Here is a 115,343-nt window from a genome sequence, read left to right on the forward strand (position 1 = left end):
CGCCAAGGCAAAACCCACAACGATCAACATTAACCAAAACATAGCACTGAGATAAGACATGATGCCAGACATCAAATGCAAGCGAGTCGCAAAATGAAAACCTTTGGCAAACACAAACGCCTTATGCTGCAAGTTACCTTGACACCAACGACGATCACGAACAATCACATCCACCAGCGATGGCGGTGCTTCTTCATAAGAGGCTTTTAAGTCAGTATCAAAACGCACACCCCAACCGGCACGACGTAACAATGCGGCTTCCATAAAGTCATGACTCATAACATGACCACCAAAAGGCGCCTTCCCCTCTAACATAGGCAAACCACAAGCGTCAGCAAAGGCTTTGGTTCGAATAATGGCATTATGCCCCCAGAAGTTAGAAGAATAACCATGCCATGCGGCTAAGCCAGAAGCGTATATCGGACCAAAGCAATGGTTAGCAAATTGCTGAATACGGCTGTAAAGCGTATTGGCACGAATAATCGTCGGCAAGGTTTGAATTAACCCCAAACCAGGCTCTGCCGCCATCCTACGCGTGAGAGAAATCAAACATTCCGCCCCCATCAGACTGTCGGCATCTAACACAATCATGCACTCATAATCGCCACCATAACTCGTCACCCACTCAGCTATGTTACCGGCTTTGCGTTCAGCGTTTTTGTAGCGACGACGGTAATAAATTGGACAAGCTTGACCCTCTTCATTTAACAAGGGATAAAAAGCTTGTTCCTCCGCAATCCATGCATCGGCTTTATTAGTGTCACTTAAAATGAAAAAGGCAAATTTACCCGGTGCATGGGCCAGCAAATCTTCTCGCATGGCTTGAATATTCGCGCGAATACGCAAAGGGTCTTCGTTATAAACAGGCAATAAAATCGCTGTCACACCCTCGACATCTTGCTCTTTACGTCGACGCGAAAATGGCCACAACTGAAACAATAAACCCAGTGTTGCTTGTGAAAAAGCAAAAGAAATCCAAGTAAAGTTAATACAGAATAAAACCAGAAATGCCCACTGCAAACCAGCAATGGCATTGGTATTCAGTACGTCATACATTTCGGTTGCGCCATACCAAGACAGACCCACAGTCCCCAGTAGAACAAACAGACGCGAAAAAAATGTTGTTAACGCAAAGTTTTGTAGCCTTTTTTTACGTGCTTGAGACGCTTCATTAACCGCATGGCGCGGCATATCCAAAGGCGATGTTTTCGGTAGTGCTAACTGCAAAGTGCTATCCTTCAATAACATGGTTATTCCTTAATCCAACGATATAGCCAAGTAGGAGCAACGGCAGTATCTCCCTGTTTAAGTTGAACCCGTAACTCTGCCAAGTCGGCGTCTTGTGGGTCAAAAGAGAGGTAAACACGCACACCGTTTTTATGGGGGTTTTTCACCACGATAGTCTCGAGTATTTCCCCATTACTGATGCTGGCATCAACGCTTAAATCATTGACATTTACATCCGGCATTTTATTAAAATCGATCACCACCTCTGGATCAGTCTTAAACAGTTTCACGCCCTTAGCACTTCGTACAACACGAGGAGACTCCAACGATACGGGCGTATCGTTAGACCAAGTTATCAAATACTGATAAGTATAAGATTGATCCTTTTTAAGGCCATCTTTAGGCTGCCAGTAGGCAACAATATTGTCGTTGGTCTCTGACTTTGATGGTATTTCCACCAGTTCAACATGACCCTCACCCCAATCATTTGTTGGCTTAATCCAAGCTGAAGGTCGCGTGTGATAATTGGCTTCTAAGTCCTGATAATCTTCAAATTTTCGCTTACGCTGAATTAAACCAAACCCTTTTGGAGAGGTATCACTAAAAGCACTGACCTGCAATGAGCTGGGGTTGTTCAATGGACGCCAAATCATCTCGTCATTGCCCGTTAGGATCTGAAGTCCATCCGAGTCATGCACCGCGGGACGGTAATCCGGCACGTCTGATACATCCAGAGAACTATTATGCATAAACATGGACGTCAACGGGGCAATACCCACATTTTTCAGATCAGCCCTTGGAAACAAGGTTGCTTTCACATCAATACGGGTTGGCTTTCCTGGATAAATACCAAAACGATAAGCGCCTGTGATCCTTTTACTGTCTAACAAAGCATGCACCACAATGGCGTCTTGGCTAGATGAAGGGCGCTCAATCCAAAAGTGCTTAAACATTGGAAACTCTTCGCCTTTTGGCTGCGCCACATCGACCGCAAGCCCTCGGGCCGACAAACCATAAGTCTGCTCTTTGGAAACCGCACGGAAGTAACTGGCACCTTGAAAAACAGCAAACTCATCACTCACATCGGCTTTGTTTATTGGGTAATGCAAACGCAATCCAGCGTACTTACCAACCTGAGAAATCAGCGCGCTTATTTCTGGGCTAGGCGTTGTGAAAGAGTCGGCTGACACGGCCAATGGAAAAGCTCGGCCGCTTTCCACCACATCGATAGACACGAGGTCTTTAAAAATAAAGCCTGGGGCAAATAGCTGTACGGAAAATTTGGTTGGCGTGTTTCCCCACACGGCTTGGTTTTGCTGAAAGTTGATTTGTTGATAAGTTGGATAGTCCATCGTTGTTAGCGCTTGAGGCGCCTTTTCCGCTGGCGTCATAGGCGATTGTGCCAACGTTCTCGCTAATTCAATCACTGTCTGGTTAGTAAAAGCATAGCCTTTTGCTGCCTCTTGCTCTGGCTGAACGTTTTCCACCGCAGGAACAGCATCCACCTTAACATTGGGTTCTTCCGCCTGCGCATACCCAATAAAGTTGATTAACAACGAGGTTAATAACGGCAGTTTAATCAGAAAAAGTGAATGGGTAGGCATGTGAGATAAAGAAGTAAATAATTTCAAAAGAAGCTCTCTCGTTGCTTAATTGGACTTAACCAAGCCCCAACATAGGGATGACGTCATAAATTTGACACTTATCATATAATCAAACTTGCGTGAGATTAAGGCAGCAAAGTCGGAGGAATTCATAAAAACTAAGGAGAAATTGTGTTTGAAGAGGTTTCACACTACTCGATCGTCGCTCAACTAGGCCAGCCGCGCCTATCATAATAGAAGATATGCAAATGTTACATGGCTATCATCACTCTAAATATAGAAATAATTCATTGATTTACCCCAGATAAGAACCATGTGCAACTAGACCACAAATTGCCCTATAAAAACCTTAAAAAAACGATGAAATAACAACCATTTTCAACCATATGATATCGATTCTCAACGAGACAGGATAACCGCTGGCTATCCTGTGACACTGAGGTTTGCACGGGTTGATTCCAATACCTTAAGTGGCGATGAAACCACCAAAAGCCTGCTAAAATGACGAAACTTAGCGTTTAAGGTAACGGAATAAATTCCTCTTCGTCATCAATGACTTTTGGAAAGGCCCCAGCCTGCCAGTCTCGTTTTGCTTGCTCGACGCGTTCTTTACGGCTAGAGATAAAATTCCACTCAATAAAGCGCTTACCGATTTTTTCACCACCGATCAGCGCGATTCGTGAATCCGCTGTCGCTTCAACCACTATGTCATCAGCGGCCGTCAAAATGACCATGGCAAACTCAGGTATCACGGTGTCGTTTATTTTCAGACCACCTTTTGCTACATAAATGGCACGCTCTTCGGCATTCGGCAAGGCTAAGTTCTGCCCCTCTTGCATGTGAGCTTCAACATACAAGGTCTCAGCATAGGTTTTTACCGGTGAGGTCAATCCGTAAGCACTGCCCATCAATACTCTCAATGGCACACCTTCTACCGTCGCCGTAGGAATACTGTCTGCAGGGTAATGATAAAAAGCAGGTTCGATCTCTTCGTCTTTCTCTGGCAATGCCAGCCAAAGTTGCAAACCATGCAAGGTATGTGGCACATGTTTTACTTCTGGACGCTCTCGTTCGGAATGGGTAATCCCTTTACCCGCCACCATGAGATTAATGTCCCCTGGTCTAATCGTGGCATAACTTCCTAATGAGTCTCGGTGTAAAATCTCCCCTTCGAACAAGTAAGTCACCGTTGCCAAATTAATATGAGGATGGGGACGAACATTAATACCGGAACCCGCTGGGAAATGCGCAGGGCCCATATGATCAAAGAAAATCCATGGTCCGACCGTTTTGCGCTCCGTCGTTGGCAAAGTACGCCTAACCATGAACTCGCCTAGATCTTTCTCTCGCGGCTTGATAATAATATCAATCGCCTCGCATCCCTTATCGGTATCACAAGCTAATTCGATATTTGCTTTTTCTATGCTCATACTATTTACCTGCTTAAGTCATTTTTTATTGTCGGGTCATCCGCTAGAGCAATGACCTTCAGCGTAGCTACCTCGCTTAACACTCCTTACGTTTAAATGTACTTAAACACAGTATGCAAAAAGTCACAGCGGCTTGTAAGTGATTTTTATCTTAACTGAAATTGCCATACGCTCTTTCTTAGTTCATCACCGTTAAAATCAGACAAGTCCGATCCACAACCAACCTGCCACGCTTTAGACTAACGTGCCTTACTGGTGGTAAATATTTTTAGTATTCCGCCAGGTTAATTCACCCTAAGAAGCGACCTAAAATGCACTACACACTATGCACTGTGCTCAAAATATTTGTTGTATTGGCTGGTCTGACTGGTTCAGTCTGCTATGCTGCAGCCCCTAATATTAACGTCGGTACCTTACACGATTACATCAGCGGTAAACAAAGCACTGAACTCAAACGTATTTACAATGCAGGCGATGCCACTGCGTTTGTTCGAGTGACAGTGCACGAAATTGTGTATGACGAAAAAGGTATCGCCAAAGAAGTAGACGCGGGTGAAATTTTAGGCGATAGCCAAAACGCGGATACCTTAATTGTTAGCCCTGCCCGTTTGATTATTCCGGCATCAGGTATTCAGTCAGCTCGTTTATTGTTTATTGGCCCCCGCGACAAAGAACGTTACTTTAGAGTGCGTTATATTCCTGTGCTGCCAGATATCAACGACAACTTTAACTTAAGCGCCGAAGAAAGTGCGGAATACAACAGCACCTTACAGGCGGGTTTTAACTTACTGGCGGGGTACGGCACTATCGTCTTTGTGCATCCGGCACATGAGCGGTATGACACTCAGATCACCCCCTACAACGACAAAGTCGTTATCCGCAACAACGGCAATACCACCATCAAACTGGATAAATTGACACAGTGTGACAAGGGCAATACCAACTGCGATAAGCCGATACTGGAGCATATTTTGCCGGGTAAAACCAAAACGCTGCACAAAGACACCGGTCGCCATTACCGCTTTGAACTACAGGAAGGTGACCACAAAAACATGCAGGAGTTTTGAGATGCACTACATTTTTATGTTGATGCTGATGGTCTGCCCTTTACTCGTTGCCGCTGAGCGCTTTGAACACACTGTGGCGGTGTCTTTACAACTGCCCAACCCAGATTTTCAAATCAGCACTCCGGCGTCCGATCCATGGCTGAATCAAACCCAGCAGATGGAATGGGATAGCCACCAACAGCGACTACTACCCATCCACAAACAGCTTACTATTCAAAGTCGTTTAGGCGGAGTTTCGGCACGCCTATTAGCACCAGCGAGATTAAGCTACGGCCCGAAGCAAATACTACTGAAAGTACAGCTGGACCGCACAGTGTTAAGCACCACAACACAAACCATATTAAACGCCCAACAAGCCAATGCTGGTCAGCAACTGGATGTCATCATTATGGCAATGCCCGATCCCAGTGGCCGCTACAGAGCGGGAACGTATCAGGGGGTGGTGAATATGTTATTTGAAACTTCTTCCCCATAACACCGGCATTTTGCTCTTTTAGCAGATACCTTTACTGCAGAAAAAACCAAACTCAGATTAGTCCGATAGTCTGCCAACCCTGACGCCACTAGTATACGCAGCACTCACTTTACCTGGGGGAACTGTGATTGCCAGTCTTTTCATTTAACCGAATTGCTATCTGTGTGACCTGCTTTCTACTGGCAACCTACACCTATGGCCAATCTGCGCATTCTTCCATTCCTGTGTTACAGCAAGCCGAACAATTGCCGGCTGATTTTGCCGCTCATCTTTTTAATGTACCACTTGTCGTCCGAGTGGAGCTAAACAGTCAATACCTCGGGGATGCGCTTTTGGTATTAACAGAGGACAACCAGGTACAACTCTTAAGCTTTACTGATGCTTACAACAGCCCTTATGGCGATACAGAGCGTAACTTCTGGCTACAGGAGCTGAGTGATAAAGTGGCTTTAGGCTCTTGCTCTGCCTGTAACAAACAGTGGCTGGCGTTGGAGTACAGTTTGTCCGATTCCCGCTTGTCTATTTTGACTCAGGATGTGGAGAAACAAAACTCTGAGCAAAAATACCTGTTGTTACCTAAAGACGGCAGCAGCGGGATTATTATTCAAAACCAGCTGAGCCTGGTCAATGCAGAAAGCGCGGCTACTTCGAGCTATTACAATCTAGAGGCTGTCGCCAGCACGGGGAACTGGACTCATCACACCGGCGCTCAAGTATCCAAAAGTGGCGTTGCCAGAGATAACACCTACTACGGGTTAAGTCAGCTCTACAGTCAACGTGAACTGCAAGGGCGCGCTATTCGTGCAGGCTATTTTGCCAATGACCCGCAGGGGTTAAGTTTGCGCCCTGGCCGTGGTTCGGGTGGCGAAAATATGTTGGGGGTGATGCTCAATTCTTCAGACTCGCTGGTCGCTCAACAGCAATACCCAAGTACAACACCAGTCTATGTTACTGCCGAGCGCCCTGCTGTTGTGGAGATTTACCGCAACGGCTTTTTAATCAATAGCCAGCAGGTCCAGGCGGGGTTGCAGGCTATCGACACCAAAGTACTACCAAGCGGTATTTATGCAGTACAACTGCGTGTAGTGCAGGATGGGCAATTGCTGTCAGACTCTCAGGCGATGATTTATAAACCATCGGGCTGGCGCGATAGCTCTGAGCCACTGCGTTACAGTATTTTTGCAGGTCGTCAGACCCAACTCTTTAGCAGGACGGAATCAGAGTATGAAGGTGATTTAACAGCAGGGGCAACACTGAATTACCTACTGAATCCGTTCACTATTGTCGGCCTTGGTACTCAGTACATCGATCAGCATCTTCAATTAGGTACGTCTGTCGATTACAGCCTGTCGGATCGCAGCAAACTACTGGCCAATTATTATCACAGCGAAGGTTCAGGCTATGGCCTGGACACACAGTTTCTCTATGGTTTTGATAGCGGCAATTTGGTGCTAAGCCAGCAGCAATACAATAAAAGCTCTCAAAGCATCACTGCGGCTTCACAACAAACAACAGCGTTAAGCTGGCAACAAAGAATAAATGCTACACAAAGTACGTCACTCAGACTGTCACATCAGATGAACAGAGGCACAGGCGCTGATTTCAGTTGGCAATATCGCCAAAAAATGATGGATACCGACAGCACTTGGCGCTTAAGCGCCTTTAACAGGCCTGCGGTTTCCAATCTGGTCCATAGACGTAATACAGGCATAGAACTTAGCTTGAATATCAACTTTGGACAGCATTCTTCTCAGTATTACGGCGCTATTGGCAACAGAACTTCACGCGATGGCAACAAAGAAAACACAGCAGAATTAGGCTGGCGTAAGCAAATTGAAAACAGCGACATTAAAAATATCGGTCTGAGTTCAAACTTTGACAGCTATGGGATGGGCATCAACAGCTATGCGACTGTGCAAAACCAATACCTCACCAGCGATCTCTATATGTCCAGATCCTCTTTTGATGGCAAATTCAGCTCAGGCTTAAACCTCAATAGTACTGTGGTCGCCAATACACAGAGTGTGGCGGCAAGCAGCGCAAATACTTATGACGGTGCCAGCTTAATTGTTGATTTAGAATCGGATCAGCACGATGTAGAACTGATGGCACACGATTCAGCCGGTCAGACAGTGCGTTTAAAGCCCGGCCGTAATGTGGTTCCTGTTAGCGCTTATACCCCAGGCACTGTCAGCTTCGACATTGCTAACCCGCACTCTACTTATGTCAGCCTATCGCAATCTGTGGCGCCTTATCATCTAAATAAAGGTGGTGTGCAGTATCTGAAACTATCAGCGTACAAAACTCTGACTGTTATAGGCCGTCTGCTTGATGCTGAAGATAAACCTTTAGGCGGACATCATGTACTGAATCACTCCAGCCGCACTGTCACAGAAAATAGCGGATTTTTTACGCTGGCAATGCGTGAGTCTTCCCCTACGTTGGATGTGCTAGAACAAGGTGCACCACTTTGTCATTTTGACCTGTCACCCAGTACTGGACAGCAACAACAGGACTTATGGTTTGTCGGTGATTTGTTATGTCAAACCAATTAAAGCCAGAACCACTAATTACATCATCTAGATGGGGCCCACTATGCATTTAACTGTTTTCACTTTCCGCATGATACTGCTTGCAGCGCTTTATGTTTTGCCAGTTCATGCTTATGAAACCACTATTCACGCCGAATACAGGCCAAGCGCCAATGGTCAGCAGAATATCAATTTTACTGACATAACGGAATGCAGTGATTATTGGTGCAGTTTTTGGGGAAAAGACAAAATCCTTCAGTTGGATACCTTTATCAACCGAAACTTTCGTCGCGGCACAAATCCAAGGGAACAAGTCTATTTGCGTTTTCCAGGCAGCAAGATAGTAAGAGTGCAACAAGAAAACGGTAGTACCGCCAATTTAACTTTTTCCTTAACAGATATAGGCGGTATTTATCGTCGCAACGGCACGAATCAGCCTCATTTGTTCCAACTCAGTGACGATTTAAACATGCCAGACAATAATTCGTCTTGCCAAAGAAGTGGATTTAACTCAGTCAACGGTTATACAGACACCGCCTTTTTATGGAATATCAACACGGCAGCACAACAAAATGGTGGTCAATGCACCAGAACGCTAAGAAGGCAATACTCAAGCACTTATGGCATAACACAGCGGCATTTGATTTTTAAATACCGCTTAAACACGCCCGACCCGTTAAAAATGGATAACGGCATTTACAGAGGAAAACTGGTATTTAGCGTAGGGCCTAATGGTGATTTTGATTTTGGTGATGGCAGCTATGATGAAAGCGAAGTAGTGATAAATTTTGAACTCAGTGTAGGCCACCAGTCTTTGTTTCGCTTTCCGGCAGGCAGTGAACAAGCTACGCTCTCCCCTGCCGCCGGCTGGGCCCAGTATTTAAATACTGGGCAGGTACCAGCCCGTGTTTATCAGGACATACCTTTTCGGTTGTGGAACTCGGTTCCTATTGCAGTTTATCTGCAATGTCAGTACCAAAGCGGCTCAGACTGTGCACTGAAAAACACCAAACAAAACCATCAGGTGCCGGTAATATCCAGCCTGAGTTTGCCAAAACAACTGGCACAACAAAATGGCGCTGCGGTCAATAACATCCAGTTAAGACAAGGCCAAGCCAATCAATTACTGTTTAAAGCTAACTCCACAGTACTGAACGGTGCCGGACAGCTGCACTTTGAAGTACAACGTAACGCGTTAACCGAAATGCTTAGCAGCTACAGAGGGGATTTATACAAAGGCGATGTCACCTTGGTAATTGAACCTCAGCTCCCTAACTAGATCGCTCGTCGGTAAGATTACACTTTTGCACCATCGGTTGAAAAATAAAACCAGATCAGATTAGTCCGATAGTCTGCTGTATCGGACTGCCCTACCATAACCCTCATGATGAGTTGCTCATCAATACCGCAGTACCACAAGGGCTGCATACCCTTTGATTTAAGGAGCTTTTAGCTATGAAAAATCTGAACACAGTTCTTGCCTCAACCATGCTGTTAAGCCTATCAGCTTCGGGCTTTGCCGCTCAGACTGAGCAAAAACAAATCACGATAGTGGCTGATGTGCCATCCACAGAATTTTTCGTCAATGCGCTGCCGGGGGACGACGTCTTTACTGCGCCTCAGCGTATGGAATGGAACACTTTTAATAACGTGCTAACCCCTATTCAAAAGCAACTGCATATGGGTAGCACCACTGGAGCGATTCAGGCTGCGGTGACCAGCTCTACCCTGACAGGCAGTTTATTGTCCAATACTATAGACCTTGCCGTTTCTGTAAACGGAGTGACGCTAAGTACAGCATCAGCCGATGTGCTGGGTGCAACACAGGCCGCTGCAGGTCAGGTGGTCAATATGACAATAGCACCTGTAACAGGCGCAAACTATACGCCGGATAATTACTCTGGTGTAGTCAGTTTATCTTTTGAAACCCCACTACCAAGTACAGAACCTGCCCCTGCCCCATAAGTCTTCATTAAGCACAACCCGCGCCTTTGGCAGGTAAATAATTTACCTGCCTTTTTTTATTCAAAGTTTTTGCTCAAAAATCGAAGTTTTTCCCGTCTGAGGCCAGCTACTTCTGACTGTTATAGCACCATAACTGTGCTTCGCGGTTAAATACTTTTAAAGCGGCTAATATCCGTAAACTGGCACTGGTGATCTGCTGCTCTGTGGCGTGTTCCATCGCTTCACAACTATCCAACAGCTGCTCTGCCTGCACCAACACAGCAGCGCCTTTGATTTTATGCGCCAGTCGTTTCAATCCTTCCCAATCCGATTGCTGTAGTAACCGCTTCAGTTGCTCAATGTCCTGACTATTACTTTGACATAAAGTCGACAACATCTGACGGGCAAAGACTGGATCAGGACCAGATAAGGCAAATAAAGCATCGATATTAAATGCTGCTTTGCCTTTGGCATACTTCTGAATGTTTTGTTGTAATTCATTAATACTGATAGGTTTAAATAAGCAATCATTCATACCAGCAGCTATACATTTCGCTATTTCATCGGACTGAGCTCTGGCCGTTAACCCTATGACAGTCAAATGCTTTAAGGCTTGGTCTTCTCGTATGGCTTTAGCCAGTTGATAACCATCCATACGTGGCATATTACAATCTGTTAGTACCAAATCTAGATGTTGCTGCGTTAAAAGCGCCAATGCTTCGATACCGTCTGCAGCCTGCCACACCTGATGACCTAAATAACTCAATTGACGCTGCAATAACAGTCGATTGACCTGATGATCGTCCACCACCAACAGCTTTAAGGCTTGTTGCTTTTGTTCTGTATTTTCCTCTGATATATCATGACATTGCTCGACAGTCACAGGCACAGCGGCCCTGCAAGGCAGCTTCAACTCAATCTGAATCTCTGTACCCTGATCTTTTTCGCTCTGAATCGAAAGCCTGCTCTGCATCAATTGCACTATGGTCTGGCAAATACTTAAACCTAAGCCTGAACCACGCTCGCCTGAAACCTGTTCTGAGTTCGCCAATTGCGCAAAAGGTTTCAACACGTTTTTGCCTTGTTCAGGCGTCAAGCCCACCCCAGTATCTTTGACACAAAGCTGCACTAAAAGATGCTCATCTTGCTGCTCCAGCACGATTAACCGTAAACACACACCACCTTCCGGCGTAAATTTAATAGCATTACTGAGCAGATTCGATAGCAATTGTTTAAACAGTAAAGGATCCAGCTCTACCTGATATCGCTCAAAAGCCGCATCCACCTTGCAGTGCAAATATAAGCCTTTGCTTTTCGCCATACCGACAAACACAAGATACAATCTGTTGATTTCGTCCTTCAAGTTCAGCCACAACGGGTTAAGTTCCAACTGGCCAGCTTCAATTTTGGCAATATCCAGAATATCACCTATCAGCTCTTTTAGACCTTGAGCTGAATCGTAGGCAATATCTATGGCGGTAAAATCCCACAACTTTTCATCGGCTTGGCGCTTTGCAAGCTCCAACGTGCCTATAATCGCGTGCAGCGGTGTTCGAATTTCGTGGCTCATGGTGGAAAGAAAAAAACTCTTGGCTTTGCTGGCCTCTAAAGCCTGCTCTTTGGCACGTTCAACTTGTTCAAGCAGTAACTGACGCTCCCGCACCTGACGGCGTAAATAAAAATTCCAGAATAGAAATCCCAGTACAACCAGCGTAAAAACAACTGCCGCCTGGATAAGCTGCTGGCGATAACTCTGCCAAAAGTTTGGAGTAGAAGGGTTAACCGACCAATCTGACAACAGCGCCAATTGATCAGGCGGAATACTCAGCAGAGTTTTATCCAAAATGCTAAACAGCTCAGGTTGCTGCTTGGAGACAGCTAAGGTAAAACGTGCCCCAGCGGGTAAAAAACTAGAACTGATTTGCAATTGGTTTTTATAGGTTAATTCAGTATAAAACCTTGCTATCACAAGGTTTTCAACCAAAGCATCAGCCTGCCCCTTTAATACGGCATCCACGCTTTGCTGCAAGTTATCAACAAATGTAAACTTCATATCAGGATACGTTGCCTTAAGATAAGGCACTATTGCATGATTGGTTTGAATAGCTAACGTTTTTCCCGCCATCTGCTCCAGCCGCAATTCAGGCGTAGCTGAGTCTTCACGGGTCAATACCGCATACGAAGTCACCAGATAAGGCCGACTGAAATTTAAAAATTCAGCGCGTTCAGCATTGGGTGCCAGAATAGCCGACAGGTCTGCTTTACCCTGCTTTAGCAGTTGCAGCATCTCAGTCAAAGAGTATGCAGGCACCCACTCGAACTCCAGCCCAGTCTTGGCACTAATCGCTTCTGTTAAGGACTTTAAAATGCCAACACCTTGGCTTAAATCGTTTGAACCCATTAAAAAAGGAGTGTCGCTCAGCACATGCACAATACGCACAGCGTTATTACGTTCGATGTAACGATGTTCAGCTTCTGATAACTCGATACGCTCTGCCAACATATAAAGCGCGCGACCTGCACTCCAGCGCTGTAAAATCTGTTGCCGCTCAGTATGAGGCACAGCAGAGATAACTTTATTTAACAGTGCCAATAGCTCAGTCTGTTGTTTCGACACATGAAAGGTAAAGTGTCCTGACGCCAGAGGGGTAAAGTCGCTGATATTCAGCTCTGAAAAATGACCGCTGTGAATTAAATAATGCGCGCTGATAGCATTGCCTAAATACCAATCAGCATGACCTAAAGCCACAGCTTCTATCGCCTGAGTTAAATTGTCGTATGGCACTAAATCAGCGTCAGGAAAACTTTGCTGTAACCGTTCAACAGTTAAATAGTGTTTTGAAAAGGCCAACCTGAATTTACGGTTAGCCATCTGTTTTGCGGTTAACTTTGTAGTGGATGGCTGATGTGATGCGGTCACCAACACCGGAATATCATCTGCATAAGGCTCTGTCGCAATGATATCTGCGACATCCAGCTCATTCATACGAGCGTAACTGTAAAAGTCGATGGTACCTGCTCGCACAGCGGCTATTAACTCTGCTTTAGTGGCGAAACTTCGAACTTCTACAGGCTTTGCCAAAGCTGCGCTGATCAGACCCAAATAATCCGCGGTTATACCTTCAAAATCTCTGCCATTGGTTTTAATAACAAAAGGCGGATGCTCGTCATTCAACGCACCAAACACCAGCTGTTTCTTTGCCATCAACCACTGCTGCTCCGCTCCTGTTTGCTCTATTTGTACCATTGCAGTGCTGCGGGAAAAGAGCTGAAGCTGCTGAGCTGCCGACACTAGCGGAACCAGCAACAGAACAATCCAAAGCCATCGCCTCATATCAAATTATGCCTTTTGGCAAAATCAAACAGCTCCATAGACGAGCCTAAGTTTAGTTTGGCAAGAATATTGGTTTTGTGGGTGCTGACCGTTTTATGGCTAATGGCCATCGTTTCTGCTATGTCTTTATTAGCATGACCTTTACACAACAACTCAACGATTTGCAGCTCTCTGTTGCTTAAACTGGCTAATAATTCGCTCTCAGAGCCTGCCAGTTGTTCACCATAGAACTCCGATTGTGGGAATACTTTTTTGCCTTTCAGCACCAAACGTGCGGCTTCTGCTAACTCTTCCAACGGCTGCGCTTTAGAGAGAATCCCATAAGCGCCAGCTTCAATGCAGCGCACCGCATACACCGATGGATCCTGAGCCGTCAGCACTAAAATACGGGTGTCAGGATAACGCTGGTTGACGCGGCGTATCACTTCCAAACCACTCATTTGCGGAATATCCAAATCCAAAATCATCAGCTGGCAAGGGGTGTTTTTTAATAATTGAATGGCGTCTATGCCGTTATCCGCTTCCGCCATTACCACAAAATTATACCGCTCAAGTACCGCTTTTACTGCCAAACGTAAAAACGGATGATCATCCACGACAGCAACAGAGATGGGTAACATGTTTTACTCCAGCGACAATTTATCTTATACAGCATAGACAGTTACGGACCGGAGAGCATATGCAGATCACTCTATTACAACCATAGGATTAATCTGATTTTACTATCATAAGAGGTCTACAAAAAAAACACCTTAAAAGTAATATTACGCTGCTCAAAGGCGGATAGCTTATCGCCAGAAATATCGAAAATGGGCATACTGGTCCTCCTTTACTTCTGTTCTATTTTTCATCTGACCCCGATTGTTGTGCGATTGTTGGCTTATGAAGATTGAAGTTATTAATTAGAAATTTTCTAATATTCAGAAAATATTAAATAAGGGTAAAGGTCACTCAAAAGCAGCAATAATACAAAGATGGGATCAAAGTGGTATCAATCTGGTCCCTTTTTGGGACCAATTCAGATACAAAAAAGCCGAACACTGGGTTCGGCTTTCGTAACTTACTGAGTAGTAAGTATAAATTTTGGTAGGACTAGGCGAACTCGAATCGCCGACCTCTACCATGTCAAGGTAGCGCTCTAACCAACTGAGCTATAGTCCTAAAAAGTGTTGGCTATTATACGCAGAGGTTTGCTTTTGACAAGCCCTAGAACACACTTTTTGAAGTCTTTGTTTTAAAACTGTTTATTCGTCGAATGGAACGAGCAGTTCATGACCAATAACTTCGTCAATTAGGCCGTAAGGTACTTTGTATTTTTTGTCTTTGAACCTAACCAATACATAGTCGTAGCACATTTCGATCACGGTGCAGTTGACGATAACGCCCTTGTCGATAACCCGAATGATGTTGTAGTTTCTTAACGTAATCGCCATGTTTGTTTCCCGCTCTTAGGATTCACCTACGTCTTTTAGTTTTTTCTGCAACTGACGAATCTGGTCTCGATAACCGGCTGCCAGTTCGAATTTCAGTTCTTCCGAGGCCAACATCATCTCTTTTTGCAGTTGGATCATGGCTTTACGAACTTGAGCCACGTCTTCCATGCTTTCCACTTGGTAATCTTTTGCCGTCTCGGCGACTTTCTTAGTTTTGCTGCCGCGTTTGCCTGCACCTGGGTTATAAGCGCCCTCCATGATGTCTTCAACCGATTTGGTGATGCCAACTGGCGTGATACCATGTTCCTCGTTGTAGGCCTGCTGTTTTTCACGACGACGATCGGTTTCATTAATGGCTCGCTCCATAGAACCCGTGATGCGATCCGCGTACAAAATGGCTTTACCATTGACGTTACGGGCGGCTCGACCTATGGTCTGAATCAGCGATTTTTCCGAACGCAAGAACCCTTCTTTGTCGGCATCAAGAATGGCCACCAGACTCACTTCTGGGATATCCAAGCCTTCTCGTAGCAAGTTTATACCAACCAAGACATCAAACTCACCTAAACGTAAATCACGAATGATCTCCACTCGCTCTACGGTATCGATGTCTGAATGCAAATAACGCACTCGAACGCCATGATCACTCAGATAATCACTTAAATCTTCCGCCATGCGCTTGGTCAAGGTGGTCACCAAAACCCGCTCGCCAATTGGCGTACGCAGATTAATTTCAGATAACAAATCGTCAACTTGCGTCGCTACGGGGCGTACTTCTAAAATGGGGTCAATCAAGCCAGTCGGGCGTACAATCTGTTCGACCACCCAATCTTGATGCTCTTCCTCGTACTTGCCCGGTGTGGCTGAGACAAATATTGTTTGCGGTTTAATCTGTTCCCACTCTTCAAATCGCATCGGGCGATTATCTAAGGCGGAAGGCAAACGAAAGCCGTATTCGACCAGATTCTCTTTACGAGAACGATCGCCTTTGTACATGGCACCGATCTGCGACACAGTCACGTGGGATTCATCGATCACCAACAAGGCATTGGCTGGTAAATAGTCAAACAAAGTGGGCGGTGGTGAGCCTTCTTCCCTACCCGATAAATAACGCGAATAGTTTTCTATGCCGTTGCAGTAGCCCAGCTCTTGCATCATTTCTAAATCGTATCGTGTACGCTGATCAAGGCGTTGCATTTCGACCAATTTATTCAGCGACTTTAGCTGTTCAAGGCGTTGATCTAACTCTACCTTAATGCGCTCGATGGCCGCCTGTACGGTTTCTTTTGGCGTCACATAATGGGTTTTCGGATAAATAGTGACACGAGGCACTTTACGAAGCGTTTTGTTGGTTAACGGGTCAATCATCGATAAGGTTTCAACTTCGTCATCAAACAACTCGATACGAATCGCGGTGTCTTCCGAGTCCGCAGGAAACACTTCGATCACATCACCACGCACCCGAAAGTTACCACGCTCTAATACCAAGTCGTTGCGGCTGTATTGCAGCTCTGCCAAACGGCGTAACACGTCACGCTGATCAATGCGATCACCTCGGTCAAGGTGTAACATCATTTTTAAATAAGATTGCGGATCGCCCAAACCATAAATCGCTGAAACAGTTGCGACGATAATAACGTCTTCTCGTTCCAGTAACGCCTTAGTCGCAGACAAACGCATTTGCTCTATGTGCTCGTTAACTGATGCGTCTTTTTCAATAAAGGTATCTGATGCGGCCACATAGGCTTCTGGCTGGTAGTAATCGTAATAAGAAACGAAATACTCTACGGCATTGTTGGGGAAAAATTCTTTGAATTCACCGTAAAGCTGCGCCGCCAATGTTTTATTATGCGCCATGACAATCGTGGGACGCTTCACTTGCGAAATCACATTGGCAATGGTGTAGGTTTTCCCTGAGCCTGTTACCCCAAGTAAGGTTTGATGGGCCAGACCCGCCTCTACGCCACGAACCAGTTTTTCAATGGCTTTTAGCTGATCGCCCGCGGGTGAGTAAGGTGAAACAACTTGAAACTCTTGCGACACGGATTTTTCCCCAAGCTATACAATTGACTCCATAGATTAACAAATTTTGCAGAAAAGGTCTGGTATTTAGAGTATTCATCTAGACGACTTTAAGGAAGAGTCGGAAAAACTTCCCCGTTAGACTTTATTAATTTCACTATCAAATATAACATAAAGACATATTCTTATAACGCTTCATATAAAACACAGACATCACTACGATTGGCAACAATCAAAGTCTGCCCTGAGCGTTCACCCAGCGACCTAGAAGGGTACAATTTTAAGCGAGTCACATGAAAAAATTGGAAAGATATTTCCCTGCTCTGAGTTGGCTTAAAGGTTACTCACGCGCTGATCTGCAAACCGATACTGTAGCCAGTTTCATTGCCACTATTTTATTGATACCACAAAGTATGGGTTACGCTTTATTGGCAGGATTACCCGCTGTAACAGGCCTCTACGCTGGCATTATTCCTTCTATCTTATATGCTTTTTTTGGTACAAGCCGCACACTGGCTGTCGGCCCTGTTGCTGTCACCTCCATGATGACAGCGACCATTCTGATGCCCTTCGCACTACCAGGAAGCGAACAATATGCCGCCATTGCCATGATGTTGGCGTTTTTATCGGGGGTATTCTTAATATTGATGAGCCTATTAAAAATGGGCTTTCTGTCTAATCTACTCAGCCATCCTGTTATTTCCGGTTTCATTAGTGCTTCCGCTATATTAATCGCAGTAGGACAGTTCAAACATTTAATTGGCGTCCAGGCTCATGGCAACAATCTTATCGAGCTGACGCAAAGTATGATGCGGCATATCCAAGACATTAATTTGCCTACTGTGCTTTTAAGTACCATTTCCATCCTATCTTTAATATTACTCAAACGTTATCTCACCCCCATTTTGAGCAAACTTGGCCTGTCAGAGCATTACGCTCAAATGCTTGGAAAAGCGGGGCCGGTTATTGTTGTGGTAGCCACCACCAGCAGTGTGGCTGTGTTTTCCCTAGACACTCTCGGAATCAAAATTGTTGGTGATATAAGCACAAGCTTACCCTCTATTCCTTTCCAACAATTTACCATCGATGCCATGATTGACCTATTACCAGGGGCCTTTCTGATCAGCATTGTGGGCTTTGTAGGGTCTGTTTCTGTGGCTCAATCCTTCGCAGCAAAACGCAAGCAAGATATTAATCCAAACCAAGAACTGGTTGGTTTAGGCTTAGCCAACTTAGGCGCGGCATTCAGCGCTTCTTTTCCCGTGACTGGCGGCTTTTCACGGTCGGTTGTCAACGTCAGCGCAGGGGCAAAAACCCCAATGACAGGCATCCTCACGGGTTTATTGATGCTAGTAACTTTGCTCTTTTTCACGCCGCTTTTTTATTACCTGCCAACCGCGGTACTAGCGTGCAGTATTATTATCTCGATTCTACAGCTTATTGAATTCAACAACCTGTTGAGGCTCTATCGCTTTTCGAAACAAGAAGCGCTGGGCTTATTAGCGACTTTTTTTGTCGTGCTGTTTGTCGGCATGGAAACAGGAATAATCGTCGGCGTCTCATTATCGCTTTTATTCTTCCTTTGGCACACTAGCCATCCACATATCGCCGTGGTTGGCCGACTCCCTGGAACAGAGCACTTTCGTAACGTAAAGCGTTTCGACGTGGAAACCGACCCAGAAGTGATCACCATTCGAATTGATGAAAACCTTTTCTTTGCTAACGCGAGAGTCCTTGAAGATTACGTCTTAACCTTGGTTTCTCAGCATAAAGACATGAAGCATCTCATTCTTATGTGCAACGCGGTCAATATGATAGACGCAAGCGCATTAGACAGTTTAGAAACCATTGACGACAGATTGAAATCTGCCGGAGTCATGCTGCATTTTTCTGAAATAAAAGGACCTGTAATGGATAAATTAAAAGAGTCGAGCTTAGTTTCAAACCTGAGCGGTCAGATCTTTTTAACCCAACATCAGGCTATGAAGACGTTAACCAAGCAGCAAGCAGAAATATGATCTGCTTGCTGTATTGCGCTCTTAAAAGGCCATGTTAATTGGCCGAAGCATTATCATCCGCCGTTACTCGCAACAGATCTTTGTTACGAGACAATAACGCATCACCAATGCCTTTTACCTCAGACAACTGCTCAATCGATTCAAAACGACCATTGGCGTCTCGATAAGCAATAATGGCTTCGGCTTTTTTGCTGCCAACACCAGACATAACCGCTGCAAGCTCCGCCGCCGTGGCAGTGTTAATATCCAAAGGCGTGGCCGCGAAAAGTGAGAAAGGCACAAGAGCCAGTGCAGCAACAAGAAGTGAACGAGAAATACAAGCACGAAAAACACGAGAGAGGTTAGTCATAGAAAAATCCTTTTCAAAGTCTTAATAAAAGATGGCATCTTGCCAATAAAAAACCACTTACTATGTCGACATAGGGTCAACATAAACAAGTGGTTTTAGAGTAAAAGCTTTTTAGTCAGACTTCAAGCGTCTTTTTTATCGGATATCAAAATGCCATAAGGGAGATTATGACATCACACCTAGATCACGATTCGCTTGAGTCAACACAGCAATAGGATCACTAGCCTGAGTTATTGGACGCCCCATGACAAGGTAATGACTGCCTGCCGCCATAGCCTCCGCTGGTGTCATAATACGCTTCTGGTCGCCTTGATCCGCACCAGTAGGACGAATACCAGGTGTTACTAACACAAAATCTCGTCCTAAATCCGCAGACAACATGCTGGATTCTTGCGCAGAACAGACCACCCCATCCATGCCAGAAGATTTCGCCAACGCTGCCAAACGCTTGACGTGTTGCTCAGGCGTCGCGTCAATACCGATTTCTAAAAGATCCGCTTGATCCATACTGGTCAGAACCGTTACCGCAATCAACAAGGTCTTGTTATCGGGTAATTGCTGCAATGCATTCGCAGACGCTTCCATCATACGACGGCCACCAGTCGCATGAACGTTTACCATCCACACACCCGCTTTAGCCGCCACACTCACCGCGTTCGCCACCGTATTTGGAATATCATGAAATTTAAGATCGAGAAAAATGTCGAAGCCTAGCTTATGCAGCTCATCCAAAATCACAGGACCTGCTGTGGTAAACAGCTCTTTGCCGACTTTGACTCGACACTGGCTAGGGTCTAGTCGTTTCGCCATCTCAACGGATTGCGCCATGGTTGGGTAATCTAGGGCAACCACTATAGGGGATTGGCAGCTCATTCAGTGTCCTCTTTTCTTTCGGTTTCTGTCGTTTATAAGTATCACAATACGCGCTTTGCTTTATTCACCTTCCAAACCATGAATTGGCTTTACCACACCCCAATTTTTACAACTAGGACACTGCCAATGCAATTGATGTCCAGGAAAACCACACTGGCGACATTGATATTTGTGTTTTGCCTGTACAAGTTGATCAATCAGCTCGAATAACACCACCAAATGTTGTTGGTTGTAACCTTGAGAATCGGCGAGCTGCAAACTAATTAGCTCTTTAAAACCTTTAATCGTGGGGTGTAATCTTAATTGTTCAACCAGAAACATCTCGGCGTAGTCTTTATCTGTTTCCATGTAATGCTGAACCAGCGCCATGATTAAAGCCGTAGAAGGCTTTTTCTGATTCTGTTCTTGCAAAAACTTAATGTAACCACCACTGCCCCATACTTTTTGATAACACTCTTTTAACTTAGGGATAATAATGGAAATAAATTCTGGGTCCTGTTCTGCTGCGTGCTTTAGCTCTTTAATGGCGTCACGATAACGCCCTTGGCTATTTAATACATCGGCCGCGCCAATGCTTGCTCGAACGCAGCTAGAGTCCACCTCTAAAGCTTGCTTATAATACTGAAAAGATTGCTTCCATTGCTCTTTTTTCTGTAACTCTTGAGCCATCTCACAATGAAAATGCGCCAAGCGCTTAATCTCTTTTTTGGTAGGCGCTTCTTTGATCAACTCAGAGCCAATTTGTATGGCCTTATCCCAACTCTGCTCAAATTCATAAAGATCAACAAGCAAAGTGAGTATTTTAGGCTGAAATTCCGTTTTGCGTGACGTTGACGCCATGTTCAACAACAGTCGCCCTGCTCTATCTAGCAAACCAGCTGACATGAAATCACTGGCCAGCTCCAACTGCACCATACGCATTTCACGCTGGGATATCTCAGGACGAGCGAGCAAGTTTTGGTGTATGTTAATAGCCTTTTGTATTTCACCTTTTTTACGAAATAAATTACCCAGTGTAAGGTGAATATCAAAGGTATCAGAATTGACTTCGAGAGAATCAACAAAAGCGTCAATGGCCTCAGAATGTTGATCGTTCAGTAGATGGTTAAGACCACGAAAATAATCGGTCGGTATGCTTTTTTTGGTTTGCTTATTTTTCTTGGTCGGATTTTTACGCCCCATTGCCCAGCCAACAAAGAGCGCGACAAACAGAACCAAAAACAACCCAATTTCGGTCAACTCAATCACTCCTTCCCAACAGAAAGCTCTTTCGCAATAGAAGCCTTACGCAACGAATCTACCTCATCTCGTGCTTTTTCGTATTTACGAGTTAATACCTTGATCTGACGCTCACTGCGCAAATAGGTAACTGAGCTAACCAACAAGGCAACACAGGCTCCGACAGTAAAAGATATAATGACATAGAGAGCGACACTGAGTTCTGGCCCTTGCCAAAAAACAAGATCTAAAGGGATCAGTTGTGGATTGCGGATGGCAAAAAACACACCCACGGCAAGAAAAAAAACAACGAGTACTGTGTAAGTAACTCTTTTCAGCCATTTAAGCATAAAACAACCTACCAAAAAATAGAATGGCGTTATTATGCCGTGGTAGCTAAAAAATTTCGAGGCATAAGACGTAAATTAGTTAAGTTCGTTAATCTCACTGTCTTCAGGCAAATTAACCAATTCTCTCAATTCTTTGCCCGGTTTAAAGTGAGGCACGTACTTGGCTCCCAGTTCAACAGACTCTCCCGTTTTAGGATTTCGGCCAATTCTGGGTGCTCGGTAATGCAGAGAAAAACTACCGAAGCCTCTTATCTCTATGCGCTCACCATTCGCTAAGGAATCAGACATATGCTCCAGCATTGCTTTGATTGCTTGTTCAACATCTTTCACCGGCAAATGGGATTGCTGATCGATTAGCAGCTCTATCAGCTCAGATTTTGTCATTACTGTCCTCGCGACTATAATTTGATCACTGTGTAAGACTAGCTAAATTTAGAAAGAAAGCAATAAGTTAACGCTATTTAGGATGCTTTTTACATGTTTTATTCTAGTGAAATAGAGAATATTACGAATGGATGCATTACACAACTAGCATAGATGCTGTCTAGCTTTTATAATATTGCCCATATTTAACACATTGGAAGAAATTATAATGAGCTATAGCAAAATCCCTGCTGGCAAAGATGCACCAAATGATATCAACGTGATCATCGAGATCCCAGCACAAGCAAACCCAGTAAAATACGAAGTTGATAAGGATATGGACGCGCTTGTCGTTGACCGCTTCATGACCGCACCTATGTTTTATCCAGCTAACTACGGCTATGTTAACCATACGTTAGCAGATGATGGTGACCCAGTTGATGTTTTGGTAATCACACCTTACCCAGTGGTTCCAGGTTCCGTTATCCGCTGCCGCCCAGTTGGCGTATTGAATATGTCTGACGAAGCTGGCATGGACGCGAAATTGGTTGCTGTTCCACACGAGAAATTAAGCAAAGAATACGGTCACATCCAAGATGTGAACGATATTCCACAATTGCTACGCGATCAAATTGAACATTTCTTCGAAAACTACAAAACCCTTGAAAAAGGCAAATGGGTAAAAGTAGAAGGCTGGGCAAACGCTGACGAAGCAAGAAAAGCGATTGTTGAAGGCATCGAAGCTTACAACGCTCAGTAATTCGTTCAAGCGATTTACTTTAGACACAAAAAAACCGATCCTAGGATCGGTTTTTTTGTGTCTAAAACTTTCATTCAGCAAAGTATGAGGCGTGTGTACATCTTACTCTAAAGAATCCAAGTAACGCTCTGCATCCAGCGCAGCCATACAACCTGTACCGGCCGATGTGATTGCTTGACGGTAAATATGATCAGACACATCACCCGCCGCAAAAACCCCTTCAATACTGGTTTGAGTGGCATTACCGTGGGTACCAGATTGAACTTTTAGGTAACCATCGTGCATCTCAAGCTGACCTTGGAAAATATCTGTGTTCGGCTTATGACCGATGGCCACAAACAAGCCTGCAACCGCGATGTCTTTTTTCTCGCCTGTTTCGTTATTCTTGATACGAATACCCGTTACGCCAGCGTCATCGCCCAACACTTCTTCTAACTCAGAATGCCACTCGATTTTCACATTGCCGTTTTTCGCTTTTTCCATCAGCTTATCCGCTAGGATTTTCTCAGAACGGAATTTATCACGACGGTGAATAACGGTAACCGTTTTCGCTATGTTAGAAAGGTAAAGCGCTTCTTCAACCGCCGTATTACCACCACCAATCACAGCAACATCTTGATTACGGTAGAAGAAACCATCACAGGTCGCACAAGCCGATACGCCTTGTCCCATGAATTTTGTTTCGCTCTCAAGACCCAAATACTGAGCACTCGCGCCAGTAGAAATAATCAAAGCATCACAAGTATAAACACCACTGTCGCCTTCCAAACGGAATGGACGGTTTTTTAAATCTACTTTATTGACATGATCAAAAATAATTTCCGTTTCAAAACGCTCAGCGTGCTTACGCATACGCTCCATCAGTTCTGGACCTTCGACGCCTTGATCATCACCCGGCCAGTTATCGACCTCGGTAGTTGTGGTCAACTGACCACCCATTTGCATACCGGTAATCATCACAGGATTCAGGTTCGCACGGGCGGCATAAACCGCTGCGGTGTAGCCAGCTGGACCAGAACCTAAAATCATTAATTTAGCGTGTTTCACATCGCTCATGTCATTGCTCCTGTAAATGAATGTTTGCCAGACTCAAAAAGGCGGCCGGCTAAAATACTGTGACAAATTCTAACGAAAATCGACTGAAATTCTTAGAGAAAAATACTAATTACTAAAATAGGGACTCTCTATGAGTTTTCAAGTGAGCAAGCAGAGCATTCTGGATCTTGACTTAAACGCATTTCACGCCAGCTGCCTTCAAGACCATCAAATAGCCTCAATACGCCATGCTTAACCTTTCCACAACCACTTGCCAACTTTAACGCCTCTAGCGCCTGATAAACGCCGAGCAAGCCAACAACAGGAGCGATAATACCACTTTCGTTACAGCTTAATTGCTGATCCGACAAAGAAGGATATAAGCACTCATAACAAGGCGTTGATTGTTGATGATACAAGAAACTCACCAACTGCCCTTCCCAGCGAATCGCTGCCGCACTAACCAGTGGCTTTTTCAGTGACAGACAAGCACGGTTGATGACTTGTCGAGCGGTAAAGTTATCCGTACAGTCCAGCACCACGTCAGCCTGCTCTACAGCACAAAGCAAAGAATCGTCTGCCAACTTTTGAGCAATCACTTCGACCTGAACGGCTGAATTTTTAAGCGCAATCTGCGCCGCCGCCGCATCCACTTTATTCAGGCCAAGCTGATGTTCAGCATAAAGCACTTGGCGTGGCAAATTGCTGCACTCTAGTTGGTCGCCGTCCGCTAACACTAATTTTCCCACGCCTGACGTAGCCAAATAAGTCGCCGCAATATTCCCTAATCCACCCAAGCCAATGATCAATATTTTGGCTTGGGTAAGATTGAGTTGCCCCTGTATATCAAAATTTGGCAGTAATAACTGTCTACTATAACGATCTAACTCTGATTCGTTCATTTTCACCTTACTTTCTTCTTGCTCATCCTGCCCGACTGGTCAATTCTTTGCTAAACTCACTCTATTATTTTATCCATGAGCATCGATATGAAGTTTCCCGGTCAACGCAAACTCAAACATTACTTCCCAGTTTCTCAACCTAAACCTGCTTTGCCTAAATCAGAAGTCCGTCCAGATAAAGACACTTACATCGTTGGTTTGGATGAAACTATCGTCGATGTGGTCGCCAATGTCTCGGATCAATTTTTAAACACATTTAACATCCAAAAAGGATTGTCGAATCTTGTCGATGCCGACACAGCCTCTGCGATATATGATGAACTCACTGCACAAAACAGTATCTCAGATCATTTTGCTGGCGGCACCATTGGCAACACCATACACAATTATTCCGTGCTAGCTGATGACAAATCTGTGCTACTTGGCGTCATGTCTGCCAATATTACCTTAGGATCACCAGCTTACCATTATATCTGCCACACCAGCAGTAAAGTCGATATGAATCACCTTCAAGGCGTTCCTGGAGACATCGGCCATGGCATTACCTTAATCACACCTGACGGTGAGCGCACTTTTGCGATCGCCCCTGGGGATATGGACGAGCTCAATACGGAACACATTCCGGAAAATATTATCGCGGGTGCGGCTGCCCTGGTAACTTGTGCTTACCCTTTACGCCATCAGGGTAAACCCATTAAACAGGCCATGCTAACCGCCCTACAATATGCCCATCAACATCATGTTCCAACCGCTCTTACATTAGGCACCAAACACCTTGTAGAAGATAATCGCGAAGAACTGCTCGAATTAATCAAAAACTACGTCAACGTACTCGCCATGAATGAATTAGAAGCCGAAGCGTTAACGGGATTATCAGATCCATTACAGGCGGCCAGTGCCATTCTTGATTACGTTGATCTTGTGTTATTAACCGCAGGGCCAGACGGCATGTATCTATGCGGCTATACCGATGATGAGCTAAAACGGGAAACCACACACCCTATTAAATCGGGCAGCTTGGCCGATTTTAATCGTTGGGAATTCAGTCGCCCTATGCTGCGTGAAGCTTGCAAACACCCCGTAAAAGTCTTCTCTCATATTGATCCTTACATGGGCGGCCCCGACAAAATTCGCAACACCAATGGCGCAGGTGACGGCGCATTATCAGCATTGCTGCATGATATTTCCGCGAACCACTTTCACAAAGAAGCCATTCCAAACTCCAGCAAACACTTAGCGCCCTTTTTGGCTTATTCCTCTTTTGCCCAAATCTGTAAATACTCGAACCGCGTAAGTTATGAGATATTAGCGCAAAACGCGTCTCGATTATCCCGTGGCTTACCAGAAAGAGAAGACAGCCTAGAAGAAGCTTACTGGGAAAGATAACCGTTCAAGCTTTCTTAGCGACATAAAAAAACCATGCATAAGCATGGTTTTTTTATGTCGTTCTAAACTCTAGATCGCTCTAAAAAGAATGGATTGGCTCTTAATTCATCGCTTCGATGCCAAGTGCATCGTTGCGCTCAAACATACGATTGAGTTCCAACAAAATAACCAACTCATCTTCTTTTTGGTAAACACCTTGAATAAATTTCAAAGCATCGTCATTACCTACGCTTGGACTTTGCTCTATTTCACCTTGATACAAATAGAATACTTCTTGTACCGCATCGACCAACAGACCCACTTGTTCACCATCATGCTCGATGATGATAATGCGCGTGTCATCGGTAATAGTGCACTCTGGCAAACTAAAACGGACGCGTGTGTCCACTACCGTCACAACGTTACCGCGTAAGTTTACGATGCCTAGTACATAAGAAGGCGCACCTGGAACGGGAGCTATTTCGCTATAGCGTAGCACCTCTTTAATCTGCATGACGTTGATACCATAAGTTTCGTCAATCAGCTTAAAAGTCAGATACTGCAACAACTCGCCTTTCTTATTTTCAGATAAGGCTTTCCCTTTTTCTTTAATAGGTGCTAATTCAGACATGGCTCACATCCATATTCAATTTGATTAAAGTACTGTAGAACTCGTTACTGCTTTTGTCTAGTGTAAACAAAGAGTAACGAGTCTACGAGCAAAGTTAAGTAACAATTAGTTGTCTTGTTGTATCCCAACTATTGTCCAATTTCCATTTGCGTCAGACATGTTCTTTTCTAAGTGCCAAATTTCAGCGGTTTCCGATGTTTCATCGCCTTCTTTGATCCAGCCTGAGAACTGCAAAGAAATAGACGCTGTCGAACCGATAAACTCACCACGAACCAAGTCAACCATCAAAGAGATCACTTCAGTACGAGGCTTGTTGTCGCCATGCTTAGCACGCTCTTCAACCAACAAGTTATAAAGCTCTGGGCTAACATAATCTAAAATTTCATTAAAGTTATTATCATCCCATGCTTTTTGCAGTGTGATGTAATGATTTTTCGCTTCTGCAACAAAGGCTTGCTCATTAAAACCAGGTGGCAATTGAATGTCTGGAGTAGCACCGAAACCACTCATTCCAGCCATTGGTGAAGGCTGAACGCTGTCGCGAGTTGATTCAGGCATTTCACGGAACATACCATTTGTGCCAGCTTGTTGAGCCGCTGCTGCAGCGCGACGTTTTGGCGCGATGAAGAACTTGTAGATCAAGAAACCAATCACAGCGAATAACAAGATATCGCCAAATGAAATACCATCAAACGCGCCACTACCTAGCAAGGCTGCAAAAATACCACCTGCTAATAGACCGCCTAACAGACCACCGCCTAGACCACCCAAGAAACCAGGTTTTTTAGCTCCAGCCGCCGCAGCCGTAGAATTGGTCGCACTCGCTGGCGCCGCTTTAGGCTTAGACACAGAAAAGCTTTTACCAAAACTCTTACCACCACCAAGCTTTTTAGCATGGACATCGGCACTGTAGCCCCCCGCCCCAATTGCCAACACAAACGCCAACAGCATGGCATACACAGATGTTTTCACGGTATTTCTCCTATTATTTAAAATTCACTAGACCTACGGCATTGCGTAGGTCTGAAATCATTTGCCTTGCTCGCGCTCGCGCTTTTTCTGCACCCGATTGTAGTATTTCCTCGACATGAACAGGATTTGCTATCAATTCTAGATACTTTTCACGCGGCTCACTCAGTTGACCATTGATCAGGGTAAAAAGTTCCTTCTTTGCTTCGCCCCAAGCAATACCCTCTGCAAAATTCTGACGCATTTGCTGAGTTTGTTCTGGTGTCGCAAACGCTTTATAAATATCAAACACAGTAGAGTCATCAGGGTCTTTCGCTTCCCCCGGTTCTAACAGGTTGGTTTTGATTTTATTGATGCCTTTTTGTAGCTTTTTCTCAGTATCAAATAATGGAATCGTATTGTTGTAACTCTTGCTCATCTTACGACCATCTAAGCCTTTAAGAATGGAGCCTTCTTCACCCACCACCGCTTCCGGTAATACGAAATGTTCACCAAATAAATGGTTAAAACGACCAGCAATGTCACGCGCCATTTCAATATGCTGTATTTGATCACGACCAACCGGCACTTTATGGGCGTTAAAGGCCAAAATATCCGCCGCCATTAACACTGGGTAGCAAAACAAGCCCATAGTGATACCAAAATCTGGATCTTGGCCATTAGCAAGATTGTCATCTACCGCGCCTTTATAAGCATGGGCGCGATTCATCAAGCCTTTTGCGGTGACGCAGGTCAGTAGCCAATTCAATTCAGCAATCTCAGGAATATCAGATTGACGGTAAAAAGTTGCTTTATCCGTGTCCAAGCCACACGCTAGCCAGGTCGCCGCAATTTCTAAACGAGACTGTTTCACACGCTCTGGATCCTGACACTTGATCAAGGCATGATAGTCTGCAAGAAAGAAGTAAGATTCCGTATTGTCTTGACGGCTCGCTTCGATCGCTGGACGAATGGCTCCCACATAGTTACCTAAGTGAGGAGTACCTGTGGTGGTGACACCGGTTAAAACAATTTCTTTTGCCATTGTTGCTACTCTTTCCTACTTTACACAATGTTGAAATGTTGCTTACCCTACCATAAAAAAACGACCGCAAGAATCACGCATTACGATTATTTAATCTGATGTTTTACAAGCTTTTTTACATCTTCAGCAGATAGTGGAGCCGAATAGTAAAATATCAATGCCAAAGCTCATCAATAAGGCCTGAATAACGTTCAATACGAGCACTCGTTGCACTACGAATTAAGCCGCTCGATCCCCATAACGCAAAGGATCTCTTCGCCCGAGTAATACCGGTATAAAGCAACTCTTTGGTTAATACTGGCGAAGGCGTCATAGGCAATAACAAAGCCACATGATCAAACTCTGACCCTTGAGATTTATGCACTGTCATGGCAAAGACCACTTCAAACTCACTCAAACGACTCGGCAGCAAGCCAGTAAAAGAACCATCAGGCTGCATAAACCATACTCGAAGACGCTGAAACTCATCAGGCATACAAAGACCAATATCGCCATTAAACAAGCCCAATGCCGCATCATTTCGGGTTAGCATCACAGCTTTCCCCGGATACCAAACATGGGGGTCTTTTACTCGTCCCCGCTGATAGAAATACTGCTCCAACTGAGCATTCACCTTCTCGACACCAAACTCCCCTTGGCGAACCGCCGTCAGAATCTGGTAACGTGAAAACACCTCATAAAGTTTGGCAATATCAAGGTTCTGACGCACCGCTTCCCAATAATCATCATACCCTTTGGCGAGAGTCGCAATATCGGCCTTGGTCTGTCCTTCTTCTGGCGTTCGCCATTCAACATCCGTGTTATTAGACTGCAAGCAACGCAATACCGCTTGGCTGTCCCCAGCGTTCATGGCTTTTGCCAAGTATCCAATGCCACTATTGGCATCAAAGCGATAGCTGGTTCTTAGCAAGGTCAAGGCTCGGCTTATGGGCGGCGCTGACGCATTGCCAAACGGCGCAAGGTTTTCTCCAGTAAGACGGCTCAGTCGCTCAGCCCATTCTGGTTGGAAGTAAACCTCTTCGATGCCATAGGATAAATCCCCCAGTACACTGCCCGCTTCTACCGAAGCCAGCTGATCTTTGTCGCCCAGCAAAATCAGTCGCGCCTGAGGCGGCATAGCATCAATCAATTTCGCCATCATTGGCAAATCCACCATGGACACTTCGTCCACCAGCAACACATCCAAATGCAAGGGGTTTGCTTTATTGTGCTTAAAACGACTGCGGCCAAAATCACTTCCTAACAAGCGATGCAAAGTACTCGCTTGCTCTGGAATGGCAAGCTTAACGTCATCACTTAATGGCAAACCCGCTTTGGCTTTTGAAATGGATTCCGTTAGACGCGCCGCGGCTTTGCCAGTTGGCGCGGCTAACTCAATACGCAACACCTTACCTTCGACCAGCGACTGAGCCACTAGCAACGCCAAAAGACGAGTCACAGTGGTTGTCTTTCCCGTTCCCGGGCCGCCACTGATCACCGAAAAAGGCAAACTTGCCGCATTGGCGACGGCCACTTTTTGCCAATCTACCGCGTCGGCTTTATTGGGAAACAGCGTTGCCAATAACGCCGCATCCACAGCAAAAGGCGCCACAGTAAATTGCCCCTTGAGATACGTCAGCACTTGTTGCTCATATTGGAAATAACGATACAAATACAAACGCGTGCCCGCCAACACCATAGGGCGTTCAACCACACTGTCTGCCGACGAAACCAGACAACTTGTCTGCAAGACTTGGCACCAAGCCGACACGCTCTTCACACCGCTCTTTTCCAATGCCGCTCTTAATTCTTCTAAATCAATGCCTTCTGGTGGTCTTTGCCAAATATTCGCTAGATCGATACAAATATGGCCAGCCCCAAGGTACGCGCTGCATAAGGCTCCGGCGATATACACAGCGCTCTTATTTACCTCTGAATTGCCTTCTTTGGCATGTTGCGCCAGCTGCTCAATCCACTGACGATCAATGGCTCGTAAAACCCCTTTAGATTGCCAAGCAGACAAACTAAATGGCGTCGTAGCAGATGGATTTTCTTCACGCGCTTTTTCATCAAGAGAGTCGAGCAAACCTAGTTGATTAGAAAAGTCCATATTGCACTACCTCATCATTCGATTTGCTACCCATGGATTTATCACTCTGAGCCTTGCCACTAAACAGCTTATCGAGCGCAGTCACATGCTCAAGCGTTAAACGGTTTTGAAAAACACCCGTTTGCTGCCCTACTCGCATGCCACGCAAAAACAAATACACCACGCCGCCCATGTGTTTTTCATAGTCATAATTCGGCAAACGCTGCTTCAACAAACGATGTAAGGCTAAGGTATAAAGCTGGTACTGCAAATCGTATCTGTGCTCGGCAATAGCATGAACTAATCTCTCTGGCTCGTAATCAGCCAGGTTATCCCCCAAGTAATTGGACTTATAATCCAGCACATAATAACGGCCTTGGTATTCGAACAATAAATCGATAAAGCCTTTTAACATGCCTTTTAATGGACGATCTTGGATCATCGGCGCAATACGCGATACCTCATCGTGTTCACGAGAAATGCGGTCCAACTGCAAGGCATTCATGCCGGTCACCGGAATAAAAAACTCCATTTCTTTGCGACAAACCGAGGGCGCCAAACGCCCCAAACTCATTCCCGTCATTAACTCGGTATTAATCATATCGGGCAACCATTCGCTCAATACGTCTTGCCATTCGCCAAAGCCCTGACGCTCGTAAAAATCGATCATGCGCTTATGGTGACTGGTTTTTAATAAGTCGTTAAAGCTCGGATTAGCAGACACATCATGCAGGGCTTTGCCTTCCAGCGTATCATGCAAGAAAGTGCCAGGCTTGGCGCCTTTGGGAAAAGTAAAGCGACTCTTTTGCGGCTCAAGCACGGGGTCAGACACGTCCGTTTCATCCAATAAAGGATCGACAAAACGCGCCATCTCATCCAAGCCTGGTACGCTTTCATCGTGATGCTCTTTGTCTTCCACTACGAGCGAAGAATAACTTCCCACCCACCAGTCTCGCTCGACACGCCCAGTAAAATCTCGCGCACGGGGTTCAACTAAGTCGGCTTGCGCCATTTTGAATCGTGGTAAGCTCGGAGGCTCATTAGGTAAATCCAACAACTGCATTTGACCATGCTGATAACGCCCACAAAGGCCTTCGATACTTGGGTACAAATCACCAGCCTCAAGCGACTCGCCTTCGCCAATCAAGGCACCCACACCACTAAGATGCACCTCAGATACCGCACCACGAGTTTTATTCGCCCCTTTTCCTACCTCCATGGCACCGATAAAGCACGCTTCTTTGGAGCGCGTTAATGCCACATAAGCCAAACGAATTTCGGCCGCATACAACTCTTCTTTGTGCTGCTCGGTCTGCGCTTCATCAGGGTCAATGGCGATCCACAATTGCTGTTGCGCATCGTGGTATAAAGCCGACTTGTCTTGATCTCGATACGGCGTAAACGCAAACGGCAAATACACTATCGGATATTCCAAGCCCTTACTTTTGTGAATGGTGACAATCCGCACCAACTCCGCATCGGTTTCAAGGCGAATCTTTTGCTCATCGCTGTTGCCATTCGGCGCTTGAATCGCCAACCTGAGATAACGTAAAACGCCTTCTTTGGAATCCAACTCTAAGGACTTTTGCTGTAGCTTTTCGGTCAAATGCAGAAAGTCGGTTAAGCGACGTTCGCCACCAGTATGGCTGAGCATATTCGCCGCCAGTGACACGTCTTGCATAAACTCTCTTAACATAGGCAATAAGCCTTGCTTGTCCCAGATTTCTAGATAATCACGGAAAGCTTGTCCCCATTTTTCATACACCACGTCGTCGTGATTGAGCGTATCCAAATCTTCCAACGACCAATCAACCAAGCTGGTTGCCAAGGCCGAACGCAATTTACTTTCTTGCCCATTGGATAATATCGCTGTCAGCACAATCAGTAGCTCGCGCGCCTCAACGGTTTCAAACACCGAGCCCTTGTCACTGAGATACACACTGGCGATACCGCGCTGACGTAAGGCGTCTTTTAACGCATTGGCTTGACTAAAATTGGTCACCAACAAGGCAATATCTTTTGGTCGCACGCCCTGTCCTTCGATCAGCGCAGAACCCTGCTGTCCTTCCAGTAACAGTTGATGAAGATGCGCGGCACAAGATTGCGCCATCGTTTGCCGATAGTCTTTTGCTGACACGGGCTCATCACTGGCTTGATACAAAAACTGCAGCGCCGCTTGCGTTTGCCCTTGTCGAGTAAAGCCACTGGCAACACCACGATCTTGCACCTCAATAAAAGGAATCCCGGTGACGCGAAAGGGTTCCGTTTGGGTAGTAAAAAGTCCATTGACCGCCTGAATCATGGCCGCAGAAGACCGGTAATTGGTCGCCAAGGAATACACACTGTCGACACGTTTTTTAGCCGCCAAATAGGTGTAAATATCCGCGCCACGAAAGGCATATATCGCCTGTTTTGGATCACCGATCATGATCAAGCCAAGCGTATTTTGATCTACCGTCGCTGGGGCATAAATGGTAGAGAAAATCCGATATTGCACCGCATCTGTGTCTTGAAATTCGTCGATTAAAGCAATCGGATAAAGGTGGCGAATGCGCTCTGCCAACTTGCCCGCTTCGTCTTTCGTTAGCGCCACATCGAGAGACGTGAGCAAATCGGTAAAAGTGAGTGATTGTGTGCTGCGCTTCCAGCGTTTCATGCGTTCTTGGGTTTGCTGCCACAGCTGAGTCAGTAAGACCGCTTTTAAGCGCCCCGCGTCAGGGAAGCTTTCACGCAAGTTTTGCACCAAGCCAAAGAATGCGTGAGCCGGCAAGTCACCGCCTTTACTCAGTCGACTGGCGTGTTCATGGGTATCAAATTTTTCGAGGCTTTTGTCCAGTTCAAAACGGGTTGAATTCGCCCACTGCGTCATGGCGTCGATGTCTTTCGATGGATCTTTGCGCCAAAACGTGCGTTTTATACCACTGCGCTCAAGGGCCTCAACAATATCATGCGATTGACTCAGCCACATGGCACGCACCGCGGCCATGGTTTGTTGCGCCTGACTTAGGGCACTTTCCCAATCGTAATCGGGCACCGCGATTTTGGCGTCAGGCTGGTTATTCAATAAGTACAAATCTTTCAGCAAGGCGTCAGGATTCGACCAAATAGGCTGAATCAAAGCCGCCTTGGTGTCGTCCATTGGATAAAACACGCTGCGCCAAACGTCCTTCACCGCCATAGACAAGGGCGCCAATTCGTCGGTCTCAATGGTTTGCTGGAACAACATGCGACTTTCAAAGGCGTTTTGACTCAGCATACGCTGACAAAAGCCATGAATGGTAAACACCGCCGCTTCGTCCATTTGCTTCTCAGCATACAGCAGTTTTTCAATGGCGCCCGCGCGCTGATCGTCTGACATTTGCGCCAGCCAGTCAGCCAGAAAGACATCTCTGCTTTCGCCTTGCAATAAAGCTTTTCGCGCGGCTCGGATGCGCCCACGAATCCGTGCTTTTAGCTCGGCGGTGGCGGCCTCGGTAAAGGTCACCACCAAGATCTGATCCACTGTGAGCGGTTTATCTAAATCACCGCTATTCCCAGATAAAGACGGCCCACTCGGCACCAGCAAACGCAGATACAAGTTGGCAATGGTGTAGGTTTTCCCTGTGCCGGCACTGGCTTCGATTAGCCGTTTGCCAAACAACGGGAAGGTTAATGCGTTGAGCGGCTCAGGAATCATATTCAAGGCTTCTGCATTAACGGCAAGCTGATTAACAGAAACGGACTCGTTAGAAAGACTCATTCCATCTCCTCCAAATGACGATGCATAGGCAACCAAATTTGCTCACACAAAGCGACAAACTGAGCTTTTTGCGACGGTAAATCGGGGAAATAACGCTGCCAATAAGCATCGTCGACCTCGCTACGAGTAAAGGCACTGCTGTTGTCTTGATACTGTTTCAACGCTTGCTCCCAAGCGATATCAGGGTCTTCTTGCGTTTTGCTCGCACAATAACTTTTGCACCATGCGTCAGCACTTTTCGCGGGCAAGGCAATTGGCTGACACAAGCCTTGCTGTAACAACGCCAACATACTGCTCAAATGCTCTTTGGCCTCGTTCGGCTGAAGCAAGATAAAACTGTGCTGCAACAGCTTACCTGTTTTACTCAAATTAATAAGATGATGCTGCCTTGGCGTACCTTGGGCGCACAAGGCCAAATGCTCGATCCACGCCTGCATTTTTTGATGAGCGGATAAGTCCCCAATGCGATAAGACAAACGCGTCGTTGCTGTTGGTAAATCCAACCACGCCTGCAAAACAAGACTACCAAGGGTTAAATTTACTTCGATAGGCGCACATTCCTCCAACGCATAGCCCTGTAACACAGACAACAACTGACGACATTGACCACGACTCTGCTGCAAAGACAAACGCCCTAACGCGCCGTAAGGCAAGGCCCCCGTTAAGGACAAACGCTCAACAAACGAATCTTCATCGTCTTTTAGCATGGCTTGTAGCAAGCCTTCACGCAATTGATAGCCCGCCAAGCCATCTAATGCGAATGGCTCGTCCTCTTTTTCTTCCTCTTCTGGCAAGCTCAAATAGGCTTTTAATCGGCGCTGAGTAAAGTAACGCGCCGGATGCCCAATAAAACGCGACAACTCATCAAGAGCCAGCTCCAATCTTGGCTGCTCTAAACCATCCAGTGGAAGAAACGCTTGTGGCTCATTGTCCACCGGAACACTTAATAACGCCGGTAACCATTGATCGTCATAGCTGTATAAGCGTTTATCAAACTGAACGGCCGATTGTTGCGATTGAACGTAATAAGCGGCATTAAAAGGCTGCAACGGATGCTCAAGAATCAGTCGCTCTAACAAGGCTTTCTGCGCCTCGTCTGGCGCCAATGTTTGGTCACCGTCAAACACACAACTCTGCCCCATGTATTCCAACAACTCACTGACTAAAATAGACGCATTCTTTTCGCTGTTATCTTGAATACTGCGACCCACATAACTGATATAGAAACAATCTCGCGCTGACATTAAGGCTTCGAGAAACAAGTATTTGTCGTCTTCTCGTCGGCTTCGATCGCCGCTGCGATATTGCCCGACCATCAAATCAAAGCCCATTGGCGCAACACTGCGAGGATAATCACCTTCGTTTAAACCCAACACACAAATGACTTTAAACGGCACCGAGCGCATGGGCATCAAGGTGCAAAAGTTGACTCGCCCCGCTAGGAAACGCTGTCCGCCTTGGGACTCTTGCAACAATGGCGATAGCAACTGACGGATTACTTGCTGATCCAATGGCGCATCAAAATACGCTTGCTGCCACTGCAGCGTTAACGCATCAAGCTGCTTACTCAGCAGCACCTGAAAGGCATCGTCTTCGTCCACCAAAAAGAAGCGTTCCGCCAAATAATACAAGGTCGAAATCCATTCTTTCGGCGTAAGGGATTCCATTAACTTGGCTTGTGCATCGTTAATGGCGACCAAAAACTCAGCGAGCTTACCGGCCACCGAGGCTTCTAAACCTTCCACATCGCCGTAACTTAACGTACCTTCCCAGATGTGATCATGCCCCATGGCATAACCCAATAACATGCGGCGCACGCCATTCAGCCAAGTATGAGATTCTTGTATGGGCAAATCATGCTGTTGAGCCGTGTTGCCATCCAACCCCCAACGAATACCGACTTCTGTCGACCATTGTCGAATACGCTCTAACTCGTCGGCGGTTAATTCAAAACGCGCCAACACCGCAGGCACTTCTAATACGCTGATCAATTCTGACAAGGTGAAACGACTTTCGCCCAAACCAAGCAAATACAAATAGGCATCGACAATCGGGTTTTCCATGCCGCCAGATTGGTCAATCAAGGCAAAGGGAATCTGTTTTCTGCCCTGAGCACTGCCTTTAACAGCACCGCTCTTTTTTTCACCCCCAAAAATCGCCTTCACAAACGGGCTGTAGGTGTTGACGTCCGGTAACATGACGATGATGTCTTTTGGCGTTAAGCTCGGATCGCTCTCGAACATTTGCAACAGCTGATCATGCAAGACTTCCACTTCCCGCAATGGGCTGTGACAACGATGCACACGAATACTTTGATCACCCACTGCGATAGCGTGACGATATTCCGCATTGGCAATACTGGCGTCTCTTTCTTGTTTCGAGCCATGGTTTTCTAGGGTCAATACATCTTGCTGAACCCATTGCAGTAACCCAGTCGATTGCCCACTACGATAATCTTCGAACACTTCCAGCTCGTTGTCGGCCATCTCTTGCAGCTGAGCAATGTAGTCTCGACCCAAACGCCCCCAACTTGCCAACAGCGGATTGGCATCCAGATGCAAGGTATCCGTACTCAAACCTGGCTTGAGGGTTTGGCGTTTTATTTCTCGGCCCAAATAATGTTTATCGACCACATCACCCCAATAAAAACGACAAGGGTTCTGCAAAAATAGATGCACATCAATCCAGCCAGAAGCGGCCAACACACGCAGAGACTCCAGCGTATTTGGCGGCAAGGAAGACACACCAAAAATAAAAATTCGCTCAGGAACACCCGCTGGGCGCGCAGACGATAGCGTAGCGTCGTGTAAAGCTTCAATAAGATTCCCCCGATGATACAAGGAAGTTCCTTGTTGACTGACATCGGCCACCAGATCGCGCCATAAAATAGCCTGCCAAGGTTGCTGCTCAAAGATGGCTTTTAGCTTGGGGTCTTGTGCTTCGCCACCCTCCCAACTCTTAATCCAATCAGGGCGATACACCAGATATTGGTCATAAATATCGGCAATGCTGCTGCATAACTGGAAGCGTCGAATTTGTGTATCGTCTTCTTCCAAATACCAACTCAGCGCTTGGAATTCGGGTTCGTGTAAGCGAGTGTCCAGCAAGCGCATTAAACGCCATACCAAGAAAGGCTTATTAAATTCACTTTGCGCCGGAATATCGTCTAACGTTTGCGCAAAGGTTTGCCAAACAAAGGTAGAAGGCAAAGGAAACACCAAACCCGCCGCAATAGAATGAGACTCGGCCAAAAACATCTTCAGCCACTGCGCCATACCGGGGTTTTGTACCAATATATGCTCATCATCAAACGGATTTACTGGCGGCGAAACAGCCAAAATCTTCGCAAGCAACACGGCCAAATCCTCTAGACGGTTACTTGTGTAAAGTTGAAACATGCAAGAATCCTACGCGTTAGAAAGCAGCTCAATAAAAGACTAATAAGCCTAACCTTGGAAGCGATAAAAAAGAAGGACTGAATAATTTAAAAAGTGAAGAGACGACAGATTAGGTGTTAGAGGTGACCGAAAAGACGAATCCTCATTATTCCAAGCGTTAACACAGTGGGAAAAAATACTAAAGGACACTTTACTGAAAAGCTTGACTCAAAAATGCCTAGGTAGATCACGGCTACCATGTAAGACACGGACAATTCTTAAGCGATTAGTCATAACGCGATAAAACACCACATGGGATTGACTGACAAAGCTATAAAACTCTGCGCGGATTTCGGTGCGTTCACGCCCGATGCTGGGGTTGTCACATAGCTGGATAAAGCAGTGTTCTAAATCTTTTAAATACCGAACGACCTGATCGAGTCTAAACTCAGTATCGCTATAATCAAAAATATCACTCAAGTCTTACGCCGCTTCTGGCGACAGTTCATAGCTTGACACCGAAGAAGTCATTAAAAGCGCTTTTCTTCTAGCTTGGCATTAAGAATATCCTGCACTTTATTCGGGCTAGCTTCACCGTCCCAACCTTTGGCTATTTCTGCGCGTAGTTCTTCTATTATGCGATGACGGTAGATTTGATGCAGGCGCAATGCATCGCGCACCACTTCGCTGGCATTTTGAAAATCACCGCTTTGAATTTGCGCAGAAATGTAAGCTTCTTGTTTATCGGTAAAACTAATATTCATGTTATTTAACCCCATGAGCTTTTCATTTCAAGCTATCACTCCATGTCTATATTTATCAAATATGGACATTACCCTTCATACTCTGTCGCTATTAAGTATTAGTAGCCCTAAAAATATAGATTTCATTGTGGGCGGGGTATCGGTATAGGTCTCGTGTAAATCACTTTGCTAGTTTAATGGCGATAAATGGCCAATGCCAAACTAGATGCATGTATGAGGGAAAAACTAAAATGAATATATGGTGGAGCTAAGCGGGATCGAACCGCTGACCTCTTGCATGCCATGCAAGCGCTCTCCCAGCTGAGCTATAGCCCCACAAAACGCGTAGCGTAAGTGGACAGTGTGTCCTGGGTGATGTTTTTATAGATCACTTATTTAGCAATAAGTGGTGGAGCTAAGCGGGATCGAACCGCTGACCTCTTGCATGCCATGCAAGCGCTCTCCCAGCTGAGCTATAGCCCCTAAAAACTGGCGAGGATTTTATGGGCGCTTGCTAATACTGTCAACCTTTTTACGAAGCTCTAATCGGATATTTTTCCCCAATCAACACAAAATCGAACACTTTCATCATTGTGATGATCCGCCTTTTTGTGTTTTTATAACTCCTTGTTCTAACTACATGAGAGCAACCGTTTCAAACTCAACTTCAATAATAAGAGAAGCGCAATGATCGAATTTCCAACGGTCTTAGACGATTTAATGATGGCCCAACAGCCGATACTCAAAAGAACAAAAGAAATTTTTGGGTATGAGCTACTATTCCGTGGAAAAGACTCCCTAAACGCCAACATCTCTGACGGTGAAGAAGCGACAAGCCAAGTGTTGGTCAATCTTTGCATCGGCATCACCAAACTGGAATCTCAGCTCAGAAAACCTTTTTTTATTAATATGACAACCGAACTTATGTTGTCTGACGCTTTTTTTCCTATCGATCCAGACACCGTTTACATTGAAATCCTTGAGAGCCAAAAACTGACCCCTGAATTTTTTACTGCCTTAAAAAATTGGCGAGCTGCGGGCTATCGCTTCGCCCTCGACGATTACCAATTTGATGAAAACTATCAGGCACTGCTCCCCTGGGTATCCATCGTGAAAATAGATGTGCTTCTTACACCACCCAGCGAGCACATAGAGCAAATTAAAGAGTTAAAATCGAGAGGCCTTATTTTACTGGCTGAAAAAGTAGAAAATGCCGCCATGTTTGAGCTCTGCAAGCAGCTCGGTTTTGATTTGTTCCAAGGCTATTTTTTACAACGCCCCGAGCTTATCAAGGGCAAAAGAATCGATTCGGCCACGCACGGCGCAATCGAGTTGGTTAATGCCTTGCAGAACAAAGACATCAGTATTGAAGCGATCACCGACTTAGTCGCCAAAAATCCCAAGCTGTCCTATCAATTGCTGCGCATTCTTAACAGCCCGGTTTGTGGCGTATCTAAAACCGTCACCTCCATCAGAGAAGCCATTATCTTTTTGGGCTTGGTGCAGTTAAAAAAATGGGCACTACTGATCACCATCACCTCATCCACAAAACAACCGCAATCACTGCTCAAAATCTTATTAACCCGCGGGCGTTGCTGCCAATTATTAGCAGAAAGTAAACAATCAACTCTTGCTGATTCTGCTTTTATGGTTGGAATGATGTCTGGCATAGACGCCGTGTTCAACTTAGAAAAATCCATTGTGTTAGAACAGATTGCTTTAGATAAAAGCTTACTCGCTGCCATCCTCAAACAATCGGGAGAACTTGGCGGTTATCTTAAACAAACATTAAGCTGTGAAGAGCAAGACTGGAACAAAATCCAGTCAATGACACCGGCCGAAAGAACAACACTCAACAGAGCCTTTTTAGACGCCATGCTATGGGCTGATGACGTCGTCCGATCAATAAATTAATTAATTGCAAATTAAACGTATTTTTTTCTTTTAAATGATTGACACCTAACTAAAAAACCATAGAATACGCTTCACCTTTTTCAAGGCCAGTGTGGTGGAATTGGTAGACACGACGGATTCAAAATCCGTTGCCTTCGGGTGTGGCGGTTCGAGTCCGCCTACTGGTACCAACATAAAAAAAGCGCTCACTTCGGTAAGCGCTTTTTTTTTTGCATTCAACTTGCCATCAAAGAACAGCACTCGACTCAACAAGTGCCTTCAAAGAGGCAGAACAATCAATGATCGTCAAAACCATGCAATACGTAATCGGGTAGATCTTCTTCTTTTGGAATCGGCGTCGACCGCCCAGTTTCGTCTATCGCCACAAACTTAAACATCCCTTCTGTGACTTTTTCTCGTCGTCCAATGCGCCCACGGCGAACCCAAGCCTCCACAAGAATATTCATTGATGTACGACCAACCGACTCTACTCGGGTATACACCCCTAAAATATCCCCCACTTTTACTGGGCGAATAAAACTCATACCATCAAGCGCGACCGTCACTACCCGAGACTGAGCACGCTGACCTGCACATATGCCCGCCGCGATATCCATTTGCGATACCACCCAACCACCAAAAATATCACCCGCTGGATTCGTGTCGCCGGGCATAGCCACGGTTCTTGTCGTAAGACGACCTTTTGCCTTTTCTTCAAACTCTGACATAACGCTCTCTCAATCAGTTTTTCCCACTCACTAAGCGCAAGTGTATCCGTTTATGTAGTCAGAGAGTAACAACAAAATATTATCGCAAGCATTTAAAAAACTCATGACAACATTTATAAACGCCGAGTTATTTTGTTAACTCAGTCTCGTAATAAATTGCCGTTCCTTTGGCCTCTGTTGTTGGGAACGAAAAGCTCGAACCAATAGAGGTTCCTATCCCGCCGCCACTACCGGCACTAATACCAACACCCGTTCCCAAACGCCTAAAAGACAACTGTGTGACTTCATCTAAAATCACCCCATTCGCACCTATTTTAGCCGCTTGCTCTTTTAACTCTTGAGTGGCCTTCTCTTTTCTAGAATCTTCCGTAAAGCCGTTATCACTAGAAGCCTTCACCGTGCCAACGACTTTATAATCAAACGCTGGCGCTTGTTCGAATATCGTCACTTGCTCAACTTCAAGTTCAGGCATCTGCTGCCCAGTGACCACATGGGATCCAGAAGAACAGCCAAACAACAACGCTGGCAACGCTAAAACCGATAAATATTTAATAGAATTCATCATGACAGCACCTCACCTTTGAAACTCAAATCATAACAGTGTGGCACAAAGAGCGTGAAAGCAGATCGATAAAAATGTGGATTTTCATAAAAAAGGTATACAAATAAAGGAGTCAACCCGCAAGCTAGCAGACTAATTATCATCTATGATTAAAGTATCGGTAATTTTTAAACACTTAAAGTGAGATGAGAGGTAAAAATGAGCGAGCTAATGGAAACCGACATTTCATGCCCTTACTGCGGCGAAAGCATCGACGTCGTAATCGAAGTACTAGATGAAAGCCAAGAATACATAGAAGATTGTCAAGTCTGCTGCCGCCCCATCACCTTCAACATCGACACCGCCTTCGACGGCTCCACTTCAGTTTCCGTTCACTCGGAAAATGAGACGTATTGATTACATGATCACGGGGTTATCCACGACACTCTCAAAACAAATTAAGCCGCAATAAGGCTGATTTAAAGGTACTCACTTTGCTCTACACAAGAGTCATTATTTTTCACCAAGCTGTTTTTTTACATATCTCAAATTATCAAATGAAGTCATGCTAACCCCAAATCATTTTTTGGCTTTAAAACTCAATGTAAGGTTGCCTTCTTAATAAGATTAGTAAAGAATTATTATCACTATAAAATAGTCTCCACTAAAAAGCAGTTCGGCTTTTTTCATATACACTGACTTCAATTAGGTTATTGTCTGGATCATTAAAATACACAGATTGGATAGGCCCCAGAGCCCCAGATTTTGTCACTGGGCCTTCCAAAATAATAACTTTACATGCTTTTAAATGGGCAACTACCTTATCTATTGTCCAATTCGTAATCAGGCAGACATCACCCGCCCCTTCCATAGCGTGGTTGCGTAACTCTTGTCCAAGCAATTGAAAATTGATTTTTTGTTGACCAAAACGCACGGCTTTTCGACCTTCGCCAAAGGTAATAGGCTCCATGTTTAAAACCGTTTCATAAAAAGAGACTGCCCTATCTATGTTAGCGACGGTCAAAACAATATGATCAAAGTGACTAATCATAGCTCCCTTACCATCCTTTTCATTATCAATAAGTAAATGTCATGCTACGAATGATTCGCCACAAAAACAAGCTTATTGATTGCCATTAATCCAGCAAAGAAACCAACTCTATTCCACCGTCAATAAGGCTCTGTTTTTGCCGTCTGTTGAGTTTTTTCACTTGGTATTCAAGTATCAGTGCGTCACTTTTCGAACCAACAGGTTGCTGCCATACCAACTCTAATGGTCCCTTACCTTTGAGATAGCGAGCCGCCCGCTTACTGACACCTGAGTGTTCTTTGAAACGGCGATCTACGTCAGTGCTGATACCCGTATAAAGCGTATTTAAGCGCGTCTTTATCATATAAAGACTCCACTCACTGTCTTTTAAAACGCGGTTATCGTTTCGCTCTTCTGTCACTTCAATACTCCTTTTTAAGCCTTTACTGAGCAATGATCAGCAGCAAGGTAGACGCTGTGGCAATGCCCATACAGAGATTAAACAGGCGCTGACGTTTTTGATCTGTTAACCAGCGACGAATACTCACGCCAGCCCAAGCCCACATAGCGATGGAGGGAAAACCCACAACAGCAAACAAAACAATCATCCACAAACCAGACTGAGCGTACAGATCGCCAGCAATAGAGAAAGTACTAACACAGCCTATCGCCATCATCCAAGCCTTAGGGTTAACGTATTGGAAAAGCAACGCCTGCCACCAAGACATGGGAGAAGATGAGGCTTTTTTTGCCTCTAAATTGCCAACTGGCGCGTTAGCAATTTTCCACGCCAGCCACAATAAATACGCACAACCGACCCATTTTAATACACTGTATAGAGGTGGATATAAAGTAAATAGCGCGCCAAGGCCAAGCAAGGTAGACAATAATAAGGTCGCGACACCTAACACAATGCCTAACATATGTGGCAAGGTTCGACGAAAACCAAACTGTGCCCCAGACGCTAACAACATAATATTATTTGGACCAGGCGTCACAGAAGTTACAAAAGCAAACATGGCGAGCGCAAAGAAAAAAGACACATCGATCATAATATTCGTCCTTTATTTTTTATGAAAGTCAGCAAATCTCCCACAAAACCAATAAGGGTCGCTTGTGATAATTCCGCTTGTTGGCGCTCCTTCGTCATGCCGATATCCTTCATCTGCAACGCGGTTATAGACGCCAATTTTTTACGTGTTTTAAAACGCAGTGCGCTCTGTTGAATGCAAACCAATACACTGACGACGAACATAACCCTCTCCTTATTAAAGCACACTGTTGGTATTCAGCAGTGCTATGTGTATGAGTAATTACTTTAAAAGAAGTAGACAACGCAATACAGATTCAGAAAATCACCGAATCAAACACACAGAAGACGGTTTGTATCGTCTGTATGGCTAAATAAACCGAGATCTGTATGGTTAAATCCATACAGAAAAAGACCTACAATCAAATTATATTTCAGCCTTCGTTACGTCCTCGAAAAGGAATCCACCATGACACTCTACCAAAACCTAGCCAACCGCTTACGAGAGCACATACAGCATGGTTTTTATAAACCAGGCGACAAACTGCCCTCGGTCAGACAGTTGGCTCAAGAGCATGGGGTTAGCATCTCCACCGTACAAGAAGCCTATCGACAACTTGAACAAGACGCTCTTGTCGAGGCTCGACCTAAATCGGGTTACTTTGTCTGTAGTCGTAAAAAAGACAGCCTACCGAGCGTTTCTAGGCCACCACAGCGTCCTTTGGAAGTGTCGCAGTGGGAAGAAGTACTCAATATGCTGATGATTCGCAGCAACCACAAAGGCGTACAGTTACAGCACGCGATGCCAGACATGACAGCGCCAACATTAAAGCCCTTGCTGAAAACCTTAGCGGATCTTGCCAAACAAAAACCGGAGCTCGGCTTGGGTTATGCCGACATTCGTGGCACAGAAGAATTACGTACGCAACTTTGTCGGCTTACCGTTGCTTCTGGCTGTCAATTGCATCCGGATGATTTGGTGGTCACATCGGGCTGTCAGGAAGCCTTGTCGGTTTGCCTAAGAGCGGTTACCAAACCCGGTGATATTATCGCGATTGAATCGCCCAGTTTTTACGGTTCCATGCAAGCCATTAAAGCGGCCAACCTAAAAGCCATGGAAATTCCGACACACCCCGAAACGGGCATCAGTTTAGAAGCACTGGAATTGGCTCTGGATCAATGGCCTATCAAAGCCATTTTTGTTACCCCCACATGCAATAACCCGATGGGGTACACCATGCCGGATGACAAAAAAGAGCAACTCTATCGACTCGCGCAAAGCTACGATATCGCCATCATAGAAGACGATATTTATGGTGATATTTCCTATCAATTTCCGCGGCCAAGAACCATCAAATCTTTTGATACCGATGGTCGCGTCTTACTGTGCTCGTCTTTCTCAAAAACCATCGCCCCTGGCATGCGTGTAGGTTGGATCGCCCCTGGGCGCTACCGAGATAAGGTCACTCACATAAAATACGTTAGCAGCTCCATGTGTCCGGTGCTTCCCCAACTCGCCATTGCAAAATTCATCCGTCTAGGCGGTTACGCCAAACACTTACGCCAAATGAGACAACATTACGAACAACAGCGCGATCACTTACTTCGTGCGATAAAAACCTACCTCCCCAGTGATACCAGAGTCAGCTTTCCCGATGGCAGTTTTATTTTATGGGTAGAGCTCCACACCAACATTGACAGCATGAAGCTGGTGGAGCAATGCCGCGAAGAAGGCGTCGGCTTTGCTCCCGGCCCACTCTTTTCAGCCACAGGTAAATATCGTAATTGCTTCCGACTCAACTTTAGCGAACAAAGCCCTGAAAAACGCGAGTGGGCCGTCAAAACGTTAGCAACGATTTTACAGGGCGTTGAGTTACGAGCAAAAGTCGGGTGAACCAATCCACCTGCTTTTGCGTAGTAAACAAGTATAAACTCAATAGCCGAGCCTCATTTTGCCACATCGTCTTGTAAAGAAACGCAAATAGACTTAAAGCCTTGATGTAAAAACGCAATAATCCAATAACTTGCTCACCAAATATTACACTCAGAGCATAATGTTATTGACTTGGCTTTCTTGACACTAGGAATGTAAATGATCACTCGATCTTGCTTGAACATAATAGGCTTGCTTTGCCTAAGCATGGCACTGGTCGCCTGCAGTCATACGCAGACACGCGAAAACTACGCCAATTTGGCACAAGAAGACCTCGATGCGGTCGGTGAGTCCAAATCGTCTCAGTGGCAAACAATGGACCAAATCGCACCCGCCAGTTACTTAACCGATTTAATCCAAGACCCACAACTAGAAGCGTTGATTCAACAGGCTCTGCAAGCCAATCCCAGTTTGCAAAAAACACAACTGACTCTACAAGCCAGTTTATGGAGCTTAAAGAGCCAGCAAGGGGAGTCACTTCCCAGTGTTGAGGCCGGTCTTTCTGGCAATAGAGCCGAAGGCGGTAACACCAATTATAATGCCGATCTGAGTATCAGTTGGGAAGCCGACTTATGGCAAAAACTTGCTCTGTCAGAACAAGCATCAGCCAAGACTCTCGCCAGTGACGAAGCGCTTTTTCAAGCCAGCCGAGACACGTTAGTCGCTAATGTCATAAAATCTTGGCTTGCTATTACCGCAAAACAACACGCTATTGCCATCGAAGAAAAGCGCCTCGCGCTATTAGAAGCCAATGAAAAACTCATTTTAAAGCGCTTCAGAAATGGCCTAGGGGATTTAGAAGCGCTGGATGAAGCGCGCACATCCGCCTCCCAATCAAAAGCGGACCTAGTGGAATACCAAGAAAATTTAGCGATCGAAATACGTAACTTACAACTTTATTTAGGCCATTCTGACCCTGTTCATTTTGTTACGAATGACCACTACCCTGCTGTCAATCTCACTCTCAGTGACTTACCAAAACAAAACTTACAGCGCAGACCGGATTTAAAAGCCGCCTACCTAGCCATCGAAGCCGCTGATTTGAACACCTCTGTTGCCTACAAAGACATGTTGCCCAGTATTAGCTTAAGTGCCACATTAAGCGAAACAGCGGCATCGCCAAGAGCAGCGTTGTTTGGCTCACCTATTTGGTCTTTATTGGGGCAAATTACTCAGCCGCTTTATCAAGGAGGACGATTAAAAGCCGCGGCGGAAATTGCCAAACTGCAAACCGCCCAAGCCTATCAAGATTACCGTGACACGCTGTTAACAGCAGTCAACGAAGTCGAAAATACCCTAGGACAAGAACGCGTTTTGTCTCAACAAGTGCGCCATATACAGGACGCTCTTGCCAGCTCGCAAAAAAACCTCAATCAGTATGAGAAAAAATATCGTACTGGCCTCGTTGAATTAAACGATTTGATCAACGTCCAAGAAACCACCTTTGATTTAGAAGCGCAATTGGACAATTTAATTTACCAACACTTATCTAACAGAGTCGATTTAGGGCTCGCACTTGGGCTTGGAGTAAAATCGGAATGAAGTACTTTTCTCAGTGGATCACCTTACTGCTGGCTAGCATCGCCATTGCTGGGGTATATTTTTACGTGACTCATGCTATGGAAGCCCAAAAAAATAGAATACAAACACCACGTCCAGCGGCGCCAGAGCAAGCGATAGAGCTTTCGACCCTGACTACGACGACAGGCAGCTATGCGGCAACTATTACGGCATCAGGTTTAGTCAAGCCAAGATATTCACTCACCATGACCAGCCAAGTAAGCGGTGAAGTCATTCGTCTTTCCAGCCAGTTTGAATCCGGCCAAGTCATTAAAAAAGGCCATGTTCTAGGGCAACTACAAAACAGTGAACTCAACAGCTCCGTCGCCAGCGCGAAAAATACATTAGCCGCCGCTGAACTCGCATTCAAAGAAGAAATGCGCCAAGGTGAGCAAGCCAAAGCCGAATGGCAAGCCGCTGGTTTTAGAGGTGAGCCAGACTCAGATTTGGTGTTAAGAGCGCCGCAACTGGCTGCCGCCAAAAGCGAAGTGGAAGCCGCAAAAGCCGCTCTGAACAATGCACAAACTAAGTTAGCCTACACAACCGTCATCGCGCCTTTTGATGCTTTGATCATTGCACGTAATGTCTCCCCTGGCTCTTACCTTAGCGCAGGCAGTGAAATAGGCACCTTGTACAGTACAGACAGAGCCGAAATTCAACTAGACCTATCAAACAGTGATTGGCTGAAGCTGCCGAATAGCAGCATATTATTGGAAAACTGGCCTGTTTTGATAGCCAGCATCGATAGCAGCGAAACATGGCAAGGTAAGGTCTTAAGCATCAACCAACACATCGATGAAACGACAAGGATGCGCAGCCTGACCATCAGCCTTGAGAACCCTCTGCAACACACACCACCGCTTATTCCTGGCGCGTTTGTTGAGGTGTCGATTCAAGGCAAACGTCTCGATAATTTATGGCGTCTTCCTAACACTGCCCTAAGCCAAAAGAGCGAAATCTGGTATGTGGATGAAAACAGCCGGCTGGCGGCTTTTGAAACCACACCCCGTTTTGTGGACTCTAAATACGTTTATATTCAAGTACCTGACACCATGCGCAACAAAACCTATGAAGTACTTGCCCAGCCTTACAATAGCTATTTAAAAGGCACATTAGTCAAAACACTTAACACGTCCGGCCAAACCAATAAGAGTGTTCAACCATGAGCCCAATGGATCAACCTAAAGGCATTATTCCGTGGTTTGCCAACAACCCAGTGGCAGCCAATCTATTGCTTATTTTGGTCATTAGTTTGGGGGTTCTAAACATGGGTTCCTTAAACAAGGAAGCCTTCCCTAGTTTGACACCAAACCGCGTGGCCATTTCCGTTAGTAATGACACAGGGTCTGCCAAAGAGAACGAAGAAGGCATTGCCATCCCTTTAGAACAAGCCCTGCAAGGGGTTTCTGGTATTAAAAACATCACCACCTCGTCGACCGCCAGTGCCACCAGCACCAGCATCGAAATGCTTGATGGCTACGATATCGATATCTTGCTGGCAGACGTCAAAGACAAAGTCGACCAAATTTCATCATTTCCCGATGAAGCCGATCCAGCCGTTGTCACCAAAGCCACACGAGAGGAACATTCCATTTGGATTCAACTCTATGGCGATGTTGATCGACGCACGTTACAAAAACTGACGGACGAACTGGAATCCGATTTACTGGCCAATGAAAACATCAGTGCCACCTCGATATCAGGTTGGTTAGATCCCACCATCAAGATAGATATTGATAAAAACAAACTGGAATCCTACGGACTCACCTTGTCCGATATTGCCACAGCCATTAATGCAGAGTCCTCCCCGGCACAAGTGGCAACGCTACGCGATGAACATATTTATTTGACGATCAGTGCATCCGAACAAGCCTATATAAAAAGTGAATTTGCCCGCATCCCGATCATTACCAACGACAAAGGTGGAAAGCTATTGCTTGGCGACATCGCCAACATACGCGATACCTTTGATGACGATGACTTTGTCTTGTCCCGTTTCAATCGCGAAAATAGCCTCGCGATTCAAGTCCTCACCACAGGCACCAGTGACATATCTAATTCCGTACTCGGCGCTAAAGCGGTGATTCAAGATTGGCAAGACAATGGACGACTGCCCGCCAATGTCAAATTGGGTACCTGGTATGATCGCAGTGAGTCCATAAATCAACGTCTAGAGTTAATGATAGAAAACGCCATTACAGGCGTGTTATTGGTTTTTATCTTACTGGCCATTTTTCTCAACGTGACTGTCGCTTTTTGGGTGGCCATGGGCTTGCCCTTTATCTTTTTTGGCACCCTATTTTTTATGGGCACCGAAAGCATTGGCTTAACGCTGAACATGTTTACTACATTTGGCTTTATAATGGCACTGGGAATCGTGGTAGACGATGCCGTTGTCGTGGGTGAAAGCGTTTATACCGTTCGCTCTAAAGAAGGTGACACCATTGGCAATACCATAAAAGGCACCATGACAGTAGCGATACCCACCCTCTTTGGTGTATTTACCACGGTTGCAGCATTCTGGGCGTTATCCAACATAGAAGGTCGTTTAGGTCAGTTGTACTCGCAATTTGCCACCGTTGTGGCTATTTGCCTTATTCTCTCGGTGATTGAATCAAAGCTTATCCTGCCGGCTCACCTTGCCCATATCAATACCCAAAAGTCGACTCGTACCAATCCGCTCTCCAAAGCCTGGGCCATGGTTCAACAAGGCGCCGATTTTGGTTTGCAATGGTTTAGTGAACGCGTGTATCGCCCGACGATAGACTTCTCGCTGCACCACAGATACGCGATTTGTCTTTTATTTGTCGCTGTCTTCGTATTGGTTATATCCATGCCGTTTACGGGCGCGATACGCATGAGTTTCTTCCCACAAATTCCGGGGGACACTGTGCGTGGCTCACTCACCATGTATAACGATGTCAGCTACGGACAAACCAACAAGGTCTTATTAGAGTTGGAAGAAAAGGCCTATCAAGCCGATATTGCATTGCGTAGTGAAACCAGCGAACGCCGTCGCCCTATCACCAATGATGAAGAAAGCCAAACAGAACGAACGTCTGTCAGTGCCAGTCTACGAGAAAATAACGCTGCCTCTGCAGTATCACCAAAAGGTGAGGTAGCCATCAAGAATATTCAAGTCACCGCCAGTGATGATCAGTCTGGTGATATTCGGATCGAGCTTGACGATAATCGACCTTACACTTCTGCGCAATTCGCCAGTAAATGGCAGCAACTGTCTGGTATGCCAGAAGGTGTAAAAAATCTCAGAATTCGCAGCGCCCGTGAAACCGTGGATGCCTTAAAAGTGGAACTTCGTGGCAACGACACCAGTGTGTTAAATGGCGCCATGGAAGAGCTATTAAGACAACTGAATACCCTACCTGCGGTAACGGGTATCGAGCAAAATAACGAACCAACCGAATCGCGCCTTACCCTTACACTGACGGATCAAGGTCGACTACTGGGCTTGTCTTCTAATGAACTCGCAACACAAGTCGCGCGTAATTTTGATGGGCAAGTGGTACAAAAATACCAGCGGGACAATTCAGAAGTGGAAGTGCGCTTAGGCTACCCAAGCGAACAAAAGGAATCGCCTGCCGCCGTGCTAAACACAAAAGTCGTCTTAGCTGACGGCACTCGCGTCCCTTTATCTACCGTCGCTACACTGTCCCAAGAAGACGCCGAGACGCGTATTATTCGCATTGATGGCAAACGGTCCCAATACCTCTCAGCGGAGGTAGACAAAGACATCATGTCCTCTACTGAGGTGGTTGAATATTTGCAAAACGCCGTGGTGCCGCAAATGCTGCGCCAGTTTGCTGGTGTTTCCATTTACTTTTCAGGAGAAGCAGAACAAAGGGAGAAGACACAATCTTCTATGTCGGAAATGTTCCTGATTGCCCTGTTGATCATTTATGGTCTATTGGCTATACCGTTAAAATCCTACTCGCAGCCGCTGATTATCATGATGGCAATACCATTTGGCATCATCGGAGCACTCCTTGGACACTGGATGAACAACCTAGCGTTGGGGATTTTCTCATTGAACGGCATCCTCGCGCTCAGCGGTGTGGTGGTCAATGACAGCCTACTTCTAGTGTCTCGCTTCAACGACCTTCGTCATGAAACCAGCCACGTCAAAAAGGCCATCAGCCTCGCCTGTCGGAGTCGCTTGCGCGCTGTATTACTGACGTCATTTACGACTTTCGCGGGCTTAATTCCGATTTTGTGGGAAACCTCAAGACAAGCGCAAATGCTCATCCCTGCTGCCGTATCCCTCGCCTACGGCATCATGTTTGCGACCGTCATTACCCTAATACTCATTCCTGTGCTCTTAATGATCAAAGAAGACGTTCATCAGCTCATACATAAATTGAAAAATAAGACTGCGGATACGTTGGAACCAGCGAACGAAGGTGAATAGAAAAAAAACAAGAGACAATGCTTGCTAGCACCGTCTCTTTATTTTTTCTAATATGCGACTAATTTATTTCAGAAAGCAAATCTGGATTGGTTACCAAGTTCCGCACACCATGGGCATGACCTTCTTGGTAGACATTATCGCTGTCACACCAGCTACCTAACGAGTCAATGCTCACCTTGGCAACTTTGGGACGCACATTCCAGGTGACTTGGAAAGGTGACGCCACCTCATTGTAAGCAGGGCCTGTTGTAGAGCCCGCATAAGTAACAGGGTTCCCTGTATCGTTAGGAATGGCAACGGCTTGAAAACGACCATTGCGAACATCATGAGCCGTTAAGGCTTCAAAATCCAATGCTTGCTCATCATTCACTACGACATAAACTTGTGTCTCTACACGCAGCTGTGGCATTGGCTCACCTTTAATCAAGCAAGCCCCTAGTGTCGCACCCGGTTTTACCTTTGCCGTGGAATACACATAATGCACTTCTATCGTGTCACCAGAATCCACTTCACTGTATTGACTTCTGCACACCGCACCACCTTTGCGTGGTGCTAGCTCGGCTTTACTGAGCTGCCCCGAATAACGATAACCCGTTTGATAACCTTTACCATCGCCGTTACCTACGTATTTTGTAAACTCGCCTCCTTTATGCTCAGCATTTTTGTGAAAATGAATATTACATAGGTTCATCTTATTCGATGTTGGCGCTTGTGCGAAGGTTTGAAGGTTGCATCCAAAGATCCTATCTATATCCCGTGGCGATTGTGGCCCAACATCTCGCCCTATTGAGCTTTCTTTTAATGCTTGGCGCTGTTTTAGAATAACCTCATCAGACACCGCATCTTGATCAGCCGCAGAAGCGATACCTGACAACAAAGTTAAACCCACTACGTAAATCTTTTTCATACCTATCCTTAAATAGAAAATCCCTAGTACATTTTTAACGCATTCTTGAGACTACTAAGGTTTAAAAACATTCCATCAAGCGCCTCTTCTTACATTTTTTTTACACCTAACCGCATCTCAATTTACTTTTTCATTAATTAAATTGTGTTTACAAGGCACTTTTTTACGCCAAATAAAAGAAACAGAATTCCACTATCCAATACTCTAAAAGAACGTGATTGCAGATGATGAAAAAAAACACGACAATTAGAAATATTATCCTAATTAATCAATAAAAAAGAGAACGGAATGCACTTAGATGAGATAGATTTGCAACTACTTGCCTTAATTCAAAGTGATGATAGTATTTCTACCGAAGCCATGGCGCAGCAAGTCGGACTGTCTAAAACCCCTTGTTGGCGACGGGTGCAAAAGCTGGAAAACGCAGGATATATCAAGCGTCGTGTCGCTCTATTAGACGCGGACAAACTTGGCCTTGGCGTATCGGTTTTTGTTCAAGTCAAAACCAATCAGCATGATGCTAACTGGGCCGATGAGTTTGCTCGCGTTGTGGCGGAATTCCCTGAAGTGGTGGAGTTTTACCGTATGGCAGGGGAATACGATTACTTACTTCGTGTGCTGGTCAAAGACATTCCAGCCTACGACAAATTTTATAAACGATTAATCAGTGCCACCGCATTAACCGACGTCACCTCAAACTTCGCCATGGAGCAAATCAAGTGGACAACTCAGTTGCCCTTGCCCGTCATGAAGAATAAGTGATGAATTAACAGGTTTATTGATGCGGCAAGCCAAATGAGGAAAGAAACATGTCCGTTGCTGCCGCAGAAAATATTTCACATCAAGGAACACCAGCGCAAAGTACCACAAGCCAATCCAATCAAGAGGCTTTGCTTGCCCGCATTCGCGACGGCATCATCGGCAAAAATACACAAATTCATACCCCTTTTGGCGCAAGAACCTTAACTTACGCTGACTATACCGCCTCTGGCCGCAGTCTGGATTTTATCGAAGACGCCATTCGTCAACATGTCTTACCGCTGTACGCCAATACGCACACCGAAGCCAATGCCACAGGCCAACAAACCACCGCCTTTCGCGAGCAAGCTCGTCAGCACATTCAACAAGCCGTTAACGCCTCAGCCGAAGACTTGGTGATATTTTGTGGCAGTGGCGCCACCAGCGCGATTAACACCTTAATTAGCCAATTAGGCTTGCGCCAATTGAATGAATCTGAAAAAGCACACGTCTGCATTTTTATTGGTCCTTATGAACATCACTCCAACGAATTACCGTGGCGAGAGCTGGGCATTGACGTCATTCGCATCCCAGAATCACAAGACGGTGGCGTTTGTCTGGTCACCTTAGAGGCAAAACTAAAAGCCAATCAAAATAGACGCCTCATCGGTAGTTTCAGCGCAGCATCCAACGTCACAGGGATTTTATGCGATCAGGATGCCATTACCGCCTTGCTACATCGCTATAACGCCCTCGCTTTTTGGGACTTTGCCGCGGCCGCGCCTTATGTGGCGCTGGATATGAATCCAAGCGCAGACAAAATACTGGCCAAAGACGCCATGTTTTTCTCAACCCATAAGTTTATCGGTGGACCAGGGACTCCGGGAATTCTGGTGGTCAAAAAAGCCATTATAACTAACCAAAAGCCCAGTCTTATTGGCGGCGGTACCGTGTCTTTTGTCACACCGGAGGATCATACTTTTTTGCCCGTTGGCGTTCGTCGAGAAGAAGGGGGTACGCCCGGTATTATCGAATCGATTCGCGCTGGCTTGGTGTTTCAGCTCAAACAAGCTGTGGGGGAAAACGTCATTGAGGCCCGTGAACACGAGCTAGTACAACGGATTGATAAACATTGGCACAATCACCCCACTATTGAGCGATTAGGTCATGCTGATGCTGCCCGTTTGTCGATTACCGCGTTTCGCGTCAACACCGACTTTGGCTACTTACATCATGGCTTTATCACCGCCATGTTAAATGACCTGTTTGGTATTCAAGTACGAGGCGGTTGTTCCTGCGCAGGCCCTTATGGACACCAGCTTTTGGGCATAGACACAAGGGAATCAGAACGCATTCAAGAAGCCCTAAAAAAAGGCGAAAAGCTGGTTAAACCAGGTTGGGTTCGCTTCAATTTGAATTATTTCTTAGACGATGATGAAACCATGTTTATTTTACAAGCCATTGATTTTGTAGCCAAACACGGCATCAAGTTATTGCCCTATTACGCTTATGATCAAACGGCCGATTTGTGGCGTTTCCAAGGGCAATCCAACACACCTAAGTCACTGGCCGATTTGCTGTGGCAACAACCATCAACAGCAGAGCACAATGCAAGCTCGACAGAGGATAGACGTACTTACCTAACGCAAGCGGAAGCAATCGTTCGACGTTGTTTGGCTGGAAAATACACACCGCAACCGCAACCCTTCAATCAAGAGTTTAATGATATTAAGCGTTTTGTGTTGGCTGAAGATATTGTTTAAAACGTTATAAAAGACAGGATATCGGTTTATTATTCGAACAATGCTGAACTTTGTTAATCCTGCAAAAAAACAACTTCAATCGATCTTGTCGCGCCTTTAGGCCGACAAAAGCCTCACCACGACAAATTACATCCTGTCGGGCTAAAGCCACGACCTACAAAAACATATAAATCAAACAGTTGCAGGTTTTAAAAATCAGAGAACAAAGAGGTAATCCGTCACAACGGTCAAAAATTAGATCCGAATAAAATAAACGCCCCAGAAAGGACTATTGCTTATCTTTTACCCATTCGCCTATTCTCATTGGCTCATTTCTGGATCAAATTAAACTGCATGCCAGTACGCAAAATACCGGTGCTCAATACGTTCGCTCGTAAACCGCCACGACGTAACCAAGCTCTAACGACCTGCGGTGATGAAATAGAATCATTGGCTAAGGATTTCCCTAACGAGCCGCAAGGTTCACAAAGCTCCACGCCATAAAAACGCACATCACCAATGGAAAACTCTTGCCCAACCAGCTGGTTAAGTCGCACACCTTGGGTCACTATGTTGCGTCGGGTGGCAGAAAGCCCAATACTTTGCCCGAAATTCGCATTAAAAGCGGCGATTTCTTCACTTTCCACAAAGGTAATATTAGGACCGTCACTGCCCTTCTTGCCATAATATCGATCACCGACAATGCCTTTACCCGCATCGACTTTCACAGCATCAATCCCAATCTGAGACTGTTTTGATTTTTTCGACACGAAAATTGCTTGAATCACCCATTACCTCTCTAGCTCTTAGAATGTTAAGGACATTTTGCGATAAGGTACATCACCTTTATAAAATCGCTCACCTTGGCTCGTCATGCCGAACTTTTCATAAAAAGTCGTTGCGCTTTCTCGGGCATCACACCAAAAATAAGTCAGCGTTTGTCTATTAAGCCGTTCAATGATGGAGGTCAGCAGCAAACTACCAATACCTTGACCTTGATACTCAGGTAATGTGGCAAACTTTCTCAGTCTTGCTGATCTACCATCATAAAACACAGAAGCCACTGACACTAGGCTACTGCCCATAAACACACCAAAATGCTCCCCTTCTTCGTCGTCGCTGATCCGACAAAAATCAATCGATTTGTCAGGCCAAAGCACGCTCTGCCGAATCGTCAATGTCTCTTCGGCACGAATCACTTGAATGGTAAAAGAATGCTTTATCATTGTCATAAAGACGACTCCATCCAAATCAGTCCTTCATAAGGTTTGGCTATTAAAGATTCAAGGCGGGTTGCTAGAGATCCTGCATGAAGTTCAAGTTTATGTCCATCTGGATCTTTAATGTATAAAGAATCTCCCTCACTCGTGTTTTCTTGCCAGATTTTTACCGTTTTAAAGGCTGCTTTTTCCTGAATACAAGCTATGGCTAGAGCATCAAAACTAAGCGCAAAATGCGTATAGTCCTGACTGGGTTTCGCTTCACCTAATGACAAACAGAGCCAACAATTGCCATACGACAAGTAAGCCCCCTTATTCCAGCGAACCTCACCTTTAAAACCAAGCAGATCACAATAAAAATGAAGTGAAGCCTCAAGATTGGTAACACTCAAGGTCAGGTGATTGAGACCTTTGTCTTGTTGAACTGCAGGCAATTGAAAGGCAGAGGCATCATCAAGTGATGCGACCAAGGAATAAACTTTGGTGGCTTTTTCAAAATGATTCAATTGATGTCCTTCTATCCACCAGCGAGCAATCGCCATCAAGGTCTTTGGATCATCGTTTTTATTGGCAAAAAAAGCATAAAACGATACCTGAACGTTTTCGCCCTTTTTCCTGATTTTTTCTGCGCAAACCGAAAGAATCTTCTGTTTAATCTCTTTATACATTGTATCTACTCTTACTTTCTCGTTTTTATTACACGATTCACGCACAAAGACATCGCGGTTAAAAATCGCACTATGCGACTAAAGTCTGACTTCTTATTAGACAAACGCCTGCTAAATTAACAAGGCGTATAAAAATAATTATAAGGAGATCTACCGTGTCAGATCATAACATTAATGCAGAAAAATACTGGCAAGCCAACCTCAGGCTCATATTAGGTAGCTTGGTGGTTTGGGCGCTAGCATCCTATGGTTGCGCCATCTTACTTCGTCCTATGCTCTCAGGCATTCAAATCGGAGGAACCGACCTAGGTTTCTGGTTTGCTCAGCAGGGCTCTATCCTTGTATTCATCTTGTTGACCTTCTTCTACGCTTGGAGAATGAACAAACTTGATGAAGAATTTGGCCTTCAGGAGTAAGTCGTATGGATCAATTTACTATCAACCTATTGTTCGTTGGCGGCTCCTTTGCGCTTTACTTCGGTATTGCCATTTGGGCTCGGGCCGGATCGACAAAAGAGTTCTATGTGGCAGGTGGCGGTGTCCATCCAATATTAAACGGTATGGCCACCGCCGCAGACTGGATGTCTGCAGCCTCCTTCATTTCTATGGCGGGCTTAATCGCGGCTGGCGGTTATGCTAACTCAACGTATTTAATGGGCTGGACAGGGGGTTATGTACTGCTGGCGATGTTACTCGCACCGTATTTGCGTAAGTTCGGCAAGTTTACTGTGCCAGATTTCATCGGTGATCGCTTCTACAGTAACACCGCCCGCCTCGTCGCCGTGGCTTGTTTAATCATTGCTTCGGTAACCTATGTTATCGGTCAGATGACGGGCGCAGGCGTCGCCTTCTCTCGCTTCTTAGAAGTAGATAACAATACCGGTCTTTTGATCGCGGCCGTGGTTGTATTCTTCTACGCCGTTTTGGGCGGCATGAAAGGCATCACTTATACGCAGGTTGCGCAGTATGTGGTACTCATCATTGCTTATACCATTCCTGCGGTGTTCATCTCTTTACAGTTAACCGATTCGGTTATTCCTGCTATCGGTCTTTTCTCTAATCATACTGAATCTGGCGTACCTTTGTTACAGAAGCTAGATGAAGTGGTTCGTGAACTGGGTTTCAGAGATTACACGGCTGATGTGGATAACAAACTCAACATGGTTCTGTTTACATTATCATTAATGATAGGTACAGCGGGTCTGCCACACGTTATTATTCGTTTCTTCACCGTACCGAAAGTCGCTGATGCGCGTTGGTCTGCAGGTTGGGCGCTTGTTTTTATTGCCTTGTTATACCTAACGGCTCCTGCCGTTGCGTCTATGGCTCGTTTGAATCTGTTAACCACTATTTACCCATCTGGTCCAACAGAACAATCTGTTGAATACGCGGAACGTCCTGACTGGATGCAAACATGGGAAACCACTGGTTTAATCAAGTTTGACGATAAAAATGCGGATGGTCGTATCCAGTTCTACAATGATGTTCCTGCATTTAAAGATGAAGCAACAGCACGTGGTTGGGAAGGTAATGAGTTAACCGTTAACGGTGACATCCTTGTATTGGCGAACCCAGAAATTGCAAACCTTCCAGGTTGGGTAGTCGGTCTGATCGCAGCGGGTGGCTTAGCGGCAGCACTGTCAACGGCGGCAGGTCTATTGCTAGCAATATCATCGGCCATCAGTCATGACTTAATTAAAGGCTCAATAAACCCCAATATTAGTGATAAAGGAGAACTAAGGGTCGCAAGGGTATCCATGTTCGTGGCCATTGCCGTAGCAACCTATCTTGGTATGAACCCGCCAGGCTTCGCGGCTCAAGTAGTGGCATTAGCATTTGGTATTGCGGCGGCGTCTATTTTCCCAGCTCTAATGATGGGGATTTTCTCGAAACGTGTGAACAGCGCAGGTGCTGTGGCTGGTATGCTAGCGGGCTTAATATCTACCTTGGTTTATATCTTCTTATTCCTTGGCTGGTTCTTCGTCCCAGGTACAGCGTCGTTCGCCAATACTCCTGCTAATTGGTGGTTCGGTGTATCACCATTGTCATTCGGTGCCATTGGTGCGGTGATTAACTTTGTGGTTGCATTCACTGTCTCTTCGATGACAGCGCCACCACCAAAAGAAATCCAAGACCTCGTTGAAAGCGTTCGCTATCCTCAAGGTGCCGGCGGTGCTGTTGACCACTAAGGGTTAAAAAGCACACCTTAAACCATTGGGTCTCACTTCTTTGTGAGACCCAATCTACCTATAATAAGAATCCACAAAATCAAAAAAGAGAAGACTTATGTTTTGGGAACTCATTGCAACCATTTTTGCCGGTATTGGTGGCGCAGGCATTGCGCTAATGTTAAGAAAACTGACCAAAAAAACCGCCCCTAAATGGCTGGTTCCAGTGTTTGCTGGCGCTGCGATGTTAGGATTCCAAATCCAAGGAGAATACGATTGGTACCATCACCAAGCCAGTTTATTGCCAGAAGGGGTTGTGGTGGTCAAAACGGTACAAGAAGAAGCCCCTTGGCGCCCTTGGAGCTACGTATTCCCACAAACTCTACGCTTTATTGCCGCCGATGTAGCTAACTCAGCAAAGAACAAAATCGACCCGAACCTCGTATTAGTCGACTTATACTTCTTTGAACGTCGCCACCTGGCCAAACGCGTACCGCAAATCATCGATTGCGTACAGGGAGCTAGAACCGATTTCACGCAATCTTTTAGCGCATCATCAGATGCCAAGAATCAATCGACATCAACCTGGTATCCGCTGGAAAGGGATGATTTACTCTTAAAAGCGGTGTGTACTGGATAACACTGAGAGCCAAAGAATAAAGCAACAGATGGATTATATGTTACCAAAATATCACATTAATCCGTTTCGTTTGCCTTTAAAATTGAAGAAAAGCCTATCTCATAACGACAGCATTCCATTGCATGTAGATCTGTTAATCTATTGCCCATCACTAATAGTCGTACCGCCATCAACAATAATATTTTGCCCAGAAATAAAGCCACCCGCCCTACTTGCCAACATCACCGCCACGCCGGCGATTTCTTCGGGTTCGCCGACTCGACGGAGTGGTGTGGCGAGTAATCGGCGTTGCATGAATTGCTCGTTTTCAAGTAATTCTATGGCTAAAGGCGTTCGAATCAAACCAGGGGAAATTGCATTGACTCGAATTCCTTTAGGACCCCACTCGACAGCTAGATTACGCGCTAGCTGCGCCAATCCGGCTTTAGATAAACCATAGAGCCCAATGGCCTTATTGCCCCTTAGTCCAGCGATACTAGACATTAAAATCACCGATCCTTGACCTCGTTCCGCCATATCAGGAATCAGTGCAGAGCAAAGCCGTAATGCACTTTTTAAATTGACCGACATGACCAAATCCCAGTCGTCATCGGTGATTAACCCTATTGGCCCAGCGGGTCCCTGTACGCCAGCATTCGATACAAGAACATCAATACGACCATAAACTGCCTTAGCTTGCTCAACCAGCTTATCTATGTCCTCGTTACGACTTAAATCACAGGCAATAAAAACCGCCCCACTTTTCTCGGTATTCGAATCCGTCCTATCTGATGCAATTACCTTGGCGCCATGAGCGGCCATGGTATCGACAATGGCAGAACCTAATCCACCGGACGCGCCTGTAACCAGTACCACCTTATCTTGTAGCGAAAATAGTGAATTCATTTTAATAAAGCCCGCTCTACTAGCTGATTCAAACTCCCATCATGTTGAAAACCCACGTCATCGGCAGCAGGAGTTTCTAGCGGTGGAAAGCGTCCAAACAAGTTTTCAATCATAGAATCTGGATCATAGCTAACGAGTTCATTTGCTTTTTGCTGATACACAACGCCAATGGCATCGACCATGTCTGCCATGCTGAAACAGAGAGTGGGCAAGGTAAAGGTTCTAGTCGTCTTTAGCTTGCTTTCTTCTACCGCTGCACCATGAATAAGATTTTCAACTATGTTCGGCAGAGAAGACGCCCATGTTTTTGCTTGTGGAGACATGGGGCAAACGAAAGTATGCCCCTGAGAGACTTCACGGATAATATCGCTCAAAAAAGCCGACAGTTGTCCTGTTTCAGCAGGTGGTCGTGCCAACACGCCCGGTAAACGTAACGAGCGCCCATCGACCCATCCACGGCGACTAAAATCGTTGATCATCACCTCACTCACGACTTTGTGCGCGCCATAGCTCATCTGAGGTTTCAGTGGCGTATCATCGGTAACCAAATCTGGCATGGTGCCGAACACCGCAATGCTACTGGCAAACACCAATACTGGCTTGTGCCCTGTCGACTCGGTTTGCGCTTTACAGCTTTCCAGCAAGGTCATGGTGGCATCAATATTCACTCGACGGCCGAGTTCATCATTTTTTTCCGCCATGCCACCGGGAATACTGGCCAGATGGTAAATAACATCCATGGGGAAACGCCCTAGAGTGTCTTTCAACCATTGATCGTCTGCAAGATCGCCGCTCTGTTGCTCAACCACTAAGTCCAGTAATGAACTATCCGCAACAGGCTCATCAAACTGACGATCTAATAAGGTCAAACGCGAGACCTTGCTTTCTCCAACTCGGCCTTGTGAAAGAATATGGTTTGCCAGCGCTTGTCCAACAAAGCCATTTGCCCCCGTAATTAATACATGCATCTGACAGCCCTTATTTATTTGTTCGCGATGACTTTTTGCTCAATCACACCAAACGGACCATCGCGGCCATCATCAAATTTCGCTTGCATACGGACAGTGTCACCAAAACGCATGTACTGAGTTTTGATCTCACCAAGATCAATCTTTTCAATCACTCGTCGCTCGGCAATACAGGCAGACCCTGCATCGCGGGATTTATTAGAAACCGTGCCAGATCCAATGACACAACCTGCGCTTAATTTGCGCGTTCGTGCTGCATGAGCAATCAATTGCGGAAACGAAAAGTTCATTTCACTGCCATGAGGTTCACCAAAACGCTCACCATTCCAGGTGACGTTAAGATGCATATTTACTCGGCCATTTTTCCAAGCATCACCCAGTTCATCTGGGGTGACAGCAACCGGCGCAAAGCTGGAAGACGGCTTAGCCTGTAAAAAGCCAAATCCCGTTGCCATTTCACGAGGCCCAAACGTTCGTAAACTCCAGTCATTTATTTGCACCAATAAACAAATCGCCTGAGCCGCTTCGTCCAGAGTCACCGCCATAGGTACTGGTCCTGTAATCACGCCAAACTCGCCTTCAAAGTCGATCCCATCTTCTTCATTTGGCATCACAATATCTGCAGTTGGCCCCTGAAAATCGTCACTCGCGCCTTGGTACATCACCGGAATCGTGTCGAAGTCTGGAATAGGTTTGGTATTGAATGCTTGCTCCATCAGTTTACCGTGATTGGTAAAGGCCGACGCATCTAGCCACTGTGGACTTCTGGGTAATGGAGCTAGGCAAACGGATGGCTCAAAATCAAATGAAAAATCCACTTTTCCTGCGTTTAACAAATCATACAAAGCCTGTAGGTCTGCTGATTTTTCCTGCCAATTTTGCACAGCCGACAATAAATTAGGGGCGATAACTGTGGCGTCGACGGCTTTGGTTAAATCTTTTGAAACAACAACAAGACGACCATCTAAGGTGCCATTGGGTAAGGTTGCGAATTTCATTATATGACTCCTTATTTAGCCAAGGCGTTAGCCAATTGATCGTCGTACTGCCCACCGACGAGAATAAATAACATGCGACACATTTTCCCAGAACGATTCGCCCACGCATGGTTAGTACCACGTTGAACAACCACGCTACCGGGTTTTAAAATGGCTTCGCCTTTGTCCACAATTAGGGTCAACTCACCCTCAATAACAATGCCGTAATCCACTGACTCAGTACGATGCATCAAAGGATGAGGCGAATCGTCTTTGACGGTAGAGGCATCGCCATCACCGACTTTGGAAAACATATCCTTCATATTGCCTTTGCCCTGAGCCAAAAACTCTTCTGTGTCCGGCGGAATATCAACAAATCGAATTCGAGTGCCCGATTTCATCGGAGGCAAAACAACTGGCCCAAGAGTTGGGTCTGATTGTGTGTGAGTAATCTGAGCGGGAGTCTCGCTGGTATTCCATACTTCATGAAATCGAGTGCCCGGCACCGCCTCTAAATCCATTACGGTATTAAGTGGACCATTTTCTAAAATAATCGCGTTACCCTGTTCATCATGTCCCGTGACCACACGGTAAATATCGGGAAAACTCATGAGAAAACCTCTTAAATAAAACAAAATATTGATAGAAAAAAGTGGCAGCGGTCAGCAATAGACATCATCGCGCTGCCCAAAGGGAGTATTAAATTGGTTGACTTAACGCAATTAATGATTCTCGCATCAGTTTTGAGTGCTCAACCTTGTCGCCGCCATGAATTTCGATATCACACAGACGCGCCGAGTTTTCGACCACCATGCGACAACGCTCCCAACGACGATCATGAAATTTGTCCAACGCGGTTTGAAGGTCATCGTTCGCAGCTAATTCATCGGCCAAGACGATCCCACTTTCAATACCAATTCCGGCGCCGGAGGCAAGATGAGGCGTGGTCGCGGCGACCGTATCGCCCACCATCACCAAACGGCCTTTACTCCAAGGTGTTTTCACTAATAAATTAGCCAATGGTCGATAATCAATATTTGCCCCTTCCTCTAAAGCATGAGGAATCAGCGCGGTCACCGTTGGGTTCGGAAAATGTTCCATTAAACTCGCGAAAACCTGTGGCCAAGTTTCTTTATCAATATGTTCTTTCGTAGGACGGTCTTCAGTGATAAACATATACATATGAGTATCAGACACAGGATTCACACCAAGTTTAAGGTGGTTACCCATCCACATGGTGACACGGTTGATCTCGGCTGGGCGCGGCATAATAGCTCGCCATACTCCCTGACCTATGTATTCAGGATCAGGTACCTCAGGGAAAAATTCTTTGCGAATTTTAGAGTGCACACCGTCTGCGCCAACAACAAGGTCATACTCGTGCGTACTTCCATCGGTGAAAGTCACAACTGCAGCAGATTCTGTCTGTTGAATATCAGTATAAGTGCAACCCAAACGGACACTCACACCAGAATCAAGCGTTGCAGTAGACATGATGCGAGCCAAAGTAGGACGAAAAATACCGCCACTTCCACCTACCGAAGAACCAACAGGACTGGGTGTTGGTAACTCCATAATGAGAGGGCCATGAGCCAAATGCATAGACACGCCATCGGTGACGCACCCTTTCTCAACCACTTGTTGATACAGTCCAAGATTTTCTAACGCCCGCATAGACGCGCCATTAATGGTGATACCTGCACCCAACTCACACCACTCTGGATCAATCTCAACAAGATCGACTTGAATGCCATGACGGCGCATTTTAATTGCTGTGGCCATACCGGAGAAACCACCACCAATGACCAATACTCTCTTTACTGCAGCCATTTAATGACTCCTTATTTTTGTTGTTAGTACAATAAGCTAATGTCTGTTACTCGAATCGAAACCATACCCGCTTGATTAACATAAACAGGAATGCTCTCTAATGCCTTACCAAGACAAGGACCTTGAATACACATTCCCGTATCAGGTTCAAACAAGGCACCATGGGCATGACACGCGACATGTTGCTTCTTAGCATCCATGTAAGCATCCTTACGCCACGCCATGGGTGCCCCATTCACATGAGGACAAGCATTTCTCCAAGCGAATATCTGGCCATCAATCTTCACGACGAAAAACAAATCATGCCCAGCGTCGTTCTCCAAAAAACCTTTTGTAGCCCCCTCTTCAATATCATCAAGATGGCATAGATTTTTTACTTCAAACTCGTTCATAACGCTGGCTCATCATGCGTTTTGGTGTCATTTGCATATTTTGGCTTAAGCAGAAAATGCGCAAGAGCAGGTAATAAAACCAGCGCTCCTAACATGTTCCAAATGAACATAAACGCCAGCAATAACCCCATGTCCGCTTGGAACTTAATCGGGCTAGCAATCCAAGTAATCACCCCAACAGACAAGGTCACACCGGTTAACATTACGACTTTGCCGGTGAAATTAAGCGCTCTTAAATAAGACTGAGATAAGCTAGTACCTTCACGTAATCCAACCAAGGTTATGGACAAAATATACAAGGCGTAATCGATACCAATACCGACCCCTAAGGCAATAACTGGCAAGGTGGCGACTTTCACCCCCATGCCTAATTGCACCATTAAGGCTTCCACCATAATGGACGTCAGCATCAGAGGAAGTAACGCCACAACGACAGCCTTAAACGAACGGAATGTAATAAGAGACAATAAAGCCACGGCGCCATACACAAGGAACAACATCTGATACCAAGCGGCTTTTACTGAAATGTTCGTTGCCGCTTGAATCCCCGCACTGCCTGCGGCTAATAGAAACTGCACATCGTCGGTATTATTGTCTTTTGCAAAAGCTTCTACATGATTCACAATACCGCTTAAGGTGTCCGCTTTGTGATCTTGCAGATAGACATACACTGTCAACAAATTGCAGCTGCTGTTGTACAAACCTCGTGGTGCGCCCGCCGTGATGTAATTCAACATACTTTGGTTAGGTAAAAACTCGTACCATTTTGGATTGCCTTCATTTAAACCCGACAACACACGACGAGATAATAGAGCCAAAGAATTTGTCGACTCCACGCTAGGAAGCTGACGTAATTGCCACTCAAGTGCGTCTATTTTTTTTAAGGTATCGTATTGAGCACATTGACCATCAGGCGTTTTGACCATGATCGCTACCACATCACTGGAAGCGCCATAATGCTGATTCATAAAGGCGATATCTTGATTGTAACGGCTATCTTGGCGTAGTTCAGGAGCCCCTTGATCGAGATCACCGATCTTCAATTGGGTACTTAAAGAGAACGCCCCAACGGCCAGCACGGCACCTGCTATTAAAGCGCCAGTTGCCCACTTACGCTGGGTAAACTTGTCTAAAAAGACCCACAGAGCCGGCATTTTTTTTACGTTATTAACATCAATATCATTGATGACACTGCGTTGTGCGGCTTTTTCACCAACCCCAACATAAGACAGCATAATGGGCAAAAGAATAAGGTTAGTGAAGATCAGTACAGCCACCCCGATAGAAGCCGCAATGGCTAATTCTTGAATTACCTTAATGTCGATCACTAACAACACAGCAAAGCCAACGGCATCAGCCAACAACGCCGTTAATCCTGCAAGAAACAAGCGTCTAAAGGTAAAACGTGCCGCCACTAGCTTGTCAAAGCCACGGCCAACATCCTGCATAATGCCATTCATTTTCTGCGCGCCATGGCTCATACCAATCGCGAACACCAGAAAAGGCACTAGGATAGAATACGGGTCTAATACATATCCTAGCGTAGGCAGAATACCTAGCTGCCATACCACCGCTAAGATAGAAGCAAATACCACTAAGAAGGTCGAACGCGCACAACGGGTATACCAAAACACCATAATGGTCGCGATTACCACCGCTAATGCGAAGAACCACAAAACCGCTTGAACACCTTCGATTAAGTCGCCCATTACCTTGGTAAAACCATTAATATGGATTTCTAGGCCTTCGGCTTGATACTTGGCACGCAATTCTTCCAACACATCAGAATATTTTGCGTAATCCAACGCTTCACCCGTGGCACTTTCACTTAGCAATGGCATGTAGATAATAGTGGATTCTTCATCTGCCGCGATCAATTGACCAATTTGCCCCGAACGCGCCACATTGTCCTTTAATGTTTGCAAACTAGCAGGAGAGCCATCGTAACCTTCTGGAATGACAGGACCGCCATCTAAGCCTTCTTCTGTTACCCCAATCCAGCGAGTTGAAGGCGTCCAAAGAGACGTCATTTGTACTCGGTCTACACCAGGCAATAGAAACACTTCATCACTAAGTTGACGTAATAACTCTAGATAATGAGCGTCATAAATACTGCCATTAGGATTCACTACGGCAATACGTAACGCATTGCCCAGGCCGGTTAACTCATTTTCATATTTTAAATAGTTTTGAATATACTCTTGATGCGTTGGTAAGGTTTTTTCAAAGCTCGCATTAATGGTTAATTTGGTTGCTTGCCAGCCTAATAACCCCGTTACCAAGGCACAAATAATAATAACGACGAAACGATGATTGAATAACACTCGCTCAATAAAAGAGCCTGATCTAGGATCAAAGGTCTCTTCAGGTGAGGCTAAATTAGTAGACTGATGTTTCATTTGAAATCTCCAACATCAATAGAGACAGGTCCATTGATGCTTAAAGCCAGTACACTACCGTTCGCTTTTTCCAGTACATTGGTTAAAGGTGGGAGGCGCTTACGAGTCAGTGGAACCAATCGATTTTCTCTCAAACCAAGCAAGGTTCCCGCTTGATTTGCCATGATGACTTGGCCATCAGAATGAATAAAAGAGGCCATAATCGACGAACTGATAGGGTTTTTAATGTCTTTCCAGTACAGACCGTTATCTTCGGATACCAAGGTATTGCCCCGTAATCCTGCAAGTACTATTTCATTTTGACCAAGCAACTGAGCGGTAAAAAAACTGCCCTCATATGGCGTTTCAATGGTTTCGAACGACTGACCATTGTCAATAGAAAGTGCGACAAAACCCTGCTCACCTGTAACCAGTATGCGCTCACCTTGTTTACGGATACTGTATAAATGCAGCCCAAATGGATTATCAATTTGCTCCATCCAAGATACCCAAGTCTGGCCGCCATCAATACTTTCAAAGGCAAAGCCATATGCACCGACCACCACAAGATGATCGCGCCCGAGCACCAAAAGATCTAAAAAAGGTTTGTCAGGACCGTCTGCAATCAGCAATGTAGCCTGACGAATAGATTCTTCGTCTTTAGATTTCTCAGCTTGTTGTAGTAGCTTTTCTGCTAGCTGTTGACCATTTAGCTGTATTTTCCAATCCTTTCCCCCATTTGTAGTACGCAAAACAATGCCGCCGTGACCAATAGCATAGCCATTTTCATCATCAAAAAAATTTACCCCCGTCAAAGTCACACTGACTGGTGAAGACAACTGATGCCAGCTTTTTCCATCGTCATCGGAGCGCAAAATCAAACCGCGCTCACCAACAGCAATAAAATGATCACCAACAGATGTCACCGACAACAAAACAGAATGCACGCCCAAATTAGACTCAATAGCAGGACGATCGATAGCATCGGCAACGGCTGCAACACTCACATCAATTCGACCACAGAAAAAAACGATCAAATAAAATAGCGCCAGCCTACCATTGCCTATAAAACGAACAGAGACCTTTCGTGTTGCTATTTTTTTCTGGCTAAACATGATCCACCTCAAACCGCAGATTCAGTAGAAATAGCATCGGATCGGTGCTGAAAGACACGCATAAAGCAAACCAGTGAAATCGTACCAAAGACGAAAGCGGCAATGCCTATCCCTTGATAATCAAATAGCTTGATAATGGTGCCACCCAATACAGGCCCAATCGCTGCGCCAATCATTAGCATCGCAGGCGTTGCCGCCATGGCGCGACCGGACACATCCAAACGAGCCAATAGGCCAAACACAAAAGTATGAGTGAATATCATAATAGAAACAAAACAGGCCGCTGATGCAGCATAAAACGCAAAACTGCTGGCATTCATCATGATATTAGACAAAACAATCTGCAGAACAGGACCGGCAAATAACACGAATTGGGCAGAAAAACGCTTTTGAAAAATACCAGCAAGGGCGGCTGCGACAATGTTTATCAGGGCCATGACCACCAATACCAAAGTCACAGAGTCTGTTGAGAAACCTCGATCATTCCCCACGCGCTCCATAAAACTAAATGTCATGGCTTGAGTCACTGCCATTAAGCTAATGCCCACAATGCCAAACCAAACACTAGACGGGATCTTAGTCTCTATCGACTTGTTATTCGCATTTTCTTCGTGATCCAGAACCACTGAAGGAAAAGCCACCGCACAAACAAGAGCAGCAAGCGTCATGATGCCACCAAAGATAATAAACAATGAATGTCCACCCACCGCCTGAGTAATATTGGGTGTTGCGCCCATGAAGACAAACCCCATAACACCTAGGGTAAGACCTGCAATAGCAAACAACCGGTGCGGATTTTCTCCACGAGCAAACATACCGTGCGCCATACTGAGTGCCGCACTGGAACAAACACCCGCTACAACATGCAATAAAGCTAACTGGAAATAATCGTTGGTTTGAGAAGCGGCAAAGAAACATAAACCTGAAGCAAAAAAACCAACGCTAGCGACCATACGTCGATTTAAGGTTTTAAAACGCGGGGCAATTAATACACTGGCGCAAACAGCGCCGATTAAAAATAAAGTAACGAGACCACCCGCTTGCTGACTGTCAAATTGATAAGAAGCGACCAAAATCCCTACCCACAGAGGTAATGCCACTAGGTCTAGCATGCCCGCACAATGGGAAACCATCAAAGCAAGATTGCCTTTCAATCCAAAACGATGGCTCATTGCGCACCTCCCATTAGAAAGGTCGCTTCTCTTCGATCCGTAAAGCAAAAAGTCCCGTATCTCACAGATATCATCAACATACTATTATCATCCACTTTGTTTATTGTTATTACGTGGTAGCGGCATCACACCACTTTCACAGCCTATGATGAGGCTGCGAAAAACACTCTGCAGCAGCCCCAAAATACGCTTTTTCTACTATAAAGTTACTCGTAATCCCCATTATGAGGTGTGTCTTTTCCTGGTGCCCATTTGTCGCGATAGCGCAACAGAAAAGTCTGCGATGTATCTGCATTAGATGCAGCAACACGAGGCTCCCAATTAGCATCATGCAAATCCATGTCGGCATCCATCTCAATGTGACAACCAAATGGACTATTGAAATACCAAAACCAATTCGATCCAAAGATATGTCGACCCGGCCCCCAAAATGCCTGATAGCCCTTCTCAATAAAACGAGAACCGTTTTGAATCATCTCGGTTGGACCACCAAAATGGAAGGTGAAATGCTCAACACCTTTCATGAACGGCGGCGCACCGATCAAAAAATGTGTGTGGTGATCCAAAGTGCCTGCTGGTTGTAAAAATGGACCTGTACCTTCAAATCTATCGGTACAACGAAAACCTAAACGCTCCACGTAAAAGGCTTCCGCTTTCACTGGATCAGGAACGAAATACACAATATGCGATAAACTGCGAGGACGAATTTGTCCGATCTCATCATTGACAGCAAGATGATTCACAGGACGTTGAAAGGGTGAACCAGGCACGTTAGATATTTCACCTGCCAAATTCAATTCCTTACGAGTGGTGACTTGGAAACCAATGACAAAACCAGAATCGTCCGTAGATTCAATAGAGCCGTCCGCTAATTGGCGAACTTCTCGGTCTTTACTCAGCTCTTCGGTAATCGCCTCAATCGTGGCAACGTCCGCCACACCCATAACGGTTTTTCGCATCATGCAACCATTGCCAATGCTGGCAGGAAGGCTTTTATCTGAGACGTGCGCCAAGACAACAGCGGTACCATCTAAGGCTTCAAAGCGACCACCGGATTCAGTAACATCAACAGGGAATAAACCATAATCGGTTAAAAAGGTCGCGCAAGAAGCGACATCTTCAACACCAAAAACGATAGTCTCTAAACCTACTATTTTCATTTTTCCTATCCTCTTTGTGATTAGGCCGTATGACCATTCAGTGTTTCTGCGACCCAATCGGCAATATAAGCCCCAGCATTGGCAGAGTTATCAAAACTAGAATGCTGAACGCCCCCTTCACGATCAGTGAAGACTTTTAATTCACGTTTCGGGCTATTCACTAACTGCTCGTAAGTTCGGTGAGCCCATTTCAATGGGATTTGCGAATCTTTTTCACCGTGCGTCACCAAAAATGGCACCTTGATGCGATCTAACACACCATCCAAATGAACCTTCTCAGCAATTACCATAAATTCATCCATGTCTTTTGCCCCCCATACCCAACGCACGTGTTCCCAGTAGTGAGGGACAGGAAAACTGCCTTCTTTTTCTAGTCGACGTTTTTGAACATCGCGCCAGTCGTGGTTTGCTCCCCACACCACACCACAAGCAAATCTAGGCTCAAATGCCACGGCACGAGGACAGTAATAACCGCCCAGAGAAACGCCTTCCATGCCAATGCGTTTGGCATCAATTTCTTCACGGGTTTCTAACCAATCAACAATACGGCTTGCCCAATGCTCGCTATCAAAACGAGCCGTAAAGCCTTGTAAACGCAGTGCTTCCCCTGTACCCGGCTGATCAACAATAAGTGAAGAAACGCCTCGCTTCGCTAACCACGCAGGTAAACCAACGCGATACTTCATTTCTTTTGTAGAGTCCAAACCGTTCACTTGCACCAAGATGGGCGCTTTACCGCCAACACCTTCAGCGCGAACGTACAATGCAGAAAGGTGTTTGCCTTCGTATGGAATCTCAACTCGTTCACAATTTTCTTTTGATAATGCAAGACCACGAGCAAAGACATCCAGAAAACGCTGATACAAAGCTTGACGACCTGGTGAGCCATGACCTTGCAAGCGCTCAGCTGTAAGATAATAAGTCGCCGCACGGCCATATTTGTCACCCGCTGAAATCAAACGACCGCGATCTTCGTCCTCCTTAGCCAGCTCGCATAACTTATCAGCCATACGCTCCCAGCTTTCACGAAAAGCTTTAGAGCCTGCAGCGTCTTTTGCTTTTGCCGCTTCCTGAAGAGGCGCACACATTTCTTCAATTTCACCAATACGCGCCCCCATTTCTAACGCAAGATTGATAGAAAGGTCCCATGGATAATTGGTGGGAAAGTAGCGAAACATAAATACTCCAACATCGTTTATTAAGAGCTGACAAACAGCTGATCTGGTTGAAAATACGCTCAATCATCCAAAAAACTGCATCAAAAGGACAAGCAAGGCCAAAAGGGGAAGGCTAGACTCTCCCCTTGATGCAAAAATAATCGGATTAACTGAGTATTAACGGAACTTATCGCGTACCTTGGCGCGCTAAACCCTGCCCTGTGAAAGTGCTCGTAGGTATGCGCTCGACTGGTCTGTTATGGAACGATTTATCATTCATCATGTTGGCAATATAGGCTTCACCAGACAGTAAGTTGTAAAAACCGAATGTCTGCGGAATCGTTCCAGGAAACTCTGGCATGACGTAGTTAAACTGCCAGAGGGTTTTCCATAACTGACCATTGGAATCCCAGCGATCACCAAGGGAAGCCTGCCAAGTGTCCTCATCGAGATAATATTTACTTCGCGCTGCTTGGTGGCGTTTGCCATCCGCAAGTGTTGCCTCTACGACCCAAACACGATGCAACTCCCAGCGCACAGCATCTGGATTTAAATGGCTACCAGAGATTGCTTGCTCGTCACTGTATTGTAAAAAGCGATTTTCGTTATAAGGAATAAAGATTTCTTTCTTGCCCAGTAACTTCCAGTCAAATACTTCTGTTGTTCCAGAAAAGACACTGAGCTCATCAAATGACATCAAGCCAGCGGTAGCAGGCGTCGGGGTATCACAACAGGCATTAGGCAGTTTACGAACACGTCGTTGACCCGTTAAATAAACATAAGCCGCACTCTTACTATCATCTAAATTGGTTCGACCAACAATGCGCTCACCAGCGCGAATAGGTGGTCCGTAGTTCTCTAGATTGACTTCCCAAAAATAACCATCAAACTCTTCACTAGAGCCTTCTTGAAAGTAATAGGGCATCTGGTTTTTTAATAAGCCATCTGTGGTTAAAACAACATTGCCATTTGATGTTATTTGATATTGATTAATCTCCGACTCCCAGCTCACACCACGCCAAGACAAACGGTGGTTATTAATCGCCTCTAAACCATTTTGAGGAATAGGAAAAGGAATACCCGCATAGGCACCCGTAATATTGTGCCCGTCCATTTTGGCCTTCAACGCATTTTGAACTGTGTAGTTATATACCCACTCTGGCGCCGTCGCCGTTCTATGAGTTGGGTAAACATCCAGGCGATAAGTATCTGGATACTTTTTCAGCATCGCTTTCACACCATCCGTTAACTTCTCAGCGTACTTATCCATATTCGCTGCAGTAACCGTGTATAAAGGCTTCTCTTTAGCAAAAGGATCAAGACGCTTACCACCTAATACTTCACCTGGGATAGGATCATTAAAACCGCCAGTCCAGGCAGGAATAGTACCATCACTATTGCCCGCTTTTTCACCACCAAAAGGGGTTAAATCTACACCTAATCGTGCCGCTTCCTCTGGACTTACTGCCGCATAAGAAGCCAGTGAAAAACAACCTAGTACCGCAGAAGCGACTAACATACTAAGAGAGTGTTTTTTATTGTTGTGCATTATCATTCTCCAAAAAATTAAAAGGTGGTACTGACAGAAGCCGAAATGAAGTCTCGATCTTTTAGCGATTGTTTATAGGTCGCATTCGTACCGCCTGTACTTGCATTTTCATTCATGACACCTTCATCCCCTAAGTATTTGATATAATTTAGAGATCCTTTCCAGCGATTCAAATACACTGCCGTAACACCGACGTTAACATCACCGCCATCATCTACACCGAAAGAAGATCCTAAGGCAGAAGATTTACCCCATGTATGCCCCATTCCAATAGATGGTGTCAGGTCAACACCATCAAAAAACTGACGATACGTGGGTGAATAAACCATGCGTATCCCTAACGCAGAACGGTCAGCATTTGGGTTCAACATATTTTCATTTTTAGTAGTTTTGACACGAGTATTCCAAGCAACCTCACCAAGGAAGCTAGATTCTTTAGACAAGAAGTTTGGACCTAAACTGGCAAGCCAAGACACTTGGGCATGCGCCGTTTCACCTACCGCATAACCAGGAGTGCCATCATTGTTGTATTGTGGAGTATTAGCATTGATTGTTTGAGAAGTGCTCGCTAAAGGAGCATTTACACGGTAAGAAACTTCTCCTGATAAACTCCAGATGCCAACCGTTTTTGCCATACTGGCACCATACGCTTCAATGCCTTTTGCATACGCCCATTTGTATTGACTAGGCTGAAAAGAAGCGTTCAGAATGGTGTAAAGATTGCTTGGTGAAGTAGAATCAAAACGAATGGCATAGAGACCAAAGTCTGCACCAATATCGTAATCACTCCATTTAAGCTGCAGACCATATTGACCCGAATCAGAGCCCTCTTCATCCGCTGTGTGTTTGAAACTTGATGAACCAGCAAGAACCTGCTCACCTTCTAAGGTATCTCCTGCAGAAAGATAAGAACCTGCTGGAAGGAAGCGAGATTTCTCCCACTCATAACCCACATAAGCTCCCAACGAAGCTGTTTCAGAAATAGGAATATCGATCGAAACCTTACCGGTTGGTCGCATGGTTTCTTTAAAGGTAGAGTTAGGCACAGAGGACAACTTCACCACATCAACAGGACCTTGACCGCCAGCGATACCGTTAGAGCCAAAAAACAAACTTTCGCCCCACAACAAGCTATGGCGGCCAACCCGAATAGTGCCATCCATTCCATCCATAACTGGGAATCGGGAGTACAGAAAAGCATCAAGAATTTCAGCATCACCGCCCATTGTTTTTTTAGTGGTATCTGAGAACTCACTCGCAGGATTATGGTTTGAAGTCGTACTGGTATTGTCGGTATCTTGGTGATAAACATCGTCATACCAAGCCGCACCACTGATGCGAACGCCAGCCTCTTTATAAGATAGGTCCAGTTCAGAAAAAAGATCTAAACGATTAGATACCAACCCTTTATTGAAGTTGTTATCCCCGTCGTTGAAGTTAGTCGCTGCACTCCCCTCAGTCAAACCTGGCGAGGCATCCTTAGTACGAAAAGCCGTACTGTATTTAAGTGTATTATCCAGACTTGCTCTAAAGTCAGAATTATTGGTTTCAATATTAAATGCGTAGGCTGAGCTTGCGCTTGAAGCAATTGCCAAGGCAACTAACTTCAAACCAAATGGTGTCGAGTTAATGGTTTTCACGTGTTCTTCCTCTCAAATTTTATTTTTATGTATTAAGAACAAAACCAATGTAAATCACTGCAACCGTTCAGAAAAACCCTTTAAACAGAATCGACCTTTCGATACCGTCGAAAGATTAAGCATAGAAACCATTCGAATAAAATCTTTAAATCACTCTAATCATTCGATATGATCGAAAGATCATAAAAACAATAAAACTCATGAGAACGCTATGCGATTTAAAAAACTCGACCTCAATTTATTGGTGGCACTGGATACTTTGCTCACTGAACAAAGCATCACGAAAGGGGCAGAAAAGCTCAATATGAGTCCTTCAGCTCTAAGCAACTCTTTATCAAGATTAAGAGAGTATTTTGAAGATGACCTGCTAACGCAGATAGGTCGAAGAATGGTCATCACCCCTTTAGGGGAAAGCCTAAAAATCAATGTACGTAATGCCTTAAATAACATTGAAAGCACTATCCTTGTACAGCCCAGCTTCGATCCCCTTACCACAGATAGAGTGTTCAGTATTTTCTGCTCCGATTACACTCAAACCGTACTGGCACCTCACGCCTTAGAAATTATTGGCAAACAAAAAAGCACCGCTCGCTTTCAATTTTTGCCACAAGTGGATAACCCTGATGAACAGCTGGAACAAGGAAAAGCGGATTTACTCATCATCCCATCTGACTTTGTATCAGCACAACATCCCCACGATGTCCTGTATAAAGAAGAGTTTGTTTGTGTCGTTTGGCAGCACAGTGAGATAGCTAAAGGGAAACTAACGGCAGAAAAATATGCAGAAGCAGGCCATGTGCTAATGCGCCCAGCTGTAATAAAAAAAGACTTTTTCGAAACTGCTTTTGCACAAAAATACGGCATTAAAAGGCGCTTAATCGCCACCACATTTAGTTTCGCATCACTGCCTGCTTTGGTCATTGGCTCAGAAAACATTGCCACTATTCACGCCAGATTAGCGAAAAAAATGGCCAAAGTATGGCCTCTTGAAATTCTACCGGTTCCCTTTGATGTGACACCGATGAAACAATGTGTACAGTGGCATCAGTACAGAAACAATGACGAAGGGCTTATCTGGTTAAGAGGCATTTTAAAAGAAGCCGCGATTAATATGGATGCTGAGTAAAGCACTTTATAGGGATAAACATTGACTTGAATAAGGTTCTATTCATCTGATCATGAATAGAACCTTCGCTTTATTTCTTGCTTCACTTTTTTCATTGGCAATTGATGACTTAATAAACTAATAGTGTCCGACATCTTCGGCACAGCATGAGAAAAGTGCGTTTTAAAACCATCACATAGATAATTACGATTCAATAATCCATCACTGGAAGGCTCAAATCGGTGTTTGGGACAGCCGCCATGACACACGGAACGCACCTCACATTGGCGGCAATCAACACTGATATTATTGAGTTTGTCTTGGCCAAATTTAAGGTTTTGTGGCAAATTCACCAGATCAATCAAGGATGTTTCATTTACATTACCTAACTTATGCTCTGGGTAAACGTAGTGATCGCATGAATACACATCCCCGTTAGACTCCATTGCTAAGCCATTGCCGCAGGTTTCACTAAACACACACGCTCCTGGACGACCAATAAGCTGACTCATGGTTTGCTCAAAGTTCATTACAAAGACGTCGCCCAAATCGTTTTGAATCCAATGGTCAAAAATCGTATTCAAAAACTTGCCATACGCTTTAGCTGGGACAGACCATTCAGCTAGGTTTGATTCACCAGAAAATGTCGGTTGAATCAAGGTTAAGCCATGGCTATCTGGGACAATGGCTTTACGCTCAACTAAGGGGATGAATTGCATATATCGACTGCCAATACGTTTTAGAAACGCATATACATTCAATGGCCGCTTAACGTTTTCTGCATTCACGACCGTTAACGTATTAAAATCCACATTGTGTTTTTTGAGCAGCGCAACACCCTTCAATGTTTCGTCAAAGGTACTCTTACCTTTACGGGAAAGACGATAAGTATCGTTACTAATCCGATCCCCATCGATAGAAACACCAATTAAAAAATGGTGTTCTTTGAAAAACAAAGCCCATTCCTTATCAAGCAAAGTCGCATTGGTTTGCAAGGAATTAGTCACTGTTTTATAACCGCGATAGTGCTCTTGAAAAGCTATTACCTGGCGAAAGAAGTCCACCCCTAACAGCGTGGGTTCACCTCCCTGCCAAACAAAATCAATAACATCCCCTTGCTGAGACTGAATCTGATCACGTATGTAATTTTCTAGCGTAGTATTGTCCATACGCCACTGTTTTTTTCTATCTGGATAAAGATGCTCTTTCTCCAGATAGAAACAGTAAGTGCAGTCAATATTGCAGACAGAACTACTGGGTTTAGCCATAACGCCAAAGTGGTTTATTCGCTCTATTACCTTGTGACTCATATCTCTAGCAACCATCTTATCTGCCGTTATAAGAAGCAGCATGCTCCACGACGTTATTTTGGCGAATGTATTCTCGGAACGATTCTTTCATTTCAGCCAATACTTCGGGATATTGACCTGACAAGTCTTTAGTCTCCCCACGATCTTTAGAGATATCATACAAGGCAAAAGGAACATCCTTTGTAAACACAGGACTACTGCCCATAGAAGCTTGCTGACTCAGTTTCCATTTACCGCGAACCAAGTAACTGGCTCCCATTAGCTCATCGGCTAATACAGTATCGTCAGAATGCACTTGAGTAAAAGCATCGGGTTGCTGCAAAGCCGATAAGAACGATGCCCCCATCGGTACATATATGGACTTTCCTTTATAACGATCACCCGGCATATTCACACCCGCCGCTTCTAAAAAAGTAGGCAAAATATCCGTGACTTGCATTCGCGCTGAAGACGGAGGTCTACTCTCTGTCTGTCCTGCTAATTTAATGATCAATGGTGAAGATGTCGCTCCTTCCGCCCCAGTGAAACCTTTAAATAAACGAAAAGGCGCTGCACTCACTTCAGCCCAACGAGGCCCATATGCCACAGCGGATCCGGGCTTACCCATGTTTTCTAATGAATTATCGACGGCTGTATTCGGAATGTTTGGCAAATAAGCAGAAGCTCCTTCAGCGCCATTATCGGACATAAAAACAATGTGCGTATTTTCATACTCACCAATATCCTTCAAATGCGACACTAAACGACCAATGTGTCGATCTAGATTACTCACCATAGCAGCGTAAATTTCCATCGACTTCGCTTCTATCAACTTTTCTTCAAAACTTAACGCATTCCAACGCTTTGGACCAACAGACTCACTGGCCACTTGATTAACCGCTGCCATTAATCCTAAGGACTTCATTCTGGCAATACGTTTTTCTCTAATCACGTCATAGCCTACATCATAGAGCCCTTTTTGAGCATCAATGTCCTCTTGAGGTGCTTGTAAGGGCCAATGGGGAGCAGTATAGGCCGCATAAGCAAAAAACGGTTTACCGTCGCCATGACTCAAGTCGATATAGTCAATTAACTTATTGGTATAAAACTCAGTGGAATAAAAGTCTTTTGGCAACATGTTAGCTGGAAACACGTGATCGTCTTCCGCATACATGGTGATATCAAGCGGAGTGGGTGGCGTGGAAGGGGCAAAATGGGAGCCACCACCATTTATCAAGGTAAATGACCGGTCGAATCCCCGCGCAAATGGCAACGCTTGCTTGTTAATCCGATACCAGGTTTTATTATCTTGATCTGGGGCTTTAATATCGTATGCTAAATGCCACTTCCCAACCATGTAAGTATGATATCCAGCATCTGACAGTAGCTCAGGCATCGATGCGGTCTTCTCACTTAAATGTCCACGATAACCTTCTGGAATATTGTCAAAATCGTAAGTATTGGATTTCCCCCATGGGGCATTAATTGGCTTATTTTGAATGATATTGAGTCCTACCACCTCCCCCATATTACCAATGCCAGCTAGATGATGATCAACGCCTGTCATTAAGCTTGCACGAGTAGGCGAACACACGGCAGCGGTATGAAAATTCGTCAGTATTCGCCCTTGTGTTGCTAACGCATCAATATTTGGCGTATTAATTTCACTGCCAAAAGCACTTAAATCGGAGTAGCCCAAATCATCTGCCATAATCAACAATATATTAGGGCGACTAGGGCTAGAGGGTGCAGTGTCAGCCTGAATAGCAACTGACGTGGTTAATAAAGATACAGCAACAAGGCCGAGACGTAAGTGAGGAATTTTGAATTTTAACAAGGCATTCATGCCACTGTTTTGAAAGCAATCAATCATAGATATATCCACTAACTAGCTGTGTATTATTTTTATTAGAAACAAAGCTACCAGTAATTAGGCTTTGATCAAGTCCTTAAAATTGAACCTATGTATTGATGAAATCGAATGATTGAGCTGACTTGTGAGACAATATGCCAGATCTACGGTTATTAAATTAGCGAAAACCGTAGATCTGAGTCAGACTAAATGTGCAGTTCCGTCATGGACAAGCTCATCTTTTCCGCATCGGCCAGATAGTCTTTTGCTATCATTTTTTGCAAAACTTTTGTGTGATCAAAGATAAAATCACGCACTTTAGCGACTGGGTAAGGCGCATGATGAAACCGCCGTCCTAATTCACGAGCAAATTCGACATGGTGGTTAACATAATCGACCCTTTCAGCTTCAAATTTTTCAAAGCCATTTGCCACCGCAGCGTCATCGCTTAAATCCACATGATTTAGTAACTTCGCTAAAAAATAGCCATCTTCTATGGCCATGCCCATACCATAAGCGGCGTAAGGTGATACTGGATGCACCGCGTCCCCTAAACACACCACTCGGCCTTTACTCCATTTTTTCAGAGAGGGTCGATTGTATATGTCCCAGGCAAAGACTTGTTTATCAAAACCCGTCACCTCGGGAAAACGCGGTAAAGGGTCAAACCACCCCTTTAAAATATCAGTAATGTAGGCTTTTGGATCCTTTGGATGCGGTTCATTTTCTTTGACTGGCTCAACAACCCACCACTCATAACCCGGCTTGCCGTTGTGCATCATAGGAAAATAACTGGCTTGATATTTGTCTGAGTGAGAAATAACACCTTGCTGTTTGGGTACACCATCAATGGGGTTACACCAAGCTAACCAAACTCTCAAACCAACATGAAATAAATCAGGCTCACCAAAAACTTGACTAGAGACTCGAGACCGAATTCCGTCTGCACCAATAAGAATATCGGCTTCGACACATTGACCATTGTTAAAATACACGGTGACTTGATCATTAATTTCTTCGTAACGATCAAAATCAGAATGTCCAACAATAATGCCTTCAGGCAAAAGCGCCATCATTTTCTCAAAGGCATTGGCTCGTAACATACCGTAATGCCAACCCTTAATGCCAAACGACTCTTCTACCTTTTTATTAAAGGGCAGTTTTGCCCTGAGCTTACCTTTATGGTTACGAAATTCTGTCACGGTAAAAGAACCAAAATTATCCAGATCGACACCGTAATAACGCAATACTGCCAATACGGGAACACTCAACAAGACAGCACCACCTAATGGTTTTGGCTCAGCACTTTTTTCAAAAATACGCACATCATAGCCCTGTCGCAACAAACCTAATGCCGCTGAAACACCGCCAGGACCAGCACCAATAATGGCAACTCGCTTACCCTTTCTCCAAGATAGCTCTTTCATATCAGTCATATTTCACCTTCCTATTTATCTTTATTATTGGTTGACTGATTTATGCTAACTCAGTAAAAACGAGTTAAATACACCTTAAATTATCTAAAATCGGACAAATTAACCTTAACGACCATGGATTTATTGAGTAACGTACTTTCTTCCCTAAAAATTGAGTCCACCAGCATATCGCGCTGGACCATGTCGGCCCCGTGGGGAGTCGATGTGCACGACTTTAAGCTGGGATACTGCTTAAGTTTAGTGTCAGGCCAATGTTGGGTACGAATAAAAAATAACTCACCGACTCCCTCTCCTGCTATTCAATTACAAGCAGGAGATTCCATCATTGCACCAAGAGGCGCCAACCTTGCGATTTTATCTGACCCTAACGGTGCGACAATACCGCTCGACTCATTACCATGGCATGGCGAGACATTTCAAGGACTTAGCTCATCGATAAAGCCTTCTTCGGCAATGCAAGTGAACTGGCAGGGAGAAGGTCCAGAGACCCAATTACTTGGAATGGCGTTCACTTTTCAGGATCAGCACAATAACTTTTTGTTATCCTCTTTTCCTGAGTTTTTTATTTTAAAACAACATGAATCTAGCTTTTTACAACTCATACATCCAGCGATGCAGTTTCTAATTCATGACCATAGCCCAGGCTATTTTGCGGTTGCCACACAATTTTCTGAACTAGTGATTATAGGCTCACTAAGAGCCTATATCTTATCCAATAAGACCGATTCAGTTGGTGTACTCAAGGGCATGCAAGATAAATCCATTGCGAAAGTATTAACGGCCATTCATCAAACGCCGCAACATAATTGGACTCTTCCGCTACTAGCTGCGGAGGCAAATCTATCAAGGTCAGTCTTATCAAGACGCTTCCCAGAATATGTTGGCGTATCCCCCATTGACTATTTAAATCGCTGGCGCCTTCATCTCGCTGCCGAAAAATTAGTCAACACAAAAGAATCACTCGACAGCATTATAAAATCATTAGGCTTCGAAACCGATAGAACATTTCGGCGGCTCTTTAAACAACACAAAGGACTGTCTCCCTCTCAGTACAGAAAACAGTTCAATAGCGCGTAAAAATGAATGCATAAGAACACCGGTGATATAACAAATACCAAGCCATCGAACCACACCAATGGATAAATCTGGTGATAGGAAACATTTCTATTAAGCTTTGCACGATCAGAAAGCTTGCAAAAGCAAGCTTTCTGATCACAACATCAACTTAAAGTATTTGAAGCAATGTATGCTGTCAGAAAAAAAACCTCTGCTGCCAAGTAGAAAACATTGTATTTCTGTCAATTATTTAATCAGCACTTTCAGTTTATTGGTTATTCTTGTCCAATCGTATTGATGAGAGTACCCATTGGACCAATTTCCACCTCAATAGTATCACCAGGTTTCATCCATACTGGAGGCGTTCGCTTGGCTCCCACACCACCTGGCGTGCCACTGACGATGACATCTCCCGGAGACAAGGGGGTAAACGCTGAAACATAAGCAATAATCTGCGCGATGGGAAAAATCATGTCGCCAATAGGTTGATCTTGCATGACTTCACCATTTAAGCGTGTAATAACATGAACGTATTCTAGGTTGCCTGCCTCTTCTGGAGTCACCATGTAAGGGCCAAATGGCCCTGTTGTTGGAAAGTTTTTCCCCGGTGTAAACTGTCTTGTATGCCATTGCCAATCTCGTATTGAGGCATCATTAAAACAGGCATATCCTGCCACATGATTCATTGCTTCCGCTTCAGCAATAGCGCGACCACCCTTACCAATGATCACAGCAAGCTCACCTTCATAATCTAAACTCGTTGATACTTTGGGCATTAAAATTTCTGACTTGTGTGCCGTTAGGCTGTCAGCAAAGCGTATAAATATAGATGGATTAGCCACTTCATCGCGTCCGGTTTCTTTACGGTGAGATTCATAATTATGGCCAACACAAAATATCTTATTCGGATTAGGTATCACAGGAAGTAAGCTTATTTGTGAATAAGCAAACGTCTCACTACTTTCCAGTGTTGATAATACATTGTCTGCTATCGCTGCTTTTAAATCAGTGGGTGCTGAGTCTGTTTTTAAGTCGTATACGATATCGTTTTCTAAACGACCATAACTCGCGGTGCCATTTGGGCGCAAAAAGCTGAGATATTTCATATTATTGTCTCTCTTTATTTGTGTTGTTAATCCGTTGTTCGGGTTCCCAGTCGCGACGAAATCTGAAGTTCTCTTCTGCTTGTCTCAAACCTTGGAAGTCTTTGTCAGATGTTCCCCATTGGTCGATTCGGTTTGCCGGCCAGGTCCAATCTTCAGGTGCTCCCACTGGGTAGTCTTCAGTTACTTTTTCCACGGCAGTGGAAAACTCAATAACAGCGCCAAATGGCGCAATAAAATAAGCAAAAACATTCGCCCCAGGACCATGGCGACCAGGACCCCAAGCGGGTGTCATTTGGTGATCTCTTAGTCGACCAATGCCGCGCATGACGCCATCTAGGTCAGCCATTTCAAAAGCAATATGGTTTAGTGAGCTAAAGCCTGCTCGAGCAAAAGCAGTGCTGTGATGCGAGTCGTTACAGCGTACAAACACCATGCCTTTGGTACGATCTGAAACACAAAAATTGAGTACATCCTCGACAATATCTCCGGTTTTTTCTGCGTCAGTTGAATTAAAAACCACATGGGTTAATTTGACAGGAAGATCCTGTCCTTGCATGGCAGGAACATCCTTTGCCCCAACAAGAAAGCGAAATAACTCCCCCTCTGGCAGTTCGACAATGACGCCTTCACCACCGCCTAAGTCTGCTGATACTTCACGCTTTGTTTTCAAACCACGCTCATGAGACTTTGTCAAAATGTGCTGCAATTCTTCTTCATTACAAACAAAGGTCGTTGAGCGTACAAAGTGATCTTCACCTTCTTCTAAGGCGACCAAATACGGGAAGGTGCCAGCGCCTCGAATATAATAGGTGTTGCCTTTCTTTCCTCCAGAAGCGGCTCCCCAGATGTCTATCAGAAAATCATGGGCGTCCTTAGTTTTAGGTAAAACGAGTTCAACACTGCGTAATTTCATGCACTTTTCTCCAAGTTAACATTCATTTGCATATGGCCTAATAAAGAAGTGAGTAAACCCGATACGTCATTAAGTGCCGTTCCATAAACATAGAAATCAGGGCGAACAAGTACGCTATCGGCTTCGGCTTCTTTCAGCCAACTTAGAATTGCCCCTCCATCTTCCAGTGTAGTGACATCAGTAACACTCATGTCGTAATCAGACATATCTTTGTCTATGAAGGTTTTGGCGGCTTGTGCAGCCTTTTCACCAGTAACAAATAACTTCCAATCTGCTTGAATCAGGTTATCCATTAAATGCCCATTAATATGAGGCTGGATAAAACGTACGCCAGCTTTCGTCGTTTCTGTAGCAATCACTCCTGATTGAATCGCTGGTATTAACTCTGCCGCGGTATTGGGTAGTTCGTTTTGAGCCACTTTTCTTCGCACTGTGGCGTCACGTTCAGCCGCTTTTTGGGGATCTAAAATGCAGATATATTTTCCTGCCTCTATGGCAGAGGAGATAACAGATCGAACGTGAGGATCCCGCTCTATTTGGTAGGTATCTAATAAGGCTTCGTGACTTAATCCCTGCGTAATCGCTGACATTTTCCAGGCTAGATTGGCGACATCTCGCAATCCATGGCACATTCCTTGACCGAAGAAAGGCGGAGTTTGATGGGCCGCGTCACCCGCCAAAAATACCTGACCAAGCCTCCATTGTTCTGCAATCAGACCATGAAAACGGTAGGTTGCGGCACGAACAATCTTATGCGGTACACCGTTTAAATAAGGTCCTACGAGTTCTAAGACTTTATCTGGCTGCATCATTGATTGATCGTCTTCACCAGACAGCAACATCATTTCCCAACGGCGATGGTTGCCACGACCTGGGACGACAGTGGTAGGACGTTTGGGGTCACACAACATGACCGACAACTGTTGTAAATCCGCTTCTTCTGGCACGCCAGTAAAGTTGGGAAACTGCACGTCTCCGTCCACCTCTGCATCAACCACCAGCCAAGGCTCTTCGAACTGCAAATCCTCAAGTTTAATACCCAGTGATTTACGCACTTTACTGCTTGCACCATCACAGGCGATCACCCAACGCACTTTTTCGTTTATTGTGCCTTGTGTTGTCTTTATCGTTAGCACTGCGTCTGAATCTGTCTGTGCCAGACTGTCAAATTCAGAGCCTAAACGTAACTCAACATTAGGGTATTGCTTAAGCGCTTGACGTAAATGATTTTCAAGCTCTGGCTGGTAGAAAAAATAATCATTAGACCAACCATATGGGCGAGGTTTACCCACCGTTCCCATATAACGCATGACGCCGTAGTCTGCACCGATATGCAGATGACCCTGAGTATCACGCATGTCATTTAGCACATCGTTGATCACACCAGCGGACTGAAACAAACGCATCATTTCATGGTCAAGATGCACGGCTCGAGGCAAGGGAAATGGATTAATTTCTTTTTCCAACACCAATACTTTTAATCCAGACTTACCAAGTAAATTGGCAGCCAAAGCACCTACTGGTCCACAACCAATAATCGCCACATCGAACATGGAGTAACCTCATAAGACAATAAAAAAATGAAACAATAAAAACTTATGTACCCGATCATCTATCACTAGGTATCACATATACCAACGACTCAACTGACAATACCGTTGGCAGCAATAAAACCGTTCTCTTCAATAGCTGAGACGGCACATATTTCGTCGTTCTCACCGATATCACCGGAAATACCAATCGCGCCAATAATGACTTTTTCATGATCCAAAATTAAAACCCCACCAGGTGAAGGCACCATTCGACCCTGACTGATGGTGGTTAATGTATTGATAAACTGAGGGTTCTTCTGACTGCGTCTGGTTAGTTCACTAGAGCCGAACCCCATTCCAAGGGATCCCCATGCTTTGCCAAAGGCAATATCAAATCTCGCGATCCCGGCACCATCTTCGCGTTTAAAGGCAATTAAATGTCCGCCCGCGTCTAAAACGGCAACCGCTAATGGGGCGAGTTTATTTTTTCTCGCTTCTTCTAAAGCAGTATCTATGATGTTTGAAGCATTAATTAGTGTCAGTGAACTCATTTTGGGGCCTCTATTAATAGGAAAGTAAGTGCTCTCATATCCATTCACACAAACATGGCAAGCATGCCTAAGTGGGTGTCAGGTCGTGGGATGGTAAAATTAACGTGTTTCCAGTCATCTGCGGCGGGACGTTCTAGGCATTTGTGTAGCCAAGCTTGCATATTAGGCCAAGCAGAAATATCAATATTGGCCGTAGGAACCAATGTCATCACTGCAGCGACATTTAAATCCGCTGCACTAAAGCGATCGCCTAGTATGTATTCTTTATTTTCTAGGTGTTTGTTTAACACATCCCAGGGACGCGATAGCTTTTTCACGGCTAGGTTAAACTCTTCAACATTGCGTGATTCTGGCGCAAACAGTAAATTATTGGCTGACGCCAGCAGCAAAGGCTTTTCAATTTCAGTGATAGCCCAAATGGTCCACTGCATCATGAATGCGTCTTCTTGCAAGTTTTGGGGCGCTAGCTCACCGCCGGCTTTTTTGGCCAAATATAAATTGATAGCCAGCGATTCGAACAAGGTAAAACCCTGATCTTCAAGCGCAGGAATACGGCCATTTGGGTTTATTTGCAAAAATTCAGGACTATGGGTACTACCATCTAAAAAATTGGTTGATTCATGATGAAAGTCGATGCCTAACTCTTTTAACATCCAAGCACAACGGTTGGCTCTAGAATGCATGGATCCATATAACGTTGTCATAAGAAACTCCGCTAAAATGGCGTTATTGCGTCCTTAAAATAGAAGCAATAACGCCGTTAATTGTTATATTTACTTATATGAGGAAGGCACCCAAATACCATGGAAACCTTCATGAACACGACAGGGAAATTTCACGATGGCAACGGGACCTTGGCTAAGATTTCGAGCGTCTAAAATCACCAAATCAGTACGGTTCTCATCCCGTCGGCCGACCATGGATAACAGCCAACCATCGCCTTCTTCTGCATCTAGGCTGCGTGGTACGAAACAGGGCTCTTCTGGTGCAGAGTTTGGCCCGGCATAGTAGAAATCGAGTTTGTTTTCTTGCTCATCGAAATGCCCAAGGCATGTAAATGGAGGTCCCTTTGGACCAGGTTCTAGCATTGGTCCTAATTCTTTGTTACTGGTGCCAAACCAAAAATGACGCGTTCTACGCATGGCAAAACGGGCATCGATAACGGGCATTTCGCCAATGTGGTTAATAAAACGCTTGATTTCAACAGAGCCACCATCACCATCACCACTTAGGTCTACAATCCAACGTTCACCGAAAGGAGGAAGTTCATGGGCGTCTGGATTATGAATATCAGGAAATTGGCTTAACCAGCCGGACTCGGTGACAAATTGGTCCAGTATCAGTTTAGAACCGTCTTCCCAAGCATTAAATGTGTGAGTTTGCATGACTGATTTATTGACATTAAACCAGCGAATTGCTTTTACACCACGATCTCGAGGTATTACTCCTACATGGGTTGTTTTGGAGCTATCCCAGTGCCAGTAAGGTTCACCTTGTTTGACTCTGTCCCAATCACACACCATCGGGCAAATGACGAAAGCGATGTAGTTTTCTGATACTAAAAAGTCGTGCACCATGGAACAGTAAGGCGCTTTGAACCTTTCAGAACTAGTAAATTTGCCTTCTTTGTTGATGATATAGACTTCTATTTCATCACTGGCTACGCCTTCGCAGTTATAAGCAAAGGCTATACATTCGCCTGTTTTTGGATCAAATTTTGGGTGTGCGGTGAAGGTCTGGCTAGTTAGCTGTCCATCAAAATCGGTTTCACCAATGGTGGTTAAATCATCCGGATGAATCTCATAAGGACGACCCGACTCTTTCAGTGCGTACAGTTTTTTATTGAGTAACATCACGGATGTGTTAGCCGTGTTATGGTCTTCTTCTCTAACCGCTTCTGAACTGGTAAAAGGGTTACGGTATGAACCAAAAAGCGCACGGCGAGCCTGTCTTTCAAGCTCAAACTTTTTAGTGCGAACAAACCTAGTGGTTAAGTCTGCATGGCCTTGCTCAAATCTCACCATATGTACCATGCCATCCCCATTTAAGAAGATGTCATTAGGGTGGAGTGGTCTATAAGTGTGATCTGCACTGTTTCTGTAATAGGTTCCTTCCAACTCTGGAGGGATACTGCCTATGACTTCAAGGTCGTGCACATGTCCTTCAATACGAACAGGTGCCGCGTAACCTTTGAAAGTCAATTCATTAGGAAATTGCATTCCTACTCTATTATTATTCATTATTTTTCTTCCTACTTTAAATGTCACAGTGACCCATGACTTTTTACCAATCAGTGAAAATCTAATGTTTTAAGTGTTAAGCCATTCTTGGCTCGCTTAGGTTTACGTCCTTCTCTTTTAATAAACTTTGCGCTTTTATTACCAAAGTCACTGCGATACAGCTAATGATCACAACGGCCCAAGCTAATCCTTGGTAACCAACCGTCGCAACGATAACGCCACCCAGCAAAGGACCTATTGCGGACCCAATCATCATCATGGCGGGTGTTGCGGCAACTGCACGGCCAGTTGGGTCTATTTTGGCCAATAGACCAAACACAAAAGTGTGTGTGAAAATTACGAGAGTGACGTAAAACGCGACGGGAACGGCATACAATGGAAAATAAGATGCGGCATGCGTGATTGATAAGGCAAACAAGGCTTGCAAACAAGGACCGGCAATGGCAACACTAATTGGTGACAAGCGTTTCTGTAACAGTGAAGCAACTAGCCCTGGTGTTAAGTTAATTACTCCCATTACGATTAAAACAATTTCCACTTGTTTGCGATCAAAATTGTGCAAGTCACCAATTCTGTCAACAAATGAAAACACCATTGCTTGGTTCAATGTTAGGCAACTAACAACACAAATAAACATCCATACTGCGGGTTTGGATAAAATTTTTGCGGTGACTTTATTCGCCTGATTTTCGCTTTTATTATGGTTTGTGGTTTCATCAGAAACCTTGGGGAAAAAGAAAAACATAACGATAGCGGCACAGGCCATTAGGACAAAAAAGGCAATAAAAATAGCCATGCCACCAATTTGTTTTGTTGCTTGAGGAAGCAGTGCAAATAGCGCAATGGCTAAAACACCTAAAGCAACATTTACTAAGCCAAATAAGCGATGAGGATTGTTTGTTTTTCCTATGGTTCCATGTATGGACGACAAAGCAGCCCCCGCACCTAAGCCTGCAATAACATGCAACGTGACAAGCATCGGAAAGCTCTCCGAAATTACGGACAATTTTGATGCTGCAAAAAATGAAACAGATGCCACGGCAAAGCCAAGGGCAGCAATATATCGATGATTTAGTCGAGTATATTTAGGCGACAAAATGATACTTGAGATTACAATACCAACAAGAAATAGGGTGACGGTAAGCCCAGCTTGTTGTGGAAGCAGATGATAGTCTTGCATTAGCGCACTGATCCAAAGAGGAAGTGCGGCTAAATCCACCATACCAGCCATATGGCCTATCCCCAGTACTATTTTGCCTTGTGTACTATTTAATTTGGTCATTTTTATTCTCTCTTTATTATTTTATTTTTATTGTTTTAAACACTTAGTGAGATGCTGAATTTGACTTATAAATTCCATGTAGCCGTTAGGACAACCGCTTCATTCGAAAGATTTCCTTTAAGGCCTTGATGACGTAAATAAGACAGCTCATATCGGTTGCCAGATCGCTCCATGACAGATACACCACCACCAAAGACGGCATATGTTGGCTCGTCAACGTATTCATCTAAATCGTTGACGTATTCTTGCTCCATACCGACAACCATATTCGGTGTCCATGAACCAGGGCTGGTTTCTTTTTCAAATCGTAAATGCCCCCAAACCGTGCCATAATTTTCTGTGTCACCCACTTCCCCAGAAGAGACAACACCAAAACTGTCAGCGGTTTTCTCAAGGAAGTTACGTTGAAACTGCATGCCCAAAACAGGATGTAATGCCCAACCTTCTGGGATTTGGCTAAAATCATTGTTGTGGAAAGTACCTACGAGTTCCGACTGGAGATAAAAATGGTCATCACCTGGTTTGTGTGTGCGTATAAACGGGCCTGCAGCGACTTTGAGCTCTTGTTCACCCCAAGAGTATTCAGTGCGCAAGGTAGCGCCCCAGTGATCACTAAATTTACTGATCATGTCAAAACGTAAACCAGCACCATGTCGCTTGATGGTTCCCGCATCCACAATATCTAAATCCGTTTGCTCACCAAATACACCAAAGCTCAACATGGTATTGGCATCAAGAAAGCGTATGTACTGAGCATCCATCCTTCCAATATCGCCATCTAGTTGCACTTCATTATCGCCACCATTGGATAAAGTGCCGGTAATATTTAAACGCAGAAGGGACTTGCCGTCTGACAACATGTGTTGAACGGTAAGAGGCGCAACAATGTCAGAGGTATCATCTTTGTATTCTGCGTTTGATGAACTGGATTTGGCTTTACCAATGGTGGTTCTAGCTTGCCCTATACGCCATTGAACACTGCCAAACTGATCACCATCACTAAAAGAGCGCATAAGACCAGCTCGTCCAAGATTCATTTGGGCCTGAATTGAAAGTGGTAGTGAATGCACACCATGAGATGTCTCTGTTTCCTCAGCAATCGCATGGGACATGATAAACAGTGCCGCTGCGGCAGCAGTGTAGTGGGCTAGTAACTTATATTTTACTGTCATAATTTCACCTGCATTTTTATTTTTATTGTTTTCAATATGATTAGTAATTAATCACCCACTCACTATAGGGCCACGACAATAAGTGATGAAACAGATTGTATTAATGGTTTGCATCGATATAATCAATACCTATAGACAGAAGTAGCTAGGTAAAATTTATGCGTCTAGATAAATTTGATTTGAATTTACTGATTGTGCTTGATGTACTGTTAGAGAAACGCAATGTAACGAGAGCAAGCGAACACTTACACATTGGCCAATCAGCCACCAGTGCCGCACTGGGTCGTTTACGAGAGTATTTTGACGATAGCTTACTGGTGCCTGTTGGACGAAATATGGAACTCACTCCACTGGCTAAAAGCTTGGTAACACCCGTTCGTGATACCTTAATGCGGGCGCGAGCAACGATTTCTTTACGCCCCGTCTTCGAACCAGAGAATATTGTGCGTAATTTTACCGTCGCCGCCTCAGACTACATGATTGATATATTGATCGCACAATCTGCAAGAGAACTCGCTTTTAGTTCTCCGGGGATGCGGCTAGACATGATCATTCCTCCAAAAGATGTGTTCGATTCCTTTGAACGAGGCGAAATCGATTTGCTGTTTTTGCCAAAACAATATTCAAATAAGTTCCAACATCCTCAAACAGAGGTATTAACAGATGTTCAAGTCTGTATGGTATGTGAACACAACAAAATAGACGAACTGACTATGGAACAATACTTAGACATGGGACATGTGGCCATTCGTTTAGGTGATGAGCACAGCATTACCCATGAGGAATGGTTTTTGCCACGCTATGGTCAACAAAGGCGCATAGAATGTACAGTAGATCATTTTAGTTCGGTACCATTTTTGGTGATGGGGACAAATCGTATAGTGACCCTGCATCGGCTTATTGCCGAAGAAATGGCTCAACGCTTCCCAGTTAAATTACTACCCGCCCCATTTGAAATGCAGCCAGTAACTGAAATTATGATTTGGCCTCGTTTTCTCGATGAAGATCCAGCCCATAAATGGTTAAGAAAAACCATTATGAAATTAGCTCCTTCCTTAGCAGAAGTGAGCTAAATCATACAGACTCACCAAGAGCTTACAGAAACAGCCAAAAACTGTTTTGCGCTTCCTTATCAAGCAAATATCGCTACCGCACGGACAAAACCTGCGGAGCCATTTTTTATTTTGTAAGGAAAACAGGATACTAAGAAACCATTCGCAGGTAAGCTTTCAAGATTAGACAGTTTTTCCATTTGACCATAACCGATATCCCTACCCGCTTTATGGCCTTCCCATATAATAGATGCATCACCTGATTCGGCGAACTTTTCACGGGTGTATTTGAATGGTGCATCCCAGCTCCATGCATCGGTACCGACTACACGAACCCCGTGCTCTAATAAATACATGGTGGCTTCTCGACCCATACCGACACCCGCTTCTAAATAACCAGGTTCGCCATAGATTGCGCCAGCACGAGTATTTACTAAGACAATATCGAGAGCTTGCAGTTCATGATCAATGCGTTTTAGCTCTGCTTCGACCTCAGCAGCTGTGATGATATGACCATCAGGAAGATGACGAAAATCCAGCTTCACGCCAGGTTGCAAACACCAATCCAATGGCAGTTGATCAATGCCATAAGCGGGCTGTCCGCCATCAGTCGTAGAAGCATAATGCCAAGGCGCATCCATATGGGTGCCATTGTGGGCACTCATATGCATTTTTTCGACCGCCCAAGCTTCATTACCTGGCATATCCTCTTTTTTCAAACCGGGAAACATACTGGCCATTTCCGGCCACCCTTGCTGGTGATCGGTATAATCAATTTTGGGTAATAATGGCGGTGGATCGGTATAAGGGTTATTGTCCAATGTGACGGACAAATCGACAATGCGTCTTGTTTTAGAAGGTATCATTTGTTATTCCTCTTATTATTTTTGATGATGTATTGGCCCCTTGTCGAGACAGGCTATGCATATATTTACCGCGTTTAACGTCAACAATCGGACCGCCATCAAACAACTCCATTTGCCCTGGCATAAGAGCCGACGCATGAATAAGCTTGCTCTCTAAATCTAAAATCAGACTGACATGACCAATTCTTCCTGGCACCAACCAATGTACTAAAAACATATCCTTGCCAATTTTCTTCGCTCGATAAGGCACCGTTAGCGTCGGGATGTGCCCTGCATCAAGTTGTGTAAAAGAGACACGATCATCATAAAACTTTAATTTATAGGCACGACCTGAACTGTAAGTGTATTGAACCTCAAGTTCTTCTAAATTAACGGCATTAGACAAATCAACTTCATCAGGAATCACCCCAGCTGGAATATTAGGTGCCTGAGTTAAAATACTGGGTTTTTCCATCTTCTTCTCCATACTTTCTGCTGATGCTTCATCAACGGCATTCGCTGCGACATACCCTGACATCATGGTCAAAGCCAGCACAACCGCAGATATTTTGAGTTTTTTCATTCACTTATTCCCATATTAAAGTTAATACTGATACTAAGAATGAGTCTTAATTTTTCCTTTACACACTCTTAAAACAGAATGGCGACGGATTTGAGAATAAGCGAAAATAAGCCTTCCATTAAGTTGATAATAGTTAATCCACCCCTTGATATTATCAACTTGATTTTTTCTTATTTTGTACCTCGCTCACCATGGATAGGCGGTTTTGCTCTAACTCACCAATTAATCAGATGAGTTAAACTCGGTTAGCGTTTGAATTTTACTCATTGGCATATAGCACCACTATTCCTCATAATATCGGCTTTCCACTAAACAAAAGTCGATCATTATGCAGATCACACCAGAAGAGCGCGATGCGGTTTACAAAACCATATTTTCCCGCCGTGATGTACGACGAGAATTCAAACCCGATGCTATTCCAAATGATGTTTTGGAACGTGTCTTACTGGCGGCGCATCATGCGCCAAGCGTGGGCTTTATGCAGCCTTGGGACTTTATTCTTGTTACTAAGCCAGAATCCAAGGCACAAATAAAACACGGTTTTTTACAAGCTCACGCCGAAGCGGCTGAACGGTTCGAAGGTGAACGCAAAGAGCAATACAAAAGCCTCAAATTAGAAGGAATCGAAGAAGCGCCTTTGGGGATTTGTGTGACCTGCGATCGCAGTCGAACAGGGCCTGTTGTGCTAGGACGCACCGCGAAGCCGGAAATGGATTTATTCAGTTCTGTCTGCGCGGTACAAAACCTATGGCTAGCGGCAAGAGCGGAAAACCTTGGCGTGGGTTGGGTCAGTATTGTTCATGACAAGGTGATACGCGATACGCTCAATATTCCTGAATCCATCGATATCATTGCCTATTTGTGCGTAGGCTATGTAGAAGCGTTCCATGACACCCCGGATCTAGAAAGAGCTGGCTGGTTACCAAGACGAGACGCCAGCTCGGCGATTCATTACGAGTTTTGGCCTGAACCAAAGAGCCAATAAATAACATTAAACATACAAACAAAAGGCCGTTCTTTGAACGGCCTTTCCAGACAGCTGATTTATTTGTTATGACAGCGCTTTATCTAGGGCTGCCATCAACTGATCTATTTCTTCCGCATTTGTATAGTGAACAAACGACAACCGAACCACCCCTGTATTTGCAACACCCATGGCTTCCAATAGACGCACTGCATAAAAATGCCCTGCACCACAAATAATGCTTTGATCCACCAACTTTTGCGCCAGCTCTTGAGGGGATTGCTCTGTTGGAATCACAGAAACCGTTGCCGCTCTTTTTGCAGGATCAGCAGGTCCCAATAGAATCAATTTCGGATGTTGGTCCACAAACCTAAGTAATTTAGACAATAAAACCTGTTCAGCATCATGCATCAAGCTGCGTACTCGCTTAGCCTTTTCCGCTGCGGAATCTGTCGCCTCAAAATGATGATCGTGCAAGGCATCGAAGTAATCTAACACACCACGACTCGCCGCGACTTGTGCGTGATCAGGCCCAGCTGGGACAAACCACTTATGACGATAGGCTTTATTAAAATAATGCGCCTGATTACCCAACTTATCCGCCATGGCATCACGAATGACCATCACACCAAGATGCGTTCCGTAAGCTTTATAGAGAGAAAACAGATAAATATCGGCACCTAGTGCATCCACATCCGGCAAGCCATGACCAGCAAAAGACACCCCATCAACCACCGTTGCCACATTCGCGGCTTTTGCCAGTTTGCAAATATCGGCGACTGGATTAATCTCGGCGACGATATTGGAACAGTGAGTAAAAGCCAACAATTTGGTTTGCTCGGAGAAAAGAGCCACTAAATCTTTAATATCTAAAGATCCCGTTTGTGGATCCACCCGCCATTCTTTGATCACCACTCCTCGTCCCTGTAACGAACGCCAAACACCGATGTTCGCTTCATGATCTTGATTGGTCACAATGATCTCGTCGCCCGCTTTTAAAATCTTGCCAAAAGCCTGTGCTAACACATAAGTATTTTGAGACGTAGAAGGCCCAAGATGCACTTCGCTGGTATTCACATTCAAATAAGACGCCAGACGCTCATGGGCCAAATCCATTTGCGCACCGGCTTTTTGCGCTGCCGGGTGAAGATGATAAGGTTGCAGTTTGGTCTCTCGGTAATATTGATTTAAATGATCTATCACCGCCTGACAAGCATAAGAACCGCCCGCATTATCAAAAAAAGCCTGGCCGGCCAAAGAAGGTTCTTTAAACGCGGGAAATTGAGAACGCACAAACGCCAAATCTAATGACATAGCCATCACCTGATCTCCTAACCAAAAGTGATTTAAAGTATAAAGAATCTGGCGCGCAAGTTGTTTGCTATTTGAGTGTAGAATAACGGACGTAACACAAGATTTTCATTTAAATTGAGCATTCTATGAAAGAAATCACCCTAGATCGCACAGACTACAAAATAATACAAGCATTAGAAAAAGATGGCCGTCTTAGCAATACAGAGTTAGCTCAGCTAATCAACCTATCTCAATCCCAATGCCTGCGACGCCTACGTCATTTAGAAGAAATGGACATCATTAGTGGCTATCGAGCACAAGTAAACTATCAAAAACTGGGCTATAGCGTCATGGCTTGGACCCTAGTAACCGTGAGTAAAGACATACCCAATGCTCGCACCAATGTAATGGATTTTTTACAGCAACAAAGCGCTGCGATTAATGTTCATGGCGTCACAGGAGACGTGGATTTAATGGTGGAAATTTGTGCCAAAGACATGGCGGAATTTACAGATTTGGTAGTCAAGCAATTGTATTCTCATGCCAACGTTGTCAGCACAAAATCATACATCCGCTTAGATACAGCAAAACAACAGGGAAGCCCTCTTGATAAGATGTAAAAACCCTTACAAAACAATCACTTATATCAACCAAAATAGATTGATTAGTTTTTTTCAGGTATTGGTGTATTTTTTATCGTTTGTCTTCTTTACACCGAATTTCTACTATAGAAGCATCAAAACGTAGTTTGTTTTGGTAACAACGTAAACAAACATCCAACGAGGTTTATATCATGAAAAACAATCAATCTATCGCCGAATTACTAAAAAGCGTTAACACTTCTTACCTAACAGACGCAGAAAAATACGAAGCTATCGCTCGTGCTGAACGCGCTGAATACATTGTTGCTGGCGTAGCTTCTGCGATCAAAGCGGTTAAAAACCTAGCGATCAAAGTAAAATCTGCATTGGTTTCTTCTCCAGCTCAACACGCTTAATAGCTTGATCGGGTCATTATTGGGTAAGCGTCTAGGCTAGAAAAATAGACATTTTGGCTTACTTCAACCGACCTAAAAGGAAATGGCGCTAAAATAAAAACATTAAGCGCTTCCCCTTCTTTTTTATTTCCTATCCTTATACATTACATTTTTATCTATCTTGGTTTGTATTGCGCTCGACAATACCCTCGACTTACGGCAGGGTCTCGGAGTTGCAAATGCTTAGTCTGACGACCACTCACTCGTTCACGCCACAACCTAAAACTACTTGGCTTTAAATTGCCTCTCATAAAGCGTATCACTTGTGGCTCACTCATTCCGAACTGTTTTTCGATTGCTTCAAATGGCGTTCTGTCTTCCCATGCCATTTCTATTACTCTTGATTCGTCGCTTGGGGAAAGTGTCATAACATTCAGGGTCCTTGCTATAAAATACGTCAAAGCTTATACGCAGATACTGGCAAAAAAGATGACTCAAACCACTATAGTCGATAATTTATGACGAATACTTAAAAAATGAACACTTTACCGCTAGAATGGCGGCCGATACACAGCATGATCCAATAGCGAAAGCGAGCCTTGATATGAAATTGTTTATTAAACTGATCCGAAACCTTTTAGGTCTCATCATTGCAACCGCAGACGTTCTAACGCGCGGAACCAAGCTTAAAAGAGCACCTGAAACGCAACAACAAATCAATACAGAAGTACAAGACCTAACACTTTATCAATTCTTTGCCTGTCCGTTTTGCATCAAAACTCGCAGAGCCATGTACAAACTCAACCTACCCATCGAAAAACGCAGTGCTTCCGAAGGCTCCCCTCATCGTGAAGCATTATTACAGGGTGGCGGTAAAATCAAAGTGCCGTGCTTGCGTATTGAGCAAGATGGTAAAGTGGAATGGATGTATGAGTCTTCACAGATCATTCGTTATCTCGAAAATCGCTTTGCTTAATGCCTTTGTTGATCGAGAAAACAAAAACACATGGGAAATAACATGATCTGGCATTGTAAACCTTTTAGTGAATTGTCCACTCACACGCTTTATCAGCTGCTAAAACTGCGCTGTGATGTGTTTGTGGTAGAGCAAAATTGCCCCTATCCGGAACTAGACGGTTTGGATATGTTGCCTGAAACACGACATCTGTATGCCATTCGCGATAACACAATCGTCGCCTATGCACGTCTCTTAGCAAAAGACGATAGCTACGAAGACCATACTAGTATTGGCCGCGTGGTCGTGGCTGCTCAATATCGAAAAGAAAAACTAGGACACGCGCTCATAGACCAAGCGATTAAGCAGACCTTTGCTCTCTGGCCAAGCACAAACATCAAAATTGGCGCTCAGTTCCATCTTAAAAAGGTCTACCAGTCCCATGGTTTTGAAGTGGCATCCGAGCCGTACATGGAAGATGGCATTGAGCATTGTCTTATGACACTGGCTTACTGATAAGAGCTTTTACACGGGCTTTTAATTCAGGCAACACCTCGGCTTCAAACCATGGATTTTGCTTGAGCCAACGATTATTCCTTGGACTAGGGTGAGGCAATACTAACTTGCCTTGCTCCAACCAATATTGCCACAGCTTAACTTGCTCCGTCACATTCCCAGATTGATCCAAATGGTAGGCTTGCGCATAAGCCCCTAACACAATCGTTAATTCAATATTAGCCAACTGGCTCAGCACCGCTTCTCGCCATTTTATTGCACACTCGGGACGAGGCGGTAGATCGCCTGACGGCTTGCCAGCTGACGGACCATTTTTATGAAAAGTATTGCCGGGAAAGCAAAAACCCATTGGTACTATGGCGACTTGGTGCTCATCGTAGAATTCATCCTTGGTGATGCCAAGCCAGTCTCGTAAACGATCGCCGCTTAGATCATCAAATGGCCGACCAATATCATGCGTCTTTTTTCCAGGCGCTTGACCCGCAATCAATAATTTCGCGTCTGGGTGGATTTGAATAATGGGTTTGGGGGGATAAGGCAGAGTATCCGCACAATAATGACAAGTGAGAATCGCCTGTTTAATATCATTAAAAGTCTCTACCATTGTGCTTTGTCCCTGATACCCTTAATCTGAAATCAAATCCCCAATGAGAGTGATCTTCTCTTCTAGTTTATCATCGAGCGTTAATTTTTGCTTTTGGGTAAACGTGCTGTTTAGCTCTGCCAACATTTGAGCATACAAGCGTGCGTTGCGATCTAAAATAGCCTGATATTGTGGTGTTTTGTATTGGTCTGGATTGCGGATGAGATCAGCAAGTTGCTGTTCAAATTCAAATGTATCTCGATTGGCAAAAATATCTCTTATCACATGTTGTAAAGAGGTGTGATATGCCGTTCGCTCATTGTTCGTTGCTAGAAATCTCGGTGCGTAACTGTTAATAATGCCAGCCTGTTGCTGAGTTAACTTACCCATATTATCTTCAACAAATTCCGTCAACCGCTCTTTCTGGCGAAGTAATCGCTCTGCCTCTGTTCGTTTTTCGAACTCAGACTGACGTTCTTGTCTTTTTTTACTCCATGCAGATAACGCACCCTCTACCTGAGCGGTGGAGAGTTGGTGAGCAATACCCGCCAACTCAGGCGCAATTTTACTACGAAAACGATGAAGATGTTGCTGCGCTTCTTCGAACTCGTTCAACCATTGCTCCTCGGTGAGAGCACCAGACGCTAGCTTACCTCTCACCTCTTTGAGTTGAGCTTGATACTTTTCAAGTTCCGTAGAGCGATGCCAGCTTTGCCATGCGACAATACGTTCATCTAACACTGCCTTTTGATCCAATGATAAATCAACATAATCGCCTAAATACCAATAAAGTAGCCAATCAATGTTGTTATAGGCAAAGGATGACGAACAAGCGCTCAAAAGAAAACTAAGCACTATCACTAGAGGTAACCTAGCCTTCTTCATGTGTGATCCTATTCCTTAAGCTATGCATTATAAATGGATTATATATTTATCCTGTACGAGCTGATCGATCAAATGGATTACTTTGGTTTCTGAAGCATAAAAAAGCGGCTTCTGCTTGTCATTAAAACAAGTCAGAAGCCGCTTACTTTACATTCGGCTATTTACTAAGAAATAGGATTAGTGGTGATGACCACCAGCGCCATGAACATGACCGTGCTCTAGTTCTTCAGCCAATGCTGCACGCACCTCAATGATTTCAACATCAAAGTTCAATGTTTTGCCAGCTAATGGGTGGTTACCATCGAGCATGATACCGTCGTCTTCTACAGCAATAACAGTCACGGGCTGTTGACCACCTGGTGTTTGCGCCATGAACTGCATGCCAACTTGGATTTCGTCAACGCCTTGGAAGTTTTCAGTGGGCACTTTTTGGATCAGCTCTTGATGAACCGCACCGTACCCATCTTCAGGGGCAACAGACACAGAAAGCTTGTCACCAGCCGCTTTGCCTTGTAGGGCTTTGTCCAATCCATCAATGATGTTTTGCGCGCCACTTAAAAATACTAAAGGCTCTTGTCCAACAGAAGAGTCAAGTTGTTGCCCTTGTTCGTCAGTCAAGGTGTAGTGCATGCTAACAACGGTGTTTTCTGTAATTTGCATTGTATTCTCCTAATGAATAAATAATGAATAACAAGGGAACGAGCGCTTGATACAAGCAAATCTTAACTTTCAACAATAAGCGTTACACCGCCACAACACGAACCCAAACAATAGTTTGTGGCATTATGATAACGTTCCATAAGCTCAATAACCACCGTATAACCCTAGAAGTTTGGTACTTTCGACGATTTTTAAAGGGATGTTTAACGATTATTTTGAAAAAAAACGCAAAAATAATCCCTGCTGATCAAATTTAAAGCGAAGTTTGATCAATAAATTAATCCCTAAATTACAAGCAGGTCCTAAAATTGAAAGACAGATTGAATTTTTGTAGTCGTAAAACCTAACGCAGTATAAAACTTTTTCGCCCCCTCTCGTGTGTCATTGGTACGAACTCGTAATGTTATCTTTTCACTTAAAGCCCACTCTTTGGCTTTTCCGACCAAAGCTCGGCCCGCACCTTTTAACCTTGCTTGATCCGATACAGACAAACCAAGGATTTCAATAAAGTCTGCCGAAGCTGCTCGAAAAGCATGCTGAGCATGCAGCCAACCTATCAATTGACCATTGAATTCGGCAACCCAGACTTTGTCATCGCTGGATAAAAGCAATCGCTCAAGACGCGCTCTTGCAAGCTCTGCTGAAACCGCACTTTGATAGCCTAATGCGGAAGCGACATCAGCAATAGCATTGGCATCTTGTAAATTAGCTAATCGGATTTCCATTGCTTCTTACTACTCCATTTATTCATCAGTTTGCACAAAAACTCATTCATTCGGCGGCATGAACTGGGAGATATCCAGCTCATAAGATTTGCCTAACCAGCTAACCCCTTGGGTATGATCCACGTATTCATTGCCTGTTAACGGATGAACAAACACGTCTAGCGATTGCCGATTTAGCATCAGCCAAGGAATAATTTGACCAAAGGTTTCTGCGGCAAAAGACAACTGACAGCTCCAAACAGGATGAGGCCCTACGGGCCGTTGATGGAAGCGACCTACGCGAATATCGAACAATTCAGCGGCTTGCTCCGCTAATATCTTAGCCATTTCCATCCCCATATCATCGCTGTAATAAAGATGCGCATGAAAGGCTTTGATGTCATTGTGCAACGAAAAATGGCCCATAATGCCTCCTACCTTGTTTTCCCAAAATCAATATCAAGCAGTGTAACATTACTTGTCACGTGACCTTAGCCTCTTATTCAAAAGGCAGTATTACCAAATAAGAAACAATAGCACCCAAGCTACACGACCTAAGTCGTAGAGGATTATTGAATCGACTGTGTTACATTTAACGTAAACAACACCGACGCATCAGTCTAAATTCAGGTAATGTATGCAATGACGGTTTTCTGGATTCTGTTAGCCATTCTTTATGTTCTGGGCCTGTTCTGGATTGCCATCTGGGGCGATAAAGAAAGCCCGACAGCGAAAAAACTGACGCGCCACCCTTTAGTCTACAGTTTGTCTTTGGCGATTTATTGTACTGCTTGGACATTTTACGGTGCAATTGGCGAAGCGTCTCGCTCAGGTTGGAGCTATTTGCCCATTCTGTTGGGCCCTATTCTTTTGTACTTGTTTGCTTTTCCCCTACTGCGCAAAATGATTACCGTTAGCCGCAAACAGAACATCACCTCTATCGCCGACTTTATTTCTTCTCGCTATGGCAAACGTCCAATGACAGCGCCACTGGTTATACTCATTAGTATGCTGGCAGTCATCCCTTATATTGCCTTGCAATTGAAAGCCATTGGCTCCAACTTTGCGCTTTTTGTTAACCAAGACGAATCATCGACCAGTGTCGTGGTGCTGATTGCGACCATTTTAATGGGCATATTTGCCATGTTATTTGGCACTCGAAAGGTAGAAGTCACGGAATATCGTTCAGGCATGATGTTGGCGATCGGCGCGGAGTCTTTGTTCAAGCTCATCGCCATTGTCGCTGTCGGTTTGGTGGCCATTATGATGACGCAAGAATTGAATATTGATGAATTAGGCAAAAATGTCGATTTTTCAGTCTGGGGATCCGAACAGTTTTTGTCCTTCTCTTTCTTGATGCAAACCTTCATGTCAGCAGCCGCGGTCATTTGTCTCCCACGACAATTTCACGTGACGGTTGTTGACCATCAAAACAACCAACAGTCCAACACAGCGCGCTGGTTATTCCCTCTGTATTTGTTAATTTTTGCCGTCATCATTCCGCCCATAGCTATTGCCGGACAGAGCCTGTTTTCGGCTGACATTAACCCAGACACTTACGTGATTCAGTTCGCCTTAGTCTCAGACAACCTTCCTCTGCAAATGTTGATCTTTCTTGGCGGTATGTCAGCCACCACAGCAATGATCATCATTGCTACGTTTGCCCTCAGCATCATGATCAGTAACGATGTAATCTTACCTCTGATGTTGGCTCGCGCCAGTGCTCAGCAACAAGCCTTGCCCCTTTATCGACGCCGTATATTAATGATTCGCCGCTTTGCTATGGTAGGAATTCTTGTTCTCTCCTTCCTGTATTACCAAAAAATGGCCAATAATGAGTCTTTGGCTGGCACGGGTATCTTGGCCTTCTCATTGGTCTTACAACTCATGCCCGCGGTATTAGGTGGCTTATATTGGAAGCGCGCTCACGCACATGGTGTGTATGCAGGCTTAACACTGGGCTTCTTGGCATGGATGCTTTTAATGATGTTGCCATTGGCAGGCAACATGGACTGGGCACTATATAGTGCTCAATCTCGCTCTGAATTAATCAGCTATGGGGCTTTTATTAGTCTATTGGCAAATATTTTTGGTTACGTCGTGGGCTCGTTATTGGCTACTGAACGTTTAATTGATCGAATTCAAGCAACCGCTTTCGTCAGCCCAACTACCGAACTGGAAAAAGGCTTTTTTAAACCCAAAAGCAAAGCCACTAACGGGGATTTTTTCGTACTGTTAGAAACCTTTTTAGGCAAACAAAAAAGCCAACAAGTCCTATCAAATTTTGAGCAAGATTATAGCCAAAGTATTCCCTCTAGTGCGTCACCGAATCGTTTATTCGTGGATTATTGTGAACGTATATTAGGTGGTGTCTTAGGTGGGTCATCGGCCCGCACCATTATCAATTCCATCTTGATCGATAAACAAATCAAAGTAGAAGAGATGGTCACCTATTTGGATGAGACCACGCAGGCCATCCAATTTAGTCAGAATCTATTATTCGTTTCCATGGACAATCTAGACCAAGGCATTAGCGTAGTAGACAAAGAGCTCCGAATCGTTGCGTGGAATAAAACCTACCTTTCTCTCTACCCTTATCCGGAAGGCATGCTAAAGGTCGGTTTACCCGTTGAAGACCTAATCCGCTTCAATGCAGAGCGCGGTGAATGCGGTGTTGGTGATATAGAAGAGCTGGTCAACAAGCGTTTAGAGCATCTAAGAAAAGGCACAACTCACCGTTTTCTGCGCCGCAGGGCAAGTGGTCGCGTCATCGAAATGGTTGGTAATCCTCTTCCAGATGGCGGTTTCGTTACCAGTTTTACGGATGTCACAGAGCATATTGAAAGCCAACAAGCGCTAAAAGAAGCCAACATAGACTTAGAAAAGCGGGTTGAAGCTCGTACGGTAGAAGTACAAGGTGTTAATCACGAACTGATGCAAGAAATCGAACGTCGCAATCAAGCCGAAAAAGCACTTATTAGCGCCAAAGCAGAAGCCGAACAAGCCAATGCGTCTAAAACAGAATTCCTTGCCCTAGCAAGCCATGATATTTTACAACCGCTAAACGCGGCCAAACTTTACATGGGCATTTTACAATCGACTCAATTGCCTGACGATACTAACCAAGTCATTGAAAAACTCTCTGATTCGCTAGAGTCCACCGAAGCTCTTATCTCGACATTGCTTGAAATTGCGCGCCTAGATCAAGGGGCGATTCAACCCAAACTAGTTGATTGCAATTTACAAGATATTCTTGCTCCCATCGTGGCAGAGTTTGGCGTTATAGCGGAAAGTAAAAACATTCGCCTCACCACCCATTTACGACCTTTTAGGGTGCACACAGACCCTATTTATTTGCGACGGATTATTCAAAACTTTGTCTCCAATGCGGTCAAATACACGCAAAAAGGACGCGTACTACTCAGCGTCAGACCACGTTCAGGGGTGGTCTATCTACAAGTATGGGATACGGGCGTTGGCATTCCTGTCAGCGAGCAAAAGAAAATTTTTGACGACTTTTACCGTTGGGAAAATACCCAAGAGCCGGGCATGGGGCTGGGATTAGGCTTGGTTCGCCGTATGCAAAAACAACTTGGATTGGCCACGGAAATACACTCCGTTCCCGGCAAAGGCAGCTGCTTCAGCATTGGTATTCCCTTAGCTCAAAGTAACCATGTTACTCACATACAAGCCCCACAAGTCACAAAGACGTCCCATGAGAAGCTAGCACATTGTTATGTCTGGTGTATCGATGATGAGAAAAACAACCTTATCGCCATGCATACACTACTCACCCATTGGCAATGCGATTGTCGTACCTTTAACCGTTATCACGACGCGCTAGAAGCCGAGGGCGAAGCGGAATTACTGCTGGTTGACTACCACCTTGATGATAACAAGGACGGTTTATCTTTGATCAAAGAACTGCGCACTCGAGCCGGAAAAACCATTCCTGCCGTCTTGATCACTGCCCTGCGCGACCCAGAACTGGTCGAGCTATGTAAACAGCAACAAATTACTTACATGGCTAAACCTGCAAAACCCGCAAAATTACGGGCTTTGGTTCAACACATTCATCAATTAAGGGAAGAAGCAAAATAGTAGACTAATTTTTTTCAGCGAGGCTCAAACCGCAACCCGCCAAAATAATAGCACTGACCGTATCACCAATGCGTGTCAAATCGGCATCACTAAGAGACTCAATACCGCTCAACGCCAATACTTGTGCTTCAAAGTCTGCATAGTGCTGAGTGGTTGCCCATATCATATAAATCACACTGGCTGGATCACATTGACGCATTTTACCCGCATCCATCCAAGCTTGAAGCAATTCAACTCGAGATGAAAACCAAGGCCTAAGCTCTTCTTTTAAATAATCACCAATGTGTAATGCGCCACTAATCACTTCCATGGCAAATAACCTTGAGGCACCACCTTTCTCAAAACTTTGCTTGAGTTTTACACGAATAAAGCTGTCCAGCACCACAGCAGGGTCGTCCTCTAGCGTCGCCTTATCAAACAAATCATTCCAGCCCATTAATGTCTGATCGAGCACCTGTTTGTACAGATTGGCTTTGGACTGAAAGTAATAAATGATGTTGGGTTTAGGCAACCCAGCACGTTCGGCGATATGTTGAAGACTCGCACCATTGTAGCCCTTCAAACCAAACTCGACTTCCGCGGCATCGAGTATTTTAACAAAGACTTCTTCACGGTGATTTTGACGTTTGCTCATGGGGGAGTTAAGTCCTTATTTGTATTTTTGTGAACAGTACTAAAATAAGCCTTACCCCCTCCCAACCTCTCCCTTAGCAGGGGGAGGAGCAAGCTAGTTTTGTTCCATTCTCTTCTGTCCTGAAGGGGAGGAGCAAGCTCGCTTTGTTCCCTCCCCTTGTGTCTTTTAAGGGGAGGGTTAGGGAGGGGTTATTTCTATATTAAGCCAGTAAATCAGTCAGCTCTTTCGCTGTTGATAGCTTGCCTTCATCTTCAATATTAGGGAAAACAGCCACCGTAATATTGTCTAGGGCAAGACTGGGTAACCATTCTGTTTTAAACATATCCAATGAAACGGACACCGGCTCGCAGTCGTCCCAATCCTCAATAGCCCACTGGCTGGCAAACTCAGCGTCCGGCCAAACCATCACACAATCGCCTTCGTCGGTTTCAACCATCACGAAACCATCTTCATTGCACAAGCTCCAAACCAGTTTTGTGGCTTTGACTTGCTCAACAAAATACGCCAATCGTTCGCTATCAGGCGCAACCAACAGTTGAACACGTTCATCCATCGATAATTCTTTCATCATTTAATCTCTTTATTAAAAGTAAGCGACTTCTTCTTCAGTCAATTCACGGAACTCACCAGCTTGCATGTCAGCATCCAGTGATAATGGACCGATTTGATCGCGGTGAAGCTCTTCCACTTTATTACCGACGGCTGCCAACATACGTTTTACTTGATGATATTTACCTTCTTGAATCGTCAGGTAAATATCACAATCGCTAATACGTTGAGCGACCGCTGGCAATGTTGGCTGCGATTCACCATTCAGCATCACACCGTCTTCCAGTCGTTTTAGATCGGCATCACTGATCGGGTCCGCTAGCATCATACGATAGCGCTTATTACAGGCATTACGTGGAGAGGTAATTCGATGCAGCCATTGACCGTCTGTTGTTAATAGCAAAAGCCCCGTGGTGTCTTTGTCCAAACGCCCAACAATTTTCAAATCTTGCCCTAAATGCGAAGGCAATAAATCCAACACGGTTGGATGATCAGGATCTTGTGTCGCACACACATAACCTGCAGGCTTGTGCAGTAAATAGTATCCCTCAGATGGCCATGCTAACAGCACATCATCGAGGCAAATTTGATCCCCTTCTTGTACGGTATAATTGGCCTTTTTAACCACAACACCATTCACCGTAACACGGCCTTTTGATGCCGCAATTTTGGCGGCTTTACGTGCTAAATCGGTCACGTGGGATAAATAAAAATCAAGTCTCAAGGGAATCGCCTATGGCTTTGTTTAAATTAAGAAAATACTTCGTGGGTGGTTTCAATTTCTTTATAGAAGAAGGTCGCGTTATGCAGCATACCATTCGCACTGCGCGTATACCCTGGCACTTCACCAAACGGAATATAGCCCATATTAACGTACATGTCGTGAGCTATATCGTCGCTCCTCACTTCCAATATCAGTAGCTGACGCTGCAAAGAGGCGGCAACACGTTCAACGCCCTGCATTAACATACTACCGAGTCCATGCTCTCTTGCTTGCGTGTGTACCATGAGTTTTTCCACATCACAGCGATGCAATGCATTGGCTTTAGGCGACATAGCAATTTGCACACTACCAACTACTTTATTGTCTTCACGAATCAATAATACTTGGCGGGCATTGGCTTGCAAATCATCGTTAATGCTTAACCAATAGGCTTTGGCTTCAGACTCGCTCATTGGTGGCAAAAAGCCAATTGGCGCACCAGAATCAACCGCATCACAGAGTAATTCGATAAGGTCATCTAGGTAAGGGTTAAGGTTGTCTACTTTGAGTAATTCCAAACTCTTTTCCTCGTCTTTTAGATACATTCAATAATACCTTAGCGAGGCTCAGTTAGGAAACGTCAACACGAATTAAGCAAACTAAAGCCGTAAAAAAGGCGGCTTACGCCGCCTTCCTAGATTCATACCGTGCTTTTTTAAACATTTCCCATATAGCGCCCTGGCTTATGATTGACGGCAATTATCATATTCAGCGCCACAGCCCCCATGACCGAAATCACAATTAAGTAAAAATCCACCACAAACACAGACAACAATACGATCATACAATCAACGGCCATTTGGAATTTCCCCATGGAAATACCATATTTCTCAGCCAGATAACGCGCCAAAATATTCAAGCCACCCAAACTGGCATTATGACGAAACAGCATTAAAAAACCGACGCCCATCAAAAAACCACCAGCCACGCTAGCATAAAAAGGGTTCACCTGATCAAAGCTCACCAGCATGGGTGTGACATCGGCAAAAACAGACAGAGAAAATACCGACAAGAAAGTCTTGATGGTGAACTCCCAACCAAAATGCATAATGGCGAGAATATAAAAAGGCAGGTTAATTAGAAAAAACGCCTGACCAAAGGTTAGGGGCGTTGAATACTTCATCAAAAAAGCGAGCCCAGCGGAACCACCGGTTAACAGACCAGCATGAGTGTAAAGGTTAACGCCCAAGGCGATAATCAAGGTACCAAGAATCACCGCTTGGGCGTCTTCAAGACGTGTGTGTTTTTGTACCTTAGGAAGTTCGACTGCTGACATGAATTTTCTCTAACCCAATATTAAAGTAGAAATAACGAACGTGGATTCTAGAGAAAAACCTTAATCAGACCAACACCAGCAACAAAAGCATTTTTCGCCCGTTTTTTATAAAGTGTCTTGTTTTTTGTACACTGGATTGGCACGGATTCGACCGATCACTTTCCCAACCACACGCCGTGGTGATACCCAGCCAATACGCTCCGATTGTAGGCTTTTATTACTTTCGCCTCCTAACCAAAGCTGACCATCTGGCGCAATATGCAGCACTTTTTTTACTATAAGACCATATAAAGCATGATCTACGACGACAAGATGACCCATTTTTAACTTACGGTACCAACGACTCGTAAAAACAAAATCCCCATTATGCAAACGTGGCGACATGCTTTCGCCTTGTACTTTAATGAGACGAAACATATACCCTCCTTTTTAAATTTTAACTTGTCGCAATATACGTTAACGGCATTCACACTAGGCATACGCCACGTCAAACCCAATCCACTTATCAAGACAGGTAATCACACTATGCATCATGATCGCTATTCTCCTTCTTCATTTGTTTGCGCCAGCGCGCGCACTGCTTATAAATAAAACCCCCAACAATGACACCAGCAACCATCACGATAGCCAAAAGGTTCATAGGTTCACTCGACCAATCACCTGCTGAGTTCTGATGTGCTAGCGCAAAATGACTCATAAACAGACCCAAACCGCCCCATACAACTAAAAAAATAGGCCGCATTTTATCTCTCTTAGGCAAGTCATTAGTGACGCACAGCATTCTTAGGTACAGACACAACATTGGACAAGGCTTGCATCAACGCTTTACTTTGTGCCGAAACATGCTTGCTATGACTTTGAGTGAACAACTCCCATTCGAATCGAATATGCGTCGCGGTTCTCATGATTAAATTACGCTGCTCATCGCTCATATCAGGTCGAACAATGATAGTTTGTAAAAAGCTCACGGCGTTTTCATATTGAGTATTGGCCGACATAAAATCGCCTAATGCGGTATAGGACTCAGCAATGTTCAAAAAACTCACCGCCGCAGCGGCAACCGCCGATTCCGCATCTCGATAAAAATCTTCATCAAATGAGCGCTCGGCTTGCATCAATGCTTGTCGATTTAAATCCACAGCCTCTGAAAAAGCATGGTTTGAATAAGCTTTATTCGCTTGTCTTGTTAAACGTTCCCAGTCTTGCATAGTTCTCTCCACGATTGATGATGACACTGCAAATTAATTAATGAGAATCATTATCGTAAAAGAAGCAAAATAAGTCCAGAAAATTTGAGAATGAATCTCATTTAAAATTATTATCTTAAGAGAAACGAACTCATGGCTGTGACGACAGGGTGTAATCGAATGGGGAATTTAGACAAGAAACCGCCATCCGGAAGGATGGCTATTTCATAATAAGCGCTATTTCATGAAGAATAGCTATCAAGACTCACTGACAAAAACACCAGTACTACCACTCAATGCCAACTTGTGCTTTAACACCATTGGCAAACGCATGACGCTCATTGGCAATTTTACTGTGAGTATCGACACTGTCTAATAAAACCCGCGGAGCGGTACGTCCTGTCATCATCACGTTCTGATGAATGGGGCGCGCAGCCAAAGCAGCAATCAAATCCGCTTCATTTAAATAGCCATATTTGTACATATAAGTGATTTCATCCAACAAGACAAAATGCACACTTGGATCCGATAAAACGTCCTTGGCTAACGACCAAGCTTGCTCTGCCGCTTCTTGCTCTAATTCAGGATTACGTGTCTCCCACGTAAAGCCGTGACCCATAACATGAAAATCAACCAATGGATGCGAACCAAAAAACAACTGCTCCCCCGTGGCTTTGCGACCTTTAATAAATTGAATAACAGCACATTTTTGACCATGTCCCAAGGCGCGAGCCATGGTGCCAAACGCACTCGAGCTTTTGCCCTTACCATTCCCTGTAAGCAAAATAGTAACACCGCGCTCTTGCGTTGCAGCCGCTATACGTTGATCGACAACCGCTTTTTTCTTCAATAAACGCGCTTCATTTTTTGCACTTTGTTCTGCTTCTTGCTCTGAGCTTTTTTTCTCATCCGTCATACTGTATCTCTTTTTTATGCTATTTCTTCTTGTACTATTTTTTCTTGTACAACAACCAACTTGGATAATACAAATCTTTATGTATCGCAAAGACCCTTAGTATAAAGACCAAAGCCACGGCGTAAATCGAGTTAAACTCATGTGTCGGTATGTTTTTTTCAAGTAACACTAACAGCAGAGCGCCCAAAAACGCTGGCGTAGCATAAAACTCTCGCCCTAAAACCAATGGTGGACGATGACTTAACACATCACGAATAATGCCCCCCGCCACACCGGTGATAATCCCCATGGTAATGGCAATAGTGGGTGGAAAACCAAGCAGCAAAACTTTCTCTGTTGCCACCACAGTAAACAACGCCAAGCCAAAGGAATCAGCGTAATGGAAAACCGTTTGCCTGTCCTCAATAAAGCGCACGGTAAAAAACGCCAGCGTTGAAGACAAAAACGCCACCCATAAATAGGACGTGTCCTTCACCCAATAAACCGTTTCAACCGATAAGACCGTGTCTCGAATCGTACCGCCCCCTAGGGACGTTACCATACCAAGAAACACAACACTAAAAAGGTCCATGTCTTTTTTACCAGACGAAATAACCCCTGTTATTGCAAACGCAGCAATCCCAAACATACCCAACAGATACAGTAACATCTTGAATTTTTTCTCAATCGAACTTAAGACGATTTGGCGAACACCAAACCCAACATCTAAACAGCACCCATCACTGATTAGATACCCAATCTCCCGCACCTAAGCGCTTTAACACCACAAAATCACCTTGAATAGACAACTCCGACACACTGCTAAACCCCACATCAATTCGATGGCATTGCTCTAAAGGCCAATGGCAGAGCATACTAACGAAAACCTTAATGACACCAGAATGAGCCACCAACACACAGTTCTCCATCGGCAAATCTTTCACCGACAACCACCAGCTCCATACACGATCCGCCACAACTTGCAGTGACTCGCCATGATACGGCGCAGCATGAACAATGTCCTCAGCCCAAATATCAATGTCTTGCTTTGGAATGTCTTGCCAACACAAGCCCTCCCAATGACCAAAATCCAGCTCCCTTAATGCATCAACAACCTGTGATTTCCCCTCGCCAATATATTCGGCTAATCGTGATGCTCGGCTTAATGGGCTGTGAAAACACCGATTCGACTCACCATCAAACTCAATGGACAAAGCCTGTTTCAAGGCTTGCGCTCCCACTTCCCAGCCCGCAGCCAATGGCACATCCATATCCCCATAACACAAGCCCTTCTTAACATCAGGCCTTGGATGACGAATCAAATACAATTTCATGAGTAAGAGACCAGCAAGCACGTAATAACGAAAATCTCGCCGATTTGCTCACTAGCACCTAACGTATCCCCATTAAACCCAGAGATTTTTTTACGCAAATAAAGTCGCATCAAAAAGAGTAACAGGGCAGTAAAAATGAACATCATGATCATATCAAGTAAGCTAAAGGCCAAGACACCAATCAGCACACAAGGCAATAAAGCGAGCAGCCACTGACTAGGCTCTAACTTAGCAATCATACTTGATGCCTTACTTTGCCCCATACTCACATACGCTAACGTATTCATGAGTACGATAGGGATAAATCGAGCGATGACATGCACAGCGCACCAACCACTTAGGGTATAAATAAACCCCAAAAAGGAACTGGGAATGATATTCAACAACTCACTGAGTAGCGCCCACTTCAAAGACAAAGAAAACCAAATAGACAAAGCCGCATAACTACCAATGCGAGAATCCTTCATAATCGCTAAACGCTGCTCTTTGTCCCAACCACCGACTAAACCATCACAGCTGTCCATCAAGCCATCTTCATGAAAGCCCCCCGTCAGCAACACCGCCGTCAGCAACATCAATAACGCCTGCAGTGAAGCTGACCAATCAAACCATAATGGCCAAGCGCTCAAGAGCCCAACCACTAATCCTATCCACGGCAAAAAGCACACCGCAGGGATGTGCTTTATATTGTCATCCCAATCAACTTTTAATGGGATGCGAGTATAAGTAACAACACTACGTTTAAAGCCCTGCCAATAAGGACCAATAATCATGCCTTTCATGTCTGTTTATTTTAACCTAGTTATTGCTGATTCAGCCCTACGCAGATTTATTGCTCAGAACCGCTAACGCCTGCGCTTTCAAAACTTGCCATGTTTTTTAAAAACAAACAGGCGCTCTGAATTAAAGGATACGCCAAAATGGCACCTGAGCCCTCTCCCAAACGCAGATCCAACGATAAAATTGGCTCTGCTTGTAAATGATCAAGCAGCAGCTTGTGGGCTTTTTCATTGGATTGATGGGCAAAAATCGCATAATCACGCACACTCGGCGCGACCTTCTGAGCAAACAATAACGCCACAGAGCAAATAAAACCGTCGACCACAAAGGCAGTTTGACGCTCAGCCGATTGCAACATAGCACCCGCCATAGCAAGAATTTCAAAGCCGCCGACTTGCTCCGCAAGAGTTTGCGCACTCCATGCGGATCGTTTTTGACCAGTGACCTGTTCCGCTCGAGTCAAAGATTGCTCAATAACCTGTGCTTTATGGGAAACACCCGCAGAATCCAACCCCGTTCCACGACCCGCGCAGTCTATCGCACTCACGCCTATCAACGCCGTCATCATACAAGAAGACACACAAGTATTACCGATGCCCATTTCGCCGAACATCAACAAATTCACACCATCATCAATAGCAAGATTGGCTTCATCAACACCTGCCTGAATGGCTTTTTCCAACTCATGACTTGTCATCGCGGCTTGTTGACTGAAATCTTTCGAAGAAAATGCCACTTTACGTATGCCCAACAGCGGGTGTTCATTCAGTTGTGCATTCACACCCACATCGACAACACGTAACGGCACATTGTGTTGAGCACAAAACACGCTCACCGCCGCACCGCCCATTAAGAAGTTCATCACCATTTGCGGGGTAACTTCTTGAGGAAACAGACTAATGCCCTGCGCCACCACACCATGATCCGCGGCAAAGACGATCATTTTTGGCTTAGAGACATTGGGAATCAATGTTTGCTGGATTTTACCAAGCTGAAAAGCAATGCTTTCTAAATCCCCTAATGCCCCTAATGGCTTCGTTTTATTGTCGATCTTGTGCTGTAACTCGGTTTCAATCACCGCAGAAGGCGCTTGGATACTAAACTGTTTAAACACGCTTTGTGTCCTCTAGACTTTGGCTTTAACAGCACGTTGACGCACGACTTCGTAGAGACAAACGCCAGTCGCAACAGACACATTCAAACTAGAAACCACACCCGCCATCGGCAGCTTCACCAAATAGTCACATTGTTCACGAGTCAAACGACGCATGCCATCCCCTTCTGCGCCCATAACAATGGCCGTCGGTATGGTTAAGTCTTGCTCGTAAATGGTTTGTGTCGCTTCCCCCGCGGTGCCGAAAATCCATACACCTTGGTCTTGTAACTTTTTCATAGTGCGAGCTAAGTTGGTCACCGCATAAACCGGTATACTTTCAGCGGCGCCGCAAGCTACCTTGCTTACCGTTGCATTCAATGGCGCAGAATTGTCCTTTGGCATCACAACCGCATGGGCACCAGCGGCATCAGCACTACGCAAACAGGCCCCCAAGTTATGCGGGTCTGTTACGCCGTCAAGAATAATGATCAATGGGTTCTCATCTAAACCTGCCACTAACGTGTGCAAATCCGCCTCGTTACCGGCTTTGTTCATCGTGGTATAAGCGACGACACCCTGGTGAACCACTCGATCTTTGGTGGCCGTAAATAATTGATCTAGGTCGCGACGAGGCACCACACTGTGGCGCACTTTTGCGGTTTTACACAACTGCATTAAACGCTGAGTTTTCTTATCATCACGGCCTTCTTGAAAACGCACCTCTTTGATACGTTCTGGCTGCTGATTCAACGCATTTTCCACGGCATGTATGCCGTATATCCATTCTAAATCTGACATTGTTTTCTCTATCAATTAGGGGGACTGAATCCCCCTATTATTCCAATCAATCTTTCGCGCGTGGCTTGGCGTTATTCTTTTTCGGCTTCTTTGGTTTCTTTGGTTTTTTCGGCTTTTTCACCGCTGACGCTGGCTTACCACTCGCAGCTGCAGCAGTAGACGATTTTTTCTGTCTAACACGTTTGCCTTTAGAAACTGGTGAACGACGCTTTTTCTTCGCTTTTCCGTCTGATTCTTTGCCTTCTTGTGCCGCTTTGCCCTCTTTGGACTTAGCGCTTTGAGCTTTATCGACAGACTTAGGCTTAGGGCGGCCACCCAGCTCAATAGGCGGTAACTGAGCTAGTTGCATTTCCAGCTCGGACATTTCATTACGTTCTACTTTTTTACGTGGTTGACGAGTGGTATTTTCATCCAAACTCAAATCAATTTTACGCTGTTCTAAATTGACACTCGCCACACGTACTTTCAAGGTGTCGCCAAGACGGAAAACTCGACCAGTGCGTTCACCGATAATCGCCTGATGCTCTATGTCATGAACAAAATAATCTTGTCCAAGCCCTGATATATGCACCAAACCATCAACGAACAAACCTTGCAGTTCAACAAACAAACCAAACGACGTTACCGCCGTGACAACCCCCTCAAAGGGCTCACCCAAATGCTGTTCAACGTATTGGCATTTCAGCCAAGCCTCTACGTCACGAGTAGCCTCATCGGCACGACGCTCGGTCAGAGAACAAGATTCACCTAAGCTGTCCATATCGGCATCGGTATAGCCATAAATTTTACGCGCTTTAATTTCTAAACTGCCCGCCACACGATGCGCCTGACGCACCGCGGGTCGACCTTCGCCACGAATCAAATACCGAATCGCACGGTGCACCAACAAATCAGGATAACGACGAATAGGCGATGTAAAATGCGTATAAGCTTCATAATTCAGACCAAAGTGACCCAAATTATCCGGCTGATACACGGCCTGTGACATAGAACGCAGCATCATAGTTTGAATACTGCGGGCGTCTGCACGGTCTTTTATCGCTTCCGATAACGCTGCGTAATCGGCCGGAGTCGGCTTGGTGC

108 protein-coding genes and 4 tRNA genes (2 of these 112 cut by a window edge) are annotated in these 115,343 nt (G+C 44.9%); 29 read left to right on the forward strand and 83 right to left on the reverse strand.

Annotation, left to right across the window (positions count from 1 at the left end):
- The 3 genes from mdoH to DK187_RS05150 all read right to left on the reverse strand — a co-directional run.
- Positions 1-1,248, reverse strand: the 5' portion of a protein-coding gene (gene mdoH, locus DK187_RS05140; protein ID WP_111606271.1) for a glucans biosynthesis glucosyltransferase MdoH. 906 nt of this gene lie to the left of the window's left edge; the window shows 1,248 of its 2,154 coding nt (coding positions 1-1,248); it begins with the start codon at positions 1,246-1,248; its stop codon lies off the left edge, out of view.
- A 2-nt stretch (positions 1,249-1,250) separates the two neighbouring features.
- The gene (locus DK187_RS05145) at positions 1,251-2,858 is read right to left on the reverse strand and encodes a glucan biosynthesis protein G (RefSeq protein ID WP_223232326.1); all 1,608 of its coding nucleotides are present in this window, start codon (positions 2,856-2,858) and stop codon (positions 1,251-1,253) included.
- A gap of 491 nt (positions 2,859-3,349) precedes the next feature.
- Entirely contained in the window at positions 3,350-4,261 is a 912-nt protein-coding gene (locus DK187_RS05150; protein WP_111606272.1) for a pirin family protein, read from the reverse strand.
- A gap of 311 nt (positions 4,262-4,572) precedes the next feature.
- Between DK187_RS05150 and DK187_RS05155 the strand changes: the two genes are divergently transcribed.
- From DK187_RS05155 to DK187_RS05175, 5 genes are all read left to right on the forward strand, one after another.
- Positions 4,573-5,328 carry a hypothetical protein gene (locus tag DK187_RS05155; protein ID WP_204355581.1) on the forward strand — a complete coding sequence of 252 codons (756 nt, stop codon included), beginning with the start codon at positions 4,573-4,575 and terminating at the stop codon, positions 5,326-5,328.
- Between the two features lies 1 nt (position 5,329).
- Positions 5,330-5,803, forward strand: a complete 474-nt coding sequence (locus tag DK187_RS05160; protein ID WP_111606273.1) for a CS1 type fimbrial major subunit — start codon at positions 5,330-5,332, stop codon at positions 5,801-5,803.
- Positions 5,804-5,931: 128 nt separating this feature from the next.
- Entirely contained in the window at positions 5,932-8,358 is a 2,427-nt protein-coding gene (locus tag DK187_RS05165; protein WP_111606274.1) for a TcfC E-set like domain-containing protein, read from the forward strand.
- Between the two features lie 40 nt (positions 8,359-8,398).
- Positions 8,399-9,613: a hypothetical protein gene (locus tag DK187_RS05170; protein ID WP_111606275.1), complete on the forward strand. Its 1,215-nt coding sequence runs from the start codon at positions 8,399-8,401 to the stop codon at positions 9,611-9,613.
- A 176-nt stretch (positions 9,614-9,789) separates the two neighbouring features.
- Positions 9,790-10,299 carry a CS1 type fimbrial major subunit gene (locus DK187_RS05175; RefSeq protein WP_111606276.1) on the forward strand — a complete coding sequence of 170 codons (510 nt, stop codon included), beginning with the start codon at positions 9,790-9,792 and terminating at the stop codon, positions 10,297-10,299.
- Between the two features lie 106 nt (positions 10,300-10,405).
- Here the strand turns inward: DK187_RS05175 and DK187_RS05180 are convergent, their stop codons facing one another.
- The 5 genes from DK187_RS05180 to uvrB all read right to left on the reverse strand — a co-directional run bounded on the left by DK187_RS05180 (position 10,406) and on the right by uvrB (position 17,088).
- A complete protein-coding gene (locus tag DK187_RS05180) occupies positions 10,406-13,612 on the reverse strand; it encodes a response regulator (protein ID WP_111606277.1) in 3,207 nt (1,068 codons plus the stop codon).
- Positions 13,609-14,232: a response regulator transcription factor gene (locus DK187_RS05185; protein WP_111606278.1), complete on the reverse strand. Its 624-nt coding sequence runs from the start codon at positions 14,230-14,232 to the stop codon at positions 13,609-13,611. The genes DK187_RS05180 and DK187_RS05185 overlap by 4 nt, the downstream gene beginning before the upstream one ends.
- Before the next feature lie 464 nt (positions 14,233-14,696).
- A tRNA-Val gene (locus tag DK187_RS05190) sits at positions 14,697-14,773 on the reverse strand.
- Positions 14,774-14,856: 83 nt separating this feature from the next.
- A complete protein-coding gene (locus DK187_RS05195) occupies positions 14,857-15,045 on the reverse strand; it encodes a hypothetical protein (protein ID WP_111606279.1) in 189 nt (62 codons plus the stop codon).
- A gap of 15 nt (positions 15,046-15,060) precedes the next feature.
- A complete protein-coding gene (gene uvrB / locus DK187_RS05200) occupies positions 15,061-17,088 on the reverse strand; it encodes an excinuclease ABC subunit UvrB (protein ID WP_111606280.1) in 2,028 nt (675 codons plus the stop codon).
- A gap of 272 nt (positions 17,089-17,360) precedes the next feature.
- On the opposite strand from uvrB, the gene DK187_RS05205 reads away from it, so the two are divergent.
- Positions 17,361-19,085, forward strand: coding sequence for a SulP family inorganic anion transporter (locus DK187_RS05205; protein WP_111606281.1), 1,725 nt, complete (start codon positions 17,361-17,363; stop codon positions 19,083-19,085).
- Between the two features lie 34 nt (positions 19,086-19,119).
- Here DK187_RS05205 and DK187_RS05210 read toward each other — a convergent pair whose 3' ends face one another.
- The 5 genes from DK187_RS05210 to ihfB all read right to left on the reverse strand — a co-directional run bounded on the left by DK187_RS05210 (position 19,120) and on the right by ihfB (position 22,259).
- On the reverse strand, positions 19,120-19,434 hold the full coding sequence (locus DK187_RS05210; RefSeq protein ID WP_111606282.1) for a ComEA family DNA-binding protein: 315 nt from the start codon (positions 19,432-19,434) through the stop codon (positions 19,120-19,122).
- 165 nt (positions 19,435-19,599) lie between these two features.
- A complete protein-coding gene (gene pyrF, locus DK187_RS05215) occupies positions 19,600-20,307 on the reverse strand; it encodes an orotidine-5'-phosphate decarboxylase (protein ID WP_111606283.1) in 708 nt (235 codons plus the stop codon).
- A 60-nt stretch (positions 20,308-20,367) separates the two neighbouring features.
- Positions 20,368-21,546 carry a lipopolysaccharide assembly protein LapB gene (gene lapB, locus DK187_RS05220; protein ID WP_111606374.1) on the reverse strand — a complete coding sequence of 393 codons (1,179 nt, stop codon included), beginning with the start codon at positions 21,544-21,546 and terminating at the stop codon, positions 20,368-20,370.
- A 5-nt stretch (positions 21,547-21,551) separates the two neighbouring features.
- Positions 21,552-21,875 carry a LapA family protein gene (locus DK187_RS05225; protein ID WP_111606284.1) on the reverse strand — a complete coding sequence of 108 codons (324 nt, stop codon included), beginning with the start codon at positions 21,873-21,875 and terminating at the stop codon, positions 21,552-21,554.
- 75 nt (positions 21,876-21,950) lie between these two features.
- The gene (gene ihfB / locus DK187_RS05230) at positions 21,951-22,259 is read right to left on the reverse strand and encodes an integration host factor subunit beta (protein WP_111606285.1); all 309 of its coding nucleotides are present in this window, start codon (positions 22,257-22,259) and stop codon (positions 21,951-21,953) included.
- Between the two features lie 208 nt (positions 22,260-22,467).
- Between ihfB and ppa the strand changes: the two genes are divergently transcribed.
- Positions 22,468-22,998, forward strand: coding sequence for an inorganic diphosphatase (ppa, locus tag DK187_RS05235; protein WP_111606286.1), 531 nt, complete (start codon positions 22,468-22,470; stop codon positions 22,996-22,998).
- Positions 22,999-23,100: 102 nt separating this feature from the next.
- Here the strand turns inward: ppa and trxB are convergent, their stop codons facing one another.
- Positions 23,101-24,054, reverse strand: coding sequence for a thioredoxin-disulfide reductase (gene trxB / locus DK187_RS05240; protein ID WP_111606287.1), 954 nt, complete (start codon positions 24,052-24,054; stop codon positions 23,101-23,103).
- 128 nt (positions 24,055-24,182) lie between these two features.
- Complete coding sequence (locus tag DK187_RS05245) at positions 24,183-24,935, reverse strand: HesA/MoeB/ThiF family protein (protein WP_111606288.1); 753 nt, start codon at positions 24,933-24,935, stop codon at positions 24,183-24,185.
- A gap of 87 nt (positions 24,936-25,022) precedes the next feature.
- Between DK187_RS05245 and DK187_RS05250 the strand changes: the two genes are divergently transcribed.
- The gene (locus DK187_RS05250; protein ID WP_111606289.1) at positions 25,023-26,321 is read left to right on the forward strand and encodes an inosine/guanosine kinase; all 1,299 of its coding nucleotides are present in this window, start codon (positions 25,023-25,025) and stop codon (positions 26,319-26,321) included.
- 100 nt (positions 26,322-26,421) lie between these two features.
- Here the strand turns inward: DK187_RS05250 and DK187_RS05255 are convergent, their stop codons facing one another.
- From DK187_RS05255 to DK187_RS05300, 10 genes are all read right to left on the reverse strand, one after another.
- Positions 26,422-26,931 (reverse strand): chemotaxis protein CheW, encoded by a 510-nt coding sequence (locus DK187_RS05255; protein ID WP_223232324.1) that lies wholly within the window; start codon positions 26,929-26,931, stop codon positions 26,422-26,424.
- Between the two features lie 105 nt (positions 26,932-27,036).
- Positions 27,037-27,903 carry a Tim44 domain-containing protein gene (locus tag DK187_RS05260; RefSeq protein WP_111606290.1) on the reverse strand — a complete coding sequence of 289 codons (867 nt, stop codon included), beginning with the start codon at positions 27,901-27,903 and terminating at the stop codon, positions 27,037-27,039.
- A gap of 13 nt (positions 27,904-27,916) precedes the next feature.
- Positions 27,917-28,924 carry a tryptophan--tRNA ligase gene (locus DK187_RS05265; RefSeq protein ID WP_111606291.1) on the reverse strand — a complete coding sequence of 336 codons (1,008 nt, stop codon included), beginning with the start codon at positions 28,922-28,924 and terminating at the stop codon, positions 27,917-27,919.
- 154 nt (positions 28,925-29,078) lie between these two features.
- Positions 29,079-31,013 carry an exodeoxyribonuclease V subunit alpha gene (recD, locus tag DK187_RS05270; RefSeq protein ID WP_111606292.1) on the reverse strand — a complete coding sequence of 645 codons (1,935 nt, stop codon included), beginning with the start codon at positions 31,011-31,013 and terminating at the stop codon, positions 29,079-29,081.
- The gene (gene recB / locus DK187_RS05275; RefSeq protein WP_111606293.1) at positions 31,000-34,731 is read right to left on the reverse strand and encodes an exodeoxyribonuclease V subunit beta; all 3,732 of its coding nucleotides are present in this window, start codon (positions 34,729-34,731) and stop codon (positions 31,000-31,002) included. The genes recD and recB overlap by 14 nt, the downstream gene beginning before the upstream one ends.
- Positions 34,728-38,129, reverse strand: a complete 3,402-nt coding sequence (recC, locus tag DK187_RS05280; RefSeq protein WP_111606294.1) for an exodeoxyribonuclease V subunit gamma — start codon at positions 38,127-38,129, stop codon at positions 34,728-34,730. Before recC ends, recB begins: the two co-directional genes overlap by 4 nt.
- A gap of 207 nt (positions 38,130-38,336) precedes the next feature.
- Positions 38,337-38,588 (reverse strand): type II toxin-antitoxin system RelE/ParE family toxin, encoded by a 252-nt coding sequence (locus tag DK187_RS05285; protein ID WP_111606295.1) that lies wholly within the window; start codon positions 38,586-38,588, stop codon positions 38,337-38,339.
- Between the two features lie 50 nt (positions 38,589-38,638).
- Complete coding sequence (locus tag DK187_RS05290) at positions 38,639-38,872, reverse strand: type II toxin-antitoxin system ParD family antitoxin (protein ID WP_111606376.1); 234 nt, start codon at positions 38,870-38,872, stop codon at positions 38,639-38,641.
- 239 nt (positions 38,873-39,111) lie between these two features.
- Positions 39,112-39,187: transfer RNA gene (locus DK187_RS05295), tRNA-Ala, on the reverse strand.
- 71 nt (positions 39,188-39,258) lie between these two features.
- Positions 39,259-39,334, reverse strand: a tRNA-Ala gene (locus tag DK187_RS05300).
- 204 nt (positions 39,335-39,538) lie between these two features.
- Here DK187_RS05300 and DK187_RS05305 point away from each other — a divergent pair.
- Together DK187_RS05305 and DK187_RS05310 are read left to right on the forward strand one after the other, a co-directional pair.
- On the forward strand, positions 39,539-40,765 hold the full coding sequence (locus DK187_RS05305) for an EAL and HDOD domain-containing protein (RefSeq protein ID WP_111606296.1): 1,227 nt from the start codon (positions 39,539-39,541) through the stop codon (positions 40,763-40,765).
- An 85-nt stretch (positions 40,766-40,850) separates the two neighbouring features.
- Positions 40,851-40,935, forward strand: a tRNA-Leu gene (locus DK187_RS05310).
- Positions 40,936-41,040: 105 nt separating this feature from the next.
- Here DK187_RS05310 and DK187_RS05315 read toward each other — a convergent pair.
- Both DK187_RS05315 and DK187_RS05320 read right to left on the reverse strand, forming a co-directional pair.
- The gene (locus DK187_RS05315) at positions 41,041-41,472 is read right to left on the reverse strand and encodes an acyl-CoA thioesterase (protein WP_111606297.1); all 432 of its coding nucleotides are present in this window, start codon (positions 41,470-41,472) and stop codon (positions 41,041-41,043) included.
- A gap of 127 nt (positions 41,473-41,599) precedes the next feature.
- On the reverse strand, positions 41,600-42,037 hold the full coding sequence (locus DK187_RS05320; protein WP_111606298.1) for a DUF4156 domain-containing protein: 438 nt from the start codon (positions 42,035-42,037) through the stop codon (positions 41,600-41,602).
- Between the two features lie 207 nt (positions 42,038-42,244).
- Here DK187_RS05320 and DK187_RS05325 point away from each other — a divergent pair, with 207 nt between their 5' ends.
- Positions 42,245-42,430, forward strand: coding sequence for a CPXCG motif-containing cysteine-rich protein (locus tag DK187_RS05325; RefSeq protein ID WP_223232323.1), 186 nt, complete (start codon positions 42,245-42,247; stop codon positions 42,428-42,430).
- 247 nt (positions 42,431-42,677) lie between these two features.
- Here DK187_RS05325 and DK187_RS05330 read toward each other — a convergent pair whose 3' ends face one another.
- The 4 genes from DK187_RS05330 to DK187_RS05345 all read right to left on the reverse strand — a co-directional run bounded on the left by DK187_RS05330 (position 42,678) and on the right by DK187_RS05345 (position 44,298).
- Complete coding sequence (locus tag DK187_RS05330; protein WP_111606300.1) at positions 42,678-43,064, reverse strand: VOC family protein; 387 nt, start codon at positions 43,062-43,064, stop codon at positions 42,678-42,680.
- Positions 43,065-43,149: 85 nt separating this feature from the next.
- A complete protein-coding gene (locus DK187_RS05335) occupies positions 43,150-43,464 on the reverse strand; it encodes a GIY-YIG nuclease family protein (RefSeq protein WP_111606301.1) in 315 nt (104 codons plus the stop codon).
- Positions 43,465-43,486: 22 nt separating this feature from the next.
- Positions 43,487-44,095 (reverse strand): LysE family translocator, encoded by a 609-nt coding sequence (locus DK187_RS05340; protein WP_111606302.1) that lies wholly within the window; start codon positions 44,093-44,095, stop codon positions 43,487-43,489.
- Positions 44,092-44,298 (reverse strand): hypothetical protein, encoded by a 207-nt coding sequence (locus DK187_RS05345; protein ID WP_111606303.1) that lies wholly within the window; start codon positions 44,296-44,298, stop codon positions 44,092-44,094. The genes DK187_RS05340 and DK187_RS05345 overlap by 4 nt, the downstream gene beginning before the upstream one ends.
- Positions 44,299-44,542: 244 nt before the next feature.
- On the opposite strand from DK187_RS05345, the gene DK187_RS05350 reads away from it, so the two are divergent.
- The 4 genes from DK187_RS05350 (at position 44,543) to DK187_RS05365 (ending at position 51,992) form a co-directional block, all read left to right on the forward strand.
- The gene (locus tag DK187_RS05350) at positions 44,543-45,967 is read left to right on the forward strand and encodes an aminotransferase-like domain-containing protein (RefSeq protein ID WP_111606304.1); all 1,425 of its coding nucleotides are present in this window, start codon (positions 44,543-44,545) and stop codon (positions 45,965-45,967) included.
- 198 nt (positions 45,968-46,165) lie between these two features.
- A complete protein-coding gene (locus DK187_RS05355) occupies positions 46,166-47,548 on the forward strand; it encodes a TolC family protein (protein ID WP_111606305.1) in 1,383 nt (460 codons plus the stop codon).
- Complete coding sequence (locus tag DK187_RS05360) at positions 47,545-48,732, forward strand: efflux RND transporter periplasmic adaptor subunit (protein WP_111606306.1); 1,188 nt, start codon at positions 47,545-47,547, stop codon at positions 48,730-48,732. Before DK187_RS05355 ends, DK187_RS05360 begins: the two co-directional genes overlap by 4 nt.
- Positions 48,729-51,992: an efflux RND transporter permease subunit gene (locus DK187_RS05365; RefSeq protein ID WP_111606307.1), complete on the forward strand. Its 3,264-nt coding sequence runs from the start codon at positions 48,729-48,731 to the stop codon at positions 51,990-51,992. Before DK187_RS05360 ends, DK187_RS05365 begins: the two co-directional genes overlap by 4 nt.
- Positions 51,993-52,050: 58 nt before the next feature.
- Here DK187_RS05365 and DK187_RS05370 read toward each other — a convergent pair whose 3' ends face one another.
- Complete coding sequence (locus DK187_RS05370; RefSeq protein ID WP_111606308.1) at positions 52,051-52,899, reverse strand: delta-class carbonic anhydrase; 849 nt, start codon at positions 52,897-52,899, stop codon at positions 52,051-52,053.
- Between the two features lie 288 nt (positions 52,900-53,187).
- On the opposite strand from DK187_RS05370, the gene DK187_RS05375 reads away from it, so the two are divergent.
- Both DK187_RS05375 and DK187_RS05380 read left to right on the forward strand, forming a co-directional pair.
- Entirely contained in the window at positions 53,188-53,661 is a 474-nt protein-coding gene (locus DK187_RS05375) for an Lrp/AsnC family transcriptional regulator (protein ID WP_111606309.1), read from the forward strand.
- A 47-nt stretch (positions 53,662-53,708) separates the two neighbouring features.
- Positions 53,709-55,400, forward strand: coding sequence for an aminotransferase class V-fold PLP-dependent enzyme (locus tag DK187_RS05380; RefSeq protein ID WP_111606310.1), 1,692 nt, complete (start codon positions 53,709-53,711; stop codon positions 55,398-55,400).
- 308 nt (positions 55,401-55,708) lie between these two features.
- On the opposite strand, the gene DK187_RS05385 is transcribed toward DK187_RS05380, so the two are convergent.
- The 3 genes from DK187_RS05385 to DK187_RS21550 are packed head-to-tail and all read right to left on the reverse strand — an operon-like array spanning position 55,709 to position 57,267.
- Entirely contained in the window at positions 55,709-56,167 is a 459-nt protein-coding gene (locus DK187_RS05385) for an MOSC domain-containing protein (protein ID WP_111606311.1), read from the reverse strand.
- 18 nt (positions 56,168-56,185) lie between these two features.
- Positions 56,186-56,611, reverse strand: coding sequence for a GNAT family N-acetyltransferase (locus DK187_RS05390; RefSeq protein WP_204355582.1), 426 nt, complete (start codon positions 56,609-56,611; stop codon positions 56,186-56,188).
- Positions 56,608-57,267, reverse strand: coding sequence for a DUF6500 family protein (locus DK187_RS21550; RefSeq protein ID WP_373289494.1), 660 nt, complete (start codon positions 57,265-57,267; stop codon positions 56,608-56,610). Before DK187_RS21550 ends, DK187_RS05390 begins: the two co-directional genes overlap by 4 nt.
- Before the next feature lie 155 nt (positions 57,268-57,422).
- Between DK187_RS21550 and DK187_RS05400 the strand changes: the two genes are divergently transcribed.
- The 3 genes from DK187_RS05400 to DK187_RS05410 all read left to right on the forward strand — a co-directional run bounded on the left by DK187_RS05400 (position 57,423) and on the right by DK187_RS05410 (position 60,074).
- Complete coding sequence (locus DK187_RS05400) at positions 57,423-57,683, forward strand: DUF4212 domain-containing protein (protein ID WP_111606312.1); 261 nt, start codon at positions 57,423-57,425, stop codon at positions 57,681-57,683.
- Between the two features lie 5 nt (positions 57,684-57,688).
- Entirely contained in the window at positions 57,689-59,455 is a 1,767-nt protein-coding gene (locus DK187_RS05405) for a sodium:solute symporter family protein (RefSeq protein ID WP_111606313.1), read from the forward strand.
- A 97-nt stretch (positions 59,456-59,552) separates the two neighbouring features.
- A complete protein-coding gene (locus DK187_RS05410) occupies positions 59,553-60,074 on the forward strand; it encodes a hypothetical protein (RefSeq protein ID WP_111606314.1) in 522 nt (173 codons plus the stop codon).
- Between the two features lie 138 nt (positions 60,075-60,212).
- On the opposite strand, the gene DK187_RS05415 is transcribed toward DK187_RS05410, so the two are convergent.
- From DK187_RS05415 to DK187_RS05475, 13 genes are all read right to left on the reverse strand, one after another.
- Entirely contained in the window at positions 60,213-60,959 is a 747-nt protein-coding gene (locus DK187_RS05415; RefSeq protein ID WP_111606315.1) for an SDR family NAD(P)-dependent oxidoreductase, read from the reverse strand.
- A complete protein-coding gene (locus tag DK187_RS05420; protein WP_111606316.1) occupies positions 60,956-61,927 on the reverse strand; it encodes an NAD-dependent epimerase/dehydratase family protein in 972 nt (323 codons plus the stop codon). The genes DK187_RS05415 and DK187_RS05420 overlap by 4 nt, the downstream gene beginning before the upstream one ends.
- Positions 61,928-61,941: 14 nt before the next feature.
- Complete coding sequence (locus tag DK187_RS05425; protein WP_111606317.1) at positions 61,942-62,925, reverse strand: fumarylacetoacetate hydrolase family protein; 984 nt, start codon at positions 62,923-62,925, stop codon at positions 61,942-61,944.
- 11 nt (positions 62,926-62,936) lie between these two features.
- Positions 62,937-63,515 (reverse strand): cupin domain-containing protein, encoded by a 579-nt coding sequence (locus DK187_RS05430; RefSeq protein ID WP_111606318.1) that lies wholly within the window; start codon positions 63,513-63,515, stop codon positions 62,937-62,939.
- Positions 63,516-63,603: 88 nt separating this feature from the next.
- Entirely contained in the window at positions 63,604-64,734 is a 1,131-nt protein-coding gene (locus DK187_RS05435) for an FAD-dependent oxidoreductase (RefSeq protein ID WP_111606319.1), read from the reverse strand.
- 23 nt (positions 64,735-64,757) lie between these two features.
- On the reverse strand, positions 64,758-65,126 hold the full coding sequence (locus tag DK187_RS05440) for a Rieske (2Fe-2S) protein (RefSeq protein ID WP_111606320.1): 369 nt from the start codon (positions 65,124-65,126) through the stop codon (positions 64,758-64,760).
- On the reverse strand, positions 65,123-67,525 hold the full coding sequence (locus DK187_RS05445) for an efflux RND transporter permease subunit (RefSeq protein WP_111606321.1): 2,403 nt from the start codon (positions 67,523-67,525) through the stop codon (positions 65,123-65,125). Before DK187_RS05445 ends, DK187_RS05440 begins: the two co-directional genes overlap by 4 nt.
- Positions 67,522-68,619 carry a YCF48-related protein gene (locus DK187_RS05450; RefSeq protein ID WP_223232322.1) on the reverse strand — a complete coding sequence of 366 codons (1,098 nt, stop codon included), beginning with the start codon at positions 68,617-68,619 and terminating at the stop codon, positions 67,522-67,524. Before DK187_RS05450 ends, DK187_RS05445 begins: the two co-directional genes overlap by 4 nt.
- Positions 68,620-68,627: 8 nt before the next feature.
- Entirely contained in the window at positions 68,628-69,791 is a 1,164-nt protein-coding gene (locus DK187_RS05455) for an MFS transporter (RefSeq protein WP_111606322.1), read from the reverse strand.
- A 206-nt stretch (positions 69,792-69,997) separates the two neighbouring features.
- Entirely contained in the window at positions 69,998-70,951 is a 954-nt protein-coding gene (locus tag DK187_RS05460; RefSeq protein ID WP_111606323.1) for a VOC family protein, read from the reverse strand.
- Positions 70,952-70,971: 20 nt separating this feature from the next.
- Entirely contained in the window at positions 70,972-72,129 is a 1,158-nt protein-coding gene (locus DK187_RS05465) for an alpha/beta hydrolase family protein (RefSeq protein ID WP_111606324.1), read from the reverse strand.
- Positions 72,130-72,295: 166 nt separating this feature from the next.
- Positions 72,296-73,657: a DUF1329 domain-containing protein gene (locus DK187_RS05470; protein WP_111606325.1), complete on the reverse strand. Its 1,362-nt coding sequence runs from the start codon at positions 73,655-73,657 to the stop codon at positions 72,296-72,298.
- A gap of 17 nt (positions 73,658-73,674) precedes the next feature.
- Positions 73,675-75,297: a DUF1302 domain-containing protein gene (locus tag DK187_RS05475; RefSeq protein ID WP_111606326.1), complete on the reverse strand. Its 1,623-nt coding sequence runs from the start codon at positions 75,295-75,297 to the stop codon at positions 73,675-73,677.
- 211 nt (positions 75,298-75,508) lie between these two features.
- On the opposite strand from DK187_RS05475, the gene DK187_RS05480 reads away from it, so the two are divergent.
- Positions 75,509-76,423, forward strand: a complete 915-nt coding sequence (locus DK187_RS05480; RefSeq protein WP_111606327.1) for a LysR family transcriptional regulator — start codon at positions 75,509-75,511, stop codon at positions 76,421-76,423.
- A gap of 50 nt (positions 76,424-76,473) precedes the next feature.
- On the opposite strand, the gene DK187_RS05485 is transcribed toward DK187_RS05480, so the two are convergent.
- The 3 genes from DK187_RS05485 to DK187_RS05495 form a co-directional block, all read right to left on the reverse strand.
- Complete coding sequence (locus DK187_RS05485) at positions 76,474-77,712, reverse strand: anaerobic sulfatase maturase (protein ID WP_111606380.1); 1,239 nt, start codon at positions 77,710-77,712, stop codon at positions 76,474-76,476.
- Positions 77,713-77,728: 16 nt separating this feature from the next.
- Positions 77,729-79,564, reverse strand: a complete 1,836-nt coding sequence (locus DK187_RS05490) for an arylsulfatase (RefSeq protein WP_111606328.1) — start codon at positions 79,562-79,564, stop codon at positions 77,729-77,731.
- A gap of 185 nt (positions 79,565-79,749) precedes the next feature.
- Positions 79,750-80,979 (reverse strand): FAD-dependent oxidoreductase, encoded by a 1,230-nt coding sequence (locus tag DK187_RS05495; protein ID WP_188322966.1) that lies wholly within the window; start codon positions 80,977-80,979, stop codon positions 79,750-79,752.
- A 114-nt stretch (positions 80,980-81,093) separates the two neighbouring features.
- Here DK187_RS05495 and DK187_RS05500 point away from each other — a divergent pair, with 114 nt between their 5' ends.
- The gene (locus DK187_RS05500) at positions 81,094-82,056 is read left to right on the forward strand and encodes an AraC family transcriptional regulator (protein ID WP_111606329.1); all 963 of its coding nucleotides are present in this window, start codon (positions 81,094-81,096) and stop codon (positions 82,054-82,056) included.
- Positions 82,057-82,310: 254 nt separating this feature from the next.
- On the opposite strand, the gene DK187_RS05505 is transcribed toward DK187_RS05500, so the two are convergent.
- The 8 genes from DK187_RS05505 to DK187_RS05540 form a co-directional block, all read right to left on the reverse strand.
- Positions 82,311-83,141 carry a fumarylacetoacetate hydrolase family protein gene (locus DK187_RS05505; RefSeq protein WP_111606330.1) on the reverse strand — a complete coding sequence of 277 codons (831 nt, stop codon included), beginning with the start codon at positions 83,139-83,141 and terminating at the stop codon, positions 82,311-82,313.
- Between the two features lies 1 nt (position 83,142).
- Positions 83,143-84,054 (reverse strand): VOC family protein, encoded by a 912-nt coding sequence (locus DK187_RS05510; RefSeq protein ID WP_111606331.1) that lies wholly within the window; start codon positions 84,052-84,054, stop codon positions 83,143-83,145.
- On the reverse strand, positions 84,051-85,607 hold the full coding sequence (locus DK187_RS05515) for a bifunctional 3-(3-hydroxy-phenyl)propionate/3-hydroxycinnamic acid hydroxylase (RefSeq protein ID WP_111606332.1): 1,557 nt from the start codon (positions 85,605-85,607) through the stop codon (positions 84,051-84,053). Before DK187_RS05515 ends, DK187_RS05510 begins: the two co-directional genes overlap by 4 nt.
- An 89-nt stretch (positions 85,608-85,696) precedes the next feature.
- A complete protein-coding gene (locus DK187_RS05520) occupies positions 85,697-86,137 on the reverse strand; it encodes a GlcG/HbpS family heme-binding protein (protein ID WP_111606333.1) in 441 nt (146 codons plus the stop codon).
- 44 nt (positions 86,138-86,181) lie between these two features.
- Positions 86,182-86,841, reverse strand: a complete 660-nt coding sequence (locus tag DK187_RS05525; protein ID WP_111606334.1) for a glutathione S-transferase family protein — start codon at positions 86,839-86,841, stop codon at positions 86,182-86,184.
- Between the two features lie 69 nt (positions 86,842-86,910).
- The gene (locus DK187_RS05530) at positions 86,911-88,377 is read right to left on the reverse strand and encodes a carotenoid oxygenase family protein (protein ID WP_111606335.1); all 1,467 of its coding nucleotides are present in this window, start codon (positions 88,375-88,377) and stop codon (positions 86,911-86,913) included.
- A 76-nt stretch (positions 88,378-88,453) separates the two neighbouring features.
- Entirely contained in the window at positions 88,454-89,659 is a 1,206-nt protein-coding gene (locus DK187_RS05535) for an MFS transporter (RefSeq protein ID WP_111606336.1), read from the reverse strand.
- 65 nt (positions 89,660-89,724) lie between these two features.
- Positions 89,725-90,831, reverse strand: coding sequence for a hypothetical protein (locus DK187_RS05540; RefSeq protein WP_111606337.1), 1,107 nt, complete (start codon positions 90,829-90,831; stop codon positions 89,725-89,727).
- Positions 90,832-90,989: 158 nt separating this feature from the next.
- On the opposite strand from DK187_RS05540, the gene DK187_RS05545 reads away from it, so the two are divergent.
- A complete protein-coding gene (locus DK187_RS05545; protein WP_111606338.1) occupies positions 90,990-91,904 on the forward strand; it encodes a LysR family transcriptional regulator in 915 nt (304 codons plus the stop codon).
- A gap of 59 nt (positions 91,905-91,963) precedes the next feature.
- Here DK187_RS05545 and DK187_RS05550 read toward each other — a convergent pair whose 3' ends face one another.
- Entirely contained in the window at positions 91,964-92,749 is a 786-nt protein-coding gene (locus DK187_RS05550; RefSeq protein WP_111606339.1) for a cyclase family protein, read from the reverse strand.
- On the reverse strand, positions 92,736-93,311 hold the full coding sequence (locus DK187_RS05555) for a hypothetical protein (protein WP_111606340.1): 576 nt from the start codon (positions 93,309-93,311) through the stop codon (positions 92,736-92,738). The genes DK187_RS05550 and DK187_RS05555 overlap by 14 nt, the downstream gene beginning before the upstream one ends.
- A gap of 328 nt (positions 93,312-93,639) precedes the next feature.
- Between DK187_RS05555 and bluB the strand changes: the two genes are divergently transcribed.
- Positions 93,640-94,296 (forward strand): 5,6-dimethylbenzimidazole synthase, encoded by a 657-nt coding sequence (gene bluB / locus DK187_RS05560; RefSeq protein WP_111606341.1) that lies wholly within the window; start codon positions 93,640-93,642, stop codon positions 94,294-94,296.
- A 66-nt stretch (positions 94,297-94,362) separates the two neighbouring features.
- Here bluB and DK187_RS05565 read toward each other — a convergent pair whose 3' ends face one another.
- The gene (locus DK187_RS05565) at positions 94,363-95,595 is read right to left on the reverse strand and encodes an aminotransferase class V-fold PLP-dependent enzyme (protein ID WP_111606342.1); all 1,233 of its coding nucleotides are present in this window, start codon (positions 95,593-95,595) and stop codon (positions 94,363-94,365) included.
- A gap of 119 nt (positions 95,596-95,714) precedes the next feature.
- On the opposite strand from DK187_RS05565, the gene DK187_RS05570 reads away from it, so the two are divergent.
- Together DK187_RS05570 and DK187_RS05575 are read left to right on the forward strand one after the other, a co-directional pair.
- The gene (locus tag DK187_RS05570) at positions 95,715-96,188 is read left to right on the forward strand and encodes an Lrp/AsnC family transcriptional regulator (RefSeq protein WP_111606343.1); all 474 of its coding nucleotides are present in this window, start codon (positions 95,715-95,717) and stop codon (positions 96,186-96,188) included.
- A 173-nt stretch (positions 96,189-96,361) separates the two neighbouring features.
- Positions 96,362-96,565, forward strand: a complete 204-nt coding sequence (locus tag DK187_RS05575; protein ID WP_111606344.1) for an RSP_7527 family protein — start codon at positions 96,362-96,364, stop codon at positions 96,563-96,565.
- A gap of 155 nt (positions 96,566-96,720) precedes the next feature.
- On the opposite strand, the gene DK187_RS05580 is transcribed toward DK187_RS05575, so the two are convergent.
- Positions 96,721-96,972: a TIGR03643 family protein gene (locus tag DK187_RS05580; protein WP_111606345.1), complete on the reverse strand. Its 252-nt coding sequence runs from the start codon at positions 96,970-96,972 to the stop codon at positions 96,721-96,723.
- 176 nt (positions 96,973-97,148) lie between these two features.
- Here DK187_RS05580 and DK187_RS05585 point away from each other — a divergent pair, with 176 nt between their 5' ends.
- Both DK187_RS05585 and DK187_RS05590 read left to right on the forward strand, forming a co-directional pair.
- On the forward strand, positions 97,149-97,520 hold the full coding sequence (locus DK187_RS05585; RefSeq protein WP_111606382.1) for a glutathione S-transferase N-terminal domain-containing protein: 372 nt from the start codon (positions 97,149-97,151) through the stop codon (positions 97,518-97,520).
- 42 nt (positions 97,521-97,562) lie between these two features.
- Entirely contained in the window at positions 97,563-98,015 is a 453-nt protein-coding gene (locus DK187_RS05590) for a GNAT family N-acetyltransferase (protein WP_111606346.1), read from the forward strand.
- Here the strand turns inward: DK187_RS05590 and DK187_RS05595 are convergent.
- From DK187_RS05595 to DK187_RS05615, 5 genes are all read right to left on the reverse strand, one after another.
- Positions 97,996-98,619, reverse strand: coding sequence for a uracil-DNA glycosylase family protein (locus DK187_RS05595; RefSeq protein ID WP_111606347.1), 624 nt, complete (start codon positions 98,617-98,619; stop codon positions 97,996-97,998). The genes DK187_RS05590 and DK187_RS05595 overlap by 20 nt on opposite strands.
- A 21-nt stretch (positions 98,620-98,640) precedes the next feature.
- Complete coding sequence (locus tag DK187_RS05600; protein ID WP_111606348.1) at positions 98,641-99,483, reverse strand: DUF6279 family lipoprotein; 843 nt, start codon at positions 99,481-99,483, stop codon at positions 98,641-98,643.
- Between the two features lie 177 nt (positions 99,484-99,660).
- On the reverse strand, positions 99,661-100,143 hold the full coding sequence (locus tag DK187_RS05605) for an FKBP-type peptidyl-prolyl cis-trans isomerase (RefSeq protein ID WP_111606349.1): 483 nt from the start codon (positions 100,141-100,143) through the stop codon (positions 99,661-99,663).
- Positions 100,144-100,445: 302 nt separating this feature from the next.
- Entirely contained in the window at positions 100,446-100,868 is a 423-nt protein-coding gene (locus DK187_RS05610; protein ID WP_111606350.1) for a GNAT family N-acetyltransferase, read from the reverse strand.
- A 42-nt stretch (positions 100,869-100,910) separates the two neighbouring features.
- A complete protein-coding gene (locus tag DK187_RS05615; protein WP_111606351.1) occupies positions 100,911-101,273 on the reverse strand; it encodes a DOPA 4,5-dioxygenase family protein in 363 nt (120 codons plus the stop codon).
- Positions 101,274-101,489: 216 nt separating this feature from the next.
- Here DK187_RS05615 and DK187_RS05620 point away from each other — a divergent pair, with 216 nt between their 5' ends.
- On the forward strand, positions 101,490-104,948 hold the full coding sequence (locus DK187_RS05620) for a PAS domain-containing hybrid sensor histidine kinase/response regulator (protein ID WP_111606352.1): 3,459 nt from the start codon (positions 101,490-101,492) through the stop codon (positions 104,946-104,948).
- 4 nt (positions 104,949-104,952) lie between these two features.
- Here DK187_RS05620 and DK187_RS05625 read toward each other — a convergent pair whose 3' ends face one another.
- From DK187_RS05625 to rnr, 15 genes are all read right to left on the reverse strand, one after another.
- Positions 104,953-105,582, reverse strand: a complete 630-nt coding sequence (locus tag DK187_RS05625; RefSeq protein ID WP_111606353.1) for a TetR/AcrR family transcriptional regulator — start codon at positions 105,580-105,582, stop codon at positions 104,953-104,955.
- A gap of 199 nt (positions 105,583-105,781) precedes the next feature.
- On the reverse strand, positions 105,782-106,153 hold the full coding sequence (locus DK187_RS05630; RefSeq protein ID WP_111606354.1) for a DUF2750 domain-containing protein: 372 nt from the start codon (positions 106,151-106,153) through the stop codon (positions 105,782-105,784).
- A 12-nt stretch (positions 106,154-106,165) separates the two neighbouring features.
- Positions 106,166-106,855 (reverse strand): pseudouridine synthase, encoded by a 690-nt coding sequence (locus tag DK187_RS05635; RefSeq protein ID WP_111606355.1) that lies wholly within the window; start codon positions 106,853-106,855, stop codon positions 106,166-106,168.
- A gap of 26 nt (positions 106,856-106,881) precedes the next feature.
- The gene (locus tag DK187_RS05640; protein WP_229676478.1) at positions 106,882-107,439 is read right to left on the reverse strand and encodes a GNAT family N-acetyltransferase; all 558 of its coding nucleotides are present in this window, start codon (positions 107,437-107,439) and stop codon (positions 106,882-106,884) included.
- A gap of 110 nt (positions 107,440-107,549) precedes the next feature.
- Positions 107,550-108,170, reverse strand: a complete 621-nt coding sequence (locus tag DK187_RS05645; protein WP_111606356.1) for a YitT family protein — start codon at positions 108,168-108,170, stop codon at positions 107,550-107,552.
- 105 nt (positions 108,171-108,275) lie between these two features.
- Positions 108,276-108,587, reverse strand: a complete 312-nt coding sequence (locus DK187_RS05650; protein WP_111606357.1) for a S24 family peptidase — start codon at positions 108,585-108,587, stop codon at positions 108,276-108,278.
- 106 nt (positions 108,588-108,693) lie between these two features.
- Positions 108,694-108,912 carry a hypothetical protein gene (locus DK187_RS05655; RefSeq protein WP_111606358.1) on the reverse strand — a complete coding sequence of 73 codons (219 nt, stop codon included), beginning with the start codon at positions 108,910-108,912 and terminating at the stop codon, positions 108,694-108,696.
- A 22-nt stretch (positions 108,913-108,934) separates the two neighbouring features.
- Positions 108,935-109,378: a tetratricopeptide repeat protein gene (locus tag DK187_RS05660; RefSeq protein ID WP_111606359.1), complete on the reverse strand. Its 444-nt coding sequence runs from the start codon at positions 109,376-109,378 to the stop codon at positions 108,935-108,937.
- A gap of 265 nt (positions 109,379-109,643) precedes the next feature.
- Positions 109,644-110,273, reverse strand: a complete 630-nt coding sequence (cobO, locus tag DK187_RS05665) for a cob(I)yrinic acid a,c-diamide adenosyltransferase (RefSeq protein WP_111606360.1) — start codon at positions 110,271-110,273, stop codon at positions 109,644-109,646.
- A 34-nt stretch (positions 110,274-110,307) separates the two neighbouring features.
- Entirely contained in the window at positions 110,308-110,922 is a 615-nt protein-coding gene (locus tag DK187_RS05670; protein ID WP_111606361.1) for a trimeric intracellular cation channel family protein, read from the reverse strand.
- Between the two features lie 70 nt (positions 110,923-110,992).
- A complete protein-coding gene (locus tag DK187_RS05675; RefSeq protein WP_111606362.1) occupies positions 110,993-111,586 on the reverse strand; it encodes a histidine phosphatase family protein in 594 nt (197 codons plus the stop codon).
- Positions 111,583-112,368: an adenosylcobinamide-GDP ribazoletransferase gene (locus DK187_RS05680; protein ID WP_111606363.1), complete on the reverse strand. Its 786-nt coding sequence runs from the start codon at positions 112,366-112,368 to the stop codon at positions 111,583-111,585. The genes DK187_RS05675 and DK187_RS05680 overlap by 4 nt, the downstream gene beginning before the upstream one ends.
- Positions 112,369-112,415: 47 nt before the next feature.
- Positions 112,416-113,480, reverse strand: a complete 1,065-nt coding sequence (gene cobT / locus DK187_RS05685) for a nicotinate-nucleotide--dimethylbenzimidazole phosphoribosyltransferase (RefSeq protein ID WP_111606364.1) — start codon at positions 113,478-113,480, stop codon at positions 112,416-112,418.
- A gap of 12 nt (positions 113,481-113,492) precedes the next feature.
- Positions 113,493-114,260: a 23S rRNA (guanosine(2251)-2'-O)-methyltransferase RlmB gene (rlmB, locus tag DK187_RS05690; protein WP_111606365.1), complete on the reverse strand. Its 768-nt coding sequence runs from the start codon at positions 114,258-114,260 to the stop codon at positions 113,493-113,495.
- A gap of 46 nt (positions 114,261-114,306) precedes the next feature.
- Positions 114,307-115,343: the 3' portion of a ribonuclease R gene (gene rnr / locus DK187_RS05695; RefSeq protein WP_223232380.1), read on the reverse strand. It continues 1,537 nt past the right edge of the window; only the last 1,037 of its 2,574 coding nucleotides appear in the window; the start codon falls outside the window, past its right edge; it ends in the stop codon at positions 114,307-114,309.

The organism is Marinomonas arctica (assembly GCF_003259225.1).
GTDB lineage: Bacteria > Pseudomonadota > Gammaproteobacteria > Pseudomonadales > Marinomonadaceae > Marinomonas > Marinomonas arctica.

What these genes read in the sequence shown, in the direction of transcription:
- DK187_RS05150 (WP_111606272.1), bottom strand. Translation starts at nt 4,261, where the DNA reads ATGAGCATAGAAAAAGCAAATATCGAATTAGCTTGTGATACCGATAAG.
- DK187_RS05155 (WP_204355581.1), top strand. Translation starts at nt 4,573, where the DNA reads ATGCACTACACACTATGCACTGTGCTCAAAATATTTGTTGTATTGGCT.
- DK187_RS05160 (WP_111606273.1), top strand. Translation starts at nt 5,330, where the DNA reads ATGCACTACATTTTTATGTTGATGCTGATGGTCTGCCCTTTACTCGTT.
- DK187_RS05170 (WP_111606275.1), top strand. Translation starts at nt 8,399, where the DNA reads ATGCATTTAACTGTTTTCACTTTCCGCATGATACTGCTTGCAGCGCTT.
- DK187_RS05175 (WP_111606276.1), top strand. Translation starts at nt 9,790, where the DNA reads ATGAAAAATCTGAACACAGTTCTTGCCTCAACCATGCTGTTAAGCCTA.
- DK187_RS05180 (WP_111606277.1), bottom strand. Translation starts at nt 13,612, where the DNA reads ATGAGGCGATGGCTTTGGATTGTTCTGTTGCTGGTTCCGCTAGTGTCG.
- DK187_RS05185 (WP_111606278.1), bottom strand. Translation starts at nt 14,232, where the DNA reads ATGTTACCCATCTCTGTTGCTGTCGTGGATGATCATCCGTTTTTACGT.
- DK187_RS05195 (WP_111606279.1), bottom strand. Translation starts at nt 15,045, where the DNA reads ATGGCGATTACGTTAAGAAACTACAACATCATTCGGGTTATCGACAAG.
- DK187_RS05205 (WP_111606281.1), top strand. Translation starts at nt 17,361, where the DNA reads ATGAAAAAATTGGAAAGATATTTCCCTGCTCTGAGTTGGCTTAAAGGT.
- DK187_RS05210 (WP_111606282.1), bottom strand. Translation starts at nt 19,434, where the DNA reads ATGACTAACCTCTCTCGTGTTTTTCGTGCTTGTATTTCTCGTTCACTT.
- pyrF (WP_111606283.1), bottom strand. Translation starts at nt 20,307, where the DNA reads ATGAGCTGCCAATCCCCTATAGTGGTTGCCCTAGATTACCCAACCATG.
- DK187_RS05225 (WP_111606284.1), bottom strand. Translation starts at nt 21,875, where the DNA reads ATGCTTAAATGGCTGAAAAGAGTTACTTACACAGTACTCGTTGTTTTT.
- ihfB (WP_111606285.1), bottom strand. Translation starts at nt 22,259, where the DNA reads ATGACAAAATCTGAGCTGATAGAGCTGCTAATCGATCAGCAATCCCAT.
- ppa (WP_111606286.1), top strand. Translation starts at nt 22,468, where the DNA reads ATGAGCTATAGCAAAATCCCTGCTGGCAAAGATGCACCAAATGATATC.
- trxB (WP_111606287.1), bottom strand. Translation starts at nt 24,054, where the DNA reads ATGAGCGATGTGAAACACGCTAAATTAATGATTTTAGGTTCTGGTCCA.
- DK187_RS05245 (WP_111606288.1), bottom strand. Translation starts at nt 24,935, where the DNA reads ATGAACGAATCAGAGTTAGATCGTTATAGTAGACAGTTATTACTGCCA.
- DK187_RS05250 (WP_111606289.1), top strand. Translation starts at nt 25,023, where the DNA reads ATGAAGTTTCCCGGTCAACGCAAACTCAAACATTACTTCCCAGTTTCT.
- DK187_RS05255 (WP_223232324.1), bottom strand. Translation starts at nt 26,931, where the DNA reads ATGTCTGAATTAGCACCTATTAAAGAAAAAGGGAAAGCCTTATCTGAA.
- DK187_RS05265 (WP_111606291.1), bottom strand. Translation starts at nt 28,924, where the DNA reads ATGGCAAAAGAAATTGTTTTAACCGGTGTCACCACCACAGGTACTCCT.
- recD (WP_111606292.1), bottom strand. Translation starts at nt 31,013, where the DNA reads ATGGACTTTTCTAATCAACTAGGTTTGCTCGACTCTCTTGATGAAAAA.
- recB (WP_111606293.1), bottom strand. Translation starts at nt 34,731, where the DNA reads ATGAGTCTTTCTAACGAGTCCGTTTCTGTTAATCAGCTTGCCGTTAAT.
- recC (WP_111606294.1), bottom strand. Translation starts at nt 38,129, where the DNA reads ATGTTTCAACTTTACACAAGTAACCGTCTAGAGGATTTGGCCGTGTTG.
- DK187_RS05290 (WP_111606376.1), bottom strand. Translation starts at nt 38,872, where the DNA reads ATGAATATTAGTTTTACCGATAAACAAGAAGCTTACATTTCTGCGCAA.
- DK187_RS05305 (WP_111606296.1), top strand. Translation starts at nt 39,539, where the DNA reads ATGATCGAATTTCCAACGGTCTTAGACGATTTAATGATGGCCCAACAG.
- DK187_RS05315 (WP_111606297.1), bottom strand. Translation starts at nt 41,472, where the DNA reads ATGTCAGAGTTTGAAGAAAAGGCAAAAGGTCGTCTTACGACAAGAACC.
- DK187_RS05320 (WP_111606298.1), bottom strand. Translation starts at nt 42,037, where the DNA reads ATGATGAATTCTATTAAATATTTATCGGTTTTAGCGTTGCCAGCGTTG.
- DK187_RS05325 (WP_223232323.1), top strand. Translation starts at nt 42,245, where the DNA reads ATGGAAACCGACATTTCATGCCCTTACTGCGGCGAAAGCATCGACGTC.
- DK187_RS05330 (WP_111606300.1), bottom strand. Translation starts at nt 43,064, where the DNA reads ATGATTAGTCACTTTGATCATATTGTTTTGACCGTCGCTAACATAGAT.
- DK187_RS05340 (WP_111606302.1), bottom strand. Translation starts at nt 44,095, where the DNA reads ATGATCGATGTGTCTTTTTTCTTTGCGCTCGCCATGTTTGCTTTTGTA.
- DK187_RS05345 (WP_111606303.1), bottom strand. Translation starts at nt 44,298, where the DNA reads ATGTTCGTCGTCAGTGTATTGGTTTGCATTCAACAGAGCGCACTGCGT.
- DK187_RS05350 (WP_111606304.1), top strand. Translation starts at nt 44,543, where the DNA reads ATGACACTCTACCAAAACCTAGCCAACCGCTTACGAGAGCACATACAG.
- DK187_RS05355 (WP_111606305.1), top strand. Translation starts at nt 46,166, where the DNA reads ATGATCACTCGATCTTGCTTGAACATAATAGGCTTGCTTTGCCTAAGC.
- DK187_RS05360 (WP_111606306.1), top strand. Translation starts at nt 47,545, where the DNA reads ATGAAGTACTTTTCTCAGTGGATCACCTTACTGCTGGCTAGCATCGCC.
- DK187_RS05365 (WP_111606307.1), top strand. Translation starts at nt 48,729, where the DNA reads ATGAGCCCAATGGATCAACCTAAAGGCATTATTCCGTGGTTTGCCAAC.
- DK187_RS05370 (WP_111606308.1), bottom strand. Translation starts at nt 52,899, where the DNA reads ATGAAAAAGATTTACGTAGTGGGTTTAACTTTGTTGTCAGGTATCGCT.
- DK187_RS05375 (WP_111606309.1), top strand. Translation starts at nt 53,188, where the DNA reads ATGCACTTAGATGAGATAGATTTGCAACTACTTGCCTTAATTCAAAGT.
- DK187_RS05380 (WP_111606310.1), top strand. Translation starts at nt 53,709, where the DNA reads ATGTCCGTTGCTGCCGCAGAAAATATTTCACATCAAGGAACACCAGCG.
- DK187_RS05390 (WP_204355582.1), bottom strand. Translation starts at nt 56,611, where the DNA reads ATGACAATGATAAAGCATTCTTTTACCATTCAAGTGATTCGTGCCGAA.
- DK187_RS21550 (WP_373289494.1), bottom strand. Translation starts at nt 57,267, where the DNA reads ATGTATAAAGAGATTAAACAGAAGATTCTTTCGGTTTGCGCAGAAAAA.
- DK187_RS05405 (WP_111606313.1), top strand. Translation starts at nt 57,689, where the DNA reads ATGGATCAATTTACTATCAACCTATTGTTCGTTGGCGGCTCCTTTGCG.
- DK187_RS05410 (WP_111606314.1), top strand. Translation starts at nt 59,553, where the DNA reads ATGTTTTGGGAACTCATTGCAACCATTTTTGCCGGTATTGGTGGCGCA.
- DK187_RS05415 (WP_111606315.1), bottom strand. Translation starts at nt 60,959, where the DNA reads ATGAATTCACTATTTTCGCTACAAGATAAGGTGGTACTGGTTACAGGC.
- DK187_RS05420 (WP_111606316.1), bottom strand. Translation starts at nt 61,927, where the DNA reads ATGCATGTATTAATTACGGGGGCAAATGGCTTTGTTGGACAAGCGCTG.
- DK187_RS05425 (WP_111606317.1), bottom strand. Translation starts at nt 62,925, where the DNA reads ATGAAATTCGCAACCTTACCCAATGGCACCTTAGATGGTCGTCTTGTT.
- DK187_RS05430 (WP_111606318.1), bottom strand. Translation starts at nt 63,515, where the DNA reads ATGAGTTTTCCCGATATTTACCGTGTGGTCACGGGACATGATGAACAG.
- DK187_RS05435 (WP_111606319.1), bottom strand. Translation starts at nt 64,734, where the DNA reads ATGGCTGCAGTAAAGAGAGTATTGGTCATTGGTGGTGGTTTCTCCGGT.
- DK187_RS05440 (WP_111606320.1), bottom strand. Translation starts at nt 65,126, where the DNA reads ATGAACGAGTTTGAAGTAAAAAATCTATGCCATCTTGATGATATTGAA.
- DK187_RS05445 (WP_111606321.1), bottom strand. Translation starts at nt 67,525, where the DNA reads ATGAAACATCAGTCTACTAATTTAGCCTCACCTGAAGAGACCTTTGAT.
- DK187_RS05450 (WP_223232322.1), bottom strand. Translation starts at nt 68,619, where the DNA reads ATGTTTAGCCAGAAAAAAATAGCAACACGAAAGGTCTCTGTTCGTTTT.
- DK187_RS05455 (WP_111606322.1), bottom strand. Translation starts at nt 69,791, where the DNA reads ATGAGCCATCGTTTTGGATTGAAAGGCAATCTTGCTTTGATGGTTTCC.
- DK187_RS05460 (WP_111606323.1), bottom strand. Translation starts at nt 70,951, where the DNA reads ATGAAAATAGTAGGTTTAGAGACTATCGTTTTTGGTGTTGAAGATGTC.
- DK187_RS05465 (WP_111606324.1), bottom strand. Translation starts at nt 72,129, where the DNA reads ATGTTTCGCTACTTTCCCACCAATTATCCATGGGACCTTTCTATCAAT.
- DK187_RS05470 (WP_111606325.1), bottom strand. Translation starts at nt 73,657, where the DNA reads ATGCACAACAATAAAAAACACTCTCTTAGTATGTTAGTCGCTTCTGCG.
- DK187_RS05480 (WP_111606327.1), top strand. Translation starts at nt 75,509, where the DNA reads ATGCGATTTAAAAAACTCGACCTCAATTTATTGGTGGCACTGGATACT.
- DK187_RS05485 (WP_111606380.1), bottom strand. Translation starts at nt 77,712, where the DNA reads ATGAGTCACAAGGTAATAGAGCGAATAAACCACTTTGGCGTTATGGCT.
- DK187_RS05490 (WP_111606328.1), bottom strand. Translation starts at nt 79,564, where the DNA reads ATGATTGATTGCTTTCAAAACAGTGGCATGAATGCCTTGTTAAAATTC.
- DK187_RS05495 (WP_188322966.1), bottom strand. Translation starts at nt 80,979, where the DNA reads ATGACTGATATGAAAGAGCTATCTTGGAGAAAGGGTAAGCGAGTTGCC.
- DK187_RS05500 (WP_111606329.1), top strand. Translation starts at nt 81,094, where the DNA reads ATGGATTTATTGAGTAACGTACTTTCTTCCCTAAAAATTGAGTCCACC.
- DK187_RS05505 (WP_111606330.1), bottom strand. Translation starts at nt 83,141, where the DNA reads ATGAAATATCTCAGCTTTTTGCGCCCAAATGGCACCGCGAGTTATGGT.
- DK187_RS05510 (WP_111606331.1), bottom strand. Translation starts at nt 84,054, where the DNA reads ATGAAATTACGCAGTGTTGAACTCGTTTTACCTAAAACTAAGGACGCC.
- DK187_RS05515 (WP_111606332.1), bottom strand. Translation starts at nt 85,607, where the DNA reads ATGTTCGATGTGGCGATTATTGGTTGTGGACCAGTAGGTGCTTTGGCT.
- DK187_RS05520 (WP_111606333.1), bottom strand. Translation starts at nt 86,137, where the DNA reads ATGAGTTCACTGACACTAATTAATGCTTCAAACATCATAGATACTGCT.
- DK187_RS05525 (WP_111606334.1), bottom strand. Translation starts at nt 86,841, where the DNA reads ATGACAACGTTATATGGATCCATGCATTCTAGAGCCAACCGTTGTGCT.
- DK187_RS05530 (WP_111606335.1), bottom strand. Translation starts at nt 88,377, where the DNA reads ATGAATAATAATAGAGTAGGAATGCAATTTCCTAATGAATTGACTTTC.
- DK187_RS05535 (WP_111606336.1), bottom strand. Translation starts at nt 89,659, where the DNA reads ATGACCAAATTAAATAGTACACAAGGCAAAATAGTACTGGGGATAGGC.
- DK187_RS05540 (WP_111606337.1), bottom strand. Translation starts at nt 90,831, where the DNA reads ATGACAGTAAAATATAAGTTACTAGCCCACTACACTGCTGCCGCAGCG.
- DK187_RS05545 (WP_111606338.1), top strand. Translation starts at nt 90,990, where the DNA reads ATGCGTCTAGATAAATTTGATTTGAATTTACTGATTGTGCTTGATGTA.
- DK187_RS05550 (WP_111606339.1), bottom strand. Translation starts at nt 92,749, where the DNA reads ATGATACCTTCTAAAACAAGACGCATTGTCGATTTGTCCGTCACATTG.
- DK187_RS05555 (WP_111606340.1), bottom strand. Translation starts at nt 93,311, where the DNA reads ATGAAAAAACTCAAAATATCTGCGGTTGTGCTGGCTTTGACCATGATG.
- bluB (WP_111606341.1), top strand. Translation starts at nt 93,640, where the DNA reads ATGCAGATCACACCAGAAGAGCGCGATGCGGTTTACAAAACCATATTT.
- DK187_RS05565 (WP_111606342.1), bottom strand. Translation starts at nt 95,595, where the DNA reads ATGGCTATGTCATTAGATTTGGCGTTTGTGCGTTCTCAATTTCCCGCG.
- DK187_RS05570 (WP_111606343.1), top strand. Translation starts at nt 95,715, where the DNA reads ATGAAAGAAATCACCCTAGATCGCACAGACTACAAAATAATACAAGCA.
- DK187_RS05575 (WP_111606344.1), top strand. Translation starts at nt 96,362, where the DNA reads ATGAAAAACAATCAATCTATCGCCGAATTACTAAAAAGCGTTAACACT.
- DK187_RS05580 (WP_111606345.1), bottom strand. Translation starts at nt 96,972, where the DNA reads ATGACACTTTCCCCAAGCGACGAATCAAGAGTAATAGAAATGGCATGG.
- DK187_RS05585 (WP_111606382.1), top strand. Translation starts at nt 97,149, where the DNA reads ATGAAATTGTTTATTAAACTGATCCGAAACCTTTTAGGTCTCATCATT.
- DK187_RS05590 (WP_111606346.1), top strand. Translation starts at nt 97,563, where the DNA reads ATGATCTGGCATTGTAAACCTTTTAGTGAATTGTCCACTCACACGCTT.
- DK187_RS05595 (WP_111606347.1), bottom strand. Translation starts at nt 98,619, where the DNA reads ATGGTAGAGACTTTTAATGATATTAAACAGGCGATTCTCACTTGTCAT.
- DK187_RS05600 (WP_111606348.1), bottom strand. Translation starts at nt 99,483, where the DNA reads ATGAAGAAGGCTAGGTTACCTCTAGTGATAGTGCTTAGTTTTCTTTTG.
- DK187_RS05605 (WP_111606349.1), bottom strand. Translation starts at nt 100,143, where the DNA reads ATGCAAATTACAGAAAACACCGTTGTTAGCATGCACTACACCTTGACT.
- DK187_RS05610 (WP_111606350.1), bottom strand. Translation starts at nt 100,868, where the DNA reads ATGGAAATCCGATTAGCTAATTTACAAGATGCCAATGCTATTGCTGAT.
- DK187_RS05615 (WP_111606351.1), bottom strand. Translation starts at nt 101,273, where the DNA reads ATGGGCCATTTTTCGTTGCACAATGACATCAAAGCCTTTCATGCGCAT.
- DK187_RS05620 (WP_111606352.1), top strand. Translation starts at nt 101,490, where the DNA reads ATGACGGTTTTCTGGATTCTGTTAGCCATTCTTTATGTTCTGGGCCTG.
- DK187_RS05625 (WP_111606353.1), bottom strand. Translation starts at nt 105,582, where the DNA reads ATGAGCAAACGTCAAAATCACCGTGAAGAAGTCTTTGTTAAAATACTC.
- DK187_RS05630 (WP_111606354.1), bottom strand. Translation starts at nt 106,153, where the DNA reads ATGATGAAAGAATTATCGATGGATGAACGTGTTCAACTGTTGGTTGCG.
- DK187_RS05640 (WP_229676478.1), bottom strand. Translation starts at nt 107,439, where the DNA reads ATGTATCTAAAAGACGAGGAAAAGAGTTTGGAATTACTCAAAGTAGAC.
- DK187_RS05645 (WP_111606356.1), bottom strand. Translation starts at nt 108,170, where the DNA reads ATGTCAGCAGTCGAACTTCCTAAGGTACAAAAACACACACGTCTTGAA.
- DK187_RS05650 (WP_111606357.1), bottom strand. Translation starts at nt 108,587, where the DNA reads ATGTTTCGTCTCATTAAAGTACAAGGCGAAAGCATGTCGCCACGTTTG.
- DK187_RS05655 (WP_111606358.1), bottom strand. Translation starts at nt 108,912, where the DNA reads ATGCGGCCTATTTTTTTAGTTGTATGGGGCGGTTTGGGTCTGTTTATG.
- DK187_RS05660 (WP_111606359.1), bottom strand. Translation starts at nt 109,378, where the DNA reads ATGCAAGACTGGGAACGTTTAACAAGACAAGCGAATAAAGCTTATTCA.
- cobO (WP_111606360.1), bottom strand. Translation starts at nt 110,273, where the DNA reads ATGACGGATGAGAAAAAAAGCTCAGAGCAAGAAGCAGAACAAAGTGCA.
- DK187_RS05670 (WP_111606361.1), bottom strand. Translation starts at nt 110,922, where the DNA reads ATGTTACTGTATCTGTTGGGTATGTTTGGGATTGCTGCGTTTGCAATA.
- DK187_RS05675 (WP_111606362.1), bottom strand. Translation starts at nt 111,586, where the DNA reads ATGAAATTGTATTTGATTCGTCATCCAAGGCCTGATGTTAAGAAGGGC.
- DK187_RS05680 (WP_111606363.1), bottom strand. Translation starts at nt 112,368, where the DNA reads ATGAAAGGCATGATTATTGGTCCTTATTGGCAGGGCTTTAAACGTAGT.
- rlmB (WP_111606365.1), bottom strand. Translation starts at nt 114,260, where the DNA reads ATGTCAGATTTAGAATGGATATACGGCATACATGCCGTGGAAAATGCG.